This window comes from Roseomonas sp. E05, from assembly GCF_030063475.1.
In the GTDB taxonomy this organism is placed as follows: domain Bacteria; phylum Pseudomonadota; class Alphaproteobacteria; order Acetobacterales; family Acetobacteraceae; genus Pseudoroseomonas.
In genome coordinates this window covers 1-103,758 of the sequence record NZ_JASIRT010000014.1, presented here as the reverse complement: position 1 = coordinate 103,758, position 103,758 = coordinate 1, and the positions used below count along the sequence as shown (strand labels likewise).

Annotated in this window: 91 protein-coding genes and 2 tRNA genes; 46 read left to right on the top strand and 47 right to left on the bottom strand. The window is 71.9% G+C overall.

The features are described 5' to 3' along the window. The first annotated feature begins 298 nt into the window (after positions 1 to 298). The 6 genes from QMO56_RS15460 (at position 299) to QMO56_RS15435 (ending at position 8,123) form a co-directional block, all read left to right on the top strand. A complete protein-coding gene (locus QMO56_RS15460) occupies positions 299 to 994 on the top strand; it encodes a phosphoribosyltransferase (RefSeq protein WP_283527046.1) in 696 nt (231 codons plus the stop codon). A 31-nt stretch (positions 995 to 1,025) separates the two neighbouring features. Then, positions 1,026 to 3,440 carry a recombinase gene (locus QMO56_RS15455; RefSeq protein ID WP_283527044.1) on the top strand — a complete coding sequence of 805 codons (2,415 nt, stop codon included), beginning with the start codon at positions 1,026 to 1,028 and terminating at the stop codon, positions 3,438 to 3,440. Positions 3,441 to 3,588: 148 nt separating this feature from the next. Further along, positions 3,589 to 4,242 carry a BON domain-containing protein gene (locus QMO56_RS15450; RefSeq protein ID WP_283527042.1) on the top strand — a complete coding sequence of 218 codons (654 nt, stop codon included), beginning with the start codon at positions 3,589 to 3,591 and terminating at the stop codon, positions 4,240 to 4,242. 57 nt (positions 4,243 to 4,299) lie between these two features. Then, positions 4,300 to 6,876, top strand: coding sequence for a magnesium-translocating P-type ATPase (mgtA, locus tag QMO56_RS15445; protein WP_283527040.1), 2,577 nt, complete (start codon positions 4,300 to 4,302; stop codon positions 6,874 to 6,876). 86 nt (positions 6,877 to 6,962) lie between these two features. Then, the gene (locus QMO56_RS15440) at positions 6,963 to 7,478 is read left to right on the top strand and encodes a YeeE/YedE thiosulfate transporter family protein (RefSeq protein WP_283527038.1); all 516 of its coding nucleotides are present in this window, start codon (positions 6,963 to 6,965) and stop codon (positions 7,476 to 7,478) included. 12 nt (positions 7,479 to 7,490) lie between these two features. Next, a complete protein-coding gene (locus QMO56_RS15435) occupies positions 7,491 to 8,123 on the top strand; it encodes a YeeE/YedE thiosulfate transporter family protein (RefSeq protein WP_283527036.1) in 633 nt (210 codons plus the stop codon). Positions 8,124 to 8,174: 51 nt separating this feature from the next. Here QMO56_RS15435 and groL read toward each other — a convergent pair whose 3' ends face one another. Together groL and QMO56_RS15425 are read right to left on the bottom strand one after the other, a co-directional pair. Beyond that, a complete protein-coding gene (gene groL / locus QMO56_RS15430) occupies positions 8,175 to 9,797 on the bottom strand; it encodes a chaperonin GroEL (RefSeq protein ID WP_283527034.1) in 1,623 nt (540 codons plus the stop codon). Positions 9,798 to 10,219: 422 nt separating this feature from the next. Then, entirely contained in the window at positions 10,220 to 10,984 is a 765-nt protein-coding gene (locus QMO56_RS15425) for a class I SAM-dependent methyltransferase (RefSeq protein WP_283527032.1), read from the bottom strand. Between the two features lie 90 nt (positions 10,985 to 11,074). On the opposite strand from QMO56_RS15425, the gene QMO56_RS15420 reads away from it, so the two are divergent. Next, positions 11,075 to 11,884, top strand: coding sequence for a helix-turn-helix transcriptional regulator (locus QMO56_RS15420; RefSeq protein WP_283527031.1), 810 nt, complete (start codon positions 11,075 to 11,077; stop codon positions 11,882 to 11,884). 18 nt (positions 11,885 to 11,902) lie between these two features. Here the strand turns inward: QMO56_RS15420 and QMO56_RS15415 are convergent, their stop codons facing one another. Further along, entirely contained in the window at positions 11,903 to 12,349 is a 447-nt protein-coding gene (locus QMO56_RS15415) for a helix-turn-helix transcriptional regulator (RefSeq protein ID WP_283527030.1), read from the bottom strand. Between the two features lie 235 nt (positions 12,350 to 12,584). On the opposite strand from QMO56_RS15415, the gene QMO56_RS15410 reads away from it, so the two are divergent. The 6 genes from QMO56_RS15410 to def all read left to right on the top strand — a co-directional run bounded on the left by QMO56_RS15410 (position 12,585) and on the right by def (position 18,923). After that, positions 12,585 to 13,904 (top strand): MFS transporter, encoded by a 1,320-nt coding sequence (locus QMO56_RS15410; RefSeq protein WP_283527028.1) that lies wholly within the window; start codon positions 12,585 to 12,587, stop codon positions 13,902 to 13,904. Positions 13,905 to 14,096: 192 nt separating this feature from the next. Further along, a complete protein-coding gene (chrA, locus tag QMO56_RS15405) occupies positions 14,097 to 15,335 on the top strand; it encodes a chromate efflux transporter (protein ID WP_283527026.1) in 1,239 nt (412 codons plus the stop codon). 269 nt (positions 15,336 to 15,604) lie between these two features. Next, positions 15,605 to 16,426 (top strand): IclR family transcriptional regulator, encoded by an 822-nt coding sequence (locus tag QMO56_RS15400; RefSeq protein ID WP_283527024.1) that lies wholly within the window; start codon positions 15,605 to 15,607, stop codon positions 16,424 to 16,426. Continuing rightward, entirely contained in the window at positions 16,423 to 17,409 is a 987-nt protein-coding gene (locus QMO56_RS15395; protein WP_349362365.1) for a 2-dehydro-3-deoxygalactonokinase, read from the top strand. Before QMO56_RS15400 ends, QMO56_RS15395 begins: the two co-directional genes overlap by 4 nt. Next, positions 17,406 to 18,056: a 2-dehydro-3-deoxy-6-phosphogalactonate aldolase gene (locus tag QMO56_RS15390; RefSeq protein WP_283527020.1), complete on the top strand. Its 651-nt coding sequence runs from the start codon at positions 17,406 to 17,408 to the stop codon at positions 18,054 to 18,056. Before QMO56_RS15395 ends, QMO56_RS15390 begins: the two co-directional genes overlap by 4 nt. A 285-nt stretch (positions 18,057 to 18,341) precedes the next feature. Beyond that, the gene (def, locus tag QMO56_RS15385; RefSeq protein WP_283527018.1) at positions 18,342 to 18,923 is read left to right on the top strand and encodes a peptide deformylase; all 582 of its coding nucleotides are present in this window, start codon (positions 18,342 to 18,344) and stop codon (positions 18,921 to 18,923) included. 52 nt (positions 18,924 to 18,975) lie between these two features. Here def and QMO56_RS15380 read toward each other — a convergent pair whose 3' ends face one another. Further along, on the bottom strand, positions 18,976 to 19,239 hold the full coding sequence (locus tag QMO56_RS15380; protein WP_283527016.1) for a hypothetical protein: 264 nt from the start codon (positions 19,237 to 19,239) through the stop codon (positions 18,976 to 18,978). A gap of 618 nt (positions 19,240 to 19,857) precedes the next feature. Between QMO56_RS15380 and QMO56_RS15375 the strand changes: the two genes are divergently transcribed. From QMO56_RS15375 to QMO56_RS15340, 8 genes are read left to right on the top strand one after another with little or no spacing between them, the layout of a single operon-like run. Beyond that, a complete protein-coding gene (locus tag QMO56_RS15375; protein WP_283527014.1) occupies positions 19,858 to 20,985 on the top strand; it encodes a YncE family protein in 1,128 nt (375 codons plus the stop codon). 26 nt (positions 20,986 to 21,011) lie between these two features. Then, a complete protein-coding gene (locus tag QMO56_RS15370) occupies positions 21,012 to 22,190 on the top strand; it encodes an isochorismate synthase MenF (RefSeq protein WP_283527012.1) in 1,179 nt (392 codons plus the stop codon). Then, positions 22,187 to 23,809, top strand: coding sequence for a (2,3-dihydroxybenzoyl)adenylate synthase (locus QMO56_RS15365; protein WP_283527010.1), 1,623 nt, complete (start codon positions 22,187 to 22,189; stop codon positions 23,807 to 23,809). The genes QMO56_RS15370 and QMO56_RS15365 overlap by 4 nt, the downstream gene beginning before the upstream one ends. A 40-nt stretch (positions 23,810 to 23,849) precedes the next feature. After that, the gene (locus QMO56_RS15360) at positions 23,850 to 24,494 is read left to right on the top strand and encodes an isochorismatase family protein (RefSeq protein WP_283527009.1); all 645 of its coding nucleotides are present in this window, start codon (positions 23,850 to 23,852) and stop codon (positions 24,492 to 24,494) included. Beyond that, entirely contained in the window at positions 24,494 to 24,730 is a 237-nt protein-coding gene (locus tag QMO56_RS15355) for a phosphopantetheine-binding protein (protein WP_283527007.1), read from the top strand. Before QMO56_RS15360 ends, QMO56_RS15355 begins: the two co-directional genes overlap by 1 nt. Before the next feature lie 23 nt (positions 24,731 to 24,753). After that, positions 24,754 to 28,635 (top strand): amino acid adenylation domain-containing protein, encoded by a 3,882-nt coding sequence (locus QMO56_RS15350; protein WP_283527005.1) that lies wholly within the window; start codon positions 24,754 to 24,756, stop codon positions 28,633 to 28,635. Continuing rightward, positions 28,635 to 29,396, top strand: a complete 762-nt coding sequence (locus QMO56_RS15345) for a 2,3-dihydro-2,3-dihydroxybenzoate dehydrogenase (RefSeq protein WP_283527003.1) — start codon at positions 28,635 to 28,637, stop codon at positions 29,394 to 29,396. The genes QMO56_RS15350 and QMO56_RS15345 overlap by 1 nt, the downstream gene beginning before the upstream one ends. Next, positions 29,389 to 30,198, top strand: a complete 810-nt coding sequence (locus tag QMO56_RS15340) for an alpha/beta hydrolase (protein ID WP_283527001.1) — start codon at positions 29,389 to 29,391, stop codon at positions 30,196 to 30,198. The genes QMO56_RS15345 and QMO56_RS15340 overlap by 8 nt, the downstream gene beginning before the upstream one ends. 76 nt (positions 30,199 to 30,274) lie before the next feature. Here the strand turns inward: QMO56_RS15340 and QMO56_RS15335 are convergent, their stop codons facing one another. The 7 genes from QMO56_RS15335 to QMO56_RS15305 form a co-directional block, all read right to left on the bottom strand. Then, positions 30,275 to 31,393 (bottom strand): ABC transporter substrate-binding protein, encoded by a 1,119-nt coding sequence (locus tag QMO56_RS15335; protein ID WP_283527000.1) that lies wholly within the window; start codon positions 31,391 to 31,393, stop codon positions 30,275 to 30,277. Positions 31,394 to 31,772: 379 nt separating this feature from the next. Beyond that, positions 31,773 to 31,848: transfer RNA gene (locus QMO56_RS15330), tRNA-Glu, on the bottom strand. Between the two features lie 131 nt (positions 31,849 to 31,979). Next, entirely contained in the window at positions 31,980 to 33,779 is a 1,800-nt protein-coding gene (gene recJ, locus QMO56_RS15325; protein ID WP_283526998.1) for a single-stranded-DNA-specific exonuclease RecJ, read from the bottom strand. After that, complete coding sequence (glpX, locus tag QMO56_RS15320; RefSeq protein ID WP_283526996.1) at positions 33,772 to 34,755, bottom strand: class II fructose-bisphosphatase; 984 nt, start codon at positions 34,753 to 34,755, stop codon at positions 33,772 to 33,774. The genes recJ and glpX overlap by 8 nt, the downstream gene beginning before the upstream one ends. A 59-nt stretch (positions 34,756 to 34,814) precedes the next feature. Further along, the gene (locus tag QMO56_RS15315) at positions 34,815 to 36,107 is read right to left on the bottom strand and encodes a homoserine dehydrogenase (protein WP_283526994.1); all 1,293 of its coding nucleotides are present in this window, start codon (positions 36,105 to 36,107) and stop codon (positions 34,815 to 34,817) included. Further along, positions 36,104 to 37,354, bottom strand: coding sequence for an LL-diaminopimelate aminotransferase (locus QMO56_RS15310; protein WP_283526993.1), 1,251 nt, complete (start codon positions 37,352 to 37,354; stop codon positions 36,104 to 36,106). Before QMO56_RS15310 ends, QMO56_RS15315 begins: the two co-directional genes overlap by 4 nt. Before the next feature lie 83 nt (positions 37,355 to 37,437). Beyond that, positions 37,438 to 37,899 carry a hypothetical protein gene (locus tag QMO56_RS15305; RefSeq protein WP_283526992.1) on the bottom strand — a complete coding sequence of 154 codons (462 nt, stop codon included), beginning with the start codon at positions 37,897 to 37,899 and terminating at the stop codon, positions 37,438 to 37,440. 223 nt (positions 37,900 to 38,122) lie between these two features. Between QMO56_RS15305 and QMO56_RS15300 the strand changes: the two genes are divergently transcribed. Next, positions 38,123 to 39,946, top strand: a complete 1,824-nt coding sequence (locus QMO56_RS15300; RefSeq protein ID WP_283526991.1) for an alpha/beta hydrolase — start codon at positions 38,123 to 38,125, stop codon at positions 39,944 to 39,946. 22 nt (positions 39,947 to 39,968) lie between these two features. After that, positions 39,969 to 41,183 carry a Bcr/CflA family multidrug efflux MFS transporter gene (locus tag QMO56_RS15295; protein WP_283526990.1) on the top strand — a complete coding sequence of 405 codons (1,215 nt, stop codon included), beginning with the start codon at positions 39,969 to 39,971 and terminating at the stop codon, positions 41,181 to 41,183. Between the two features lie 66 nt (positions 41,184 to 41,249). Here the strand turns inward: QMO56_RS15295 and QMO56_RS15290 are convergent, their stop codons facing one another. The 3 genes from QMO56_RS15290 to rpmE form a co-directional block, all read right to left on the bottom strand. Further along, entirely contained in the window at positions 41,250 to 42,581 is a 1,332-nt protein-coding gene (locus tag QMO56_RS15290) for a DEAD/DEAH box helicase (protein ID WP_283526989.1), read from the bottom strand. 345 nt (positions 42,582 to 42,926) lie between these two features. After that, positions 42,927 to 43,400 carry an Hsp20 family protein gene (locus tag QMO56_RS15285; RefSeq protein WP_283526988.1) on the bottom strand — a complete coding sequence of 158 codons (474 nt, stop codon included), beginning with the start codon at positions 43,398 to 43,400 and terminating at the stop codon, positions 42,927 to 42,929. A gap of 204 nt (positions 43,401 to 43,604) precedes the next feature. Further along, a complete protein-coding gene (gene rpmE / locus QMO56_RS15280; protein WP_283526987.1) occupies positions 43,605 to 43,835 on the bottom strand; it encodes a 50S ribosomal protein L31 in 231 nt (76 codons plus the stop codon). A gap of 445 nt (positions 43,836 to 44,280) precedes the next feature. Here rpmE and QMO56_RS15275 point away from each other — a divergent pair, with 445 nt between their 5' ends. Further along, positions 44,281 to 45,033, top strand: a complete 753-nt coding sequence (locus QMO56_RS15275; RefSeq protein WP_283526986.1) for a glucose 1-dehydrogenase — start codon at positions 44,281 to 44,283, stop codon at positions 45,031 to 45,033. Between the two features lie 48 nt (positions 45,034 to 45,081). Here the strand turns inward: QMO56_RS15275 and QMO56_RS15270 are convergent, their stop codons facing one another. Next, positions 45,082 to 46,047, bottom strand: coding sequence for a TAXI family TRAP transporter solute-binding subunit (locus QMO56_RS15270; RefSeq protein WP_283526985.1), 966 nt, complete (start codon positions 46,045 to 46,047; stop codon positions 45,082 to 45,084). 33 nt (positions 46,048 to 46,080) lie between these two features. Next, complete coding sequence (locus tag QMO56_RS15265) at positions 46,081 to 48,141, bottom strand: hypothetical protein (protein WP_283526984.1); 2,061 nt, start codon at positions 48,139 to 48,141, stop codon at positions 46,081 to 46,083. Between the two features lie 576 nt (positions 48,142 to 48,717). On the opposite strand from QMO56_RS15265, the gene pdxY reads away from it, so the two are divergent. Further along, complete coding sequence (pdxY, locus tag QMO56_RS15260) at positions 48,718 to 49,578, top strand: pyridoxal kinase PdxY (protein ID WP_283526983.1); 861 nt, start codon at positions 48,718 to 48,720, stop codon at positions 49,576 to 49,578. 60 nt (positions 49,579 to 49,638) lie between these two features. On the opposite strand, the gene QMO56_RS15255 is transcribed toward pdxY, so the two are convergent. From QMO56_RS15255 to QMO56_RS15215, 9 genes are all read right to left on the bottom strand, one after another. Next, positions 49,639 to 51,228 (bottom strand): ABC transporter substrate-binding protein, encoded by a 1,590-nt coding sequence (locus QMO56_RS15255; RefSeq protein WP_283526982.1) that lies wholly within the window; start codon positions 51,226 to 51,228, stop codon positions 49,639 to 49,641. A gap of 111 nt (positions 51,229 to 51,339) precedes the next feature. Further along, positions 51,340 to 51,933 (bottom strand): hypothetical protein, encoded by a 594-nt coding sequence (locus tag QMO56_RS15250; RefSeq protein ID WP_283526981.1) that lies wholly within the window; start codon positions 51,931 to 51,933, stop codon positions 51,340 to 51,342. 195 nt (positions 51,934 to 52,128) lie between these two features. Further along, positions 52,129 to 52,683: a hypothetical protein gene (locus QMO56_RS15245; protein WP_283526980.1), complete on the bottom strand. Its 555-nt coding sequence runs from the start codon at positions 52,681 to 52,683 to the stop codon at positions 52,129 to 52,131. A gap of 5 nt (positions 52,684 to 52,688) precedes the next feature. Continuing rightward, entirely contained in the window at positions 52,689 to 53,213 is a 525-nt protein-coding gene (locus tag QMO56_RS15240; RefSeq protein ID WP_283526979.1) for a gamma carbonic anhydrase family protein, read from the bottom strand. A gap of 101 nt (positions 53,214 to 53,314) precedes the next feature. Continuing rightward, the gene (gene argC / locus QMO56_RS15235) at positions 53,315 to 54,271 is read right to left on the bottom strand and encodes an N-acetyl-gamma-glutamyl-phosphate reductase (protein WP_283526978.1); all 957 of its coding nucleotides are present in this window, start codon (positions 54,269 to 54,271) and stop codon (positions 53,315 to 53,317) included. A gap of 118 nt (positions 54,272 to 54,389) precedes the next feature. After that, positions 54,390 to 54,887, bottom strand: a complete 498-nt coding sequence (gene rpsI / locus QMO56_RS15230) for a 30S ribosomal protein S9 (protein WP_283526977.1) — start codon at positions 54,885 to 54,887, stop codon at positions 54,390 to 54,392. A 5-nt stretch (positions 54,888 to 54,892) separates the two neighbouring features. Beyond that, positions 54,893 to 55,363 carry a 50S ribosomal protein L13 gene (gene rplM, locus QMO56_RS15225; protein ID WP_283526976.1) on the bottom strand — a complete coding sequence of 157 codons (471 nt, stop codon included), beginning with the start codon at positions 55,361 to 55,363 and terminating at the stop codon, positions 54,893 to 54,895. An 82-nt stretch (positions 55,364 to 55,445) separates the two neighbouring features. Further along, complete coding sequence (locus QMO56_RS15220) at positions 55,446 to 56,561, bottom strand: AbrB family transcriptional regulator (protein ID WP_283526975.1); 1,116 nt, start codon at positions 56,559 to 56,561, stop codon at positions 55,446 to 55,448. 217 nt (positions 56,562 to 56,778) lie between these two features. After that, a complete protein-coding gene (locus QMO56_RS15215; RefSeq protein WP_283526974.1) occupies positions 56,779 to 57,477 on the bottom strand; it encodes an extensin family protein in 699 nt (232 codons plus the stop codon). 107 nt (positions 57,478 to 57,584) lie between these two features. Between QMO56_RS15215 and QMO56_RS15210 the strand changes: the two genes are divergently transcribed. The 5 genes from QMO56_RS15210 to QMO56_RS15190 all read left to right on the top strand — a co-directional run bounded on the left by QMO56_RS15210 (position 57,585) and on the right by QMO56_RS15190 (position 65,103). Further along, on the top strand, positions 57,585 to 58,757 hold the full coding sequence (locus QMO56_RS15210) for a M20 aminoacylase family protein (RefSeq protein WP_283526973.1): 1,173 nt from the start codon (positions 57,585 to 57,587) through the stop codon (positions 58,755 to 58,757). Between the two features lie 283 nt (positions 58,758 to 59,040). Further along, entirely contained in the window at positions 59,041 to 61,011 is a 1,971-nt protein-coding gene (locus QMO56_RS15205; RefSeq protein WP_283526972.1) for a PAS domain-containing protein, read from the top strand. Between the two features lie 34 nt (positions 61,012 to 61,045). Beyond that, positions 61,046 to 62,359, top strand: coding sequence for a CapA family protein (locus QMO56_RS15200; protein ID WP_283526970.1), 1,314 nt, complete (start codon positions 61,046 to 61,048; stop codon positions 62,357 to 62,359). Positions 62,360 to 62,437: 78 nt separating this feature from the next. Further along, complete coding sequence (locus tag QMO56_RS15195) at positions 62,438 to 64,027, top strand: ABC transporter substrate-binding protein (RefSeq protein ID WP_283526968.1); 1,590 nt, start codon at positions 62,438 to 62,440, stop codon at positions 64,025 to 64,027. 359 nt (positions 64,028 to 64,386) lie between these two features. Further along, positions 64,387 to 65,103, top strand: coding sequence for an SOS response-associated peptidase (locus tag QMO56_RS15190; protein WP_283526966.1), 717 nt, complete (start codon positions 64,387 to 64,389; stop codon positions 65,101 to 65,103). A gap of 10 nt (positions 65,104 to 65,113) precedes the next feature. Here the strand turns inward: QMO56_RS15190 and QMO56_RS15185 are convergent, their stop codons facing one another. From QMO56_RS15185 to QMO56_RS15175, 3 genes are all read right to left on the bottom strand, one after another. Beyond that, positions 65,114 to 65,548, bottom strand: coding sequence for a hydroxyisourate hydrolase (locus tag QMO56_RS15185; protein WP_283526964.1), 435 nt, complete (start codon positions 65,546 to 65,548; stop codon positions 65,114 to 65,116). Between the two features lie 4 nt (positions 65,549 to 65,552). Further along, positions 65,553 to 66,983 carry a SidA/IucD/PvdA family monooxygenase gene (locus QMO56_RS15180; protein ID WP_283526962.1) on the bottom strand — a complete coding sequence of 477 codons (1,431 nt, stop codon included), beginning with the start codon at positions 66,981 to 66,983 and terminating at the stop codon, positions 65,553 to 65,555. A 113-nt stretch (positions 66,984 to 67,096) separates the two neighbouring features. Further along, positions 67,097 to 68,155, bottom strand: coding sequence for a tripartite tricarboxylate transporter substrate binding protein (locus QMO56_RS15175; protein ID WP_283526960.1), 1,059 nt, complete (start codon positions 68,153 to 68,155; stop codon positions 67,097 to 67,099). Between the two features lie 153 nt (positions 68,156 to 68,308). Here QMO56_RS15175 and QMO56_RS15170 point away from each other — a divergent pair, with 153 nt between their 5' ends. Both QMO56_RS15170 and QMO56_RS15165 read left to right on the top strand, forming a co-directional pair. After that, positions 68,309 to 68,980, top strand: coding sequence for a GntR family transcriptional regulator (locus QMO56_RS15170; RefSeq protein ID WP_283526958.1), 672 nt, complete (start codon positions 68,309 to 68,311; stop codon positions 68,978 to 68,980). Positions 68,981 to 69,016: 36 nt separating this feature from the next. Then, positions 69,017 to 70,738 carry a dihydroxy-acid dehydratase gene (locus tag QMO56_RS15165; protein ID WP_283526956.1) on the top strand — a complete coding sequence of 574 codons (1,722 nt, stop codon included), beginning with the start codon at positions 69,017 to 69,019 and terminating at the stop codon, positions 70,736 to 70,738. 61 nt (positions 70,739 to 70,799) lie between these two features. Here the strand turns inward: QMO56_RS15165 and QMO56_RS15160 are convergent, their stop codons facing one another. Next, entirely contained in the window at positions 70,800 to 71,003 is a 204-nt protein-coding gene (locus QMO56_RS15160; protein WP_283526954.1) for a DUF2892 domain-containing protein, read from the bottom strand. 213 nt (positions 71,004 to 71,216) lie between these two features. Here QMO56_RS15160 and sugE point away from each other — a divergent pair, with 213 nt between their 5' ends. Both sugE and QMO56_RS15150 read left to right on the top strand, forming a co-directional pair. Then, the gene (gene sugE / locus QMO56_RS15155; protein WP_283526951.1) at positions 71,217 to 71,531 is read left to right on the top strand and encodes a quaternary ammonium compound efflux SMR transporter SugE; all 315 of its coding nucleotides are present in this window, start codon (positions 71,217 to 71,219) and stop codon (positions 71,529 to 71,531) included. Between the two features lie 91 nt (positions 71,532 to 71,622). Continuing rightward, the gene (locus QMO56_RS15150) at positions 71,623 to 72,894 is read left to right on the top strand and encodes a hydantoinase/carbamoylase family amidase (protein WP_283526949.1); all 1,272 of its coding nucleotides are present in this window, start codon (positions 71,623 to 71,625) and stop codon (positions 72,892 to 72,894) included. Positions 72,895 to 72,939: 45 nt separating this feature from the next. Here QMO56_RS15150 and QMO56_RS15145 read toward each other — a convergent pair whose 3' ends face one another. From QMO56_RS15145 to QMO56_RS15125, 5 genes are all read right to left on the bottom strand, one after another. Further along, positions 72,940 to 73,398 carry a MarR family winged helix-turn-helix transcriptional regulator gene (locus tag QMO56_RS15145; protein ID WP_283526948.1) on the bottom strand — a complete coding sequence of 153 codons (459 nt, stop codon included), beginning with the start codon at positions 73,396 to 73,398 and terminating at the stop codon, positions 72,940 to 72,942. Positions 73,399 to 73,456: 58 nt separating this feature from the next. Next, on the bottom strand, positions 73,457 to 74,035 hold the full coding sequence (locus tag QMO56_RS15140) for a DUF882 domain-containing protein (protein ID WP_283526946.1): 579 nt from the start codon (positions 74,033 to 74,035) through the stop codon (positions 73,457 to 73,459). Continuing rightward, entirely contained in the window at positions 74,035 to 75,645 is a 1,611-nt protein-coding gene (locus QMO56_RS15135; protein WP_283526944.1) for a murein L,D-transpeptidase, read from the bottom strand. The genes QMO56_RS15140 and QMO56_RS15135 overlap by 1 nt, the downstream gene beginning before the upstream one ends. Positions 75,646 to 75,745: 100 nt before the next feature. Further along, complete coding sequence (locus QMO56_RS15130; RefSeq protein WP_283526942.1) at positions 75,746 to 76,252, bottom strand: DUF177 domain-containing protein; 507 nt, start codon at positions 76,250 to 76,252, stop codon at positions 75,746 to 75,748. Then, positions 76,249 to 76,803, bottom strand: a complete 555-nt coding sequence (locus QMO56_RS15125) for a ubiquinol-cytochrome C chaperone family protein (RefSeq protein ID WP_283526940.1) — start codon at positions 76,801 to 76,803, stop codon at positions 76,249 to 76,251. Before QMO56_RS15125 ends, QMO56_RS15130 begins: the two co-directional genes overlap by 4 nt. Positions 76,804 to 76,968: 165 nt before the next feature. Between QMO56_RS15125 and QMO56_RS15120 the strand changes: the two genes are divergently transcribed. Next, the gene (locus QMO56_RS15120) at positions 76,969 to 77,499 is read left to right on the top strand and encodes an outer membrane protein assembly factor BamE (RefSeq protein WP_283526938.1); all 531 of its coding nucleotides are present in this window, start codon (positions 76,969 to 76,971) and stop codon (positions 77,497 to 77,499) included. A 100-nt stretch (positions 77,500 to 77,599) separates the two neighbouring features. Here the strand turns inward: QMO56_RS15120 and QMO56_RS15115 are convergent, their stop codons facing one another. The 3 genes from QMO56_RS15115 to QMO56_RS15105 all read right to left on the bottom strand — a co-directional run bounded on the left by QMO56_RS15115 (position 77,600) and on the right by QMO56_RS15105 (position 80,763). Then, positions 77,600 to 77,788, bottom strand: coding sequence for a hypothetical protein (locus QMO56_RS15115; protein WP_283526937.1), 189 nt, complete (start codon positions 77,786 to 77,788; stop codon positions 77,600 to 77,602). A 6-nt stretch (positions 77,789 to 77,794) separates the two neighbouring features. Further along, complete coding sequence (gene gorA / locus QMO56_RS15110) at positions 77,795 to 79,156, bottom strand: glutathione-disulfide reductase (protein WP_283526935.1); 1,362 nt, start codon at positions 79,154 to 79,156, stop codon at positions 77,795 to 77,797. Positions 79,157 to 79,284: 128 nt separating this feature from the next. Further along, positions 79,285 to 80,763 (bottom strand): NAD-dependent succinate-semialdehyde dehydrogenase, encoded by a 1,479-nt coding sequence (locus tag QMO56_RS15105; protein ID WP_283526933.1) that lies wholly within the window; start codon positions 80,761 to 80,763, stop codon positions 79,285 to 79,287. Positions 80,764 to 80,960: 197 nt separating this feature from the next. Here QMO56_RS15105 and QMO56_RS15100 point away from each other — a divergent pair, with 197 nt between their 5' ends. Next, positions 80,961 to 81,113, top strand: coding sequence for a DUF3309 family protein (locus tag QMO56_RS15100; RefSeq protein WP_283526932.1), 153 nt, complete (start codon positions 80,961 to 80,963; stop codon positions 81,111 to 81,113). 22 nt (positions 81,114 to 81,135) lie between these two features. Here QMO56_RS15100 and QMO56_RS15095 read toward each other — a convergent pair whose 3' ends face one another. The 3 genes from QMO56_RS15095 to glmU form a co-directional block, all read right to left on the bottom strand. Continuing rightward, positions 81,136 to 81,564 carry a hypothetical protein gene (locus QMO56_RS15095; RefSeq protein ID WP_283526930.1) on the bottom strand — a complete coding sequence of 143 codons (429 nt, stop codon included), beginning with the start codon at positions 81,562 to 81,564 and terminating at the stop codon, positions 81,136 to 81,138. Positions 81,565 to 81,681: 117 nt separating this feature from the next. After that, entirely contained in the window at positions 81,682 to 83,505 is a 1,824-nt protein-coding gene (glmS, locus tag QMO56_RS15090) for a glutamine--fructose-6-phosphate transaminase (isomerizing) (RefSeq protein WP_283526928.1), read from the bottom strand. Continuing rightward, positions 83,505 to 84,863, bottom strand: coding sequence for a bifunctional UDP-N-acetylglucosamine diphosphorylase/glucosamine-1-phosphate N-acetyltransferase GlmU (glmU, locus tag QMO56_RS15085; RefSeq protein WP_283526926.1), 1,359 nt, complete (start codon positions 84,861 to 84,863; stop codon positions 83,505 to 83,507). Before glmU ends, glmS begins: the two co-directional genes overlap by 1 nt. Positions 84,864 to 84,954: 91 nt before the next feature. Here glmU and gph point away from each other — a divergent pair, with 91 nt between their 5' ends. Next, positions 84,955 to 85,605 carry a phosphoglycolate phosphatase gene (gene gph / locus QMO56_RS15080; protein ID WP_283526924.1) on the top strand — a complete coding sequence of 217 codons (651 nt, stop codon included), beginning with the start codon at positions 84,955 to 84,957 and terminating at the stop codon, positions 85,603 to 85,605. Between the two features lie 14 nt (positions 85,606 to 85,619). Here the strand turns inward: gph and QMO56_RS15075 are convergent, their stop codons facing one another. Then, entirely contained in the window at positions 85,620 to 86,393 is a 774-nt protein-coding gene (locus QMO56_RS15075) for a DUF3108 domain-containing protein (protein ID WP_283526922.1), read from the bottom strand. Positions 86,394 to 86,498: 105 nt separating this feature from the next. Here QMO56_RS15075 and QMO56_RS15070 point away from each other — a divergent pair. Next, positions 86,499 to 86,573 (top strand) — tRNA-Val (locus QMO56_RS15070). Positions 86,574 to 86,697: 124 nt separating this feature from the next. On the opposite strand, the gene QMO56_RS15065 is transcribed toward QMO56_RS15070, so the two are convergent. Together QMO56_RS15065 and QMO56_RS15060 are read right to left on the bottom strand one after the other, a co-directional pair. Beyond that, complete coding sequence (locus tag QMO56_RS15065) at positions 86,698 to 87,228, bottom strand: EF-hand domain-containing protein (RefSeq protein ID WP_283526921.1); 531 nt, start codon at positions 87,226 to 87,228, stop codon at positions 86,698 to 86,700. Positions 87,229 to 87,351: 123 nt separating this feature from the next. Then, positions 87,352 to 88,530, bottom strand: coding sequence for a D-alanyl-D-alanine carboxypeptidase family protein (locus tag QMO56_RS15060; protein ID WP_283526919.1), 1,179 nt, complete (start codon positions 88,528 to 88,530; stop codon positions 87,352 to 87,354). A 367-nt stretch (positions 88,531 to 88,897) separates the two neighbouring features. Between QMO56_RS15060 and QMO56_RS15055 the strand changes: the two genes are divergently transcribed. From QMO56_RS15055 to QMO56_RS15035, 5 genes are all read left to right on the top strand, one after another. Then, a complete protein-coding gene (locus QMO56_RS15055) occupies positions 88,898 to 89,461 on the top strand; it encodes a phasin family protein (RefSeq protein WP_283526917.1) in 564 nt (187 codons plus the stop codon). Positions 89,462 to 89,826: 365 nt separating this feature from the next. Further along, on the top strand, positions 89,827 to 90,162 hold the full coding sequence (gene clpS, locus QMO56_RS15050; RefSeq protein ID WP_283526915.1) for an ATP-dependent Clp protease adapter ClpS: 336 nt from the start codon (positions 89,827 to 89,829) through the stop codon (positions 90,160 to 90,162). Positions 90,163 to 90,355: 193 nt separating this feature from the next. Then, the gene (gene clpA / locus QMO56_RS15045) at positions 90,356 to 92,710 is read left to right on the top strand and encodes an ATP-dependent Clp protease ATP-binding subunit ClpA (RefSeq protein WP_283526914.1); all 2,355 of its coding nucleotides are present in this window, start codon (positions 90,356 to 90,358) and stop codon (positions 92,708 to 92,710) included. Positions 92,711 to 92,896: 186 nt separating this feature from the next. Further along, the gene (locus QMO56_RS15040) at positions 92,897 to 93,727 is read left to right on the top strand and encodes an aspartate dehydrogenase (RefSeq protein WP_283526912.1); all 831 of its coding nucleotides are present in this window, start codon (positions 92,897 to 92,899) and stop codon (positions 93,725 to 93,727) included. A gap of 66 nt (positions 93,728 to 93,793) precedes the next feature. After that, on the top strand, positions 93,794 to 95,065 hold the full coding sequence (locus QMO56_RS15035; RefSeq protein ID WP_283526910.1) for a M20/M25/M40 family metallo-hydrolase: 1,272 nt from the start codon (positions 93,794 to 93,796) through the stop codon (positions 95,063 to 95,065). Positions 95,066 to 95,247: 182 nt separating this feature from the next. On the opposite strand, the gene QMO56_RS15030 is transcribed toward QMO56_RS15035, so the two are convergent. Together QMO56_RS15030 and greB are read right to left on the bottom strand one after the other, a co-directional pair. Next, a complete protein-coding gene (locus tag QMO56_RS15030; RefSeq protein ID WP_283526909.1) occupies positions 95,248 to 96,174 on the bottom strand; it encodes a DMT family transporter in 927 nt (308 codons plus the stop codon). Between the two features lie 107 nt (positions 96,175 to 96,281). Further along, positions 96,282 to 96,806, bottom strand: a complete 525-nt coding sequence (greB, locus tag QMO56_RS15025; protein WP_283526907.1) for a transcription elongation factor GreB — start codon at positions 96,804 to 96,806, stop codon at positions 96,282 to 96,284. A gap of 81 nt (positions 96,807 to 96,887) precedes the next feature. Between greB and pip the strand changes: the two genes are divergently transcribed. Then, on the top strand, positions 96,888 to 97,847 hold the full coding sequence (gene pip, locus QMO56_RS15020; protein ID WP_283526905.1) for a prolyl aminopeptidase: 960 nt from the start codon (positions 96,888 to 96,890) through the stop codon (positions 97,845 to 97,847). 146 nt (positions 97,848 to 97,993) lie between these two features. Here the strand turns inward: pip and QMO56_RS15015 are convergent, their stop codons facing one another. Next, complete coding sequence (locus tag QMO56_RS15015) at positions 97,994 to 99,799, bottom strand: ABC-F family ATP-binding cassette domain-containing protein (RefSeq protein ID WP_283526903.1); 1,806 nt, start codon at positions 99,797 to 99,799, stop codon at positions 97,994 to 97,996. Between the two features lie 158 nt (positions 99,800 to 99,957). Between QMO56_RS15015 and QMO56_RS15010 the strand changes: the two genes are divergently transcribed. Next, entirely contained in the window at positions 99,958 to 101,073 is a 1,116-nt protein-coding gene (locus tag QMO56_RS15010) for an NAD(P)/FAD-dependent oxidoreductase (protein ID WP_283526901.1), read from the top strand. A 4-nt stretch (positions 101,074 to 101,077) separates the two neighbouring features. Here the strand turns inward: QMO56_RS15010 and QMO56_RS15005 are convergent, their stop codons facing one another. Beyond that, positions 101,078 to 101,977, bottom strand: a complete 900-nt coding sequence (locus tag QMO56_RS15005) for a LysR family transcriptional regulator (protein WP_283526899.1) — start codon at positions 101,975 to 101,977, stop codon at positions 101,078 to 101,080. A 130-nt stretch (positions 101,978 to 102,107) separates the two neighbouring features. On the opposite strand from QMO56_RS15005, the gene QMO56_RS15000 reads away from it, so the two are divergent. Continuing rightward, on the top strand, positions 102,108 to 103,610 hold the full coding sequence (locus tag QMO56_RS15000; RefSeq protein WP_283526896.1) for a succinate CoA transferase: 1,503 nt from the start codon (positions 102,108 to 102,110) through the stop codon (positions 103,608 to 103,610). Positions 103,611 to 103,758: the final 148 nt, after the last annotated feature.

Below are 103,758 nucleotides of genomic sequence, written 5' to 3'. Positions count from 1 at the left end.
ATCGCGCAACGCATCCGGGTCCGCGCTCATCCAGGCCAGCCTCCAAAAGCCAGCCTTGAATCACGCCCCGCTCAGCAGCGGAATCCCTCAGATCAGGAAATCGTCACCACCGCCTAGGGCGGAGGCCAGGATGACCGCATCATTCCGCTTGAGGGGCCTGGCCGCGCAGGCCATGATCCGGCGCGCAGGACCGGGGGCATGCTGGAGGTCCCCGAACATGCCGGGGCGGTGGCCGCATCTGCCCTGCCCCTCACCAGCGGCGAGGACCGGCAGCGCCCGGTTCCCAGGGAGGCGGCGCATGTTCGAAACTGAAGCCCTCCGCTTCACCGACCGCGCCGAGGCCGGGCGAAGCTTGGCCCGGCGCCTGGCCGCGCTGCACCTGCCACGGCCGGTCATCTATGCCCTGCCACGCGGCGGGGTGCCGGTCGCCGCCGAAATCGCCGCCGCCCTCGCCGCGCCGCTCGACCTCATCCTGGTGCGCAAGATCGGCGCTCCATTCCAGCCCGAGCTGGCGCTCGGCGCGGTGGCGGAGGGCGAGGCGCCGGAAGCGGTGCTCAACCCGGACATCATCGCCGTGACAGGCGCCGACGAGGCCTTCATCGCGGCGGCGCAGGCGCGGGAAATGGCGGAGATCGAGCGGCGACGGCAGCTCTACCTCGCTGGCCGCCCCCGGCCAGACCCGCAGGGCTGCAGCGCGGTGGTGGTGGATGACGGGCTCGCCACGGGCGCGACGGCGCGGGCGGCGCTGCATGCGCTGCGGCGGCGCGATCCCGCGCAGATCATCCTCGCCGTGCCCGTGGCCTCGCCCGATACCCTCGCCGCCCTTCGCGCGGAGGCCGACACGGTGGTCTGCCTGCGCGAGGCTTCTCTCTTTCACGGCGTCGGCGGCTTCTACGAGGATTTCCATCAGCTCGCCGACGAGGAGGTGATCCGCACGCTCGACGCCGCCGCGAAGCGCCTCACCCGCGAAGGCGGCGGCGCGCCGCCGGGCTGACGGAGCAGCCTGGCAGGCCGGGAGTGCTTCCATGCGCCACGGTGTCCTTGCCGATCCTCCCGGCGAGGCCTTCGGCGAGGCGCCTCTGCCGCCGCGCACCCTCGATCGCGGCATGGGGCTGGCCATCGCCCGCCGCACCATTTTCCGGGCCACGGACGGCGAGGACTGGGGGCGCGTGGCGGACCGCGTCGCCCTCGGAAACCTTTCCCTGGCGGGGCCCCCGTCACGGAACGCCGCGAGCGAGGCCGAACGGGCCCGCCTGCGCAACGCCATCGCCACGGGCGCGCTGCTGACCTCCGGCCGGCACCTGCAGCATGGCGATGCCATGCAGGCGGAGCGCAACATCGAGGTCTTCACCAACTGCGCCACGGCCATCACCGCCTTCGCCAAGTTCTATCTGCTGCTGAACGGCAGCGGCGTCGGCCGCTCCTATGACGATGAGCTGGTGGCGCTGGACTGGGCCGAGGCGCCGGACATCCTCCTCCACCTCGATCCCGCGCATCCCGACCATCCGCGCGATCCCGGCGGGCTGCTGCGCTTCGCCCTCGACTTCGGGCTCGTTCCACAAAGCGGCGGAGCCGCCGATGCCGGGCGGGCAGCCCGCGCTTTCCTTGAGCGCGCCCTGCTGGCAGATCCGCGCGCCGCCCCGGTGGACGCGCTGCGCCATCGCGTCGCCGACAGCCGCGAAGGCTGGGCGAAGGCGATCGAGATCCTGGAGGGCATGACCTTCGCCCGCGCGCGGCATCGAGCGCTGCTGCTCGACCTGTCCGCCATCCGCCCGCGCGGCACGCCCATTCGCGGCATGCAGGGACGCCCCGCTCCCGGCCCGCTTTCGCTGCTGCGGGCCCTGACCCGCCTGCGGGAGCGGGTGATCGCGCCCGCCCGCGCGCGCGACCGGGCCGGCGAGGCGCTGCAGCCCTGGGAGCAGGCGCTGCTGGTGGACCACATCCTTGCGCTGGAAGTGCAGAGCGGCGGCGCCCGGCGCGCCGCCCGCATGGCGACCAAGAGCTGGCGCGATCCGGGAAGCCTTCGCTTCGTGCGGCTGAAGGCGGAGCAGAACGACCTCTGGACCGCCAATCACGCCCTCATGGTGGATCGCGAGTTCTGGGCGCGGGTGGCGCGCGGGCGCGCCGGCGCGGATCTCGGCGATCCCTGCACCGGCCATGCGCTGCGCCTGTTCGAGGCGGCCGCGGCGAGCGCCTGGCGAAGCGGCGAGCCCGGCTTCATCAACGGCGACCTCCTGGAGGACCATCGCACCGGCAGCGCCTGGCGAAGGCCGGTCTGCACGGATGGCAGCGACATCCGCAGCCGGCGCTACCGGGCGGATGCCGCGGCCGCCCTGCTCGGGACGCTCTCGCGCCGCGCCGCGCAGGCGCGCTTTCCGGCCACGACCAATCCCTGCGGCGAGGTGGTGCTGCATGTGGCGGGCGGCTACTGCGTGGTGGCCGACTTCGCGCCCGTGCTGGCCTGCCCGGTGCCGCTGGAGCAGGTGGCGCCCGGTGCCGCTTCAGCCGAGATCGCCCGCGCCTGGGATGCGCGGGTGGAGGATGCCGTGCGGCTCGGCGTGCGCTTCCTGCTGCGGGTGAACGGAATGGATGCCCTCTACGGCCAGGAGCTCCGGCGCACCAACCGCATCGGCATCGGCCCGACCGGGCTGCATGAATGGGCCTGGCTGCGCTTCGGCCTCGGCTTCCGCGACCTGCTGGACGAGGGCGGCCATGGCGCACCCTTCTGGGCGATGCTGGCGCGGCTCTCCGCTCTCGCCAAGGCGGAGGCGCTGGCCTATGCCGCGGCCCTGGGCCGTGCGCCTCCCCTGACGGTCACCACGGTCAAGCCGGCCGGCACCACCGCCAAGCTGTTCGGCCTCACGGAAGGCGCGCATCTCCCCGCCCGGCGGCAGCATCTGCGCTGGGTGCAGTTCCGCGGGCAGCGCGGCGCCGACGGCAGGTGGCCAGCCGACAGCGACCCGCTGCTGCACGCCTACGAGGCGCGCGGCTATCCCGTGCGCGCGCTGCGGAGCTTCCCCGGCATGAGCGTGGTTGGCTTCCCGACCCTGCCGCTGATCCTCCGCCTCGGGCTGGGCGAGCGGCTCGTCACCGCGGAGGATGCCGCGCCGGCGGAGCAATATGCCTGGCTGCGGCTGCTGGAGCGGCACTGGATCGGCGCGGCGCGCGGCAACCAGGTGAGCTATACCCTCAAGTTCCGTGCGGACCGCTGCAGCCTTGGGGCCTTCTCGGCGCTCCTTCTGGAGAACCAGCCGGGGGTGCGCGCCTGCGCGCTGCTGCCGCTGCGCGCGGATGACATGCTCGGGCACGAGTACCTGCCGGAGGAGGAGGTGGACGCGGCGCGCTTCGCCACGATTCTCGCCGGCATCCGCGAGCCCGGCCTGCATGAGGCGATCGAACTGGCACGGCTGCAATGCGCGGCCGGCGCCTGCCCTCCCTGAGCCTTCCACGGCGCCCGGCCCATGCTCCGCGCCGGCGCGGGAGGGGCCGTGAAGCGGCAGCCTGATCCGCATCAGTGCGGGTGAGCCGGGCAGGAGCAGGATTGCCCTGCCCGGCTTTCGGCCGGGCCGCGAGAAGGAGAACCAGGCCATGAACAGTGCGGATCGCGACCTGCAGCAGCGCGTGCTCGACGAGCTGGCATGGGAGCCGAGCGTCGAGGCGGCGCATATCGGCGTCGCCGTGCGCGACGGCGTCGTGACGCTCAGCGGACATGTGTCGAGCTACTCCGAGAAGCTTGCGGCCGAGCAGGCCGTCGGCCGCGTCCGTGGCGTGAGGGCGGTTGCGCAGGAGATCCAGGTACGCCTGCCCTACGAGAGGAAGACCGGTGATGACGAGATCGCCGGCCGCGCGGTGCAGATCCTCGGCTGGGATGCGGTGGTGCCGCGGGATGCCGTGCGGGTGAAGGTGGAGGACGGCCTGGTGACGCTGACGGGCGAGGTGGAATGGCAGTTCCAGCGCACCGCCGCCGAGCGGGCGGTGCAGAAGCTGGGTGGCGTCGTCGGCGTGGTCAACCTGATCCGCGTGCAGGCGAAGGCGCAGCCGGCCGACATCCGGCAGCGGATCGAGGAGGCCCTCCGGCGCGACGCCGAGCTGGAGGCCGGGCGCCTGACGGTCAGCGTGGCGGATGGGCGGGTGGTGCTCGGCGGTCATGTTCGCAGCCCGCGCGAGCGCCAGGCCGCCGAGCGGGCCGCCTGGGCGGCACCGGGCGTGCGCGAGGTCGAGGACCGCATCAGCATCGGCTGACCGGTGCACAGGCGGGGGACTGGCAAACCGGCCGGCGGGCGCAGCGCAACGGAAGGGTTGGCCGCCTTTCCGGAGCGCTTCTGGTCGGTTGCGCGCCAGGATGCCCTGGCCGCCCTGGTCTCCTCGCCGGAGGGGCTGAGCACGGCCGAGGCGGCGCGGCGCCTCGCGGTCCATGGCCGCAACCTCGCCACGGAGGCGCCGCGGCGGCGTATCCTGGCCAAGCTCGGGCGACGCCTCGCGGAGCCGCTGGTCGCCATCCTGGTGATCGCCGCCGCCGTCTCCGGCGCGACCGGCGACTGGGTCAGCTTCGCGCTGATCCTGCTGGTGCTGGCCGCCTCCAACCTGCTCGACGTGTTTCAGGAACACCGGGCGGAGACGGCGGCAGAGGCGCTGAAGCGTTCCGTTGCCGTTCGCTGCATCGTCCGGCGCGACGGAGTGGCGGTGCCGGTGGCGGCAGAGGAGATCGTCCCCGGCGACGTGGTCGAGTTGCGGGCGGGGGGCCTGGTGCCCGCCGACGGGATCGTGCTGGCGAGTCGCGGCGCGCATGCGAACCAGGCGCTGCTGACCGGCGAGCCCTACCCCGTGGAGAAGCGGCCCGGGCCGAGTGGCGCCGGCAGCCTGGCCGAGGCCTATGACGCGCTGTTCGGCGGCACGGCGCTGATCAGCGGCGAGGCGACCATGCTGGTCGTCGCGACCGGCGCCGGCACCCGTTTCGGCGGCATCGCGGCCGCGCTGCGCTCGGACGAGCCGCCGAATGCCTTCGAGCGCGGCCTGCACAGGCTCGGCGCGCTGATCCTGCGGCTGACCGTGTTCCTCCTGCTCATTGTGCTGCTGGCGCAGCTTGCCTCCGGCCGCCCTGCCCTGGACGCCTTCCTCTTCGCCGTGGCCCTCGCGGTGGGGCTGGCGCCCGAACTTCTGCCGATGGTCACCACCGTCACCCTTTCGCGCGGGGCCCTGCGCATGGCTGCGCGGCAGGTGGTGGTGAAGCGGCTGGCCGTCATCCACGATCTCGGTGCGATGGATGTCCTCTGCACGGACAAGACGGGCACGCTGACGGAGGCGCGGATCACGCTGGTTGGCCACCCCGGCGCCACGGGCGAGGAGATGGCGCGCGTCCTGGAACTGGCGGCGGTGAACAGCCGCTTCGAGAGCGGCGTGAGAAGCCCGCTCGACGACGCCATCCTCGCCCGGGCCGCCGGGGCCGCGGCGGAGGGCTGGACGCGCATCGCCGACGTGCCCTTCGACTTCGAGCGCCGCCGCGTCTCCGTGCTGGCGGAGCGCGCGGGCCGGCGCTTCCTCATCGTCAAGGGCGCGCCGGAGGGAATCCTGTCCCGTGTGCGCTTCATCGAGTCCGCCGACGGGGGCGTCGCGCCCCTCTCCGAGGAAGGCCAGGCGCGGCTGCGGGCGCTGCACGAGGAGAAAGCCGCGAGCGGCCTGCGCTGCCTGGGCGTCGCCTGGCGCGAGGTGGAGGCCGGCCGCAGCGCGCCAACGGCGGCGGATGAGCACGATCTGGTCTTCACCGGCTTCTGCATCTTCGCCGATCCGCCGAAAGCCGATGCCGCCCTCGCCATCGCCCGGCTGCGCAGCGCGGGCGTGCGGGTGAAGATCGTATCCGGCGACGCTGCGCCGGCGCTGCGGCACCTCGTGGATACGCTCGGCCTGCCCGCGAGCGGCCTGCTCACCGGCGAGGAGATCGCGCGGCTGAGCGATTCCGCGCTGGCGGCGCGCGTGCAGCGCACCGACCTTTTCGCCCGCCTCTCCCCGGACCAGAAGACGCGGATCATCCGCGCGCTCCAGGCGCGTGGTCATGTCGTCGGCTTTCTTGGGGACGGGATCAACGATGCGCCGGCGATCCGCGCGGCGGATGCCGGGCTGTCGGTCGAGGGCGCGACGGATGTGGCGCGCGCCGCGGCTGACCTGATCCTGCTCGCGCCCGATCTCGGCGTGATCGCCGACGGCGTGGCGGAGGGCCGTCGCACCTATGCGAACATCATGAAATACGTGCGGATGGGCACCTCGTCGAACTTTGGCAACATGCTCTCCACCGCGCTCGCCTCGCTGTTCATCCCCTTCCTGCCGCTGACGCCCGTGCAGGTGCTGTTGAACAACCTGCTCTACGACTTGAGCGAAACCGGCATTCCCTTCGACGCGGTGGACCGGCACGCCGTGGCGCAGCCGCATGGCTGGGACATGGGAGCGGTCCGCCGCTACACTCTGGTCATGGGGCCGCTCTCCTCGGTCTTCGACCTGGCGACCTTCGCGATCCTGCTGCTCGGCTTCCATGCCTCGCCGGAGGAGTTCCGCACCGCCTGGTTCGTGGAATCCATGGTCACGCAGATCCTGGTGATCTTCCTGATCCGCGTGGAGGCGCCCTTCTGGAAAGCGGCGCGGCCGCACCCGGCGCTGGTTACGACTTCGCTTGGCGCGCTGGCGGTTGCCCTGGTGCTGGCGCTGTCGCCGCTGGGCGGGCCCATCGGCTTCACGGCGCTGTCCTGGCCGGTGCTGCTCGCGCTTCTCGCCCTTTCCACGGCCTACCTCGCCGCGGCGGAAGGCCTCAAGCGGCTGGCGACGGCGCGGCCGCATGGTGGCGCCCGCCGCTCCCTTCTTCATGGAAGCCCCGGTTACGGGGCGTGACGCAGATCAGCGCATCCTCGCCACGGCCGCGAAAGAATTGCCGCGCCGGCAATCCGGCCGGCTGAACAGTCAGGGGAGACCCGAACATGGTCGATCTGGCGAACAAGGCCTGGTCGCCCTACCTGGCCGGCGGACTGATCGGGCTGCTGCAGATCCCTGCCTTCCTGCTTCTGGGCACGGCACTGGGCACCTCATCCTCCTATGTCTCGGTGGCCGCCTCGCTGGCGGCCTTCGCCGATCCGGGCCTCCGCGGCCTGCGCTACGCCGCCGCGCATATCGAGGGCGCCAAGGCATGGTGGCAGGTGGCGCTGGTGGCCGGCATCGCCGTCGGCGCCCTGATCTCCGCAACGCTCTCCGGCATGCGCCGCCACGGGATCGCGCCGGTCTGGCACCGCGCGGCACGGCTCGGCGCCGCCGGCCGCTTCGGCATGGCCTTCGCCGGCGGCTTCGTGATGCTGCTCGGCGCGCGGATCGCCGATGGCTGCACCTCCGGCCACGGTCTTTCCGGCCTCGCCCAGCTGGCCATCGGCTCGATGATCGCGGTCGCGGCCATGTTCGCCGGCGGCATCGCCACGGCGATGCTGTTCCGGCCGGTCCGCTGAGGAGACGATGTCATGACGGTGCTCACAGCCGTGCTGCTCGGCCTCGCCATGGGAATCGTCTTCGGGTTCCTGCTGGAGAAGAGCCGGGTCTTCGAGCCCGGGGTCATCCTCGGGCAGTTTCAGCTCAGGAACTTCCTGATGCTCCGCGTCTTCCTCTCCGGCGTGGCGATGGGGCTGGTGGTGCTCTCGGCACTTACCGGCTTCGGCCTCGCCCAGCTCGCGCCGAAGGCGACGCTGCCTCTGGCGGATGCCCTCGGCGGCCTGCTGCTCGGTGCCGGCATCGCGCTGGCGGGCGCCTGCCCCGGCACGGTGATGGCGCAGATCGGCGCGGGCTATCGCGACGCCTGGTTCACGCTGCTCGGCGGCCTGCTCGGCGCCCTCGCCTTCACCTATGCCGAGCCGTCGCTGGCGCCCTGGATCGCGGCCGCCGGCCAGGGCAAGCTGACGCTCGATGCCGTACTGGGCGTGCCCTTCTGGCCGCTGGGGCTGGCGGTCGCCGCGCTGCTCTTCCTGGTGCTGCTCGGCATGGAGCGCTGGCGCCCCTGGCGTGCGGAACTTGGCGAGGCGGCGGATGGCCTGCCGCCCGAGACGCCTTCCGCCCCGCCCGCCGCCCCGCCCGCCACCCGGCCCATGCCCGCGGAATGATCCCGCAGGCCCGTGGGATGCCCCGGTGGGCATCCCACTCGACCTGTCCGGCTACATGGTGAGTTCCGGCTCGGCGCCCCGCGGCCTCGGCTCCTCGGGGATCTCGGTCATCGTCGCCTCCGTCAGCAGCAGCACGCTGGCGACGGAAACCGCGTTCTCCAGCGCGACGCGCACCACCTTGGTGGGATCGACGATTCCCGCCTCCACAAGGTCCACATAGGTCTTGCGGGCTGCATCCAGCCCGATATTGCCGGTGCTTTCCAACATCCGCGCGACGGCGACGCCGCCATCCACGGCGGAGTTCTCCGCGATCTGCCGCGCCGGCGCCTCCAGGGCACGGCGCAGGATCTGCAGGCCTGTCCGCTCGTCGCCCTCGGCGGCCGTCTCCTCGCGCGCCACGGCCTCGGTGCAACGCAGCAGCGCGAGGCCGCCGCCGGGCACGATGCCCTCCGCGACCGCCGCCTTGGTGGCGCTGATGGCGTCCTCCAGCGCGTCCTTCTTCGCCTTCATCTCCGCTTCCGAGGGCGCGCCGACGCGAATCACCGCCACCCCGCCCGACAGCTTCGCCAGGCGCTCCTGCAGCTTCTCCTTGTCATAGTCGCTGGTGGCATGCTCGACCTCGCGCCGGATCTGCTCCAGCCGCGCCTCGATCGGCGGCCGCTCTCCGGCACCGCCGACGATGGTCGTGTCCTCCTTGCCGACGACGACGCGCTGTGCGCGGCCAAGCTGCTCCGGCGTCACCGTCTCGAGCTTGGTGCCGAGATCCTCGGAGATCACCTCGCCGCCGGTGAGCACCGCGAGATCCTGCAGCATGGCCTTGCGCCGGTCGCCGAAGCCCGGCGCCTTCACCGCGCAGCAGCGCAACGTGCCGCGCAGATGGTTCAGGATCAGCGTGGCGAGGGCCTCGCCCTCCACCTCCTCGGCCACCACCAGCAAGGGCCGGGCGGACTTCACCATCTGCTCCAGCAGGGGAACGAGATCCTTGACCACCGAGACCTTGCGATCGGTGATCAGGATCAGCGCATCCTCCAGCACCGCCTCCATCTTCTCCGCATCGGTGACGAAGTAGGGCGAGACGAAGCCGCGGTCGAACTGCATGCCCTCGACCACTTCGAGCACCGTCTCGGTCGTCTTGGATTCCTCGACGCTGATGACGCCTTCCGCGCCGATCCGCTCCATGGCGTCGGCGACCAGCTCACCGATGGCGGTGTCGTTGTGGGAGGAGATGGTGGCGACCTGCGCCCGCTCCGCCCGCGTCCGCACCGGCCGCGACAGGTCCTGCAGCGCCGCCGTCACCGCTCGCGTGCCGCGATCGAGCCCGCGCTTCAGGTCGATGGCGCTGGCGCCGGCGACGACGTTGCGCATGCCCTCGGCCAGAATGGCATGGGCGAGCACGGTGGCGGTGCTGGTGCCGTCGCCGACCAGGTCGCCGGTCTTCTCCGCCGCCTGCCGCAGCATCTGCGCGCCGAGATTCTCCTCGGCGTCGCTGAGGTCGAACTCCTTGGCGATGGTCACGCCGTCGTTGCAGACCAGCGGCGAACCCCATTTCCGCTGGATGAGCACGGATTTCGACTTCGGCCCGAGGGTGACGCGGACCGCATCCGCCAGCTGTGTCGCGCCGCGCAGGATCTTCTCCCGTGCGGCGGACCGGAAAACCACGTTCTTGTGCGCCATCGTCAGATCTCCACCGCCTTCGCCAGGCCCGTCACTGGCAGCCCCGTCAGGCGGTGACGCGCAGTGCGCCCTGCCTGCGTCGCCAGTACCGCCGGAGCAGGCGCAGGCCGCGCTGATTTGCATCAGCGCGCCAGGATCACACAGGCGTGTTCCAGGGTCCGCCAGGGGGAGCCGTGCTGTCCGGGCGCGGCGGCCCCGGGCCATTGAGCCGTTGAGCCGTTGGGGCTTCATCCGGCTGTGGCGGAGCCACGCCCCCTTGCCGCCGCACCTTTCCCTTCCTCGCCTGCAGGCTGATCCCGCTCGCGCAAACCGGGATCAGGCTGGAGACCGTCGCGCGCTGCGCAGCGAAAGCCTGCGGGGCCGGGAAGGCGCCCGCTAGAGCCGATCCCGTTCCGATGATGCCATCGGAACGATGGTCTGCCCTAGGCCGCCCGCAGGGTAAAGGTCGCCGCCTCGATGTCGAAGCTGCCATCCGCGCCGATGGCGAAGTGCTCCTGGACGCTGGGGGGAGCGCCCCTCAGCAGGGAGCGGATCGCCTCGGCATGGGCAGGCGGGGTGCGCGTGCGGGCCGTCCAGCTCGGGAATTCCATGCGCAGGCGGCGGAGCGTGATGCCCTCCAGGGCGAAGCCGGCGCGTGACAGGGCGCCCACCCATTCCGCGACGGCGTAGTTCCGGACATGGGAGGCGTCGCGCAGCAGCTCGACGGCCTGGAGATGACTGTCCAGCACCGGGCTGGCGGGGGCCACGGTGTCGACGAACAGGGCGCCCTGGCCGGGCTTCAGCACGCGCCGCGTCTCGCGCAGGCCCGCCTCCATGTCCTGCCAGTGGTGCGTGGTGAAGCGGCAGAGCACCACGTCGAAGGCCGCGTCCGCGAAGGGCAGCCGCTCCGCCGGCGCCTGCTGGGTGACGATGTTGGAGAGGCCGCGTTCGGCCGCGGTGGCGGCCACGGCCTCCAGCATGCCCGGTGTGACGTCGCAGGCGACGACCTGCGCGACATGCGGCGCGGCGCGATAGCTGACATGCCCGCCGCCGCAGCCCAGGTCGAGCACCCGCGCCTCGCCCCGGCCGCGCAGCGCGGCCTCGATCTGGTCCAGGTCGCCGCCGCTGCTGTGCACCGCGCTGGTGACATAGTCCCGCGCGCGGGCGCCGTACTGCTCGGCGGCGAAGCGATGCTGGGCGGTGTTCATGGCCGGCTTCCTCCTGCTGGAGACGGCAGCCTCCCGCCTTTTTCAGGCCGGTATAAGTTGGCAGCTTATCCCGGTATATCCGCTTCCACCATGCTGCTGCCGGCCGACCAGCGGCGCCTGCTCGGCGCCTTCCTCCGCAGGCACCGGGAGTCCCTGGCGCCCCAGGCTGCCGGGCTGCCCATGACGCCGCCCGGGCATTCCCCGCGCCGCCGGCGCACGCCGGGACTGCGGCGCGAGGAGGTGGCGCAGCTCTGCGGCATCAGCACCACCTGGTACACCTGGCTGGAGCAGGGCCGGGACATCGCCCTCTCCGCCGAGGCCCTGGCCCGCCTGGCGGAGGCGCTGCGGCTGACCCCGGCGGAGCGCGCCTATCTCTTCGAGCTGGCGCGACGGCGGGACCCGGCGCCCCCCATGGCCGGGAGCGCCCCGGCCTCCCCTCCGCCCGAGCTGGTGGCGGCGCTGCGGGCCAGCGCGGCACCGGCCTATCTGCTGGACCGGTTGTGGCACGCGCGCGGCTGGAACGGTGCGGCGGGCCGCCTCTTCTCCCCCTGGCTGGGCAGCGGCGAGACCTGCCTGCTGCGCTACGTCTTCCTCGACCCCACGGCGCGCGACTTCATCTGCGACTGGGAGAACCGCGCCCAGCGGCTGCTCGCCGAATTCCGGGCCGACACGGCACATGACCCCGAGGACACGGGCATGCGCACCCTGGTCGGCGATCTGCTGCGGAGCAGCACGCCCTTCGCACGGTTCTGGAACAACCATGCCGTGCTGGCGCGCGAAGGCGGCGAGCGCATGTTCAGCCATCCGGAGGACGGCCTGCTGCGCTACGAGCAGGTCACGCTGCTGCCGGCGGCCCAGCCCGGCTACAAGCTGGTCATGCTGCTGCCGGCAGGGACCTGAGGCGGCGCGGCGGACACCTCAGCCCTTCCCCTTCCGCGTGCGGGCCGCGCTCCCGGCCTGCTGCCGGGCAGGAAGCTCCCCGGCTTCCGGCTCAGGCCCGGCCATCTTCCGCGCGACCGTCAGCAGCGCCGCCTTGTGCGAGAAGTCGAGCCGGCGATAGGCCCGCAGCAGCCCTTCCTCGTCTCCCGCCAGCAGGCCGAGCGAACCCTGCGCCTCCTCCAGCAGTTCGCTCGGGGGCGGCGTGTCCGGATCGAGCCCGACGAGATAGGAGATGGAGGTCGCCAGCACCTCGGCGAGCTTGATGAGCGGCTGGCCGCGCGGCATCAGCGCCTTGCCCTCGCGGACCCGGTCGAGATGGTCGGGCGGCAGGCCCGCGCGCCGGCAGGCCTCCTCGGCGGTCAGCCCGACCCGCTCCAGCCGGCTCTCCACGCGTTCGAGAAAGGCCTCCATGTCAGGATTGGGCAATGGGGAACCCTCCCTCTGCTTCCGGCGCGCGAGCCGCGCTTCGCCCCAGGATGAGGGCACCACCGCGGACACTGTCCAGATGCCAGAGGACCGGATGCCAGAGGAAGCCGGCGGCCCTGCCAGGGGTTGCCACGCGGGAGGCGCGGCCCGGCAGGTCTGGCCTGCGCCGGCTTCGTCTCGACATCGGCGGCGTCATCCCACATGCATGCTCCGGTTGATTGGGAGGAGATCATCCATGCCGGTGCCACGAGGGGGCAGTTCCGTCCTGCAGGCAAGGTCAGGACCGGGCGTGGCCGCCAGCGGGGAAGCCCCCGGCCGGCAGCGGCGCTGGACGGGCCACGAGATCCGGCTGCTCACCCTGGTCTCCCTCGCGCATCTCGTCAGCCATTTCCACATTCTCGTCCTGCCGCCGCTGTTTCCCCTGCTGCGGGAGCGGATGGGCGTCGGCTTCGTCGAGCTCGGCCTGGCCCTGACGGTCTTCAACATCGTCTCGGCCGTGACCCAGGCGCCGATGGGCTTCCTGGCGGACCGGGTCGGGCATCGGCGCGTGCTGATGGCGGGGCTCTGCCTGGGCGGGCTGGCCTTCATCTCGCTCAGCTTCGCCGGGACCTATGCCTGGCTGCTGGTGGCCGCCGCCTTGGCCGGCCTGGCCAACAGCGTCTATCACCCCGCGGACTATGCCCTGCTCTCGGCCGGCATCGACGAGTCGCGCATCGGCCGGGCCTTTTCGGTCCATACCTTCGCCGGCTTCCTGGGCGGCGCCATCGCGCCGGCCGTCATGCTGGGCGTGGCGGCCACCGCGGGGCTGGCGCCGGCGCTGGTCCTGGCCGGCGCGCTGGGGCCGCTGGCCGCCCTTCCCCTCCTGCTGGACCGGAGCGCGGCGCCGAAGCAGGCCGGCCCCGTGCCGCTCCCCCGCCCAGGAAAGCAGCCGGCGGGCGCCGCGACGGCACTCTCGGTGCTCAGCCCCGCCATCCTGTCGCTCACGGCCTTCTACGTGCTGCTCAGCCTCTCCAACGGCGGCATCCAGAACTTCGCGGTGGCTGCCTTCGTCAGCGGCTACGGCCTCGAACTGGCCACCGCCAACGCGGCGCTGACGGCCTTCCTGGCGGCCAGCGCCTTCGGCGTGCTGGCCGGCGGCTTCGTGGCGGACCGGACGCGGCGGCATGGCGAGGTCACTGGCCTGGCCTTCGGGATGACGGCCGCCCTGGTCCTGCTGGTTGCCCTGTTCGACATGCCGAATGCCGTGCTGATCCTGACGATGGGCGTCGCCGGCTTCCTCTCCGGCGCGATCACCCCCTCGCGCGACATGATGGTGCGGGCCGCCTCGCCGCCGGGCATGGCGGGGCGGGTCTTCGGCATCGTCTCCACCGGGTTCAACATCGGCGGGGTGGCCGGGCCGGTGCTGTTCGGCTGGATCCTGGACCATGGCGCGCCGCGCTGGGTGTTCGGCGCCTCGGTGGTCTTCATGGTCATCACCGTGGTGATGGCGCTGTCCGGCGGCTATGCCTCCCGCCGCCGGGCGCGGCGCGGCGCGCCGGTCGCGCCGTCGCCCTGAAGCCGCCCTCCGCGCCCCTGCTCCCGGGAGGTCCGCCTTTCATCACGGCGCCCTCGGAACAGGGGCTGGTCGGGTTTCGCGGAACGGTTTGGGCCGGCGAGCCGCGCGGCAGCCCGGGCGCCCCATCGGGCGCCTCCTGCACAGTCTCCGGAGACCGGCTGCACCCATGACCAGGGAGCCGACAGGAACAGGATGAAGGCGAACGAGACCAGCGCACCGGCCGGGAGCGCCGCCGAAACCGCGCCGCCGCCCGAAGGCTTTTTCCGCATCCTGCTGATCTTCCTGCGCCTGGGGCTGACCTCCTTCGGCGGGCCGGTGGCGCATCTTGGCTATCTTCGCGGCGAGTTCGTCACGCGGCGCCGCTGGATGAGTGAAGCCGCCTATGCCGACTTGGTCGCGCTGGCGCAGTTCATGCCGGGTCCGGCCAGCAGCCAGACGGGCTTCGCCATCGGCGTGCTGCGCGGCGGGCTGCCGGGCGGGCTGGCGGCCTGGCTCGGCTTCACCCTCCCCTCGGCCATCGTGATGCTGCTGGCGGCCTATGGTGTGGAACTCGCCGCCACGGGCGTGGGCGCGGGGATCGTCCATGGCCTCAAGCTGGTGGCGGTCGCGGTGGTGGCGCAGGCGGTCTGGGGGATGGCGGGGAGCCTCTGCCCGGACCGGACGCGCGCCACCATCGCCGTGCTGGCGACGCTTGCCCTCCTGCTGCTGCCCTCTGCCCTCACCCAGGTCGCGGCGATCCTGGCCGGGGCCGCCGCCGGTCTCGTCTTCTGCCGCGGCGGCGCCCTGGCGCAGGACGCGACGCTCGGCTTCCGTGTCGCGCCGGGCGCGGGCCTCGCCGCGCTGGTGCTGTTCGCCATGCTGCTGCTCGGGCTCGGGCCGCTCGTGGCGGCGAGCGGCTCGCATGCCCTGGCGCTGGCCGGGGCCAGCTATCGCGCCGGCGCGCTGGTGTTCGGCGGCGGGCATGTGGTCCTGCCGCTGCTGGAACGCGCCTTCGTGCCGACCGGCTGGATCCCGGCCGATGCCTTTCTCGCGGGCTACGGGGTGGCGCAGGCGGTGCCGGGGCCGCTCTTCACCTTCGCGGCCTTCCTGGGGGCGGCGCAGGGGCTCTGGCCGAACGGGGCGCTCGGGGCGGCCATCGCGCTGCTGGGCATCTTCCTGCCCGGCCTGCTGCTGATCTACGGCATGCTGCCCTTCTGGGACAGCTTCCGGAAGCGACCGAAGGCGCAGGCCATGCTGCGGGGCGTCAACGCGGCGGTGGTCGGCATCCTGCTCGCCGCGCTGTTCGACCCGATCTGGATCTCGACCGTCCATGCGCCGGCCGACTTCGCCGTGGCGCTCGCCGCCTTCGCGGCGCTGGTGCTGTGGAAGCTGCCGGCCTGGCTGGTGGTGGTCCTCACGGCGGCGGCAGGCGCCCTCGCCGCGAGCTTCTGAGCGCGGCAGCGCCGCAGGGGGGCAGGAGAAGCCTTCCAGGCCTCCCGCCCCGCTTCAGTCCTTCCCTCGGCCGCACCGCCTCCCCCTCCCGAGGCTTTCCCATCCCGACCCGGCTCGCTTTGCCCCTCCCGCCGAAAGCCCGGCCGCGGCAGCGCGGAGGGGCTCATTGCGGCTGATAAATCCCATTATGTGGGACAATACTCCTGTATTTGACACAAGACCGGAGGCTGCACAGGATGCGCGCCAACCAGGGTCATGAGCGGGGAACCATGTCAGCCAAAGCCCGGAGCGCGCAGGACGATCCGGCCGGAACCGGCGCCGCCGTGTCCTCCGCCGCTGGCACGCAGACCTTGCTGCGGGGCCTGAAGGTGCTGGAATGCGTCGCCGCCGGCACGCAGGATGTCCAGGGCATCGCCGAGCGGCTCGGCACGCCGCGCAGCACGACGCACCGCATCCTCAGCAGCCTGGTCGCCGCCAAGTACCTGCATCACCTGCCGCACAAGGGCTACCTGCTCGGCCCGATGCCGATCTATCTCGGCCACCGCGCATTGGAGCAGCGGCCGCTCGTCGCCATGGCGCAGCCGCATTGCGAGGCCCTCTCCCGCCAGACCGGGGACACCGTCCATCTCGGCGTCATGGACGGCGCCGAGGTGGTCTATCTGCTGAAGATCTCCGGCACGCGGGGTTTCGAGATGCGCTCCCGCGTCGGCCAGCGCATGCCGCTCGCCACCACGGGCATCGGCAAGGCGCTGATGCTCGGCCTGCCGGAGCCGCGCTGGCGCGAGCTGCACGAGAGCGCCCTGGCGCTGAATGCCCGCAGCCGCGATCGCCCGCCCGCCCTGCCCTGGGAGCCCTATGCGGAGCGGATGCGCGCCTATCGCGCGCGCGGCGTGGTGTTCGACCTGGAGGAGAACGAAGTGGGGATCCGCTGCGCCGGCGCGCCGGTGCATGACCGTGGCGGCCGCGTTGCCGCCGCCATCAGCGTGGCGAGCGCCGCGCCCTTCATGCCCGAGGAGCGGCTGGAGGAGGTGGCGCCGCTGGTGCGCGCCACGGCCGATGCCGTTGCCCGCGAACTGGGATGGACGGAATGAGCGGCACCCCGGCCCTGATCGCGCTGGACTGGGGCACCTCCAGCCTGCGTGGTTTCCTGATGGATGACGCTGGCACCGTGCTGGAGCAGCGCGGCAGCGGGCATGGCATCGTCAACCTGCCCGAACCCGGCGCCCCCGGCTTCGAGGCCGCCTTCGCCACACTCTGCGGCGGCTGGCTGGACCGCTTCCCCGGCCTGCCGGTGGTGGCCGGCGGCATGGTGGGGAGTGCCCAGGGCTGGCGCGAGGCCGCCTATGCCGACTGCCCGGCCGATGCCCGGCGGCTGGCGGCGGGCGCGGTCGAGGTGGGTACGGCGCGCGGCGCGCGCATCCTGATCGCCCCCGGCCTGGTCTGCCGTGCCCCGGGCACCGCGCCGGACGTGATGCGCGGCGAGGAGATCCAGGTGGCCGGCGCGCTGCTCGCCCGTCCTGACCTGGCCGCGCGCAGCCTGCTGGTGATGCCCGGCACCCATTCCAAATGGGTCGAGGTGGAGGATGGGCAGATCACCCGCTTCGCCACCTACATGACCGGCGAGCTGTTCGCCGTGCTCTGCCGCCACTCCCTGCTGGGGCGGCTGATGACCGATGAGGCGGCCGGGCCGGAGGTGGCCGAGGCCGCCTTCGCGCGCGGCGTGGCGATGGCGCGCGAAAGCCTGCCGGGCGACCTGGCGCGTCACATCTTCGCCGCCCGCAGCCTGGGGCTGACCGGCGAGATGCCCGGCGCGGCGCTGAAGGACTTCCTCTCCGCCCTGCTGATCGGGCACGAGGTCGCCTCCGGCACCCGGCGCGCCGACCTCCGCGGCATGCCGCTGGCACTGATCGGCGAGGATGCGCTCTGCCACCGCTACGGCGAGGTGCTGCGGCGTTTCGGCACGCCGCCCGCCGTGCAACTCGGCAACACGGCCCCGGCCGGACTGTTCCATTTCGCCGTCGCCGCCGGGCTGGTCGCGCCCCCGGCCCCCGGCAAGCAGGAGACGCTGCCATGACCCCCGCCCCGCTGCAGGGCCGGCTCGACGCCGCCTTCGCGCAACTGCCGCTGGTCGCCATCCTGCGGGGGCTGCGGCCGGAGGAGGCGGAGCCGATCGCCACCACCCTCTACGAGGCCGGCTTCCGCCTGATCGAGGTGCCGCTGAACTCGCCGCAGCCCTTCGACAGCATCGCGGCCATCCGGCGCCTGCTGCCGCCGGATGCGCTGGTCGGCGCCGGCACGGTGCTGCAGGCGGCGGATGTCGGCCGGCTGGCCGATCTCGGCGCCGAGCTGGTGGTGATGCCGCATGCCGACACGGTGGTGATCGCGGCGGCGGCGCAGGCTGGCCTGCTCTGCACCCCCGGCATCGCCACCCCGACCGAAGCCTTCGCCGCGCTGGCCGCGGGCGCTGCGGCGCTGAAGGTCTTCCCCGCCGAGATGGTCGGCCCGCCGGTGGTGAAGGCGATGCGCGCGGTGCTGCCCAAGGGCACGCGGCTGCTGCCGGTGGGCGGCATCACGCCCGCCACCATGGCGCCCTTCCTGGAGGCCGGCGCGGCCGGCTTCGGGCTCGGTTCGGCACTGTTCAAGCCGGGCATGGCCGCGGCTGACGTCGCGGCCAGCGCGCGGCGCTTCACCGAGGCCTGGCGGGCGCTGCGCCCGGCCTGAGCCATCCCGGGCGACGTCCTCTGGACGCGGCTGATCACCCTCGTGCTGCTGCTGGTGGCGGCGCTCACCCTGATGCTGCCGATTCTCCGCCAGTGGTGGCGCGCTTCGCCCCGGTCCCCGGCCTGAAGCGCGACAGGGCGGCGGGCCTCGGCGTTCCGCCGCCCTTTTCGTGGCGACACGATACTCAAGCCGCCGCCCCTCCCCTTGCCGCCTGCGGCGGCCCGGCCGATCATGCGCCGCCCCGCGCTGCACAGCGCGCCCCGCCTTCCGACGCGAGATCCTGCCATGGCCATTCTGAAGATCGCCCGCATGGGCCACCCCGTGCTGCTGGAGACGTGCCAGCCTGTCGAGGACCCCGGCGCGCCGGAGATCCGGCGCCTGGTGCAGGACATGTTCGAGACGATGGAGGACGCGCCGGGCGCCGGCCTCGCCGCGCCGCAGGTGCATGTGCCACTGCGGCTCTTCGTCTTCCGGGTGCTGCCGGCCCGCGCCAGCGGCGCGCCGGACGACACGCCCGTGGGCAACACCGTGCTGATCAACCCGGTGATCGAGCCGATCGGCGAGGAGAAGCACCTGCGCTGGGAAGGCTGCCTCTCGATTCCCGGCCTGCGCGCCGCCGTGCCGCGCTACAAGCGGCTGCGCTACAGCGGCGTGGACTGCGACGGACGCAGGATCACCGCCGAGGTCAGCGGCTTCCATGCCGGCGTCGTGCAGCATGAGAATGACCACCTGGACGGGATTCTCTACCCCACCCGCATGGAGGACTTCCGGCTGATGGGCTTCAACGAGGAGATCGCCCGCAACCAGGAGGCCGGCCTCTACGGGACGGCCCCGCTGCAGCCCGGCGCATCGCGGCCCGCCGGCTGAGAACCGTGGCGGCGGAGCGCCTGGCCCAGACAGGCCGGGCGGAGGCCGGGATTCACCGGCTCGCCCGGTCGCCTTCCCGCGCACGGCCGGCATAGAGCCGGTCGAGCAGGTCCGACGCCGCCGCGTCCACATTGGCGGCGGAGGCCATCAGCATCGTCCCCGTGATGGTGAGCCCGGACCGGCCCGGCCGCCGCCGCCGCGCCGTGACGGCGAATCGCGCGCCCAGCCGCTGCTTCAACTCATCGGCCGCCATCTCGACCGCGGCATCGTCCACGCCCTGGAGCGTGATCCGGATGCCCGTTTGGTAGTCGCCCATCTCGCACCCTCCTGATCCGGGGGTGAGTGTGTCGCCGCGCTCCGCGCCGCGCCACCAAGGCAAAGCGGGGATTGCGGAGGATTACGGGGATTAATCCCTGGCGCCCTCCCGGCTTTGGTGCCCTCAACGCGGAACGGAAGGGAAACAGGGGGGTGCGATCTTATCCCCAGCTTTCGGGGATAGGGCTGTGGATAGGCCCGTGGACGATGCCGCCATGTCTTTGAACCAACTGCACCCTCTGCGGAACAGGGTGGGCCGCCCGGTTGCAGGCCACGCCCGAGGGGGTCGGGGAGCCAGGATTCGCGGCAGTCCAAGGTGTTGGAGGCAGCGCCGCGACCCGCCGCCCCGGAGGATTGACAACTCGGGCGGGCATGGCCAGATTGTTTGCGAGCGATTTGCATTCGCAGATGATAGCGCCATGATTTCTCCGCCGATCCTGCCCCCGCATCTGCTCCGACGAGAGGCGCGGAGGATGGTGGCTCGTCGCCGCCCCTTCCCCGGAGGCGCCGCCCGCGGCCGCGCATCCCCGCGCGGCAGGTTTCGCGCTTGAGCCCGCCGCGCGCGCAGCGCCCTCCGCCATCACGCCACCTCCCTTTTCATCCCCGCGAGGAGCTCCCCATGGAAGGTTACCCGACCGGGCCGAACGGCTCACACCCTGGCGCCGGACTGCCGCGCCGCCGCGCCCTCGGCCTCCTCGCCGCCGCCCTGGTGGCGGGGCGGAGCTCCGGCCTCGCCACACGGCCGGCTGCCGCGGCGACGGCCGGCACCGGCGCGGCCCCGGCCGTGCTGCGCACCGCCAAGGTCTATCCCGGCCTCTACGAGCTGGTGGTCAGCCGCACCACCGGCCTGGTGCATGTCGCCGCCACCGGCCCGCGCGGCGGCAGCGCGGCCCGCATCCTCGGGCTGGACCCGCAGAGCCTGGACGTGCGGAGCCAGATCGACCTCGGCGACGAGCCGGCCTTCGGCCTGGGGCTCAATGACGCCACGGGCCTGGTCTACACGTCCAACACGCGCTCCGGCACCGTTTCCGCCATCGACCTGAAGGCGGGCAAGGTGGTGGCCACCGTCTCCCCGGGGGAAGGCGGGCATCCCCGGCAGGTGCTGGTGGATGAGGCCGCCAACCGCGTCTACGCCAGCAATTTCGGCGCGCGCGGCAAGCCCAGCGCGGTCTGGATCATCGACGGCGCCACGAACACCCTGGCCGGCACCATCACCGAGGGGCTGGCGGAGAGCGGCATCACCGGCCTGGCGCTGGACAGGGGCGGCAACCGTCTTTTCGCGACCTCGCTGACCTCCAACGAGGTCGTCGAGATCAGCCTGGCCGACAACCGTGTCGTCCGCCGCTTTCCCTCGGGGGGCGAGGGCCCGATCAACCTCGCCTTCGATGCGGCGGGCCAGCGCCTCTTCGTCGCCAACCAGAAGAGCAACGCGGTCGCGGTGCTGGACGCCGCGAAGGGCGCGGTGGTGAAGAGCCTGCCAACCGGCGAGGGGCCGCTGGGCATCGGGCTCAATCCGGCCAACGGGCTGCTCTACGTGGCCTGCCGCCGCTCCGGCACCGTCAATCTGTTCGACAGCCGCGAGATGAGCCTCCTGGCCTCGCTGGAGACGGGCACGCATCCCAACACCGTTGCCTTCGATCCCCGCAGCGGTCTGGCCTACGTCACCAACAAGGCCCAGAGCGGCGGCCGCGGCGCCCCGCCGGTGGATGATCCGGACGGCGACACCGTCAGCATCATCCGCGCCTGAGGCAGCCGGGGCGGAAGAGGCGCGCGATGAACGAAGGAGCCATGGCCATGGCGGAAATGACGCGGCTGGACGCCACGGCGGCACCGGCCGGGCCGCCGCTCTTCGCCTTCCTGTCCGGCCGGGCGACAATCGTCGGGCATGGCCTGGCGCGCGTCCTGCCGGCAGGGCCCGCGGCAACGCTGGCCGGCCGCGTGGCGGCCTTCTTCCGCGACGCGGAACCGGGCGCGATCCTGGCCGGTGCCCTGCCCTTCGACCGCGCGACGGAGGACCATCTGGTCCAGGCGCGGCACATGGCCCCCGGCCTCCCGGTACTCGCCCCCGCCATGCCGCAAGCGCGCTGGACCCTGCGCCCCGATCCGGCGCCGGAAGCCTTCGCCCGCGCCGTGGCCCAGGCGCTCGAGGCGATGCAGGCGGGCGATCTGCGGAAGGTCGTGCTGTCGCGCAGCCTGCTGGCCGAGGCGGATCGCGCGATCGACCTGCCGGCCCTGCTGCACCGTCTGGCGGGCGACCCCAAGGTGACGGCCTTCCTGGTGCCCCTGCCCGAGGCGCGCGTCGCCGGAGCGGCGGCGCCCCGCTTCCTGGCCGGCGCGACGCCCGAGCTGCTGATCGCCAAGACCGGCCGCGCCATCCTGTCGCATCCGCTGGCCGGTTCCGCCCGGCGCCAGGCCGAGGCCGCAGCCGACCGCGCCGCCGCCGCCGCCCTGGAACGCTCCGAGAAGGACCGGCGCGAGCATGCGCTGGTCGCCGAATTCGTCCTGGACACCCTGGCGCCCTACTGCCGTTCCCTTTCGGCGCCGGAGGGCATCCGGCTCACTACCACCGCCACCATGTGGCATCTCGGCACGCGCATCCTGGGCGAGCTGAAGGACCCCGGCGTCTCCTCCGCCGAGCTGGCGGCGGCATTGCACCCGACGCCCGCCGTCTGCGGCGTGCCGCGCGCCGCTTCCGCGCGGCTGATCGGCCGTCTGGAGCCTTACGACCGCGGCTTCTATGCCGGTGCGGTCGGCTGGTGCGATGCGCATGGCGACGGCGAATGGCATGTTTCCATCCGTTGCGCCGAGATCGCCGGGAACAAGGCACGCCTCTACGCCGGCGCCGGCATCGTGCCCGGCAGCGATCCGGCGGCGGAGACGGCCGAGACGGCCGCGAAATTCGGCGCCTTCCTGCGCGCCCTCGGCATCGAGACGGAGGAGCGGCGCCCGTGATCCCCCTGCAGCAGCGCTGGCCCGAGGACTTCGCCCGCCGCTATCGCGAGAAGGGCTACTGGCGCGGCGAGACCTTCGCTGGCTTCCTGCGCCAGCGGGCGGAGCAGCGGCCGGATGCCGTGGCCATCGTCGATGGCGCGCGGCGGTGGACCTATGCCACGCTCTGGGAGCGGGCCGAGGCCGCCGCGGCCGGCTATCTGCGCGCGGGGCTGCGGCCGGGCGACCGGGTGGTGGTGCAGCTCGGCAACGTCGCCGAGTTCTTCTCCAGCGTCTTCGGCCTGTTCCGCGCCGGGATGATCCCGGTCTATGCGCTGCCGGCGCACCGCATCACCGAGATCGCGCATTTCGCCCGGCGCGCCGAGGCGGCGGGCTATGTCATCGCCGAGCGCGGCGACAACTTCGACTACCGCGAGCTGGCGCGCGCCTTGCAGACCGAGGTGCCGGCGGTGCGGCACGTTTTCGTCGCCGCCGGCGATCCTGCCGAGTTCCAGGCGCTGCCGGCGGAGCGCGATCCGGCCATCACGCTGCCGCCCGAGGTTTCTTCCTCGGACGTCGCCTTCCTGCAGATCTCAGGCGGCAGCACGGGACTTTCGAAGCTGATCCCGCGCACGCATGACGACTATCTCTACAGTTGCTGGGCCAGCAACGCGATCTGCAACGTCACGGAGCGCAGCGTCTTCCTCGTCGCGCTGCCGGCGGCGCACAACTTCCCGATGTCCTCGCCCGGGCATATCGGCGCGCTCCATGCGGGCGCGACGGTGGTGCTCAGCCCTTCGCCCAGCCCGGATGTTGCCTTCCCGCTGATCGAGCGCGAGCGGGTGACGATCACCGGCCTGGTGCCGCCGCTGGCGCTGCTCTGGCTGCAGGCGGCGCCGAAGACGCGGCATGACCTCTCCAGCCTGGAGGTGCTGCTGGTCGGCGGCGCCAAGTTCACCCCGGAGGCCGCGAGGCGCGTGCGGCCGGTGCTGGGCTGCACGCTGCAGCAGGTCTTCGGCATGGCCGAGGGGCTGGTGAACTACACCCGCCTGGACGACCCGGAGGAGATCATCACCCACACCCAGGGCCGCCCGATCAGCGGGGACGACGAAGTGCTGGTGGTGGACGATCTCGGCAACCCGGTGCCGGAGGGCCAGCCGGGCTATCTGCTGACCCGTGGCCCCTATACCATCCGCCGCTATCACAACGACGACGCCGCCAATGCCCGTTCCTTCACGGATGACGGTTTCTACCGCACCGGCGACATCGTGCGGCGCCTGCCGGGCGGCTATCTGGAGGTGCAGGGCCGCGCGGGTGACCACATCAACCGCGCCGGCGAGAAGATCTCGGCCGAGGAGGTCGAGGACCATCTGCTGGCGCATCCGCAGGTCTTCGACGCCGCCATCGTCTCCATCCCCGACGAATACCTGGGCGAGCGGAGCTGCGCCTTCATCATCCCGAACGGCGAGAAGCCGAAACCGGCGGCGCTGAAGGCCTGGATGCGCCAGCGCGGCATCGCCGAATTCAAGGTGCCCGACCAGATCGTCTTCACCGAGGCCTTCGCCACCACGGCGGCCGGCAAGGTCAGCCGGAAGGAGCTGCGGGCGCGGCTGCGCGCCGCCTTCCTCGAAAAGCAGGCTTGAAGCAAGACTCCGGCGCCTGCGCTCCCAAAGGACAAACTGCGTGACTGCCACCAAAGGCCTCCCCACCATCCCGAGCTATCCCCTGCCGCGCGCCGAGGACCTGCCGGCGCCACGCGCGCCCTGGCGGCCGGAGCGTCGTCGCGTGGCGCTGCTGGTGCACGACATGCAGCACTACTTCGTCCGCCCCTTCGTGCGGGATGCGGCGCCGCTGGCGCCGGTGGTGGCGAATATCGCGCGGCTGATCGCGCATGCGCGGGCGCATGAGATTCCCGTGTTCTACACTGCGCAGAAGGGCAACCAGGACCGGCGCGACCGCGGATTGCAGGCCGACCTCTGGGGTCCGGGCATGTCGGACGCGCCGGAGCACCAGCCCATTCTGCCGGAGCTCCAGCCGGCAGCCGGCGACTTCGTCCTGACGAAGCATCGCTACAGCGCCTTCCAGCGCAGCAACCTGGAGACGCTGATGCGCGTCCGCGGCCGGGACCAGCTCGTGGTGAGCGGCATCTACGCGCATATCGGCTGCACGCTGACGGCCGCCGAGGCCTTCATGCGCGACATCGAGCCTTTCTTCGTTGCCGATGCCACCGCCGATTTCTCGGAGGAGAAGCACCGCATGGCGATCGGCTATGTCGCCGGCACCTGCGCCGTGCCGATGACGACCGATCAGCTCCTGGCTGCCCTGTGATGCTGACCCGCGAGCGCCTGCGCGCCGACATCGCCGCCATCATCCACACCGATCCGGAGGAGATCGGCGGCGAGGACGACCTGATCGACCTCGGCCTCGACTCCCTCCGCGCCATGAATTTGCTGGTGCGCTGGAGCGAGGCCGGGCTGCAGCTCGACTTCGGCGAATTCGCCGAGCGGCTGACGCTGGACGCCTGGTGGGCGATCGTGGACCGCCAGCAGCGGCAGGCCCGCTGAGCCGCATGTCGGGCCAGCCTGCCATGACGGCCGCACCCGCGCCGCAGCCGCTGACCGAGGCGCAGTCCGGCCTCTGGTACGCGCAGGCGCTCGACCCGGCGAACCCCATCTTCAGCACCGGCCATTACCTCGACCTGCAGGGGCCGCTGGATGCCGAGGCGTTCCGCGCGGCGGTGGACGGCATGGTGGCCGAGACCGACGCGCTGGCGCTGCGGATCGAACCCGGCCGGCAAGGCCCGGTGCAGTCGGTCGAGGAGGCACGCCGCCCCTGGCTTGAGATGGCGGACCTCTCGGCCGAGGCCGATCCGGAAGGTGCCGCACGGGCCGCGATGGCACGGGACATGGCCACCCCCGTCGATCCGGCGCGGCACCGGCTGGCGCGGGAAGTCCTGTACCGGCTCGGGCCGGAGCGGCACTTCTGGTACCAGCGGGCGCATCACCTGGCGCTGGATGCCTTCGGCACCGACCTGGCGCTGCGGCGCGTGGCCGGTCTCTATGCGGCCCGGATCGGCCAGGGGAAACCCGGCCAGGAGCATCCTGGGCAGCCGCTGCCGCCCTTCAGCCTGGCGCTCGCCGAGGATGCGGCCTACCGGAGCGGCCCTCGCCGCGCGGCGGATGCCGCCTACTGGCGCGAGGCCCTCGCCGGCAGCCCGGACGTGGCAGGCATGGCGCCGGGCGTGGCGGTCACGGCGCATCGGGCGCATCGCTGCATGGTCGCGCTGCCGGACAGCGTGGCCGCCGCCCTCGCCCGCCTGGGCCAGCCCTGGCCGGATGCGCTGGCGGCCCTCGCCGGGGCCTATGTGCGCCGGCATGCCGGCGGGGCGGAGGCGGTGGTCGGCGTCGCCTTCATGGGCCGGCTCGGCAGCCCTGCCGCCCGCGTGCCCTGCACGCTGATGAACGTGCTGCCGGTGCGCCTGCGCCCGGATGAGGACCTCCCCCTGGCCGACATGCTGCGAGAACTGGCCCGCCCCCTCGCGCAGGCGCGCCGCCATGGGCGCTATCGCGGCGAGCAGCTGCGGCGCGACCTGGGGCGGCTGGCGGCGGGGCGGCGGCTCTTCGGGCCGCTGGTGAACCTGCTGCCCTTCGACAGCCTTCCCGCTTTCCCGGGCCTGCTGGTCCGGCAGCATGTGCTGGGCACCGGCCCGGTGGACGACATCACCTTCAACTTCCGCGCCAGCCCCTCGGGCGCCGGACTGCGGCTGGAGGTGGAGGCCAACCCCAACCTCTATTCCGGGCTGGCCACGCGCGCCCATGCCACGCGGCTGGCGCATTTCATCGCCGCGGCGCTGGAGGCGCCCCGCCTGGCGGAGGTGCCCACCGCCGCCCCGCAGGAGGCGGAATGGCTGCTGCATGGGCTGAACGCCACCGGGCACCCCGTGCCCGACACCACCCTGCCGGCGCTGTTCACGCAACGCGCGCGGGACGTGCCCTCCGCCACGGCCCTGGTCTTCGGCGCGGCGGAGATGAGCTATGCGGAGCTGGAGGCGCGCAGCGCCGCGCTGGCCGCCGCCCTGCGCGCGCGGGGTGCGGGACCGGGCCGGATCGTCGCGGTCGCACTGGAGCGGTCGCTTGAACTGATGGTGGGGCTGCTGGCCGTGCTGCGCAGCGGCGCGGCCTATCTGCCGCTGGACCCGGGCCAGCCGCCCGGACGCCTCGCCCGCATCCTGGCCAATGCGCGGCCTGTGGCGCTGCTGGCGGAGGCTGCCCTGCCCGGGGAGGTGCCGCTGTTGCCGCCCGCCGGCTGGCCCGCCGAGGGTTCGGCGCCGGAGGGCGGCCCGGCCCCCGGCGATGCCGCCTATGTGCTCTACACCTCCGGCTCGACCGGGGAGCCGAAGGGCGTGGTGGTCGAGCACCGCGCCATCCTCAACCGGCTGGAATGGATGCGCCAGCACTACGGCTTCACCGCCGCCGACCGCATCCTGCAGAAGACGCCCATCACCTTCGACGTCTCGGTCTGGGAACTCTTCCTGCCGCTGATCACCGGCGCCACGCTGGTGCTGGCGCCGCCCGGCGCGCACCGGGACCCGGTGGCGCTGGCCTCCCTCCTGCGCCGCCAGCGCATCAGCACGGCGCATTTCGTGCCCTCCATGCTGGCGGCCTTCCTGGCGGAGCCGTCCGCCCAGGGGCTCCGCCTCGCCCGCGTCTTCTGCAGCGGCGAGGAGCTGACGGCAGAGCTGCGTGACCGCTTCCACGCCACCTGCCGGGCCGAGCTGCACAACCTCTACGGCCCGACCGAGGCGGCGGTGGATGTGAGCTTCTGGCCCGCCTCGCCCGACGACACCTCGCGCCCCGTGCCGATCGGCTTTCCCGTCTGGAACACGCGGCTCTACGTGCTGGACGAGGCCATGCGCCCGGTGCCGCCCGGGGTGGCCGGGCATCTGTTCATCGGCGGGGTGCAGTTGGCGCGGGAGTATCTCGGCCGCCCGGACCTGACCGCCCGCGCCTTCCTGCCCAGCCCCTTCCGGCCGGGCGAGCGCATCTACCGCACCGGCGACCTCGCCCAGGTCAGGGAGGATGGCGCCATCGTCTTTCTCGGCCGCTCGGACCATCAGGTGAAGATCCGCGGCCTGCGCATCGAGCCCGGCGAGATCGAGGCGGCGCTGGCCAGCTCGCCGATGGTCCGCCAGGGCCGCGTCGTCGCGCGGGAGGACCGCCCGGGCGACAAGCGGCTGGTGGCCTATCTGGTGCCGGCGGAAGACTATGACGCGGAGGCGCTGCGCACGCATGTCGCGGCCCGCGTGCCGGACTACATGGTGCCCGCCGCCTTCGTGGCGCTGGATGCGCTGCCGGTGAACAGCAGCGGCAAGCTGGACCGGGCCGCCCTGCCGGCGCCCGACCATGCCGGCCCCAGCGGGCGCCCGCCCCGGACGGAGGCCGAGCAGCGCATGGCCGGCCTCTTCGCCGAGGCGCTGGGCCTGGAGCGGATCGGCGCGGAGGACGACTTCTTCGCGCTCGGCGGCCACTCCCTGCTCGCGGTGGAACTGATGCTGCGCGTGCGCGAGGTCTGGGGCTGGGACCCGGGCCTCGGCGCCCTGTTCGAGCACCCGACCGTCGCGCGCCTCGCCACGGTGATGGAGCAGGAGAACGAGGCGGATCACGGCCTCGGCCCGCTGGTGCGGCTCTGCCAGGGCGACGCCGCCCTGCCGCCGCTGTTCATGGTGCATCCGGCGGGCGGCATCGCCTGGTGCTATGGCCCGCTGGCCCGCGCGCTCACCCCGCGCCGGACGGTCTATGGCCTGCAGGCGCCCGCGCTGCAGGAAGGCGCGCCGCCGCCGGACAGCCTGGAGGCGCTGGCGGCCGATTACGTGGACCGCATCCTCGCCGTCACGCCGCATGACACGCTCCATCTCGGCGGCTGGTCGGTGGGCGGCATCATCGCCCAGGCCATGGCAGTGCGGCTGCGCGCCCTGGGCCGGCGCGTCGGCGTGCTGGCCATGCTGGATTCCTATCCCACCGATGTCTGGCGTGCCGAGCCGGAGCCCGAGGCCAGCGCGCCGCTGCGCGCCCTGCTCGCGATCGGCGGCTTCGACCCTGACCGCCTGCCGGAGCCGGTGCCGCTGGAGCGCGAGGCCGTGGCCGCCTTCCTGCGCAGGAGCGACAGCCCGCTGGGCCGGCTGCCGCCGCCGGTGCTGAACGGCGTGGTGCGGGTGGTGCAGGGCAACAACCGCCTGGTGCGGGCGCATGAGCACGCGCGCCATGACGGGGCCATCCTGCATTTCCGGGCGGCGCTCGACCATGCCGGGCGGGGCCTTCACCCCGGGCTGTGGCAGCCCTATGCGGCGGCGGTGGAGGTGGTGGACATCCCCGCGCTGCACGCCGGGATGGTCGGGCCGGCAGCCACCGGCCGGATCGCCCCGGCGCTCTCGGCCCATCTTCTCGCCCGCGATTCGGAAGGCCAAGCCTGATGCGCCCGACAGGACTGAACGGAAAACTGGCCCTGGTGACGGGGGCGGCGGGCGGCATCGGCCTGGCCATGCTGCGGGCGCTGCACGAGGAGGGCGCGCGCATCGTCGCGACCGACCTCGACACCGCCGCCATCCCCGCCCTGCCCGGCCTGCGCGCCGAGCGGCTCGACGTCGCCGACAGCGCCGCCATGGATGCGCTGGTGGCGCGGATCGAGGCGGAGGAAGGGCCGATCGACTTCGGCGTCTCGCTGGCCGGCATCCTCTCGACCGATCCGGTGGCGGAGACCAGCGACGCCACCTGGCGCCGTGTCTTCGGCGTCAACGCGGATGGCGTCTTTCATCTCGGCCGGGCGCTGGCACGCGTCATGCGGCCGCGCGGGCGGGGCGCCATCGTGGTGGTCAGTTCCAACGCGGCGGGCGTCCCGCGCCATGCCATGGCGGCCTATGCGGCCTCGAAGGCGGCGGCCACCATGTTCACCCGCTGCCTGGGGCTGGAGCTGGCGCCGCACGGCATCCGCTGCAACATCGTCGCCCCGGGCTCCACGATGACGCCCATGCAGACCGGGATGTGGGCCGACGCGCACGGCGCGGCCCGGGTGATCGAGGGCTCGCTCGCCACCTACAAGGCCGGCATTCCGCTGCGGAAGCTGGCGACGCCGGAAGATGTCGCGGAGGCCGTCCTCTTCCTGCTTTCCGACCGCGCGGGGCACATCACCATGGCCGATCTCTACGTCGATGGCGGCGCGACGCTGCGTGGCTGACACTCCGCCCCCCGTCACCCTGCCGGGCACGGAATGCCACGCGCTGCGGACGCCCGGCGGCGAGTACCGCCTCTTCCTCGCCATCCCGCCGGGGGAGCCGCCGCCCGGCGGCTTTCCGGTGCTGACGGTGCTGGAGGGCAACGCATATTTCACGACGGTGCTGGATGTCCTGCGCAACGGCGCGCAGCGCCGCACGGCGACCGGCATCGGACAGGCCGTGGTGGCCGGCATCGCCTATCCCGGCGACGCCCGGCACGACCAGCAGCGCCGCACGCGCGACTTCACCGCCGGCCCCTCGGTGGAAGGCACCCCCCGGCCCACCGGCGGCCGCGACGCCTTCCTGCACGCCCTGCTGCACCAGGTGCGGCCCTTCATCGCCGGCCGCTGCGCCATGAACCCGGCGCGGCAGGTGCTGATCGGCCATTCGCTGGCGGGCTTCTTCACGCTCGACGTGCTGGCCCATGATGCGGAGGCCTTCAGCGACTACGTCGCCGTCAGCCCTTCCGTCTGGTGGGACGAGGCGCGGCTGCGCGGCGGCTCGCCCGTGGCGGGACGGCGGCTGGCGGTCAGCGTCGGGGAGTGGGAGCAGACCCTTTCGCCGCACGAACGCGCCGGCCCCCTGGCCGAGAGCACGGCCGAGCGCCGGGGCCGCCGCGCGATGGTGGACAAGGCGCGGGGCATGGCGGCGCATTTCGCGGCCTTCGGCGTCGAAAGCCGGTTCTGGTGCTTTCCGGAGGAGAACCACGCCTCCGTCGTGCCGCTCGGGATCAGCCGCGGGCTTCGCTTCGTGCTCGGGGAATAGGTGCGGCCAGGAGGCTCTGGAGGGGAGCCGTCCATCTCTGGTGCGCGGCCGCGGGAGGAGCCGTTGCCGCCCGGGATCACAGCGCGCCGGCCGGCAGATCCACCCAATGGGCACCCTGCATCGGGATCGCCAGGAACTGCGTATTCAGGGCGGCCATGGTGGCGGCGGGGTCCAGGTCGGCGCAGCGGTCGGGATGGAACCAGCGGGCCAGCACCTCCAGTATCACGAGATGGGCAGGCGTGTCGTTGAAGCCGTGCCAGATGGCATGGGCGCGGCCCTGCTGGACGGCCGGCAGCACGTCCAGCCGGTTGCGGCGGATGACGGCGGCGAGCTCCCGCGCGGCGTCCTCCGGCGCCACGCCGGGGCCGAGCGGAATGCCGCCGCGCCCGCCATAGGGCCCGCCGGTCGCCACATAGATCTGCGGGTTCTCGCCGATCACGTACTCCAGCGAGACGTTGCCCACCGGGCCGGGCAACAGATCGGCGCCGATATTGTGGCCGCCGGCGAAGGTGACCATCGAATCGAAGGCCCCCTTGCCCGGGGAGGAGCAGCAGGGCGTGCCGCCGGCATGGGCATGGACGAAGACCCTCGGCCGCGCCTGCTCCCGCCCTTCGAGCCGGGTCGCGATCGCCTGCAGATGGGCCGTGTAGAAGGCCTCGAAGGCGGCGGCGCGCTCCGGCCGGCCGAGCACCTGGCCGAGCAGGCGCATGCTCGGCCGGGTGGTGGTCATGGGATCGCTGAAGAAGTCGATGACCAGGGAGGAGATGCCCAGGGCGGCGAGCCGGTCGGGCATGGCTTCGCCCAGCGCGCGCAGCGATCCCAGGCTGAACACCACCAGGTCCGGCCGCGTGGCGATGATGGCCTCGAGCGACAGCCCGTCGGCCTGGCCGCGGCTGATGACCGGGATGGCATCGGCCTGCGGGAAGCGGGCGCGAACCATGGCGTAGTCGGGTGGATTCATGCGCCGCAGGTCATCGCCCCAACCGACGATGAGCGAGACCGGATCGGGGTGCAGCAGGGCCATGGCCAGCACATGCCGCGCCTGGGTCAGGACGATCCGCTGGGCCGGGCGGGGCAGTTCCAGCTTGCGGCCCAGGATGTCCCTGGCCTGGATGGGCGCCTGCGCCTCGGCCTGCCTCCCCGCGCGAAGCAGCATGGCAAGCGGAAGGGCGCCGAGCAGGGTGCGACGCTTCATGCCCCCTCTCCCGGGGGCGGGCGCAGGAACGGCAGGCGGGTCATGCGGGGCCTCCGGCAGAACATCGCCTTCCGCATGTGCCATTGATGAGAATGAGACGCAATGTCGTAGATCCGCGCCGCTGACCTGCGCAACAGCATAAGTCGGCACGGGCGAGGGCTGGCGGTACAGCACGCTGCAGAGCCCACCCGATCACCGTCACGACCGGCCCCAAGGCAGATCGCGCGATACACCCGCGCCGTGAGCCAGGAGCGGTTCGCAGCGGCTGCAATTCCGCAAATCAGCAGCGCGCTTCATGAACAGCAGTGATCACGCCTGCAGCGGCGGTTTGACCCTTCCCGTCGCAGAGCACTGTTCATGGAGGGAATTTTCGAGAGGGTGGCGTCCCCAACGGGATTCGAACCCGTGTTACCAACGTGAAAGGCTGGTGTCCTAGGCCTCTAGACGATGGGGACCAACGCCAATTCGAACTCGACTTGCCTGCCTTTGCGGGAGGAGAGGAGTGGCTCCCGGCGGGCGGCGGCTTACTACCTTACGCGCCGGGGGCCGTCTAGTCCCCCAACCGCAGGGCCGCAGTCTTTCAGGCTCACGCGCGCGCGGCGTCCTGCAGGTGCAGGCCTGGCGTCACGGTGCCGTTCCAGCTCTCCGCGCGCAGGGTGCCTGCCAGATGCACGGGCGCGCCGCCGCTGCCGAGCAGCACGTCGGCCAGCGGCCCTTCCTTGGCGCGGAAGCAGATGGCCTTCAGCCGCCCTCCCCCTTCCCCCTCGATGAAGGCACGCACCGTGTTGCCCTCCTTGCCGACGCGGTCGGCACGGACGATCCGCACGCGGGGAAAGGCGAAGGCAGGCTCCTCGTTGCCCGGCCCGAAAGGGCCGAGGCGCGCGATCTGGGTGGCCAGATCCGCGCTGGCGGCTGGCACGAGCAGGGTTCCGTCCAGCACCAGCTCGGCGCTGGCCGGCAGGGCAGCGGCATGGGCCAGACGCTCGTTCAGGAAGGCGTGGCAGGCCTCGCGATTTTCCAGGCGGAAGGAGAAGCCGGCGGCCATCGCATGCCCTCCTCCGGTCTCCAGCAGGCCGGACTGGCGCGCCGCGATGATCGCCGCCCCGAGATCCACGCCCGGCACCGAGCGCCCGGAGCCTTTCGCCAGCCCCCCGTCAACGCCGGCCACGCAGACAGGGCGGTTGAACCGCTCCTTCACCCGGCCGGCGACGATGCCGACCACGCCGGGGTGCCAGCCGTCGCCGCAGACCAGCAGCACCGGATGCCCCGCCTCGGACTGCGCCTGCGCCTGGGCGAAGGCCTCCGCGAGCACGGCGCTCTCCACCTCCTGGCGGCGGCGGTTCACCACGTCCAGGCGCTCGGCGATGGCCCGCGCTTCGATCGGGTCGTCGCAGGTCAGCAGCCGCAGCCCGAGGTCCGGCTCGCCGATGCGGCCCGAGGCGTTGATGCGCGGCCCGAGCAGGAAGCCGAGGGTATAGGCGGAGGGTGCATCGCGCGCCTGCACCACCTCCAGCAGGGCGGCGATGCCCACGCGCCCGCCGCGCGCCATCACCTTCAGGCCCTGGGCAACGAAGGCACGGTTCAACCCGGTCAGCGGCATGACGTCGCAGACCGTGGCCAGCGCCACCAGGTCCAGGAAATCCAGCAGGTTCGGCTCGGGCCGGTCGCTGAAGAATCCGGATCGGCGCAGCACCCGCAGCGTCGCCACGGCGGCCATGAAGCTGACCGCGGCCGCGCAGAGATTCCGCAGGCCGGAGGTGCAGTCGAGCCGGTTCGGGTTCACCGCCGCGGCCACGACCGGCACCGGCCCCTCGGCCTTGTGGTGGTCCAGCACCACCACCTCGGCGCGCCCTTCCGCGGCTTTCAGCGCCTCATGCGCCGCGATGCCGCAGTCCACGCAGACGACCAGCCCCGCTCCCTCGGCGCAAAGCGCGGCAATGGCGGTAGCGTTCGGGCCATAGCCCTCCTTCAGGCGATCCGGCACATAGGCGCGAACATGGCAGCCCAGGTCGCGCAGGAAGCGCGTCATGAGCGCGCCGGCACAGGCGCCGTCCACGTCGTAGTCGCCGAAGACCGCCACCTGCTCCCGGTCGCGCACGGCCTGCGCCAGCCGCTCCGCGGCGCGATCCATGTCGATCAGCACGCAGGGATCGGGCAGCAGGGCGCGCAGCGTGGGCTCCAGGAAGAGCTGGGCCTGCTCTGGCGCGACCCCGCGCGCCGAGAGCAGATGGCCGAGCAGTTCCGGCAGCGCCAGGCGCTGCGCAATGGCCAGTCCGGCCCGCGCATCCGCCTGGCGCCAGGTCCAGCGGCGGCCCAGCGCCGAGCAGGCGACGCCGAGAACCGGCGCCGCCTGCTCCGGAAGTGCCGCTGCCAGCGCCTCAGGCAATGAAGGCGCTCGGCTTCAGCGCGAAGTTGTGGTGGCCCTCGATGTAGCGCACGGTGCCGGTCTTGCTGCGCATGATGATCGAGTGGGTGTAAGCGGTGGTGCCGCTGCGGCGCACGCCGTGCAGCATCGGGCCGCCCGTCACGCCGGTCGCGGCGAACATGACGTCGCCCTTCGCCATGTCCGTGACGCTGAGCTTCTTGTACGGATCGCTGAGGCCCATCTCCCTGGCGCGGGCGATCTGCGTGTCATCCTCGTACATCAGGCGACCCTGCATCTGGCCGCCGATGCAGCGCAGCGCCGCCGCCGCCAGCACGCCCTCGGGCGCACCGCCGGAGCCGAGATAGAGGTCCACGCCCGTGCTCGGCTGCGAGACGGCGATGACGCCGGCGACATCGCCATCCGGGATCAGCATGATGCGCGCGCCGGCCTCGCGGCAGGCCTTGATAATGTCCTTGTGGCGGTCGCGGCCGAGGATGCAGACGACGAGGTCGTTGATCTCCACCTTCTTGGCCTTGGCCAGCTCGCGCAGGTTCTCGCCCGGGGTGGCGTCGATGTCGACCACGCCCACCGGCAGGTTCGGGCCGACGGCGATCTTGTTCATGTAGATGTCGGGCGCGTGCAGGAAGCCGCCCTTCTCCGCCACGGCGAGCGTCGCGATCGAGTTCGGCCCGCCGGTGGCGCAGATGTTGGTGCCCTCCAGCGGATCGACGGCGATGTCCACCTCGGCGCCGCCGGCGCCGATCTTCTCGCCGATGTAGAGCATCGGCGCCTCGTCCATCTCGCCCTCGCCGATGACGACGGTGCCGCTGATGTCGATCGTGTCGAAGGCCTTGCGCATGGCGTCCACCGCCGCGCCATCGGCGGCGTTCTTGTCGCCGCGGCCGATCCAGCTGCTGGCGGCCAGCGCCGCCGCCTCGGTGACGCGCACCAGTTCGAGGGCGAGGTTCCGATCAACGGGTGTGGTGTCGCGACGCATGAGAGGCTCCTGTTCTTCCCGGATGCGGGAGGCGGTGAAAACCGTCCCGCTAACGCTCGTCAGAGGGATTCGATGCGGATCAGGGCGGGCGGTTCGAGCACCGCCTCCAGCGCCGCGATCCGCGTCAGCGCGTCGCGCATCGCCGCCTCCTGGCAGCCATGCGTGGTCAGCACCACCGGCACCGCCTCCCCCGGCGCGCGGCCGCGCTGGATCATGGATTCCAGGCTGATGCCGTGGTCGCGCAGCACGCCGGTGACGTCGGCGATGACGCCGGGGCGGTCGAGCACCATCAGGCGCAGGTAATAGGCGCCATGATGGCTCGCCATCGGCAGGGCCGGCACGGCGGAGAGCGCGGAATGCGCCGCGCCCCAGACCGGCGTGTGGCGCTCGCGGGCGATGTCGATCAGGTCGGCCACCACGGCGCTGGCGGTCGGCCCCGCCCCTGCCCCGCGCCCTTCCAGCACCACGCGGCCGACGAAGTCGCCCTCCGCCACCACGGCGTTGAACACGCCGTCCACGCGGGCGATGGGATGGCTGGCCGGCACCATGCAGGGATGCACCCGCGCGGCGACGCCGGCCTCCTCCTGCTGCGCGATGCCGAGCAGCTTGATGCGGTAGCCCAGCTCCTCGGCGAGCGCGATGTCGAGCGCGGTGATGTTGCGGATGCCCTCCACATGCACCGCCTCGAACTCGACCGGACGGCCGAAGGCCAGCGCGGCGAGGATGGCCAGCTTGTGCGCCGCGTCCACGCCGTCGATGTCGAAGGAAGGATCGGCCTCCGCATAGCCCAGGCGCTGCGCCTCGGCGAGCACGTCGCCGAACTCGCGCTTCTGGTCGCGCATGCAGGTCAGGATGTAGTTGCAGGTGCCGTTCAGGATGCCGGTCACGCGGCCGATGCGGTTGGCCGCCAGCCCCTCGCGCAGCGCCTTGATGGCGGGGATGCCGCCGGCCACCGCCGCCTCGAAGGCCAGCGTCACGCCCGCCGCCTCGGCCTGCTGCGCCAGCGCGGCGCCATGTAGGGCGAGCAGCGCCTTGTTCGCCGTCACCACCGGGCGGCCGGCGGCCAGCGCCGCCTCCACCGTGCCGCGCGCCGGGCCGCCGCTGCCGCCGATCAGCTCCACCACCACGTCGGCGCGGGCCTCGGCGGCCATGGCCACCGGGTCCTCGTACCAGCGCAGCCCCTCCAGCGAGACACCGCGATCCCGGTTGCGGTCGCGCGCGGCGACGGCGGTGACGACGATGGGCCGCCCGGCACGGGCGGCGATCAGCTCGGCATTGTCGCGCAGCAGGGTCAGCACGCCGGCGCCGACCGTACCCAGGCCGGCGACCGCGACGGAAAGCGGACGGGTCATTCTTTCACCAGTTCAGCGGAAGCCTGCGGCGCCGGCTCGCTGGCCGGGCCGCCCCCAATGGGACCACCATTATCGGTGGCGAGGAAGCTGCGGATGCCGCGCAGGGCCTGCCGGATGCGCTGGGTGTTCTCCACCATGGCGATGCGCACATGGCCGTCGCCATGCTCGCCGAAGCCGATGCCCGGCGCCACCGCCACCTTCGCGCGGGCGAGCAGCAGCTTGCTGAACTCGACGCTGCCGAGATCGCGGAAGCGCGGCGGGATGGGCGCCCAGACGAACATGCCGGCATCCGGCACCGGCACGTCCCAGCCGGCCTGCTTCAGCCCCTTCACCAGCACGTCCCGCCGCTCGCGATAGAGCTTGCGCATCGCCTCGATGCAGTCCTGCGGCCCGTTCAGCGCGGCGGCGGAGGCCACCTGGATCGGCGTGAAGGCGCCGTAGTCGAGATAGGACTTCACCCGCGTCAGCGCGGCGATCAGCTTCGGGTTGCCGGCGGCGAAGCCCATCCGCCAGCCCGCCATGTTGTAGGTCTTGGACATGGAGGTGAACTCGACCGCCACCTCCTTCGCCCCCGGCACCTGCAGGATCGAGGGGGGCACCTTGTCGCCGTAGTACAGCTCGGCATAGGCGAGGTCGGAGAGGACGTAGATCTCGTGCCGGCGGGCGAAGGCGACGATCTCGCGGTAGAAGTCGAGATCCGCCATCAGCCCGGTCGGGTTGGAGGGGTAGTTGACGATCAGCGCCGTCGGCTTCGGCACGGAATGGCGCACCGCGCGCTCCAGGGCGCGCAGCATCTCCTCGTCCGGCGCGTGCGGCACCGAGCGCACCGAGGCGCCGGCGATGATGAAGCCGAACTGGTGGATCGGATAGCTCGGATTGGGCACCAGGATGGTGTCGCCCGGCGAGGTGATGGCGGCGGCCAGGTTGGCCAGCCCTTCCTTGGAGCCGAGGGTGGCGACGATTTCCGTCTCCGGGTCCAGCTTCACCTCGAAGCGACGAGCATAGTAGCCGGCGAGCGCCCGGCGCAGGCCGGGAATGCCCTTGCTGGCCGAGTAGCCGTGGGTGTCCGGGTTCTGCACCGCCTCGATCAGCTTCGCCACGATATGCGGCGGCGTCGGGCTGTCGGGGTTGCCCATGCCGAGATCCACGATGTCCTCGGCCGCGGCGCGGGCCTTCGCCTTCGCCTGGTTCACCTCGGCGAAGACATAGGGCGGCAGGCGGCGGATGCGGTGGAATTCCTCGGTCATGGCGAGAGGTCCGTGAAAACTGGCGCGGAAAGGATAGAGCAGATCGGCCGCTGGCGGAATCGGAACGGCGGCCGGGGCAGGACTTACAGCCGCGGCGGCGGCGGCGCCAGGAATTCGGCGGGCGGAGGCGCGGGCGGGGCACCGGGATCGGCCGGCAGCTCCGGCGCGGCACCGGGCGCCTCGCCGGGCGGAGCGGCCATCGGCGCCTCCGGGCGCAGCCGCGGCGCAGCGGCCAGATGCGGGGCCGCGGGCGGCCGCAGCGGCACCTGCCCGGCACTTTCGGCGCCGGCCGGGGGCGGCGGCAGCGCTCCGCCGGGCGTGACCGGCTCCCGCGAGGCAGCCCGGGCAGCGGCCAGGCTACGGGTCAGTGCCTCCCGTTCCGAGGGGGCGCCACGCGGCGGCGCCGGCGGCACCGAGGCAAGGTTGGGGTAGGGTTCGCCGGAGCCGGGCGGCGGCGGGCGCCCGTCCAGCGGCGTGCCGAAGGCCCGGTCGAGGAAGCGGGCCGGCGCCTCGGCCGCGCCGACACAGCCAGCGAGCAGGAACAATGCGCCGCAGGCAAGGCCGCAACGCGCCGCCTCGGCTTGAAGCCCCCAGATCCGGCCTTTACCTTGTCGAATGCCTCGACCGGCGCGCTGTTCCATGGTCCGTCCTCTTCTCGCCCCGCCCAGGGCATTAGCCCGAAAGCCAGGCCGGGCGGAAGGTCGCCGTCGCGGATCGGGAGGCGCAGCTCGGGGGCAACAAGAAGGCGCCGCAGGCGCGGAGGGACGCATGACCACGGAAGACACCCCCCCGGATGCCGGCGCATTCCGCCTGCCCGATCCGAACCTGGTGTCCCGCACCATGGCCGACGTGGCCGAGCGCGGGCAGCGCATCGTGGCGGACTTCCTGAAGCGGCAGGCCCAGACCGGCCCCGATGGCGGCACCGTTGGCGCCGACCCGATGCAGATCGGCAGCGCCTTCATGGACATGGCGGCGCGGCTGATGGCCAACCCGGCGCGGCTGGTGGAGGCGCAGCTCGGCTTCTGGCAGGACTACCTGACGCTCTGGCAGAACACCGCCCGCCGGATGTGGGGCGACGAGGAGGTGAGGCCCGTCATCGCCGAGGACCCGAAGGACCGCCGCTTCAAGCACGAGGCCTGGCGCGAGAACGAGGTGTTCGACTTCATCAAGCAGTCCTACCTGCTCTCGGCGCGCTACTTCACCAATGTCGCCCGCGCCGCCGAGGACCTCGACCCCAAGACGGCGCAGAAGGTCGATTTCTACACGCGGCAGTTCGTGGACGCCATGAGCCCCTCGAACTTCCTCATGACCAACCCCGAGGTGCTGCGCAAGACGGCCGAGAGCGGCGGCGAGAACCTGCTGCGCGGCTTGCAGAACCTGCTCTCCGATCTGGAGCGCGGCAAGGGCAAGCTGCGCATCCGCATGACCGACGAGACGAAGTTCCGCATCGGCGAGAACATCGCCGTCACGCCGGGCAAGGTGGTCTACCAGAACGAGCTGATGCAGCTCATCCAGTACGCGCCCGCCACCGGGACGGTGCTGAAGCGGCCGCTGCTGATCATCCCGCCCTGGATCAACAAGTTCTACATCCTCGACCTCAGGCCGAAGAACAGCTTCATCCGCTGGGCGGTCGCGCAGGGCCACACGGTCTTCGTCATCTCCTGGGTGAACCCGGACGAGACGCTCGCGCAGAAGAGCTTCGAGGACTACATGCTCGAAGGTCCCTACGCCGCGCTGGACGCCATCCAGAAGGCGACCGGCGAGAAGGGGGTGAACGTCATCGGCTACTGCCTCGGCGGCACGCTGCTCGCCTGCACCCTGGCGCATATGGCGGCGAAGCGCGATGCGCGCGTCAAGTCCGCCACCTTCTTCACCACCATGGTGGATTTCGCCGAGGCCGGCGAGCTGTCGGTCTTCATCGACGAGGAGCAGCTGCAGTCGCTCGAGGAGCGGATGCAGAAGCGCGGCTACCTCGAAGGCCACGAGATGGCCACCACCTTCAACATGCTCCGCGCCAACGACCTGATCTGGTCCTTCGTGGTGCAGAACTACCTGCTGGGGCAGGAGCCCTTCCCCTTCGACCTGCTCTACTGGAACGACGACAGCACCCGCATGCCGGCGGCCATGCACAGCTTCTACCTGCGCCGCATGTACCAGCAGAATGACCTGGTGAAGCCCGGCGCCATCACCCTCGCCGGCGTGCCGCTGGATGTGCGCAAGATCAAGGTGCCGGCCTATATCCTCTCGACGCGCGAGGACCATATCGCGCCGTGGAAGAGCACCTATCGCACGACGCAGCTCTTCCAGGGACCCGTACGCTTCGTGCTGGCGGCCTCGGGGCATATCGCGGGCGTGGCGAACCCGCCGGAATCCGGCAAGTACAGCCACTGGGTCTCGGAGGAGGTGCCGGCCGAGCCGGAGACCTGGTTCGCCGGCGCCACCGAGATGGCCGGTTCCTGGTGGCCGGACTGGCACCGCTGGGTCAGCGGCCTCGACCGGACGCAGGTGCCGGCGCGCGAGCCGGGGAGCGGCGCGCTGCCCGCCATCGAGGATGCGCCCGGCAGCTATGTGAAGGTGATGGCGAGCGACTGATGACGCGGCGCACAATGGCGCCATGACCGACTCCATTGCGCCTGTTCAGGCCAGCCGCTCGCGAGGGCGGCTGGAACTGATCCTGATCCTCGGCTCGCTCACCGCCTTCGCGCCGCTGGCGACCGACATGTATCTCCCCGCCCTGCCTGCCATCCAGCAGACGCTGGCGACCAGCCCTGCCGCCGTGCAGGGCACGCTGGCCGCCTTCTTTCTCGCTTTCGCGCTCGGCCAGGCGGCGCATGGGCCGCTTTCCGACCGCTTCGGCCGCCGCCCGCCGCTGTTCGCCGGCCTGCTGCTCTTCGTGGCCGCCAGCTTCGGCTGCGCGGTCACCGGCACCGTCGAGTGGCTGATCCTGCTGCGCTTCCTTCAAGGCCTCGGCGCCAGCGCCGGCATGGTGATCGCCCGCGCGGTGGTGCGCGACCGCTTCCCGCCCCAGGAGGGCGCCAGTCTGCTCTCGACGCTGATGCTGGTCTCCGGCGTGGCGCCGATGCTGGCGCCGCTGCTGGGCGGAGCGCTGCTGCAGGGCTTCGGTTGGCGCGCCATCTTCTGGGTGCTGGCGGGCTTCGGCACGCTGGCGCTTGGCCTGGCCCTGCTGCGCCTGCCGGAAACCCACCCACCCCAGCCCGACCGCCCGCTGCGCTTCACCTCCGTGCTGCGCGGTTACCTCGCCCTGGCCACGGACCGGCGCTTCATCTGGCCGGCACTGACCGGCAGCCTCAGCATTGCCGGCATGTTCGCCTATATCACCGGCAGCCCCTTCGTCTTCATCGAGCTGCTCGGGGTGCCGGCGGAGCATTTCGGCTGGATCTTCGGCGCGAACGCCATGGGCCTGATCCTGGCGGCGCAGGTCAATGCCAGGCTGGTGCGCCGGCTGAGCACGGCGCGGGTGATGGGCGCGGCGGCCTGGGTGCAGTCGCTCGCCGGCCTCGCCCTTCTGGTGCTCGCCGCCATCGGGGGCGGCTTCTGGGCCCTGCTGCCGCCGCTCTTCCTGTTCCTGGCCTGCGTCGGCTTCATCATGCCGAACAGCGTCGCCATCGCCATGATGCCCTTCGGCGACCGGGCGGGCGCCGCCTCGGCGCTGATCGGCGTGCTGCAATTCGTGCTGGCCGCCATCGCCGCCACCGCCGTGGCGAGCTGGCATGCCGCCAGCGGCGTGCCGATGGCCCTGCCCATCGCGGTCTGCGGCCTGGCGAGTCTGGTGGTGCAGCAGGGTCTGCTGCACCGGAAGGCAGCCTGAGCGGCCAGGCCTCCCGAAGTGAAAAAGGGCCGGGAGACTTGCATCCCCCGGCCCCCTCTCAGATCCTCAGCGCCCGCTGTCGCGGAAGTCGGCGTTGCGCCAGCCGCGATCCTTCCGCTCGGGCATGCCGCCGCGCGGCGGCATGCTGCCCCGGCCGGCGCCCTGCGGGCGCCCCTGCCCCTGTGGCCGGCCCGCAGCACCTTGCGGGCGCGCGCCACGGCCGCGTGGCGCGGGCTTCGGCGCCCCGGCCGCGGCTTCGGCACGGGCGGCCTCGCTGCGGCGGTCCTCGGCGGGGATCCGCATGGCGATCAGCTTCTCGACCGCCTTCAGCTTCGCCAGCTCGTCCGGCGCGCAGAAGGCGACCGCCTCGCCGCTCGCTCCGGCGCGGGCCGTGCGGCCGATGCGGTGGACATAGGCCTCCGGCGTGTCCGGCAGGTCGAACTGGAAGACATGCGTCACGCCATCCACATCGATGCCGCGGGAGGCGATGTCGGTTGCCACCAGGATCGGCGCGCGGCCGTTGCGGAACTCCGCCAGCGCCCGCTCGCGCTGCCCCTGCGAGCGGTCGCCGTGGATCGCATGGGCGTTGATGCCCTCGGCCACCAGATGCTTGGCCACCCGGTCGGCGCCATGCTTCGTCCGCGCGAAGACCAGCGCACGGCCGATCGCCGGGTCGCGCAGCATCTCGGCGAGGAGCACGCGCTTGCGGCTGGCGTCGATATGGATCAGCCGCTGCTCGACGCGCTCGGCAGTGGAAGCCACCGGCGTGACCGAGACCTTCGCGGGGTCCTGCAGCAGCTCGTTGGCGATCTTGGCGATCTCGGTGGGCATGGTGGCGCTGAAGAACAGCGTCTGCCGGTTCTTCGACATCATCCCCGTCAGCTTGCGGATGGCGGGCCAGAAGCCACGGTCCAGCATCTGGTCGGCCTCGTCCAGCACCAGCACCTCGACCGTCTGCAGGCGGGCGGCGCCGGCCTGGATGTGATCGAGCAGCCGGCCCGGCGTGGCCACCAGGATGTCCACGCCGCGCGCCAGCGCCTGGATCTGCGGCCGCGCGCCGACACCGCCGAAGATCACGGTGGAGGTCAGGCCGATATGCCGGCCATAGGCGCGGATGCTGTCGTGGATCTGCGAGGCCAGCTCGCGCGTGGGCGAGAGGATCAGCGCCCGGCAGCCGCCGCGCGGCGCCTGCGCCCGGCGTGCGGCGAGGTGGTGCAGCAGCGGCAGCGCGAAGGCCGCGGTCTTGCCGGTGCCGGTCTGGGCGATGCCCAGAAGGTCCCGCCCCTGCAGCACCAGCGGAATGGCCTGGGCCTGGATCGGGGTCGGGGTGGTGTAGCCTTCGTCGGCGAGCGCGCGCAGCAGCGGCTCGGCCAGGCCAAGGGCGTTGAAGTCGGTCATTGAACACATCCGAGGTTCGGCGCCGGCCATGCGGCCGCACCGGTTGAGGGGCTCAGGACGCCCCGCGTGGATGGGTCGTACCGAAACACAGGAAAGCCGGGGCCTTGTCGCCCGGGGCCCTGGCCAGGGCTTGCCACCGCTTCGAGCGGGGCGAGCCTTCACGCAACCAGGGCACGGCCGGCAGCCTGTGGGTGCCGGCGAAGCTCATATGCGCGCCCGCCGCGCATGACGCAAGTGCGAACACATGCTGTTCGCACGTTGCTGCCCCGGGCGCCCTGCGGCCGCGCGAACAAAAACGGCCGGGGTGTCGCCACCCCGGCCGCGCATCGACATGGGCTCGGGCCGTCAGGCGGCGAGCGGCGTGTCCTTCTCGCCCTCCAGCACCGGCTGCGGGTGCGGCTGCGCATTGGCGATGGCGATGCGGCGAGGCTTGAGGGCCTCGGGCACCTGCCGCTTCAGCGCGACATGCAGCAGACCGTTGGAGAGCTCCGCACCCTCGACCTGGATATGGTCGGCCAGGACGAAGCGGCGCTCGAAGGCACGGCCGGCGATGCCGCGATACAGGAAGCGGCGCTCCTGCTCGGGCTGCTGGCTGGCCTTGCCGGTGACCAGCAGGACGTTGTCCTGCATCATGATCTCGAGGTCCTCCGGCGCGAAGCCGGCCACGGCCATGGTCAGGACGTAGGAGTCCTCGGCGGTCCTCTCGATGTTGTAGGGAGGGTAGGCAGGGCCTTCCGCCGCGGAGCGGGCGGTGTCCATCAGCCGCGTCAGGCGGTCGAAGCCGATGGCGGAGCGGAACAGCGGATCAAACGTGTTCATGGTCCAGGAGCCTCCTTGGGCAAGCAAGGTCCGTTGTGCGGCGGTCCGGCGCTTCCAGGCCCCCATCTGGGCGACCCATCGCAACCCGACCACACCGGCGGCCCCGATAGCCGGGCACCGCTGGCAGGCCCTGAAATGGAAAGCGCCGCCCCCCGGTTCAAGGGGGGGCGGCGCCACTTCGCGTCCGGTTCTCGCGCGGCCTTCTCAGGCCTTCTTGCGCGCGCCGATGCCGGCGAACCTCTTGTTGAACTTGGCGATCTGGCCACCGGTGTCGATGATGCGCTGCTGGCCGGTCCAGGCCGGATGGGACTTCGGATCGATGTCCAGCCGGAGGGTGTCACCTTCCTTGCCCATGCAGGACTTGGTCTTGTAGGTGGTCCCATCCGTCATGATGATGGTGATCTCGTGGTAGTCCGGGTGGATATCGGGCTTCATGGCGCACTTTTCTCTGCTGGAGCAGCCGATGCCGACCGGCCGCACGGAAGCGCCGCTTCTAGCCGCCAGGGCCTTGCGGCGCAACCGTTGATGCCTGCCTCAGGCGGCCTTGACGCCGGAGAGGAAGGGCTTCGCCTCGGCGCCGAGGCGCCCGGACTGGCGGGACAGCTCGCCGGCCGCATGCAGCACGCCGCCCGCCGGAGGCATCGCCCCCCCTCGGGGGCGGGCGGGGCGCGCCCGCGCGCAGTCGGAGCTTGCGAACGATTCAGGGCGCGGAATGCCCGGTGTGGCGACCGTGCGCCCCCCGGCCTGACGCGCAGGCGGCCGGGCGCGGCCGCGGACCCGCGGCCGGAGGGGGGCGATTGACCCGGCCGCGCCGATCCACGACCTTGCGCCCCAGGCCGGAGCCGCCGGCCGGGATCATGCAGCAACGGGAAGGAAACCCATGCGACTCCAGGGCAAGATCGCGCTCGTCACCGGCGCGGCCTCCGGCTTCGGCCAGGGCATCGCGGAGCGGTTCGCGAAGGAGGGCGCCCGGGTGGTGGTGGCCGACCTGAACAAGGCGGGCGCCGAGAGCGTGGCGAAGGCCATCGGCAACGGCGCCATCGCCGTCAGCGGCGACGTCTCCAAGGGCCCGGACGTGGAGGCCATGGTGCAGGCCGCGCAGGACGCCTTCGGCGGCCTCGACGTCGTGGTGAACAATGCCGGCACCACCCACAGGAACGGCCCGATCCTGAACGTGGACGAGGCGACCTTCGACAAGGTCTATGCCGTCAACGTCAAGTCCATCTACTGGATGACCCAGGCGGCGCTGCCGGTGCTCCGCAAGCAGGGGCGCGGCGGCTCGATCATCAACATCTCCTCCACGGCCGGTCTCCGGCCGCGGCCGGGCCTGGTCTGGTACAACGGCACCAAGGGCGCGGTGAACACCATCACCCAGGCGATGGCGCTGGAGCTGGCGCCCGAGAACATCCGGGTCAACGCCATCTGCCCGGTGATGGGCGCCACCGCCCTGCTGACCGACTTCATGGGCACCGAGGACACGCCGGAGAACCGCGCGCGCTTCGTCGGCACCATCCCGCTCGGCCGCATGTCCACGCCGCACGACATCGCCAATGCCTGCGTCTGGCTGGCCGAGGACCAGACCAGCTTCATCACCGGCGTGCTGCTGCCGGTGGATGGCGGCCGCACCGCCTGACCCAGGGCGGCCCGCCGGCGACGGCGGGTGCCCTTCCCGGGCCGTGCGTTATTCCGAGGCCGGGGCGAAGCGCGTCCAGCCCGGCACCTGCGCCGTCAGGTTGACCTCGCGCCATTTCGGGTGGCGCGGCGGCTGCAGCAGCTCGGGGAACTTGCTGCGGAAGCGCTCCAGGAAGCGCACCACCTTGGCATAGCGCTCGGTGCCCGGCTTCCAGGCATAGACGGCCAGGACGGCGCCCACCGCCACGGTCTGCACCGGCCCGTCCTCCGGCACCAGGGCGGGATAGTCGGCGTTCCGGATGGAGGCCGGCAGATAGGTCTCCAGCAAAGCCGGGACGAGCGGCAGCGAGAGCAGGTGCAGATCCTCCTCCGCGCGCACCCCGGAGAACAGGCGGGCCGGCTTGCCGGCGACGTAGACGAGCGCGGCGATATCCCCTCGCCGCAACCGCTCCAGCGCCGTGTCCTGCGGCGTGTAGACCGGCCGGATCTCCACGCCGAGCGCACTGAAGATGAGCGCGGCCGTCATCGCGGTGCCGCTGCCGCGCAGGTCCACATTCACCGGCTGGCCGGCGAGATCCTCGACGCGTTCGATGTCGCGCCGGGCAAGGATGTGCACCTCCTCGTCATAGAGCTTGGTGATGTACTGCACGAGCTGGCCGACGCCGGGATAGAGCCGCTCCCGCGTCGCCGCCGCCAGTACATCGGACTGCACGATGGCGAGGTCGATGCCGCGCAGGTAGAGCAGGTCGGAAATGTTCTGCAGCGATCCCTTGCCGACGACCGGCAGCACGCGCAGGTGGTCGCCCTCGTCGAGCACGGCGGCCAGGTCGGCGGCGATGCGGATATAGGTGCCGTCCACTCCGCCGGAGATCACGCCCACCGTGCCGGCATTCGCATCCCGTGTCATCTCCGCCATGCTGCGGCGGGCGCCCTGCGCGAGGGCCGCCGGGCTGGCCAGCAGGCCGGCCGCGCCGGCCAGCAGGGCGGCGCGCCGGCCGATGGAAAGCTCCGTCATCCTTGTCCCCTCCTCCATGCGATGCCTTGCCGCTCAGCGCCGCTCCAGCCGGGAGAGCGCAGTGGCGGCCTGCGCCTCACCGAGGGAGATTGCCCGCCGGTACCAGTGCGCGGCCTGGGCGGGGTCGGGGCGGATGCCCCGCGCGCCGATCCCTTCCAGGAAGCCCGGGTCATAGGTGCGGCCCAGGGCCGCGGCGGCGCGGCCGCTGCCGGCCTCGGCCGCATAGGCGTAGAGCAGCCGGGCGGCGGAAATGTCGCGCAGGGCGAGCATTGCGTCCGCGCGGCGGATCACCGCTTCCAGCTCCTCCGGCGCGACCGCGGGGGCGGAGCGCGGCTGAGCGGCCTGGCCCCTGGCGGCGGGTGGCTCCGCGGGCGCGGGCGATTCGGCGCCTGGCGGAGCCACCGCCACCTGCGGGCGCGAGGATGCGGCCGGCTCGGGAGGCGCCGGCTGCCGTGGCGAGGCGGCCGCGGATTGCGGCGGCGCGGCGGGGGCTGCCTCGGAAGGCGCGGGTTGGGGCGGCGGCGCGGCCTCGGCTTGCGGCCGCGCCGGCGTGGCCGGCTCGGAGGAGGCCGGCTGACCCGGCGGTGCGGCAGCGGCTTGCGGCGGTGCTGCGCCGCCCGGCGCTGGCGGAGCGGCGGATGGCTGCGGCTCCGATGCGGCCAGCACCTCCGCCCGGCGCGCCCAGATCGCGGCAAGCAGGGAGTCGGCCTCAACGCCCGTCGCCCCGATGCCGCGCAGGAAGTCTTCCTCGTAGGTGCGGCCCAGCGCCGCCGCGGCCCGGCTGCTGCCGCCCTGTGCCGCCTCCCGGTAAAGCGCCCGGGCGGCGGCCAGGTCGCCCAGGGCGAGCTTTTCCTCGGCGCGCCGCAGGAGCGCCGCCAGCGCCGCGCGTGAGAGCGGCGGCTCGGCCTTCTCCGGCGGGGCGGGCGCGGGCTCCGGCACCGCCACGGGCATCTGGGTGTTCCGCCCCGATGCGGGCGGCGCGGGGCGCAGCGCCACAGGAGGCGCGGCTGCGGCATCGTCCCGGGCGGCCGCCTTGGCCGCCGGCGCTTCAGCCGTGCCCGCGCGGTCGCCGCCCGCTTCCGCCGTGGCGGCCGGCGGCGTCTTCGGATCAGGGGACGCCGTAGCGGCGGATGCTTCGGCCGTGACTGGCGGACCTGGAGCGGGCGCCTCATCCTGCGCTGCGGCGTCCTGCACTGCGGTGACATCAGCCGGGCTCTCCGGCCGGGCCGGCGGGCCGGATTCCGCTGCAGGGGCGCCGGAGGCCGCGTCCGGCGCCCCCTGCTCCTGCCCGCCCTGTGGCTCGGCCGGCGAGGCTGCGGCATCAGGGGCCGGAATGGGCGCCTGCGCTTCCATGACCGCCAGCGGCGCCTCGGGCGGAGGGGCCGAGGCCGGCTGCTCCGCGAGCACGATGCCGGTGACCGGAGGAAGCGGCTCGGCAACCACGCCCAGCAACACGGCGCCGTCGCTGCTGATGCGCTCTTGGGGAGGCACAGCCTCGGGCATGTGGACCAGGGCAAGCCGCAAGGGGAGGCGCTCCGCTCCGGGCGCGACGGCTGGCGGGGGCGGAGAAAGATCTGGCGCGGCCTCGGGACCCGGCGGCGGAGGCGGCGGAATTCCGGCGGCGAGCGAGGAGGCCTGGAGCAGGAGATCCTCCGCCTCGGCCAGGGAGGGGCTGCCTTCCTCCCCGGCCTGCTCCGCCGGCGGCTCGGCAGCGGCCTGGAGCCGCGTCAGCACGGTGTCGATCCGGTCGGCCTGTGCGAGAAGCTCGGCGATCTCGGCCTGAAGGGCTTCGACCTTGTTCGGCTTTGTCTCCTCCGGCGCGCTGGCGGCTTGGGCGGCCATCGCGCCGGGTGCCGAAGGCTCTGCCCGCGGCCCCGCCGGCGCGGCAAGCCCCTGCGGGGCCGGCACGCCGGCAGTATCCCCCAGCAGGACCGGTAAATAGATGAAGCCTGCCCAGCCCATGGCAGTCAGCGAGGCCAGGCTGCCGATGAGAAGCGGTTTCGCCCAGTGCGGGCGCGCCGGGGAGACCGGCGGTGCGGCATCATCGGGGCGGATGGTTCCATCCCCTTCCGGGCGGCCATGCTGCGGGGGCATGCGAGGCGAAAAGCTCATAATCGGGCTACCGTCCGGTTCGTCCCGTCACCGGCCCTGAAAGGGGCGGGGGCGGGGGCGGGAAAGGGGCGTTGCACGTCCGGGCAGCCGCGATGGCTTTGCGACAGGGCCGGAAGGCAGGCCGGCACGGCGCAGGGCCGGCGCTCGGCGGCCTCCCCCGAGGCGCTGGACCGGGGGCAGGCGGGAGGCCTTCAGCCGAAAGCGACCACAGGAGGCCGTTCCGTGTTTGCCGGGCTGATCTCTCCCGGGAAGGCGGAGCGCATCTACAGAGGTGTGCAGACGAGGGCCACCCCCATAAGAACAGCCGAATTCTCTACAGGGCCGAACGAGGCGTTCTGTAGTAGCGCCTTCACATCCGCAAGTCATTCCGCATGCCACCTTTTCTCCCGGCCTGTGGCTTTTCATTACGGTAGGGTTGCACACAGAAAGCCACAACATCTTTCGGTGGTTCAACGAGATCCCGCGCATCACGGAATTGGGAGCCGGCGAGCCCCGGGCGATTTCGCCCGGCGCCGCGCTGGCCTAGTCTCCGCGCTCCTGGCAGCCAGCGGAGTCCGCATGAACATCCTCTCCATCCAGTCCTGGGTCGCCTACGGTCATGTCGGCAATGCCTCGGCCATGTTCCCGCTGCAGCGGCTGGGCGCCGAGGTCTGGGCGGTGAACACCGTGCAGTTCTCCAATCACACGGGCTATGGCACCTGGCGCGGCCAGGTCTTCGGGGCCGAGCTGGTGCAGGACCTGGTGCAGGGCATCGAGGATCGCGGCGCCCTGCCCCGCTGCGACGCCGTGCTCTCCGGCTACATGGGCGATGCCGCCATCGGCGAGGCGATCCTGGGCGCCGCTGCGCGGGTGAAGGCCGCGCGGCACGGCGCGCTCTACTGCTGCGATCCGGTGATCGGCGATGTCGGGCGCGGCATCTTCGTCCGTCCCGGCATCCCGGAATTCATGCGCGACCGCGCGGTGCCGGCGGCCGACATCATCACGCCGAACCAGTTCGAGCTGGAATGGCTCACCGGCCGCCCCGTGACCACGCTGGAGGAGGCCAAGGCGGCGGCGGTGATGGTGCAGGCCACGATGGCGCCGGGCGGGCCGCGCTGCGTTCTGGTCACCTCGCTGCGCGTGGCCGAGACGCCGGAGGACCAGATCGAGATGCTGGCGGCCGAGGGCGGCAGCTTCCACCGCATCCGCACGCCGATGCTGCCCCTTTCGGTGAACGGCGCGGGCGATGCCATCGCCGCGCTGTTCCTGTTCCACCGGCTGAAGACCGGGCAGGCCGGCGCGGCGCTGGGGGCGGCCGCCTCCTCCATCTACGGCCTGCTGCGCCGCACCTCGGAGGCCGCCTCGCGCGAGATCCTGACGGTCGCGGCGCAGGAGGAGTTCGTGGCGCCCAGCCGGGTCTTCCTGCCGGAAGCCTGCTGAGCGCCCGCCGGACGCAGGGGCGAGGCCGGGGGAAGCGCCCTTCCCCGGCCTCGCGCCGCCTCAGGCGCGCTTCACGTTGATCGGCAGCGTCATGCCCTTGCGCTGGCCGACGAGATTGCTGCGCCAGGCGCTGTCGATGAGATACTGGCCGAGCGGATAGAAGGGCAGATCGAGGAAGAACTGCTCCTGGATCTGCCGCCCGATGCGCTTCTGCGCGTCGAGGTCCGGCGCGTCGAACCAGGCGGTGCGCAGCTCCTCCAGCTTCGGCGCCGTGGGCCAGCCGAACCAGGCATCCTTGCCATTGGCGCGCAGCAGCGGATGGCCGCCCGGGTTGGCCAGGTCCATGCCGCCGAACAGCACGATCAGCGCGCTCCAGCCGCCCTGGTCCACCGGGTTCTTGTTGGCGCGGCGCTGCAGCACCGTGCCCCAGTCCGAGGTGACGCTCTCCACGTTCATGCCGGTCTTCTGCAGCATGTCGGTGGCGACGGCGGTGAGGTTGTTGTTGTTCACCACATCCGTCGGGTGGAGCATGACGATCTTCTCGCCCTTGTAGCCCGCCTCCTTGAGCGCCCGCTTCGCAGCCTCAAGGTCGCGCGGCGAGGTCAGCGCCTCCATTCCCGCGTCGGAGGCCAGCGGACTGCCCTCGGGGAAGCAGCCGATGCCGTCGCGCCAGAGGTCGCGGTTGTCGCCCATGATGGCGGTCATGAAATCCGCCTGCCGGATCGCCGGCAGCAGGGCGCGGCGGATGGCCGGGTTGTCGAAGGGCGGGTTCAGGTGGTTCGGCCGCAGCATGGCCACCGTGCCGCCCTGGTCGAGCCGGTCCACGGTGATGTTGCGGGTTCCCTTCAGCAGCGGGCGCAGGTCGGGCGCCACCTGCTCCCACCAGTCCACCTCACCCGACTGCAGCGCCGCGGCGGCGGTGGCGGGATCGGGGATGATCTTCCACTCCATCCGCTCGAAATTCGCGATCTTCGGCCCGGCGATCAGGCTGACCGGGCCGCCGGCCGGCATGTACTTCTCGAACTTCCGGTAGACGAGCTGGCTGCCCGAGATCCGCTCATCCGCCACGAAGCGGTAGGGGCCGGAACCCACCACCTCGGTGAAGCCGCGGGCGGGGTCCTGGTTGGCGAAGCGCTCGGGATAGACGAAGCACGGATAGGAGGAGGCCTTGGCCAGTGCGTCGAGCATCGGGCCGAAGGGCTTGTTCAGGCGCATCTCGAAGCGGCGGTCGTCGAGCACGCGGATCTCGTCCAGCCGGCTGGCGAGCGTCTGGCCGTGCGTGTCGCGCAGCATCCAGCGCTTGATCGAGGCGACCGCATCCTGCGCGCGGATCTTCTCGCCGTCGTGGAAGGTCGGGCCCTCGCGCAGGGTGAAGGTCCAGCGCTTGCCGTCGTCCTCCACCACATGCCCCTCGGCGAGCTGCGGATGCGGGCGGGAATCGGCATCGATGCCGTAGAGCGTGTCCCAGCACATGTGGCCGTGGTTGCGCGTGGGGTAGGCGGTGGTGTTCAGCGGATCGAGGATGCTGACATCCGCCTGCGGGATGAAGCGCAGGACCCGCTGGCCGTCGCCCTGGGCCAGCGCAGGGCGGGCGAGATGGGCCGCGGCGGCCAGCCCTGCCGTTCCCGCCAGGAAACTGCGTCGTTGCATGGTCTTCTCCCAGCTTTTTGGTTCAACGTGAAGGCGCGCATTCTGCACATCCTGCTCACGCGCAGAAGAGCCGAGCAGGCGCCCCGCTTCCCGGGGCGCCCCATTCTCTGCTTACCGGGCGGGCACCGTGCCGGGATTCATGCTCCACCCCGCGGCCGTGTCCAGCGCCGCGACCGTCTCCTGCAGCCGGCCCGTGGCGATGGCGGCCTCGGGCAGCGGCCCCGGCTCGTTCAGCCGACGCAGCGTGATTTCGGGGCCGGCCGGGAAGACCGCCTCGGGCAGCGGCGGGCGGCGCCCGGCCTCCAGCGCCCGCGCGGCGCCGGCGAGGAGCGTGACGGCCTGCTCCGGCGGCGTGGTCTCGGACAGGCCGATCGCCCGGCGGACCTCCCCGGCAGCGCCGCGCAGGGCCAGGATCATTCCCGGCGGCAGCGCGGCATAGCGTGGATCGGTGGCAAGGATCTCGGTCAGGAACTCCAGCCGCGCGGCGGCGCGCGCGGTGCGCACGGGGCGGCCGGCAAGGGCCGCGCCCTGGTCGGCGAAATCGGCCGCGGCCATGTCCACGGCGCTCCGCACCGGATCGGTGGCGTCGGGCATCAGGTCCAGCGGCACGTCGAAGACGGGGCGCGGCGTACGCATCTCCGCGCAGCCCGGAAGTGCTGCGGTGGCAAGCAGCAGAGGCAGGAGGGAAAAGGCGAATCGGCGCATGGCGGGCTCCGGCGAAGTTGGCCGGCAGGATGACCCAGTCCGGCCGGCACGCAAAAGGCGGCGCCCCGCCATGGCGGGTTCCCGGCCCGGCTGCTGCGGCCGGCTTCCACCGGCAGCCTGGCGCAGCGCAGAAGAAACCGGCTGGCGGCGCGCGCCAGGGCGCCGCCGGGCCTGCCGCCAGCGCCCGCCGCGCCCTCAGACGCCCAGGTCGATCAGCTCCTGCGGCGGGCCGAACTCCCATTGGCGCAGTGCCCTCTGGGTGGCCGCATTGGCCTGGGGAAGGCGCGGCAAGGTGGCGAGCCGGCGCCAGGTCTCGGCACCGCCGGCCGGGAACAGGGCGGGCGGGAGTTGCGCCGCCGCGGCCTCCGCGCCAGGGGCCGCGGCGGCGGCAGTGAGCGCGTTGATCACCGCCTGGGGCGGCGCGTCGGAGGGGATTCCGAGCGTGCCGCGCACCTCATAGCGTGCCGCCTGCAGGCCAGGGGCGGCAAGCGAACCGAACTCGCGCGAGCTGCGCCCGGCGGGGATCTCCACGGCGAGGAATTCCAGCTGCGCGACGGCGAGTGCGGCCCGCGCGGGCTGGCCGCGCAGGCTGCCCGGCGAGGCGAAAGCGGCCGCTGCGCCACGCAAGGCCGCCTCCAGCGGATCCTGCGCCTGGCCGACCGCCGCCGCCGGCAGCCTGAGGGGCGGCACCGGCGTGGCGCAGCCGGCCAGCGCCAGGAACAGTCCCGCGAAAATTGCACCGCGCCGCATCCACCCTACTCCGCCAGCGAGGTTCGGTGCCGCTTGGCAAGCTCGACATAGTGGGCCGCTGTCCGGTCCCACCGCATCCGTTCCTCGGCATCCATCACCCGCACCTTCCGTGCGGGCGAGCCGAGCCAGAGCTCGTTCGGGCCGATCACCTTGCCCGGGGCGAGCAGGCCGCCGGCGCCGAGCATGCCGCCTTCCTCGATCACCGCGCCGTCCAGCACCGTGGCGCCCATGCCGACGAAGGCGCGGTCCTTCAGCGTGCAGGCATGGATGATGCAGGCATGGCCGATGGTGACGTCGGCGCCGATGATGGCGGGCTCGCGGCCGGCATTCACGTGCACGATGGTGCCGTCCTGGATGTTGCTGCGAGGCCCGACGCGGATGAAGTTGGTGTCGCCGCGCAGAACGCAATGGTACCAGACGCTGGCATCGGCACCGAGCTCGACATCGCCGATGACGGCCGCGCTGGGGGCCACGAAGGCGGTTGGATCAATGGCCGGCAGGCGGCCTTCGAAGGGGTAGAGCGGGCTCATCGTGGTTCGGCTTCCTCCCAGCGAAACGGGGCGCGCAGGCGCCCCGTCCGGTTGCTTCTCCAGGCGGTCGCGGGGGGCAGGATGCCCTGCCCCGCCGCTCCTCAGGCAGCCTGCGCCTTCGCCGCAGCCGACGCCAGCCCGAGCATCAGCCCGATGTTCTGCACCGCCGCGCCGGAGGCGCCCTTGCCGAGATTGTCCAGCCGCGCCACCAGAACCGCCTGCTGCCGCTTCGGGTTCCCGAAGACCCGCAGCTCCAGCAGATTGGTGTCGTTCAGCGCCTCCGGCTCCAGCTTGCCGTTCTCCGGCGCGGACACGACCTTCACCCATTCCGAGCCCTCGTAATAGGCGGCGAGCGCCGCCTCCAGGTCGGCGGGGCTGGGCTTGCCCGGCAGGGTGTCGAGGTGCAGCGGGATGGAGACCAGCATTCCCTGGCGGAAATTGCCGACGCTGGGGACGAAGATCGGCCGCCGCGTCAGCCCGGAATAGAGCTGCAGTTCCGGCAGGTGCTTGTGCTCCAGGCCGAGGCCATAGAGCTCGAAGTTGGGCGCCGTGTGGGCGTCATAGGCCTCGATCATCGCCTTGCCGCCGCCGGAATAGCCGGAGACGGCGTTCACCGTGACGGGATAGTCGGCCGGGATCAGCCCGGCGGCCACCAGCGGGCGCAGCAGGGCGATGCCGCCGGTCGGGTAGCAGCCCGGATTGGCCACGCGGGGGGCCGCGGCGATCTTCGCCGCCTGGTCCGGCGCCAGCTCGGGCACGCCATAGACCCAGTCCGGGTCCACCCGGTGCGCGGTGGAGGCGTCCAGCAGCTTGGGAGCGTCGGCGCCAAGCGCCATGGCCATGGCCGCGCTCTCCTTCGCGGCGGCGTCGGGCAGGCAGAGCACGACGAGGTCCACCTCCGCCATCAGCGCGCGCTTGGCCTCGGGGTCCTTGCGCCGCTCCGGGTCGATGGAGCGCAGCGCGATGCCCGGCAGGGCCTCCAGGCGCTGGCGGATGCCTAAGCCGGTGGTTCCGGCCTCGCCGTCGATGAAGATCGCGGGAACTGCACCCTTGGCCATCTGGCTCTCCTTGAGGGTCGGTAGGGATAGCAGGAAAGCAGAAAGGGCGGGTCCCTGCGGACCCGCCCTTTCCGATGAACAGCCCTTGAGGGCCGGCGCGGACGCCGGCCCGCCAGCGTCAGCGCTTGCTGAACTGGAAGGAACGTCGGGCCTTCGCCTTGCCGTACTTCTTGCGCTCGACGACGCGGGGGTCGCGCGTCAGGAAGCCGGCCTTCTTCAGGATGCCGCGCAGCTCCGGCTCGAAGTTGGTCAGCGCGCGGCTGATGCCGTGGCGCACCGCGCCGGCCTGGCCGGAGAGGCCGCCGCCGGCCACCGTGCAGTACACGTCGAACTGCTGGTAGCGGTCGGCCACCAGGAAGGGCTGCGCGATCAGCATGCGCAGCACGGGGCGGGCGAAATACTTCGAGGCCGCCTTGCCGTTGATCTCGACAGTGCCCTTGCCCGGCTTCACCCACACGCGGGCGACGGCGTCCTTGCGGCGGCCGGTGGCATAGGCGCGGCCGAACTGGTCCCGCTTCGGCTCGCGCGGCGCGGCGGCGGCCTCGCCGGCGGCCGGGGTGCCGGCGACCAGGGTCTTCAGGTCGGCCAGGGAATTGGCGGTGGTCTGCTCGCTCATGGTCTTCAGGCCACCTTGTTCTTGCGGTTCAGGGCGGCGACGTCCAGCGTCTCGGGCTGCGCGCCGGCATGCGGGTGCTCGGCCCCGGCATAGACGTGCAGGTTCTTCATCTGACGGCGGCCGAGCGGGCCGCGCGTGATCATGCGCTCGACCGCCTTCTCGACGACGCGCTCGGGGAAGCGGCCCTCCAGGCGCTCGCGCACCGTGCGGCCCTTGATGCCGCCGGGATAGCCGGTGTGCCAGTAGAAGACCGACTGCTCGGCCTTGTTGCCGGTCACCTTCACCTTGTCGGCGTTGATGATGACGACATGGTCACCGCAATCGACATGCGGGGTGAATTGCGGCTTGTGCTTGCCGCGGAGGCGAGTGGCGACGAGAGCAGCGAGGCGGCCGAGCACGAGCCCGTCCGCATCGATCAGCACCCAGCCCTTCTTGACCTCCGCCGGCTTCAGCGAGCGGGTCTGCGTGGTCAGCATGATGCGCTTCGTAAAGTCCTGGTATCGGGTGGCCGTCTTATCGTCGCCAGGGCGCTCCGGGTCAAGGGAAAATACTGTGGTATCATGATACCTCAGCCGTTTGGGCCGCAGATGACGGGGGCAAACGGCGCGCGAAGAAGCGCGCAATGGCCGGCCCGATGAGCAGCACGATCAGGAAACGCGCCATCTGCATGGCCATGATGAAGGCGATGTCCACCTCGCTGGAGGCGGCGATGATGGCCACCGAATCCGCCCCGCCCGGGCTGGTGGCGAGGTAGGCGGTGAGCGGGTCGATCCCCAGCACCAGGCTGAGCAGCGCCGCGAAGACGCCGCAGACGGCGATCAGCACCAGGTTGGAGGCGAGCACGCGCGGCAGCGCGCGCGCCGCATGGGCCAGGATCGGCCGGGTGAAGCGCAGGCCGATGCTCCAGCCCACCGTGGCGTAGCTGGCCGCCAGCACCCAGGGCGGCAGCTCGATGGTCATCAGCCCGAAGCCCTGCAGCAGGGCGGCGAGGAAGAGCGGCACCAGCATCGCGCCGGCGGGGATGCGCAGCCGGCGCGCCAGCCAGGCGCTGCCGGGACCGACCAGCAGCGTGGCGCCGAGCGCCAGCCAGTCCACCGGCGGGAACCAGGGCGCGCTCTGCACCGCCCCTTCCGGCACGCCCACCCAGACCCGCGCCACCACCGAGGCCACCGTCGCCACCAGCACCACGCGGAGATAGAGCATGAAGGCGACCAGCCGGACGTCGGCGCCGTGCGCCTCGGCCATCAGCATCATCGCCGCGGCGGCGCCGGGCGAGGAGCCCCAGATGGCGGTGGTGCCGGGCAGCACCTGCCGGCGCGCCAGCAGCCAGCCGAGCAGGCTGCTCGCCGCCAGCACCGAGGCGACGCCGGCCAGGAAGACCGGCCAGTCCACCAGCAGCTCGCCCAGGATCTCGGGCTTGATGCTGCGGGCGATCATGCAGCCGATCACCCCCTGGGCGAGGGCGAAGGGCAAGGACCCGACGCGCAGCGCGCCCTCCATCACCGCCACCAGGATGCCCGCCGCCATGGCGCCCAGCAGCAGCGCCGCCGGCAGGCCGAACAGCTCCAGCACCGCCACCAGGAGGACGGAGAGGCCGAGCAGCACCGCCCAGCGCACCGCCATCGGCAGGGTCGCGAGAGTGGGCGGCCGGCCCTGCAGGATTCTCCGCAACATCGCGGCTCACCCTCCCCCGCCGGGCTGCGAGGCGCCCGGCGGCCAGGAAGCGGGAGGGCGGCAGGCGGAAATCGGCATTGGCACAGGTCCTGCGGACCCGCGCGGCCCGCGATGCGGCGCAGCATGGCACGGGCGGCCATGGCATGCGCGGTCAGCGTCCTCCCCCTCTGCTCCGGTTCTTGTGGATTGCCGCGCCCGGGTCAATCCGGCGGCGCAGTCAGCTGCAGCGCGGCCACGGCCCGCGATCGAGGTGGAAGTGGTCGCGATGCGCGGCGTTGTAGTCCGGCCCCAGCACGGCGCGGAAGAAGCGGCAGGCGCCGTCCCGCACCTCGCGCAGGAAGGCGCCCGCCTCGCCCTCGCCCCAGTCGCGCACCACCCGGATCTCCTGCCCCTTGCCCAGGGTGAAGCCGGCGATGTCGAGGGCATTGGCCGTCGCGTGCTCGCTGCGCCGCCCCTCCGCCCGGCCATAGACGTTGCGGCAGGCATAGGTGCCGAGATGGTGCACCCGCGTCACGCGGCTGCCGAAATGCCGCTCCGCCGCCGGTTGCAGGGCGTGGTGCTCGAACAGCGCCCAGGCCGCCGCCACCGGGCAGGTCACCACCGGGCCGGCGGGCGCGAGGCTGGCGCCCTCCCCGGTCAGCCGGACCGTGTCCTCCAGCGGGCAGCCCAGCTCGGAGGGCCGGTCGGGCAGCCGCGCGACGGTCATGCCCGAAGCGGCGAAAGCGGCGAAGCAGGATTCCGGCTGCCATTCCATGCGGGCCAGCTTCCAGCGCGTCACCGGCGTGGGCGGGTCGCGGAAGTCGAGCGGCGCGAGCGGGTCCCAGGGCGGCGGGGGCCGCCAGATGCCGGTGACGTAAAGCCCCACGAGGGTCAGGGGCACCAGCAGCAGCGAGGAGACCAGGGCGCGAAGGAACATGCCCTTGAGATGGCCTTCCCCCGCCCCGGGCGGAACCCTCCCCCCTTGCCGATGCCGGCGCCTGCCGCGAAGCTGCGCGGACTCCCAGGCTTCCAGGACCCGACGCCATGCCCGTGCTGAACCGCATCGCCGACTTCCATGACGAGATGACCGCCTGGCGGCAGGACTTCCACCGCCACCCCGAGCTGGCCTTCGAGGAGGTGCGCACCAGCGGCATCGTGGCCGAGAAGCTGCGGGCCTTCGGCGTGGACGAGGTGATCACGGGCATGGCGAAGACCGGCGTGGTCGGCGTCATCCGCGGCAGCGCGCCGGGCGGGGCGATCGGCCTGCGCGCCGACATGGATGCGCTGCCGATCCACGAGGAGAGCGGCGTCCCCTACGCCTCCACCGTGGCCGGCAAGATGCATGCCTGCGGGCATGACGGGCATACCACCATGCTGCTCGGCGCCGCCAAGTACCTGGCGGAGACGCGCAACTTCGCCGGCACGGTCTATGTCATCTTCCAGCCGGCCGAGGAGAGCGGCGGCGGCGCCGAGGTGATGGTGAAGGAAGGCCTGTTCGAGCGCTTCCCGGTGGACCGCGTCTTCGGCATCCACAACTGGCCGGGCGTGCCGGCGGGCGAGTTCGTCTGGCGCGTCGGCCCGGTGATGGCGGCGGTGGCGGATATCGACATCACCATCACCGGCAAGGGCGCGCATGGCGCCATGCCGCACCAGGGGAATGACCCGGTGGTGATCGCGGCGCAGCTCGTCACCGCGCTGCAGTCGGTCGTGGCGCGCAACATCGAGCCGGTGGAGGCGGGCGTCATCACCATCGGCAGCATCCAGGGCGGGCAGGCCTTCAACGTCATCCCGGAGAGCGTGCGGCTGCACGGCACCGCGCGCTGGTTCAAGCCCGAGGTGGGCGACCTGCTGGAGAAGAAGGTGACGGAGCTGGCCACCGGCATCGCCGCAGCCTTCGGCGCCAGCGCCGCGGTGAAGTTCACCCGCATGTACCCGGCGACGGTGAACGAGGCGGAGTCCACCGGCCTCGCCACCCGTGCGGCGAGCGCCGTGGTCGGCGAGAACCGCGTCAACGAGATGCCGAAGCCCACCATGGGCGGCGAGGACTTCGCCTTCATGCTGAACGAGAAGCCGGGCGCCTATCTGATGCTCGGCGGCGGCCGCGGCGAGGGGGACCCGCAGGTGCACCACCCCCGCTACGATTTCAACGACGCCATCCTGCCGGTGGGCGCCAGCTTCTTCGCGACCCTGGCGGAGCAGCTGCTGCCGCGCGGCTGAGCGCGGGTGTTGCAAGGCGCCGCGCTCAGCCGCGCGGCGGCCGGATGCCGCAGCCTTCGACGCATGCGGCCAGACGCGGCATTTTCAAGAATTTGTGAATCCGATCTGCTAGAGACTGTCATGGATCACTCATAGAATCCTGATTCTATTGTACTTTCCTGAAGCGTGCTGGCGGAGAAAACGCAGCGAATCAACGCGGTAAGGTAGGATCCGCAACAGTCTCTAGGCGCCGGGCGGGTGATGTGGTGCCTTGCGCTCCGTTCTGACAGGTCGTGGAGTCGGCATGCGATTCCTGCTCATTAGCGGCTTGATTGATGACCGCGATCTCCTTGGCCGCCTTCTGGCGGCTTGCGGGCTCAGCGCAGCCGCGCTGGACTGGGTGGAGGAGCCTTCCGAAGGGGCGCGTCTCCTTGCCCGCAGGGCGCATGCTGTCACCTTCGTCGACGAGACGGTGGCGGGCACGGTCCTGGGCCGCCTCCGCAGCGCCGATGCCGCGCCCGATGCCGCCGCCACCATCCTGCTCACGGAGGCCGCCCCCCAGTCCCCGCCCGCTCCCGCGGAAAAGCTCCGCCTGGCGCGGACGGAACTGACGCCGGCCCTGCTCCGTCACCTCATCCATGCCGCACGGCAGCGAACCGCGGCACGAGCCCAGGCGCAGGATACCGAAACCTACCTGCGGCTGCTGAAGGAGTCGGCCTGCATCGGCACCTGGGACTGGGACCTCCGTACGCAGGAGGTGACCTGGTGCGCGAACCTGTACAAGCTCTTCGGTGTCGCGCCATCCGCGCCTGCTGCGTCGCTCTTCGCGCGCTGGCTCAACGCCATCCACTCCGACGATCGCGACGCGGCGCAGGCGGTGGCGACCTCGGCCATTGCCGGCGTGGCACCGCTGGAGTCCATGTTCCGGATCCTGCGCCCGGACCCGGACGATCCCGAGGCGCCCGCCCGAATCCGCTGGATTCACTGCAAGGGCCAGGTGTTGCGCGACGAGCAGGGCGCGCCCATCCGGGTGATCGGCATCAACATCGACGTGACGGAGCGGCAGGAAAAGCTGCTGGAGGTGGAGGCCGGCCGGCAGGCCGCATCGGAGGGCCGCTTCCACAGCGAGATGCGCTTCCAGACCTTCTTCGAGAACTCGCCGCACTGCATGTTCTATCTCCGCCACGAGGAAAATGGCCGGTTCACCTACGAGGCGGTGAATCCGGCTGGCCTTGCGGCGGCCGGCTGCAGCCTGGAGGAGATCCGCGGCAGGGGGCCAGAAGACGTCCTCGGCCCGGAGAAAGGCGCGGCGATGATGGAGGGCCTGCGCCAGGTTCTGCGAACCGGGCAGCCCTTCCACTACGAGCCGACCTGGCGAATGGCGGCCGGGTTGGTCACCTACGATGCCAACTACATGCCGCTGCGCGACGAGGCCGGACGCATCTCCGGCATTCTCGGCGTGGCCCGCGACATCACGCATCGCCGGCAGATGGAGAAGGCCGTCCATCAGCTGCAAAAAACGGATGCCCTTGGCAAGCTGGCCAGCGGGGTTGCCCACGACTTCAACAACCTGCTGGCCAATGTCCTTGCCTGCTTCACGATGCTGGAACCCTATGCCGCCTCCGAGGCGGAGAAGCAGCTCCTCGCCGAGGGCCTGCGGACCGTGGAGCGGGGCCAGGCGCTGGTGCAGCAGTTGCTGAGCTTCTCACGGCAGCAGTCCGTGGCGCCGGAGCCGCTCGACCTCAATGCCGCGCTCAGAGACATGCGTGGCATGCTCGACCACGCGCTGGACCGGAGCGTGCAGGTGGAGCTGTGCCTCGCCGGGGATCTGCGGGCGGCCATCGCCAACCGCAACCAGGTCGAACTCGCCATTCTCAACGTCGCGATCAACGCGCGCGATGCAATGCCCGAGGGCGGCAGGCTGACCATCGCCACACGCAATGTCACGATCGCGGACCGCCAGGCCAACGGCCTCTCACCTGGCGACTATGCCGCCGTGGAGGTGACGGATGACGGCGACGGCATGCCACCGGAGGTGCTGGCCCACGTGCTGGAGCCCTTCTTCACGACGAAGGAGGAGGGAAAGGGCACCGGCCTCGGGTTGAGCATGGTCGCCGGCATGGTGAGGCAGGTGGGCGGCGGCATCCAGATCGCCAGCCAATCCGGACACGGCACCACCGTCACGCTCTATTTCGCTCAGCCCTCCGTTGCGGCGGAAGCCGGCCCGGCCCGGCCGCAAGGCTCCACGAGACAGGATCAGGCTTCGCCCGCATAGTGCCCCCGGACCTGGCATCCGGGGATATCACCGCATGAGTCGTTCGCTCCGCCTCGCCCTCACCGGCGACAGCATCCTCCAGCGCCGGCTGCTCAGCCGCACCGACCCCGTGCTGCGACCGCTGTTCGACCGCATCCGCGGGGCCGACCTGGCTTTCACGAACCTTGAGGTGCTGGCGAACGACTTCCGCGGCGATCCGGCGCTGGAAAGCGGCGGGTCGCATTTCGGCGCGTACTCCTGGGTGCTGGACGAGCTGCGCGAGGCGGGCTTCGATCTCTTCGCCGCCGCCACCAACCACTGCCTGGACTACAGCATCTCCGGCCTGCTGCACACGATCGACGCGCTGGAGGCGCGCGGCCTCTGTTATGCCGGCATCGGCCGCAACCTGGAGGATGCGCGCCGTCCGGCCTATCTGACGCACCCCCAGGGCACCGTCGCGCTGCTCTCCTGCTGCTCGACTTTCAATGCCGGCAACGAGGCCGGCGTGCAGCGGCCGGACATGCAGGGCCGCCCCGGCCTCAACCCGGTGCATGTCGAGACCCTGCACGAGGTGACGGAGGCGCAGCTCGCCGTGCTGCGTGAGATCGCCGAGCAGCTCGGCCTGGAACGGCAGCGGCGGCAGATCCTCAAGCTCGGCTTCGGCTTCCCGCCCGAGGAAGGCGTGCTGCCGCTCGGCAAGATGAACTTCCGTGCCGCCGGGAAGACCGCGCTGCGCACCAGGGCGCGGGAGAAGGACGTGGAGGACATCGCCCGCTGGGTGCGCGAGGCGCGGCTGGCGAGCGACATCGTGCTGCTCAGCCTGCACGCGCATGAGCAGGGGGCGGACAAGGACCTGCCGGCGGAGTTCATCCCCGCCTTCGCCCGCCGCATGATCGACGAGGGCGCCGACCTGGTGGTGGGCCACGGCCCGCACCTGCTGCGCGGCATGGAGATCTACAAGGGCAGGCCGATCTTCTACAGCCTCGGCAACTTCATCGGGCAGAACGAGCTGGTGCCGCGCATCCCCGCCGACTCCTACGCCCGCTTCCGGGCCGACCCGGAGATGACGCCGGCGGCCGTCTATCGCCAGCGCACCTCCGACGACACCAAGGGCTTCCCCTCCGACCCCCGCTTCTGGGAGACGGTCGTGCCCTTCTGCACCTTCGAGGAGGGCCGCCTGACGGCGCTGGAGATTCATCCCGTCAGTCTCGGGCTTGGCGAGAAGGCGCATCTGCGCGGCCGCCCGCGCCCGGCGGAAGGCGAGGAGGCCGCACGCATCCTGGGCCGCTTCGCCGGGCTTTCCGCTGCTTTCGGCACGCAAATGACGGTCGGGGACGGCATCGCGCGGGTGGACCTTTCGGCGGGTTGACGCAGCCCTCCGTCATCACGAAGCTGCGCGCAGGGAAAGCCAGACGGTTTCATCATCGAACCCCAGGAAGGATACGGCATGCCCGCAGCCCTCTCCGCCTTCTCCCGCCGCGCCCTGCTCGGCACCGGCGCCGCCCTGCTGGCGGCGCCCCGGCTCGGCCGCGCCCAGGGCGCCCGTATCCTGCGCTTCGTGCCGCAGGCCGATCTCGCGGTGCTCGACCCGATCTTCACCACCGCGACGGTGACCAGCAACCACGCCATGATGGTGTTCGACACCCTCTACGGCCTGGATGCGAACTACGAGGCGCACCCGCAGATGGTCGCCGGGCACAATATCGAGGATGACGGCCTGACCTGGGTGATGACCCTGCGCGAGGGCCTGAAGTTCCACGATGGCGAGCCGGTGCGCGGGCGCGACGTGGTGGCCAGCATCCGCCGCTGGGGCTCGCGCGACATGTACGGGCAGGAGGTGATCGGCGTCGCCAACGAGATCACGGCGCCGGACGACCGCACCATCCGCTTCCGGCTCAAGCGCCCCTTCCCCACCCTGCCGATGGCGCTGGGCAAGGTCGGCTCCAACCTGCCGGTCATCATGCCGGAGCGGCTGGCCAAGACCTCGCCCACCACGCAGGTGACGGAGATGGTGGGCAGCGGCCCCTATCGCTTCCTGGCCGATGAGCGTCTCGCCGGCGCCCGCGTGGCCTATGCCCGCTTCGAGGGCTACGTGCCGCGCCCGGATGGCACGCCGAGCCGCACCGCCGGCCCGAAGGTCGCCCATTTCGACCGCGTCGAATGGAACATCATCCCCGACCAGGCGACCGCCGCCGGCGCGCTGATGGCGGGCGAGGTGGACTGGGTGGAGAGCACCAGCAGCGACATCGCCCCGATGCTGCAGCGCAGCCGCGACGTGAAGGTCAGCTACGGCGACGACTATTACGACACGATCCTGCGCTTCAACCAGCTCTACCCGCCCTTCAACAACCCGGGCATCCGCCGCGCGCTGCTCGGTGCCATCGACCAGAAGGAGATGATGCAGGCGGGCTACGGCACCGACCCGGAGGGCTGGAAGACCGGCATCGGCTTCTTCAACCCGGAATCGCCGCTGGCCAATGATGCGGGGATGGAGGCGCTGACCGGCCCGCGCGACTACGACAAGGTCAAGCGCGACCTCGCCGCCGCCGGCTACAATGGCGAGAAGGTCGTGATGCTGCAGGCGGAGGACTACCCGACCCTGCGCGCGCTGGCCGAGGTCTCGGCCCATGTCATGCGCCAGCTCGGCATGAATGTGGAGACCCAGACCGGCGACTGGGGCACCATCAGCCAGCGCCGCTCCAACCGCGAGCCGCTGGACAAGGGCGGCTGGAGCGCCTTCTGCACCGGGCTCAGCGCCACGCTCGACCCGGCCGGGCATCTCGGCCTGCGCGCCAACGGGGCCAAGGCCTGGTTCGGCTGGCCCGACAGCCCGAAGCTGGAGGAACTGCGCCAGGAGTGGTTCGCCGGCAAGGACCTCGCGACCCAGAAGAAGACGGCGCGCGAGATCCAGCTCCAGGCCTTCCAGGACGTGCCCTATATCCCGCTCGGCTCCTATCGCCGGCTGCAGGCCAGCCGCGCCAATCTGACGGACTTCCCGACGGGCTCGGCCTGTTTCTGGGGCGTGAAGCGCACCTGACCGGTGTGCCGGCGGGCGGCGCGCTTTGTCCGCGCCGCCCGCCTCCACGCGCTCAACCGAGCAGCACGTCGTCGGTGAAGCCGAGGACGAGGGAGACGTGCAGTCTTCCCAGCAGCCCGTCCAGCGGCGCGGCCAGCGCATCGAGGGAAGGCTGTGACAATGGCATGGTTGGTTCCTCCTGAACCGGTCCGATCTGGCGCCTCTCGTTCTATCTCCGGAAGGCGGGGCAGCCTGCGCATATGGGCTGGAGCCGCCGGCACTTCCCTGCGGGGCGCGCCTCGCCAGCCAAGCGGGCGGCACGGTAGACTGACGGACCGGTCGCGGCATGCGGCCTGCCGGGCAACACGGGAAGCAAGGGCATGTGCGGGCGCTATTTCCTTCAGCGTGATCCGGCGCGGCTGGCAGCCTGTTTCGGGACGGAGAACCCGCTGCCGAACCATCCGCCGTCCTGGAACGTCGCGCCCACGCAGGATGCGCTCGTGGTGCGCCGCCACCCCGAGAGCGGCGCCCGCCATCTGGATGCGCTGCGCTGGGGGCTGGTGCCACGCTGGGCCAAGGATGCCTCGGGCGGCGCGAAGCTGATCAACGCGCGGGCCGAAGGGGTGGCGGAGAAGCCCTCCTTCCGCGACGCTTTCGCCCGCCGCCGCTGCCTGGTGCCCGCCGACGGCTTCTACGAGTGGCGGCAGGAGGGCGCGCGGAAGCAGCCCTATGCCGTCGCCCTGGCGAATGGTGAGCCGATGGCGCTGGCCGGGCTCTGGGAAGGCTGGAAGCAGCCGGACGGCACCTGGCTGCGCACCTACAGCATCATCACCGGCGAGGCGAACGCCAAGCAGGCGCTGGTGCACCACCGCATGCCGGTGATCCTCGGCCGGGAGGACTGGCCGGCCTGGCTGGGCGAGGAGCCCGCCGGGCCGGAGGCGCTGCTCGCCCTGCTGCGCCCCTGCCCCCCGGACTGGTTGGCCTCCTGGCCGGTGGCGGCGCGCGTCGGCAAGGTGGCGGAGAACGATGCCGGGCTGCTCGCCCGCGACCCCGCCGCCAACCCGCCGCCCGAGCTGGACGACCCCCCGGTCTATTGAGGCCCGGCGCTCAGGAGCCGCGATAGGTGCTGTAGGACCAGGGCGAGCAGAGCAGCGGCACGTGGTAGTGCCCCTGCCCCTCGGCCAGCCCGACATTCAGCGTCACCACGTCGAGGAAGCGCCCGGCGGGCGGCGGCTCGACGCTGCGCGGCTCGGGCAGCGGATCGAGCAGCCGCAGCTCGGCGGCCGGCTCGGGCGGGGCGACCTGCACGGTCAGTCCGCGCGCGGCGAAATAGTCGCCGATGGCGAAGCGAAGCTCATAGCGGCCCGGCCGGAAGCGGGCGGCGTCCAGCAGCGGCGCGTCGGTGCGGCCATCGGCATTGGTCACGGCCTGGGCAACCAGCTCCGGCTGCGGCGCCATGCGCCACAGTTCCACCGCCACCCCTTCGGCGGGGCAGCCTTCGGCGGTGTTCAGCACATGGGTGGTCAGCGCGCCCGGCTTCATCCTGTCACTCCGCAGCGTCGGCCAGCAGTTCCTGCGGAATGGTGGAGGTCAGTTCCGCCACGTCATAGGCCCGCAGCGCGGCCAGATGGGCTTCCGCATCCTCGCGCCAGAGGGCCCGGCAGAGCCCGTCCACCAGCCGCGGGACGCCATGCTTCATGCCGCTGATACTGGCCCCCGAGAGGCCCATGGACAAGGTGGCCGCATAGGTCATGCAGTGGATGTGGCGCAGGGCGGGCGCGGCGCCGGGCGCCTTCTCCTGGAAGGCGAAATCGTCCGAGAGGTAGGGCGAGGCGCCGCAGAGCGCGCTCTCCTCGCCGGCGGGCGGGGTGAAGGCGTCGCGCCAGAGGCGGATCTGCGGCGCGAAGGGCGCCAGCTCCGGCCGCAGCCCGAGGTCGAAGGTGAAGCCGGTGCCGAGGATCACCGCATCGGCGCGGAAGGCACCGCGCGGCGTGGCGATCTCGACCTCCTCGCCCACCATGCGCGCATCCTCGATCGGCGCCCCCATGACGAGGCGGAAGCGTGGGTCATCCGCCACGCGGTCCCAGCTTTCCTGCGGCGGCGGCTGGTTCAGCTCGAAGATGTGCCGGGTGAAGCGCCATTTCAGCAGATCGGGCAGCGCGTGGTGCTGGCCGAGATAGCCGGCCTGCTCCATCCAGCGGAACGGATTGACGCGCGGCATCCGCCGCCGCCGCACCAGCATGGTGGCCCCGGCGGCGCCGGCCTCCAGCGCCACCGCGAGATTGTCGAAGGCCGAGGCGCCGGCCCCCACCACGATCAGCCGCTTGCCGGCGAGGGTGGCGAAGTCGATCGCCTGCGCGGTGTGCAGCACGCGCCCTTCCGGCAGGGTGTCGAAAGGGGGCGGCAGCAGCCAGGCGCCGGAGCCGTCCATGCCGGTGGCCAGCACCAGCTTGCGGGCGCGCACCATCGTCTCGCCGGAGGGCGTGGCGAAGCGCAGCTCCAGCAGCCCGCCCGCCGCCTCCTGCCCGATGCCCAGCAACTCGTGCGCGTGCCGCACCGGCAGGCCAAGCACGCCGGCATACCAGTCGAGATAGCGCTGCCAGTCCTCGCGGCCGATCTTGTGCAGGCGCTCCCAGGCCTCGGCACCGTCCCGCGCGGTGAAGAAGGCGCGCGGCGTCAGCGCCGGCACGCCGAGATCGGGGCCGGTGACGTGCTTCGGCGTGCGCAGCGTGCGCATCCGGGCGAAGGTGGTCCAGACGCCGGTGCCGCCGGGCGGCGCGCGGTCGAAGATCGCGACGTTGTCCACCTTCTGCCGGCGCAGGCCGAAGGCGGTGGCCAGCCCCGTCTGCCCGGCGCCGAGGATGGCGACGTCCAGCACGCCCTCCCCCCGCGGCGGCACCCAGGGATGCGCCGGATAGTCCAGCAGGGCGAGTTGCCGCCGGACCTCGTTCTCCAGTTCGGCAAGGGCGGTGGCCATGGCGGGGTCTGCTCCCAGGCGGAGGAAGGGCGGTCATGCTGCTTCGCACAACCGCCCCGCAGAATGCCGCGCGCCGGACCGCCGCCGCAAGCGCGGCCTCCGCCTGCCGCCGCTCAGTCGATCCGCAGGCCGGTCCGGTCCACCACCTTCTGGAAATGCGCGAACTGCTCCGTCAGGAAGGTCCGGGTGGACTCCAGGGTGCTGCCGCTGCTCGGGTCGGTGCCGCTGGTGGAGAGCCGCTCGCGCACCGCCGGTTCCTGCAGCGCCGCGTTGGCGGCACGGTTCAGCGCCTCCGCCACCTCGGGCGGAATGCCCTTGGGGGCGACCATGGCGGTCCAGGTGGAGAGCTCGTAGCCCTTCACGCCGGCCTCGGAGAGGGTCGGCACCTCCGGGAAGTTCGGGTCGCGCGTGCTGGTGGTGACGGCGAGCAGGGTCAGCGCGCCGTCCCGGATCTGGCCGACGATCGAGGCGATCTGGTCGATGGCGAAGGCCACCTCCTGCTTGATCAGCGCCTCCGCCACCGAGCTGCCGCCGCGATAGGGAATGTGGTTCGCCGGCGCCTCGGCCATGCTGCAGAACAGCGCCGAGGCCAGGTGCGAGACGCCGCCGACGCCGGAGCTGGCATAGCCATCCGCCCCCTGCCCCTTCTTCAGCCTGGCGATCAGCTCGGGCACGCTGCGGATGCCCGAGGCCGCCGGCACCACCAGCCCCATGGCGCTGGTGCCGATGATGGCGATGGGGGTGAAGTCCTCCGCCGGGTTGTAGGGCGCGACCTTGGGCTGCGCCGCCGGCGCAACCGCCAGGGTGGAGGCCGAGCCGACCAGCAGCGTGTAGCCATCCGGCCTGGCGCGGCGGACATATTCGGCGCCCAGCGCGCTGCCGGCGCCGGGCTTGTTCTCCACCACCGCGCGCCCGTCGCCGCCGAGATGCGGCCCCATGCGGTCGGCCATCAGGCGGCCGGCGAGGTCCGTGGCGCCGCCCGGCGCGAAGGGGACGATGACGGAGATGGCCCGGTCCGGGAAGGTCGCGGCGGCAGCCGGCCGGGCACCCAGGGCCAGCGCGGCGCCGGCCAAGCCCAGGCCGGCGAAGGCTCGGCGGCCGAGGCCGACGGCGCGCGGCGAAGCGGCGCCGCCGCCCTGCGGCAGGGCGGGACCGTTGGGAATGCGGGGCATGGGACGTTTCCGTTGATTAGATTGCCGATCAGCAATGTCCCCGGCTGCCTCGGATTAGTCAACAAGATTGTCGACAATGCGATGCTGGCCTATTCTGCCGCGCATCCCAGGGCCGCGCGATGGCGCCCCGCCCGCAACCACAGGATCGGAGGCATGGCCGAACCCGCCCGTACCGACCCGCCCGCCGCGCTGCTGCCTGCCATCGTCGCGGCGCTGGAGGAGGACGTGGTCTTCGGCCGCCTTCATCCGCGCGAACGGCTGATCGAGGAGGAACTGACCGCCCGCTTCGGCGCCACGCGCCACACGGTCCGGCAGGCGCTGGCCGAGCTGGAGCGCATGGGTCTCATCGAGCGCATCCCGAATCGCGGCGCCCTGGTGAAGGCCTACAGCCTGGCCGAGGTGGAGCAGCTCTACGCGCTCCGCGTGCTGCTGGAGACGCAGGCGGCGCAGCAGATTCCGCTGCCCCTCGCTCCGGCAGCGCTGGGCGCCCTGCGGAAGGTGCAGGCGCGCCATGACGCCGCCGTGGAAGCCGGCGATCCGCGCGCCGCCTTCCGCGCCAACATCGCCTTCCACCGCGCGCTCTTCGCCGGCTGCGGCAACGTCTTCCTGGCCGGCGTCATCGAGGACCTGGCGCTGCGGGCGCATGGCATCCGCTTCGCCTCCCTCACCGAGCCGCAGCGCCTCGCCCAGGCGCGCGCGGAGCATCATGCCATGCTCGCCGCGCTGGAAGGCGGCGACCGCGCGGCGCTGGTCCGCCTTTGCGGCGAGCACCTGCTGCCCTCGAAGGAAGCCTATCTGCGCGCCCAGGGCCGCTTTCTCGCCTGAGCCCGCCACACCCCTGCCCCGGAGGAACCCCCTGCCATGACCGACACCACGCCTGAGCCGCACGGCCTCACCCGCGGCCTCACCAACTACGGCGACATGGATTTCGCGCGCTATCTCCGGCTTTCCATGGCACGCTCCATGGGCCTCTCCGGCAACCTGCTGAAGAAGCCCGTGGTGGGCATCGCCGCCACCTATTCCGAGTTCAACAACTGCCACCGCCTGGTGCCGGAGCTGGTCGCCGCGGTGAAGCGCGGCGTGCTGGCGGCGGGCGGCCTGCCGCTGGAATTCCCCACCATCTCGCTCGGCGAGGTCTTCCTGAACCCGACCAGCCTGTTCTTCCGCAACCTCATGGCCATGGACACCGAGGAAATGGTGCGCGGCCAGCCGATGGACGCGGTGGTGCTGGTCGGCGGCTGCGACAAGACGGTGCCGGCGCAGCTGATGGGCGCCGTCTCGGCCAATGTGCCGGCCATCCAGGTGGTCACCGGCCCGATGATGACCGGCCGCTGGCGCGGCGAGCGGCTCGGCGCCTGCACGGATTGCCGCCGCTTCTGGGCCAAGTTCCGCGCCGGCGAGATCGACGCCGAGACCATCGAGGAGGTCGAGGGCAACCTGGCCACCACGGCCGGCACCTGCGCGGTGATGGGCACCGCCAGCACCATGGCCTCGCTGGCCGAGGCGCTCGGCATGATGCTGCCGGGCACCGCCGCCATCCCCGCCGTGCATGCCGACCGCATCCGCGCCGCCGAGGCCTCCGGCGCCGCCGCCATGATGCTGGCGACGAAGAAGCTGCGGCCGGACCAGATCATCACCGAGAAGTCGGTGGAGAACGCGCTGCGCGTGCTGCTGGCGATCGGCGGCTCGACCAACGCCATCATCCACCTGACCGCCATCGCCGGCCGCGCCGGCATCACGGTGGACCTCAACCGCCTGAACGAACTTTCCGACACCACCCCCGTGCTGGTGGACCTGAAGCCGACCGGCCCCTTCTACATGGAGGACCTGCACGTGGCGGGCGGCATCGGCGCGGTGCTGCGCGAGCTGAAGCCGCTGCTGCATCTCGACGTCATGACCGTCTCCGGCGAGACGCTGGGCGAGCGCCTGGCCGCCGAGCCGGGCTATGTGGACCACAGCGTCGTCCGCAAGCTGGAGGAGCCGCTGCAGCCCGAGGGCGGCCTCGTCGCGCTGTTCGGCTCGCTGGCGCCGCGCGGCGCCATCCTCAAGCGCGCCGCCGCCGACCCGAAGCTCTTCGAGAAGGAGGCCCGCGCCGTCGTCTTCACCTCGCTGGAGGATCTCGCGGCGCGCATCGACAGCCCGGACCTCGACGTCACGGCGGATGACTTCCTGGTGCTGCAGAATGCCGGCCCGCTCTCGCCCTCCGGCATGCCGGAGGCCGGCTACCTGCCGATTCCCGGCAAGCTGGCGCGGGCGGGGGTGAAGGACATGGTGCGCATCTCCGATGCCCGGATGTCCGGCACGGCCTATGGCACCATCGTGCTGCACGTCTCGCCGGATGCCGCCTCGGGCGGGCCGCTCGGGCTGGTGCGCAACGGCGACCGCATCCGCCTCTCGGTGAAGAACCGCCGCATCGACCTGCTGGTGGAGGAGGCCGAGCTGGCGCGCCGCCGCACCGAGATGGGCGATGCCGGCCCTGCCCGGCCGAAGCGCGGCTACGCCCGGCTCTACAAGGACCAGGTGCTGCAGGCCGACGAGGGCTGCGACCTCGACTTCCTGCGCGCCGAGCCGCAGCGGGACTGAGCGGCGAGCGGCCGGAGGAAGCGCTTCCTCCGGCTCCATCCCCTCAGGTCCGGCGGCCCTTTCAGGCGAAGCCGGCCTTCGAAGGAAGCCCGCTGCGCCGCAGGAGCGCCACCACCGGGCAAAGGCCGGTGAAGGAGGCCTGCACCAGATGGGCACCCATCAGGCCGGTGAGCCAGAGCCAGCGGATGTCGTGGTACACCGCCAGCAGCACGCTCCCCAGCACGACCAGGCCGACAACCAGAAGGATGGTCCTCTCGATGGTCATTCCCCGCCTCCGCTGCTGATATGCGCGGCGATGGTGCCGCTGAGGGATGAAGGCACGCGGTATGTTCCGAAGCAATAACGATTAGGATGAGGCCCGCTGCCTTTCCTTCCTGGCGGGCGGTCCTATATCGGAACCAGAAGGACGACCTTCCGCGGCTTCGCCGCGCCATGCCGGCCGGGACGACCCTGCCTTTGCGGACAGGGAGTCCCGATCATGGCCTGGTTCCTTCTCTTCCTGGCAGGGCTGCTCGAAACCGGCTGGGCGGTCGGGCTGAAGTACAGCCAGGGCTTCACGCGCCCCCTCCCCACCGTGCTCACGGTCGCCAGCATGATCGCCAGCCTCGGGCTGCTGGGCCTGGCCCTGCGCGGCCTGCCGCTCGGCACCGCCTATGCGGTCTGGACCGGCATCGGCACGCTGGGCACGGCGCTGCTCGGCATCCTCCTGTTCGGCGAGGCCGCCACCGTCGCCCGCCTGGTTCCGATCGGTCTGATCGCGGCAGGCATCATCGGGCTGAAGCTGGCCGGCTGAGCCGCCCGGGCGGTTGCTTTCCCCGCCGCCCCTGTCAGGAATGGGGCCTCATTCCCGCAGTGGCGGGGCATGTGGCAGGACATGGCGACCGATGAACGACCGCGTGGCACCCAACCTGATCTCCGCCGTGGACGAGGCCCGCCACTGGGTCCGGCTGATGGAAATGGCCGAGCTGGGCGCCATCCCCGGCCCGACGCCGGAGGACCCCGGCGTCAACCGCGCCTGCCTGACGCCGCTCGACCGCGCCGCGCGCCGCAAGCTGATCGCCTGGGGCGCGGAGATCGGCCTCACCGCCTCGGTGGACGCGATGGGCAACCTCTTCCTGCGGCATGAGGGCACCGACCCCGCCGCCGCCCCGGTGCTGACCGGCAGCCACATGGACACGCAGCCCAATGGCGGCCGCTTCGACGGCATCTGGGGCGTGCTGGCCGGGCTGGAGGCGGTGCAGGCGATCCGCGCGGCCGGCATCGCGACGAAGCGCCCGATCGAGATCGTCGCCTGGACCAACGAGGAGGGCGGCCGCTTCGCACCGGGCTGCATGGGCAGCATGGCCTGGTCCGGCTTCGCCCCGCCGGAGACCTGGGACAATGTCACCGACCCGGACGGCATGACCTTTCGCGCCGCCTTGGAGGAGCATCTCGCGGCCGAGGCGGACATCCCGCGCCGCCCGCTCGGCGGCAGGCCGCACGCCTATGTCGAGGGCCATATCGAACAGGGCCCGCGCCTGGAGGCGGAAGGGCTGGACATCGGCATCGTCACCGGTATCCAGGGCAGCCGCTGGTTCGTGGTGGAGCTGACCGGCAAGAGCGACCATGCCGGCACCACGCCGCTGCTGCTGCGGCAGGACGCGGTGCAGGACATGGTCCGCGCCATCAACGCGCTGAACATCCTGACGCAGGACCCGCGGGATGTGCTGCGCTTCACCGTCGGCCGCATCGAGGTCTCGCCCAACACCTCCAACTCGGTGGCGGAGCGGGTGCGCTTCACCATCGACCTCCGGCATCCGGAGAAGGAGGTGCTGCTGGCGCGCGGGGACGCCATCACCGGCGTGGTGCAGGCGGCGGTGCGCGGCTGCAAGGTGGCGGTGACGGAGCGCTTCCACGCCATGCCCACCACCTTCCAGCCGGAGGTGCCGGCGGCGATCGAACGCGCCGCCGCCGCGCAAGGGCTGAAGGCTGCGCGGATGCCCTCGGGCGCCTTTCACGATGCGCAGTTCCTGGTGCCGGTCTGCCCGACGGGGATGATCTTCGTGCCCTGCCGCAAGGGGGTCAGCCATCATCCGGCGGAATTCGCCCGCCCCGAGCATCTGGCGGCCGGCACCCGCGTGCTGGCGGCCGCGCTGGTGGACCTGGCGAACGGCTGAGCCGAGGCAGGTGCCTCAGCGCCTGCCCCTTCAGCGTCTGACCCTTCAGCGCCCGCCGGAGCGCTGCGCCTGCAGCTTGCCCTCCAGCCGCTTCAGCACGGCGGCGCAAGGGGCCAGCTCGGCATCGGTGAGGCCGTCCAGCAGGTCGCGCTCGATGGCCGCCAGCCGCGCCTCGATGCGGGCCACGGCGGCGCGGCCCTCCTCGCTCAGGATCAGGCGGTGGGCACGGCGGTCGGCGGTGTCGGCCTCGCGCCGCAGCAGGCCCTGGGCGCAGAGGCCGTCCAGCAGCCGGACCAGGCTTGGCCCCTCGATCCCCATCAGGGCGGCGAGGTCCTTCTGCCGCAAGCCCTCCCCGCCCCGCTGCAGCCACAACAGGGCGCGCCAGCCGGCACCGGAGAAGGCCGCCTTCTGGATCTCGGCATCCACCGCCTGACGCCAGAGCCGCCCGAGATGGAGCAGCCGCAGGCCGAAGCCCGCCCGCGGCTCCTGGTCTTGAAAGGTCATGCAGTTAGATAGGAACCTATCTATCTGCGCGGCAAGGCCTGGCCCGGAAAAGCCGGCCTCACCAGCGGCGCGGCGGCCCGCAGTCGAGATGCACGAAACCGTCACGGCGGTAGAGGCCGACGCCGCCCACCTGCATCCGCGCCGCCAGCCTGGCCACGCCATAGGGGTCGGAGCCCGGCAGCCGGAAGTCGGCGGCCATGCCCGACATGTGCAGGCTCACCGGGGAGACGCGGCTGGTGCGCAGCGCGCTGTTGCGCTCGGGCGTCCGGTAGCCGCTGGAGATCTGGTAGGCTTCCTCGCTGCCCAGGCCCTCCGCCACGGCCTGCAGCACGTCGAAGAGGCGCGGGTCCATCGGCGTCACCTCGGCCGCCGAGAGGTCGCGGAACACCCAGTCCAGCTTGTGCAGCGCCTCGCGGTCGTAGCGGCCGTCGCGGAAATAGACGCCGTCGAAGCTGTCCTCCGTCAGCACGCGCTGCACCCGCAGCCGGCGCACCGGCGGCAGCGGGGGCATGGCCTGCGCCGCGCCCGGCACGGCGGCGCAGGCCAGCAGCCCGAGACCGGCGGTGATCACCTCGCGCCGGCTCGCCATGGCCGGATCGCAGCAAGGGCAGAGATCGGGCTTGGAGCGGAAGAGCATCACTGAACCGGCGTGGTGGAGGAGGTGGAAGCGGAGCGCTGCGGGACGGCGCGCGCCGGCGTCACCTCGCGGCGCGCGACGGCGGGGGCTGGCGCCGGGCCACGCGCCAGGGGCGGCAGCGGCGGCGGCAAGGGCGCCTGCCGCGCGTCGAGCAGCTGCAGATAGGCGGCGTCCAGCCCGTAGATGTCAGGCAGGATGCGCACCTGGCCACGATCGACCAACACCGTTTCATAGGCCAGCCGCACCGGCATCGGATGCGGCAGGCCGACGAAGCTGGTCTGCCGGCTCTCCAGCGCCTTCTCCGCCCGCGCGCGATCCCAGCCGGGGATGCCGGCGAGGACGAGGTCGAGCAGCTCCATCGGCTGGCTCAGGCGGATGCATCCGGAGGAGAGCGCGCGGCCGGCGCGGCCGAACAGGTGCCGGTCGGGCGTGTCGTGCAGGTAGATGTCCAGCCCGTTCGGCATGACGAATTTCAGCCGGCCCAGGGCGCTGACGTCGCTGGCGTCCTGGCGGATCAGGTAGGGGAAGTGCTTCGGGTCCACGGCGGCCCAGTTGATCGTCATGGGGTCGATCTCGACCCGCTCGCCGCCGATCATCTGGTAGACCCGGAAGCCCTTCTCCATCATCGCGCGCGGGTCGCGGCGGAAGCGCGGCAGAAGGTCCTCGCGCGCGTTGCGCTCGGGCACGCCCCAGGGCGGATTGAACTGCACCGCCGTCATCCTGACCGCGAGCGGCGGCGTCTGGCGCTCCACCTTGCCCACGATCACCGGCATGTCCAGCAGGACGTTCGCGCCCTCCGCCACCCAGAGGCGGAACTCCGGGATGTTGACCTCCACGCGGCGGCCGGCGGCGGCCGGGGCGGCGGCACGGCGCATGTCCATCGCCACGCGGATCTGGTTCATCCAGGCCGAGGCGGGGCGGTTCAGCAGGCGCAGCGTCGCCGGGCCGACACGCCCGTCCGGCTCCAGCCCGCAGGCCTGCTGCCAGCGGCGCACCGCCGCCTCCAGGGCAGGATCATAGAGCGGGCCGGCATCCTCGGCGGCGGCCAGCGCCGGGTCCTCGGCGCGCAACCGGGCGCGCAGGGCGGGGACGCGCTGCGGGTCCTCCATGCCGGGGTCCAGCGTGTCGCCGGGCGGGATGATGGGCCAGCCGCCAGCCGCGATCCGCGCGCGGGCATGCTGCAAGGCCAGCCGCAGGGCCGGCATGTCAGGGTGCTGCAGGGCCGCGCGCTCGATGATCTCGGCGGGCTCCGCGCTGCCACGCAGGGCGGCCAGCCACTGCGGCAGGCGCTGCGCGGCGGGAGCGCGGCGGATGTCCGGCCGGCCGGGCGGTTCCGGCACGCGGCCGAGCACCAGGTCGGTCAGCGCCGCCGCGGCCGCGGCATACAGCGCCTTGACGTAGCCGCTGGCGTCACTGGCGGCGAGGGCATCGGCCGGGATATCGTAGAGGCGTGGCGACAGGCCGTCCGCATCGAGGCTGCGCAGCCGGGCCGCGAGGCGGAGCAGCGCCTCCGGCCCGGGCCGCGCCACAGGCGCCGCCGCCGGGCCGGCCAGGGCCGGCAGCGGCAGGGCTGCGGCAAGGAGAAGGGCGTTCAGGTCTCTCCGGCGCATGCGGCCCGTCATACAGGCGGCACCCCGCCGCCGCCAGTGTTGATATGCCGCTGTTACATCCCGTCGGAACGGCTTGTTTTCCCGGCAGCACCCGGCGCGCCTAGGCTTTGCCACCCTTGAGCACGCTGAACGGGTTGCGCCGGAGCGGCTCCTCCTCCTCCTCCCGCACTTCCAGGGGGAGTTCGGCGCCCGGCGCGCGCGGATAGGGATCGAGCGCCAGGGCGAGCTGCTCGGCCAGCGCCTCGCCCAGCTCCAGGAGGTCGCGCTCGGCCGGGATCTCGTCCGGCCCCTCCGGGTCCTCGCTCGGCTCCTCCCCCGCGGCCAGGAAGCGCAGGTCCACCGCCTCCTCGACGCTCTGCGCCACCGGCTCCAGCGTGACCACGCAGGACTGCACCACCCGCGCCGAGAGGTGACCGCGCACCCGGATGGCCTCGTCGCCCTCCGGACGCAGCTCCAGCTCGGCGCTGAACGCCTCGATGGCGGGGATGCCGAAGCGCCTGGCCAGGGCGGCGCATTCCGCAGGGGTGGCCTGCAGGCTCTGCCGCCGGCCCTCCTGGCCGACCGCGGCCCAGGGCAGCGTGCGGGAGAATTCGGGGGCGATGGTCATGCGGCCTCCTCCTCGGGTGCGGGGAACTGCGCCTCGCCGCGCAGCATGGTTTCAAGGCTCTGCGCCGCCAGGGCGGCATCGGCGGCGAAGGCGAGGTCGGCCAGGCGCCGCACGCCGGGCGCGTCCGCCGGGCTTTCGCCGCGCCAGACATTGCGCGCCAGCGCCGCCGCCAGCCCGGCACGGTCGCCGGCGGCGAGTGCCGCCTCATAGGCGAGCGCACGGCCGTGGAAGGCCTCCCACATGTTCTTCACCCGGCGCGCGATGGACATGTCGCCCACCCCCATCTCGCGCAGGTTGAAGTCCATGTCGGCGAACATGGCGTCGAACACCGCCTGCGCCAGCGCCGGACCGCGCGGGTCAGCATCCCCGTGCAGGCGGCGGATGAGCAGCCCGACATGCAGCGCGATCACGTCGAAGCGGCCATCCAGCGTGTCCGGCACGCCGATGCCGTCGAAAAAGGCCGGATGGCGCGCCGCCTGCACGGCGGCGGTGTAGAGTTCGAAGCCCTGCCGCTCGTGCGGCTTGCGGCGGAACAGGCCGAACAGGCCCATGGTCGGTGCGGCTCCTCGGCGGCCCTGTCGCGAGCGCCGGTTGACCCCGGTGCGGGGCGGTGGCAATCGACCGTGCAGATGGACCGCAACCCCGCCCCGGTCAATCCGAGGAGCGTCGCCTCCCGGGCCGTGCGGGATTTTCGCCAGCAAGGAATCGGGGCGCCCGTGAGCTTCAGCCGCACCACCCGCCGCATGACCCGCCCGCAACCGCGCCGCGCCGCGCGCGCCGCCCTGGTGGCCTTCGCCCTCGCCACGCCGCTGGCCGGGTGTTCCTTCTTTCAGGCCGCCCCCGTGCAGCGCGGCAACCGCGCCGATCCGGACCTGGTGGCGCAGCTGGTCCCCGGCGTGCAGACCAAGACCGATGTCGAGGCGCTGCTCGGCTCGCCCACCGCGACCGGCACCTTCGACCGCAACTCCTGGTACTACATCAGCTCGGTCACCCGCATGCAGCCGGCCGGCAACCCCTCCTCGGAGCAGCAGCGCGTCATCGCCCTCACCTTCGACGAGGGCGGCGTGCTGCGAAAGATCGAGCAGCGCGGGCCGGACGACATGCGCAACGTCAGCATGGTGGACCGCACAACGCCGGTGCCGGGCAGCGAGCGGACGCTGCTGCAGGCGCTGTTCGGCAATATCGGCCGGGTGGGCGCCGGCAATCTCGGCGCCGACACCAGCCCGGGCGGCGGCCCCGGCCGCTGAGGCTGGCGGGTTGGGGGCGGCCGCCAGGGCAGCCCCCTCCCCCCCTTCGCGGGAGAGGCGCGGGCCGCACCTCCCGGTTCTCATCCGCCAGCCTTGGGCCTCAGAGCGCCAGGCGGCGCAGCGGCATCCGCTCGGTCCGCAGCGCCTCCGGCCAGCCGATGTAGCGCTCCACCAGCACCAGCCCGACCGAAAGGCCCACTGCCGCCAGCATGGCGATCGCCACCCGCCGCGAGGGCGGCCGGTGCACCAGCCGCCACATCAGGATGCCCAGCCGCAGCAGCGGTCCCATGCCGCCTCAGCCGACGCGCCGGGTCACCGTCCGCAGGGTGACGAATTCCTCCGCCGCCGTCGGATGGATGCCGATGGTGCGGTCGAAATCCTCCTTCGTCGCGCCGGCGACGACGGCCACCGCGATGCCCTGCATGATTTCCGCCGCGTCCTCGCCCAGCATATGGGCACCGAGCACCCGCCGCGTGCGGGCGGAGACGACCAGCTTCATCAGCGTCTTGCGCGGCTGCCTGCTGATGGTGTGGCGCATCGGGGTGAAGCGGGCCAGGTAGATGTCGGTCGGCCCCTGCTGCGCCGCCGCCTCCTCCGTCAGCCCCACCGTGGCGGCCGGCGGCGAGGTGAAGATCGCCGTGGGCACGTTCTGGAAGCTGGCGCGGCGGGGGTTGCGGCCGAACAGCGTGTCAGCCAGGGCATGCCCGACCGCGGTGGCCACCGGCGTCAGGTTGAGCTGGTCCGTCACGTCGCCGATGGCGAAGATATGCGGCTGGGTGGTGGCCTGCTCGATCGTCACCGGCACGCAGCCGGACCGGCCCAGGCTGATGCCGGCCCGCTCCAGCCCCAGGCCGGCGGTGTTCGGCACCCGGCCGGTGGCGAACATCACCTGCCCCGTCTCCAGCTCCATCCCGGCATCGGTGATGACCTTCAGGCCGCCCGCCGCCTTCTCCACCCGTGTCGGCGTGTGGCCGGGATGCAGCCGGATGCCGAGGTTCAGCAGCGCCTCAGCCATCGCCTCGCGCAGGTCGCCATCCATGCCGCGCAGGGGGAGTTCCTGGCGGTAGATCAGGTCCACCTCGGCGCCGAGGCCCCGCAGCAGGCAGGCGAACTCCAGCGCGATGTAGCCGCCGCCGATCACCACGATGCGGTCGGGGCAGGATTTCAGGGTGAACAGGTCGTCCGAGACGAGGCCCAGCTCGGCGCCAGGGATCTCCAGCCGCATCGGCTTGCCGCCAACCGCGATGACGATGCGCTCGGCGGTGATCCGCTTGCCGCCCACGTCCAGCGTGTGGGCATCGATGAAGCTGGCGCGCGCCTCGAAGGTGGTGACGCCGGCATTGCCGAGCAGCCGCCCGTAGATGCCGTTCAGCCGCGCCACCTCGGCATCCCGCGCGGCGGCGAGCCTGGCCCAGTCATGCGGGCCGGCCCGCATCTCGCTCCAGCCAAAGGCCGGCGCCTCCCTGGCCCATTCGCCGTATTCGGCGGCCTGGACCATGATCTTCTTGGGCACGCAGCCGACATTGACGCAGGTACCGCCCCAGAAGCGCTCCTCCGCCACGCCCACCCGCGCGCCATGCCCGGCAGCGATGCGGCCGCAGCGCACGCCACCCGAGCCGCCGCCGATGACGAAGAGGTCGAAATCATAGTCGGGCATCGCGGCGTCCTTCTGCGGCTGGTCAGCGCAAGAAGGGCAGCCGTGAGGCTTCCGTCAAGCCACCAGGGGAGGCGCCGCCTCCCCTGGACCCCTCCGCCGGGGGGATCGTATCCCCCCGGACCCCGCCATCAGCCGCCAATACCGCCGAGCGCGAGGTATTTCGTCTCCAGATACTCCTCGATGCCGTGGCTGCTGCCCTCACGGCCCAGGCCGGACTGCTTGAAACCGCCAAACGGCGCCTCCGCCGTCGAGATGATGCCCTCGTTGATGCCGATGATGCCGTATTCCAGCGCCTCCGCCACCCGGAAGATCCGGCCCACGTCGCGCGCGTAGAAATAGGCGGCGAGGCCGAACTCGGTGTCGTTGGCCAGCCTGATCGCCTCCTCCTCCGTCTTGAAGCGGAACAGCGGCGCCACCGGGCCGAAGGTCTCCTCGCGGAAGATGATCGCGTCATGCGACACGTTGGCCAGCACGGTCGGCTGGAAGAAGTTGCCGCCCCTGTCGTGCGGCTTGCCGCCGGTGACGATGCTCGCGCCCTTGGAAAGCGCGTCGGCGATGTGGTCCTGCACCTTCTTCACCGCGTCGGCATTGATCAGCGGGCCCTGGGTGACCCCCTCCTCCATGCCGTTGCCGACCTTCAGCTTCTCCACCGCCGCCTTCAGCTTCTGGCTGAAGGCGTCATAGACCCCCTCCTGCACCAGGATGCGGTTGGCGCAGACGCAGGTCTGCCCGGTGTTGCGGTACTTGGAGGCGATGGCGCCCTGCACCGCGGCGTCCAGGTCGGCGTCGTCGAAGACGATGAAGGGCGCGTTGCCGCCCAGCTCCATCGAGGTCTTCTTGATGGTGGCGGCGCACTGCTCCAGCAGCACCCGGCCGACCTCGGTGGAGCCGGTGAAGGAGAGCTTGCGCACCAGCGGGTTGCCGGTCAGCTCCTTGCCGGTGGCGGAGGACGGGCCGGTGATGACGTTGCAGACGCCCTTCGGCATGCCGGCGCGCTCGGCCAGCACGGCGATGGCCAGCGCCGAGAAGGGCGTCTGGCTGGCCGGGCGGATCACGCCGGTGCAGCCCGCCGCCCAGCCCGGCCCGGCCTTGCGGGTGATCATGGCCGAGGGGAAGTTCCAGGGCGTGATGGCGGCGAAGACGCCGACCGGCTCCTTCGTCACCAGGATGCGGCGGCCCTTGGCGTTCTGCGGGATGATCTCGCCATCCACCCGTCGCGCCTCCTCGGCGAACCACTCGATGAAGCTGGCGGAATAGCTGACCTCGCCGCGCGATTCCGCCAGCGGCTTGCCCTGCTCGGCGGTCATGATGGCCGCGAGGTCCTCGGTATTGGCCAACATCAGCGCGGCCAGCTTCTTCAGGATGGCGGCGCGCTCGCTCGCCAGCATGGCGCGCCAGGCCGGCCAGGCGGCATTGGCGGCCTCGATGGCGCGGCGGGTCTCGGCCTGCCCCATGGCGGGCACGGTGCCGACCAGATCGCCGGTGGCGGGGTTGCGGACCTCCAGCATCTTGCCGCTGTCGGCCTTCACCCATTCGCCGTTGATGTAGTTGGCCTGCCGCAGCAGGTCGGGATCCTTCAGCGGCAGCTTGGCGATGGTGTCGAGCATGAACGGGCTCCTTCCCGGTTCGGGCCTGTCCGCCGCGGCGGCGGGCCTCGTGTGCCGGGCAGGTTAGGTCCGGTGGGCGCCGGTGTCAGCCCACCCGCTGTGCGGCCTCGCTGAAACCTGAGCGCAACGCTTGGGCGCCATGCCACGTTCGACCTCTGCCGCGGCCATGGGGCCGCACCCCTGTGCTGGAGGAAGCGATGAGTACGATCCTGCTGGTCATTATCGTTCTGCTGCTGATCGGCGCCTTGCCGACCTGGGGCTACAGCTCCGCCTGGGGATACGGCCCCTCGGGCGTGCTGGGCCTGATCCTGATCGTGCTTCTCGTGCTGCTGCTGATGGGCAGAATCTAACTCCGCTCCCGGCCCCGCCGCCTCAGCCGGCAGCGGGATCGGGGAGGCCGCTGATCGCGAGGTCCAGCGCCTCCATCAGGGCGCCGGCCTGCAGCGCGCGCGCGATCCGCCGGGCCGTGAGCAGCCGCGGCCCCGATTTCTCCAGCACCACCGCCGCCCAGATCGCGACGGCCAGCCCCGCCAGCGGCATCAGGTGCAGATAGAGCAGGATCATCACGATGCCGCCGTGGAGAGGCGCCAGCCAGGCGGTGAGCGCCACCGTCAGCCCCGAGACGATCAACCCTGCCGCGATGGTGAGGTCCAGCCGGGCCAGCCGGGTCGCCGTCGCGACCTCCTGGCGCAGGCGCGGCAAGGCGAAGCGCAGCGGGTCCTCCACCATGGGTGCGGCGCCACGGCTGGCAAGATAGCGGCGGGCAAGAAGCTCGGTATGGGTGCGGCTGGTCCTGGACATCGGCGGCAAGGAGGTCTCGTCGGAGGGAGCGGGCGCGTCTTGCTGCATTGCAGCGTAAACGCACCCCGGTCACCCTGCCAAGCGCCGGTGTGGCTCGGCGGTTTCAGGCGTGGCCCGTCATTCCACCGTCACCGCCTTGGCGAGATTGCGCGGCTGGTCCACGTCGGTCCCCTTCAGCACCGCCACGTGATAGGCGAGCAGCTGCACGGGGATGGCGTGCAGGATGGGCGCGACGAAGGGGTCCACCTGCGGCACCACCACCACCCGCTCGGCGAAGCGGCGGAGCGCCGGGGCGCCCGCCACGTCGGTGAAGGCCATGATGCGGCCGCCGCGCGCCGCCGCCTCCTGCAGGTTGGAGGCCGTCTTCTCGAAGAGCGGGCCGGAGGGGCAGAGGGCGATGACCGGCACGGCGGGGTCGATCAGCGCGATGGGGCCGTGCTTCATCTCGCCGGCGGCATAGCCCTCGGCGTGGATGTAGCTCAGCTCCTTCAGCTTCAGCGCGCCTTCCATGGCGATCGGGAAAAGGCTGCCGCGGCCGAGGAAGAGCACGTCCCGCGCCGTCGCCACCTCGCGCGCCATGGCGAGGATCCCGGCGTCGTCCTCCAGCAGGGTGGCGGCATGGCCGGGCACCTCCAGCAGGGCGGCGGTGAGCTGCGCCTCCCGCTCGGCGGAGAGCACGCCGCGGGCGCGGCCGAAGCCCAGCGCCAGGCTGGCCAGCACCGCGAGCTGCGCGGTGAAGGCCTTGGTGGAGGCGACGCCGATCTCCGGCCCCGCCACCGTCAGCAGCGTGCCGTCGCTCTCCCGGTCCATGGTGCTCTCCGAGACGTTCACCACGGAGAGGACGCGCTGGCCGCGCGCCCGCAGCAGGCGCAGCGCCGCCAGGGTATCGGCGGTCTCGCCGGACTGGCTGACCAGGATGGCGGCGCCGCCCTCGGGCAGCGGCGGGTCGCGGTAGCGCAGCTCGCTGGCGATGTCGGAATCGACGGGGATGCGCGCGACCTGCTCGATCCAGTAGCGCCCGACCTGCGCCGCCAGATAGGCCGAGCCGCAGGCGCTGAAGGTGATCCGGGGCACCGCCGCGGGGTCGAAGGGCAGCGCCGGCAGCGCCACGGCGCGGGTCGCCGGCTCGACATACTGCCGCAGCGTGTCGCCGAGCACGACCGGATGCTCGTGCAGCTCCTTCTCCATGAAGTGACGGTAGTTGCCCTTGCCCACCGCCGCGCCGGTCAGCGCGGTGAGCTTCACGGCGCGTTCCACCGGGCGGTCCTGGGCGTCGAAGAAGCGGGCGGAGCTGTCGTCCAGCACCACCCAGTCGCCCTCTTCCATGTAGGCGATGCGGCGGGTCAGCGGGGAGAGCGCCAGCGCGTCGCTGCCGACATACATCTCGCCCTCGCCGAAGCCGACGGCGAGCGGGCTGCCCTGGCGCGCGGCGATCAGCTTGCGCGGATATCCGGTGAAGATCATCGCCAGCCCGAAGGCGCCGTGGATGCGCTTCAGCGTGGCGGAAACCGCCTCCTCCGGCGTGGCGCCGCCGGCCAGCAGGTGGTCGAGCAGCTTGGCGACGGTCTCGGTATCCGTCTCCGTCTCGAACTCGACGCCATCGGCCTCCAGCTCGGCGCGCAGCTCGGCATAGTTCTCGATGATGCCGTTGTGCACCACGGAGACGCGCCCGGTGCCGTGCGGGTGGGCGTTGCGCTCGGTCGGCGCGCCATGGGTGGCCCAGCGGGTATGGCCGATGCCGGTGGTGCCCGGGAGCGGCTGCCGCTCCAGCACCTGCGCCAGGTTGGCGAGCTTGCCCTCGGCGCGGCGGCGCTCGATGTGCCCGTTCACCAGCGTGGCGATCCCGGCGCTGTCATAGCCGCGGTATTCCAGCCGCCGCAGCGCCTCCAGCAGGCGCGGCGCCGCCGCCTCCCGCCCGACCAGGCCGACAATGCCGCACATCAGGCTTTCTCCTTGGGAGGCGCGGGAGGAGTCTCAGGCGATGGCTCCGGCCGGCGGGCGGCGCGGAAGGCGGCCGCCATGCCCGGCTTCTCGGTCGGGCGGGCGCGGCCGAAGGCCATGGCATCGGGCGCCACGTCCCGCGTCAGGGTGGAGCCGGCGGCGGTGAAGGCGCCATCCCCCAGGCGGATAGGGGCCACCAAAGTGGTATGCGAGCCGACGAAGACGCCGCTGCCGATCTCGGTGCGGAACTTGCCGAAGCCGTCGTAATTGCAGGTGATGGTGCCGGCGCCGATATTGCTGCCGGCGCCCACCGAGGCGTCGCCGAGATAGGTCAGGTGGTTGGCCTTGGCGCCCTCCCCCAGCCGCGTCGCCTTCAGCTCCACGAAATTGCCGACATGCGCGCGGGCGCCGACCTCGGTGCCCGGGCGCAGCCGCGCGAAGGGGCCGATGATGGCGCCCGAGCGCACCACGCAGCCCTCCAGATGGCTGAAGGCGCGGATTTCGACGTCGTCCTCCACCGTCACGCCGGGGCCAAAGACGACGTTCGGTCCCACCGTCACGTCCTGGCCGAGCCGGGTGTCGTGCGCGAGGACGACGCTCTCCGGCTGGATCAGGGTGGCGCCGGCGTCCATCGCGGCGCGGCGCAGGCGGGTCTGCACCTCCGCCTCGGCGGCGGCCAGCTCGGCGCGGCTGTTGATGCCGCGCAGCTCGGCCTCCGGCGCCTCCACGGCCACCACCCGCTTCCCGTCCTCCACGGCCAGGGGGACGACGTCCGGCAGGTAGTACTCGCCGGCGCGGTTGTCGTTGCGCACGGCGCGCAGCCAGCGGAACAGGTCGGCGGCCGGGGCGCAGAGCACGCCGGCATTGCACAACCCGACCTGCCGCTCGGCCTCCGAGGCATCGGCGAACTCGACGATGCGGGTGACGTCGCCCGCCGCATCCCGCAGCACGCGGCCGTACTTCGCCGGGTCGGCCGGACGCATCGCCAGCAAAGCGAGGCCGGCCTCGGCGCGGGCGGCGCGCAGCCGCTCCAGGGTGGCCGTGGAGATCAGGGGATTGTCGGCGTAGAGGACGGCCACGTCGCCGGGGAAGTCGGCCAGCAGGGGGGCGGCCTGGAGCGCGGCATGGCCGGTGCCCAGCCGCTCGGCCTGCACCACGGTCACGTGCGGCGCGGCGGCGCGCTCCAGCGCCGGCATGTCGGGGCCGACGACGACCACGATGCGGTCGAACACGCCTTCGCAGGCGGCGATCAGGTGGTTCAGCATGGGGCGCCCGGCGAGCGGGTGCAGCGCCTTGGGCAGGCGGCTCTTCATCCGCGTCCCGAGGCCTGCAGCGAGCAGAATGGCAGCAGCGGACATGCCTTCGCTTGTGCCGGGGAACCCCCCCTGGGAGCAAGAGCGGTGATCGTCACTTCGCATTGCCGCGCGAAACATGGCAAAGCCGCGCACCATGCAACGCACCGTGATCTTCGACCTCGACGGCACGCTGGTGGACAGCGTGCCCGACATCCATGCCGCGCTCGACCGGCTGATGGCCGCGCGCGGGCAGCCGCCCTTCGGCCGCGCCGAGGTGACGCGCTTCATCGGCGACGGCGTGCCGGTGCTGCTCCAGCGCGCCTTCGCCGCGCGCGGCCTGCCGCCGGACCCGACCGCCCTGCCCGCCTTCCTGGCCGACTACGAGGCGAATGCGGCGGTGGAGACCTGCCCCTTCCCCGGCGTCCCGGCGGCGCTGGACCGGCTGGCCGCCGAGGGCTGGGCGATGGCCGTCTGCACCAACAAGCCCGAGGCCGCCGCGCGCCTGCTGCTGGCGGGGCTGGGGCTGGAGGCGCGCTTCGCGGCGCTGGGCGGCGGCGACAGCTTCCCCGTCCGCAAACCGGACCCGCGACATGTCCTGGCCACGCTGGAAGCGGCGGGCGGCGACCCGGCGCGGGCCGTCATGGTCGGCGATCACCACAACGACATCGCCGCCGGCCGCGCCGCCGGACTGCCGGTCGCTTTCTGCGCCTGGGGCTACGGGCTGCCCGAGATGGCGGACGGCGCCCTGGTGGCAGAGCGGGCCGAGGCGCTTCCGGCGCTGCTGGAGCGCCTGCTGCCGCGCTGAGCCTGGCGCGGCGATCAGCCCGGGCCGAGTTCCACCAGATAGGCGGTGAGGCGGCCCAGCCAGCGGCCCGGCATCTCCACCCGGACCGGCAGGATCGGCGCGCCGGGGCGTGGCCGGGCCATCCAGGCGACGCCCTCCTGCGGCTCCCGCGCATCGGCGCCGTCATCGTGCCGGAAGCCGGCGATCTGCCGGGCGATGAAGCCGCAGCGCACCGCCTCGCCGCTCCAGGCCCCGGCATGGGGCGGCAGGTAATCCCGCCCGAGGGTGCGGATGACGACATTCCCCCGTCGCCGACCGTCGAAGATGGCGGCACGATCCTCGCACCGCCCGGTGTCCTCCAGGGTGCGGCTCAGCTGCGCCAGGGCGCTCAGGGAATCGATGGTGTGGCTCTGCAGCGGCGGCGGCACCGGCTCGCGGTCCGGATCGTGCGCGGGGATCAGCCGGCGCAGCGCCGGCTGGCCGCCGGGATAATCCAGCACCACCTGACGCGGCTCGCCACGCCAGGTTCCCTCACTGGTGAAGTGGCTTGGCCGCGCGGCATCCCCGGCCCAGACGCCCTCCGCCCGGCTGGTCACCCGGCCGCTGCTGAACCAGCTCACCAGCCCGGTCAGGTGCAGGCGGGATTCGATGCGGTAGCGTGAGGGGGCGGAGAGGTCGAACAGCACTTCCGCCCGCACGATCTGAATGCCGGCGGCCTGCACCGCATAGACGGCGCGCAGCGGCTCGGCCCGCCCGGCGGCAGGGCTGCACAGCGTGGCCAGCAGGACGAGGGCGGAGCGCCAGCGCATGCATTGGAGATGGGGATGGCAGCCTTTGAAGAAAGGGGGGAAATTCCTGCTCGGGGGTCGCTTGACACCCTCCCGGCCTCCCGGTATTTCCCGGCCCACCCCGATGGGTGCGTAGCTCAGCGGTAGAGCATCGCCTTCACACGGCGGGGGTCACAGGTTCAATCCCTGTCGCACCCACCATCGGGGTCTTTCTCCTTGAAATCTGTGCCTTCCAGCTGCTGCGGCCATGCGCCTGCGCGTCTGGCGGGCTGCGCGCGCCGCAAGGGCCGGTTGGCCCGGCGGAGGGTGCCGCCGGGCCAGACCTTCAGCCAGGGGTGACCGGCGCGACAGGCGCCTGCCCCGGCCGCGGCGCCTCCGGGCCGCCGCGGCGGTGGTGATGGCGCGGGCCGCGCAGTTCCGCCGTTTCCAGCGCACCGTCGTCGTTGCGGTCGGCAGCGCGGAACAGCGCCATGGCCAGGGGCTGCACTTCCTCCATGGTCAGGCGGTCGTCGCCATTCGCGTCGGCGGCACGAAACATGGCGTCGGCGCGCTGCTGCAGGCCACGCATCGGCCGGGCCGGCGCGTTCGCAGGGCGGTTGGCCTCCCGCCGCGCCTGCAGCAAGCTGCCCAGTTCCTCGCGCGTCATGCCGCCGTCCTTGTTGGCGTCGGCCTCGGCGAAGCGAGCGGAGAGGAAGTTCAGCCCTTCCGTCTGGGTGATGCGGCCGTCCCGGTCGGCATCGGCCTGCTGCATCAGGTGGCCGGGCCCGCCGCGATGCGGGCCGGGCTGAGCCAGGGCCGGAAGCGCGGTGACGGCGAGCACGGCACCGAGCAATCCCAGACCAAGCGAGCGTTTCATGCAAGAACTCCCCAAAAGGCACGCGGCAGGTTTGCCGCATACCAGGAAGCTGGGGAGCGCATGTAACGGGCGCATTGCCCCAGCCCCCGCAAGGGGTGAGGAAATGTTACGCCCCGCTTCCGATCAGCGCGCCGGGCGCGCGGGGTTGCGGCGCACCGGCTTGCGGGGCGCCGAGGCGACGCGCACACGGCTGCCGCCATCCCCCTGCTCCACCACCGTCCGCACCCGCGCGGCCTGGCGCGACGGCTTGCCGGAAGCCACCCGGGCTGCCGGCCGGGCGGCGCGGGAGCGAAGGCGGGCCTCCACCGGCGCGGCGCGGCGCGCCACCGGCTTCGCCGCGGGGGCGGCGCGCGCCACCACCCTCGGCGCGCGGACGCGGCGCAGGGTCGCTGCCGCTGCCGTGCCGCCAACCGCCGCCATGGCCAGCCCGGCGCCCCCCCTGCCCTGGGCGACCAGGCTGCGGCCCTCGTCCACGCCCATCTGCGTGAAGCCGCGCTCGAGCAGCGCCGCCGCGTGCCGGTCGCGCTCCGTCCAGGAACTGCCGCCGAACACGCTGACGATCAGCCGTGCGCCGCCGCGCCGGGCGCTGCTGACAATGTTGAAGCCGCTGGCATCGATATAGCCGGTCTTGATGCCGTCAACGCCCTCGTAGTCCGTGAGCATGTGGTTGTGGTTGCGCAGCCTGATGCCGCCCATCCGGTGCTCGCGGGTGCCGAAATAGTGGTAGTACTCCGGGAAGTCCTGCTGCAGGCGGCGGCCCAGGGCCGCCATGTCCTGCGCGGTGGTCACCTGATCGACGTCCGGCAGGCCGGAGGCGTTGCGGAAGGTGGTGCCGCTCATGCCCAGCGCGCGGGCACGCAGCGTCATCATCTGTGCGAAACGGGCCTCGCTGCCGCCCCCCAGCGTCTCGCCGAGCAGGGTGGCGATGTCATTCGCCGACTTGGTGACGACCGCGTAGATGCAGTTCTCGACCGTCAGGCTCTGGCCTGGCCGCAGGCCAAGCTTGGAGGGCGGCTTGCTCGCCGCGTAGGGGGTCATCACCAGCCGCTGGTCCGGGCGGAGTTCGCCCCGGCGCAGGGCCTCGAAGACCAGATAAAGCGTCATCATCTTGGTCAGCGAAGCCGGATGGCGCGGCGCGGTGGCGTTGCTGCCGAACAGCATCTGCCCGCTTTGCGCATCGATCACCACGGACGAGTAGCGCGCGCTGCCGATCTGAGCGGCGGCGACGCCCGGCAGCGTAACGAGCAGGATTGCTGAGGCTGCAAGAAGCCTCAGCCGCCGGACCCCACGGGCAAGTTGCATAGATATCCCCTGAATGAGCCTCACCCCCCAGTGAAGCAGGCGTATTCTACGGTTACGAATCCGTGCATGTCATCGAGAACCGATATGGAACATCGCCTCTCCACAAGGGCTTAGCAGGAGTCCTTGGGATGCTGCTGAAGAGGGTGGCGAAGGGTTCGCGGACCGCCCCAGAAAAGTTTCTGCTGCACCGCAAAATATTGCTGGACAGACCGGAAATTCGTTGCCATACCGCTTCATGCTGCACCGCAGCAAAGCGGCCCCGGCCTGTCTGCCCCCCGTTGCGGGACGCAGCCATTCGGATGGGGGACCGTAATCTGGTGCCTCCGCCTTCCGGTGGCGGCAGCGGAGTGTGACAGAGGAGGGCAAGATGGCGAACGAGCCCAAGGCCGGCAAAGCAGCCCCGGAGAAGCCGACCATCGCGGCGGCCCCCGTCGAGAAGGCCGCCAAGGCGGTCGCCACGGTGGCTGAACCGGCGCAGGATCTGGCTGGCAAAACGATCGAGGAGAGCGGGACCCGGACCCGCACGGCAATGGAGAAGAACATGGAACAGGCGACTCGCACGGCGGACGGCTTCTACAAGGCGACCGAGGAGGCCATGGAGTTCGGCCGCGGCAACTTCGAAGCCATGACCAAGGCGACGCAGACCTATGTCAGCGGCCTGCAGGAGCTGAGCAAGCAGGCCTTCGCCGCGATGCAGGCCCTGAACGAGCAGGCGGTGCAGAACGCCCGCGCGATGGCCGCGGTGAAGAGCCTCAAGGAGGCTGCCGACCTGCAGTCGACCTTCGCCAAGGCGCAGCTCGAGAAGTCCATGACCGAGGCGACGAAGCTGAGCGAGGCCGCCTTCAAGCTCGCTGAGCAGTCCGCCGCCCCGGTTGCCGCGCGCATGACGCTGGCGATGGAGCGGATGACCCGCCCCGCGGCCCTGGTCTGACACGGCTTTCCGGGAGTGCCATGGCGCGCTCCCGGCCCCGCGCCCGCACCGGGCGCCCGGCGGCAGCGCCAGCTCTGCCGCTGCCCCGCCCCGCCGCTCGGGCAACGGCACTCTTTTCTCCCCTTTAAATGCGGCTTTTCCTGCGCCTTTGATGCGCTCGGCCCTTCACCTCGGCGCCGCCGCTCCGATATCTTAGCGTGACGGGGCATCCCGGGGGCGACGGCCCGGGCCAATCGGCGCCGCCGCCCCGCCCTCTCCAGGTGAACGGAGAGCCCCTTCAGGTGCAGCAGACAAACCGGCAGGCCCGCGACAGCGACATGACGGATCAGGATAGGCGCCCCGACCAAGACCCGGAGCGGAATGGAATGGGCGGCGCGGGACAGGGCGGCACGGGTGGCCAGGACGGGACGAACACGGGTGTCGTCGTCAAGGCCAAGCCGCGCACCCGCAAGCCCGCGATGTACAAGGTGTTGATGCTGAACGACGACTACACGCCGATGGAGTTCGTCGTCCATGTGCTGGAGCGCTTCTTCCAGAAGAACCGGGAGGAGGCCACGCGCATCATGCTGCATGTCCACCGCCGGGGTGTCGGGGTCTGCGGCGTCTTCACCTATGAGGTGGCCGAAACCAAGGTCACCCAGGTGATGGACCTGGCCCGCCAGAACCAGCACCCGCTGCAATGCACCATCGAGAAGGAGTAGGCCGCGCCGGAATCGGCGAAAAGGCATGCAGGCGGCCATCGTCTGCGTGTAACGTGCTGAAACTTGCTGTCCCCTCTCGTCGTCTTAAGGGAGTGGAACCACATATTCGGTATCGTGGGTCGTAAGATCCTGTCTCTTCGGTGCCGGCCCCTTCACCTGCCGGCACCGTTCCTGGAAGGGGAGCGTCAAACGCATGCTGTCCCGCAACCTTGAGCAGACGCTCCATCGTGCCCTGGGGCTAGCCAACGAGCGCCGGCACGAATATGCCACGTTGGAACACCTTCTGCTTGCCCTGGTCGACGACATCGACGCCGCCACCGTGCTGCGCGCCTGCGGGGTCGATCAGGAGAAGCTGAAGCGTGACCTCTCCGAGTTCCTCGACAAGGACCTCGCCGGTCTGGTGACCGAGCGCGGTGGCGACCCGAAGCCGACCGCCGGCTTCCAGCGCGTCGTCCAGCGCGCCGCCATCCATGTCCAGTCCTCCGGCCGCGACGAGGTGACCGGCGCCAACGTGCTCGTCGCGCTGTTCAGCGAGCGCGAGAGCCACGCCGTCTATTTCCTGCAGCTGCAGGACATGACCCGGCTGGACGCGGTGAACTTCATCAGCCATGGCATCGCCAAGGCCCCGGGCCGCTCCACCAGCCGTCCCGTGCAGGGCTCCCCGCCCAGCGGGCCGAGTGCCGAGGAGCCGGGCGAGAAGGAGGAGAAGCCCTCCGGCCGCCGCGGCCAGGACGCGCTGTCGAACTACTGCGTCAACCTCAACAAGAAGGCGCAGCAGGGCAAGGTCGACCCGCTGATCGGGCGCGACTCCGAGATCGAGCGCACCATCCAGATCCTCTGCCGCCGCACCAAGAACAACCCGCTCTATGTGGGTGACCCCGGTGTGGGCAAGACCGCCATCGCCGAGGGCCTGGCCAAGCGCATCATCGAGGGCGACGTGCCGGAGGTGCTGGCCAAGTCCACCATCTACGCGCTCGACATGGGCTCGCTGCTGGCCGGCACCCGCTACCGCGGCGACTTCGAGGAGCGGCTGAAGGCCGTCGTGGCCGAGCTGGAGCAGCAGCCGGGCTCGATCCTGTTCATCGACGAGATCCACACCGTGATCGGCGCCGGGGCGACCTCCGGCGGTGCGATGGACGCCTCGAACCTGCTGAAGCCGGCGCTCGCCCAGGGCACGCTGCGCTGCATGGGCTCCACCACCTACAAGGAGTACCGGCAGCACTTCGAGAAGGACCGCGCGCTGGTCCGCCGCTTCCAGAAGATCGACGTCAACGAGCCGACGGTCGAGGACGCGGTGAAGATCCTGACCGGCCTCAAGACCAACTACGAGAAGCACCACAAGGTCAAGTACACGCCGGAAGCCATCCGCGCCGCGGTCGAGCTCTCGGCCAAGTACATCCATGACCGCAAGCTGCCGGACAAGGCGATCGACGTCATCGACGAGGTCGGCGCCTCCCGCATGCTGCAGCCGGAGGGGAAGCGGAAGAAGACCGTCACCCTGAAGGATGTGGAGGATATCGTCGCCAAGATCGCGCGCATCCCGCCCAAGAGCGTCTCCACCGACGACAAGGAGACGCTGCGGAACCTGGAGCGCGACCTGAAGGCGATGGTCTTCGGCCAGGACAAGGCGATCGAGGCCCTCTCCGCCGCGATCAAGCTGTCCCGCGCCGGGCTGCGCGACCCGGAGAAGCCGATCGGCAACTACCTGTTCAGCGGCCCCACCGGCGTCGGCAAGACCGAGGTGGCCAAGCAGCTCGCCAAGACGCTCGGCATCGAACTGACCCGCTTCGACATGTCCGAGTACATGGAGCGGCACAGCGTCAGCCGGCTGATCGGCGCGCCGCCGGGCTATGTCGGCTTCGACCAGGGCGGCCTGCTGACGGATGCCGTGGACCAGCACCCGCATTGCGTGCTGCTGCTGGATGAGATCGAGAAGGCCCACCAGGACCTCTACAACATCCTGCTGCAGGTGATGGACCACGGGAAGCTGACCGACCACAACGGCAAGACGGTCGATTTCCGCAACGTCATCCTGATCATGACCACCAATGCGGGCGCCGCCGACATGGCCAAGTCCGGCATCGGCTTCGGCCGGCAGACGCGCGTGGGCGAGGATGAGGAGGCGGTGAAGCGCCTGTTCACCCCGGAGTTCCGCAACCGCCTGGACGCCGTCGTGCCCTTCAGCGGGCTGACGGCGGAGATCGTGGGCAACGTGGTCGAGAAGTTCGTGATGCAGCTGGAGGCCCAGCTTGCGGATCGCAACGTCACGATCGAGCTGTCCTCGGCGGCCAAGGAATGGTTGGCGGAGAAGGGCTACGACCCGCTCTACGGCGCCCGGCCGCTGGCCCGCGTGATCCAGGAATACGTCAAGAAGCCGCTGGCCGAGGAGCTGCTCTTCGGCAAGCTGGCCAAGGGCGGCGCGGTGCGCGTCGGCAAGAAGGACGACGAGCTGACCTTCGAGTTCATCGAGGCGCCGCTGCCCGCCCTGCCGAAGCCCGATGACGGGCCGGATGGCGAGAACGAGCATGCCCCGGAGGCGGCGGGCTGAGCGCCCTCCCCCCAAGGGGCTAAGGCGTGGCCTGAGACAGGAACGGCCCGGTGGCACCCGCCCCGGGCCGTTCCGCATTCCTGCGGCGCGGCTTGGCACGCTCGGCGCCCGCCGTTACCCTCCGGCCCCATCGTCTTCGGTGGCCGCGCAGCCAAAGCGCGCCGGCTGCCCCGGGAGGTTCCTGCCATGAACGCCTTCACGTCCCCGCGCCGCCGCCCCATGCGCGTCGCCATCGCCGGCTTCGGCGCCATCGGTGGCCGCGTCGCCGCGGCGCTGGATGAGGGCATTCCGGGCTTCGAGCTGGTCGCCGTCGCGGCGCAGGACAAGGGCAAGGCGGCGCGGCGGATGGAGGGGTTGCGCCACCCGGTCCCGGTGCTCGACATCGCCGAGCTGGAGCCGTTGGCCGACCTGGTGATCGAATGCGCGCCCGCCGCGCTGCTGCCCGCCATCGCCGAGCCCTTCCTGCGGGCGGCGAAGTCGGTGGTGGTGCTCAGCGTGGGCGCGCTGCTGGCGCAGGAGCATCTGGTCGCCCTGGCGCGGCAGCATGGCGGGCAGATCATCGTGCCGACCGGGGCGTTGCTCGGGCTGGACGCCGTTGCCGCCGCCGCCGAGGGGCAGATCGAATCGGTGCGGATGGTGACGCGCAAGCCGGTGCGCGGGCTGGTGGGCGCTCCCTACCTTGTCGAGCACAACATCCGCATCGAGGATATCCGCGAGCCGATGCGGGTCTTCCAGGGCACCGCGCGGGAGGCGGCGAAGGGCTTCCCGGCCAACCTCAACGTCGCGGTGGCGCTCTCCCTCGCCGGCATCGGGCCGGACCGCACCATGCTGGAGATCTGGGCCGACCCGGATCTGCAGCGGAACACCCATCGTATCGAGGTGGAGGCGGATTCGGCGCGCTTCAGCATGTCCATCGAGGGCATCCCGAGCGAGAACCCGAAGACCGGGCGGATCACCCCGCTTTCGGTCATCGCCTGCCTGCGCAAGATGACGGCGCCGCTGCGGGTGGGCACCTGAGCCTCCCTTGACCACGGGGGCCGGGCGGCGGAACGTCGGCCCCCTTCCTGATTCGAGGTTCCGCCCATGTCTGATGCCCTCCCCACCCTGCGCGCCGTGCTCTCCGCCACCGAGGGCAGCAGCGCGGCGGCGGAGGCGAATGCGCTGCTCGCCAGCCCGGCCTTCGCCCGCCTGCAGGCGGCGCTGGACGCCGACCACGACAACTTCGTCGAGCAGCTCGTCACGCTCACCGAGATCCCCTCCCCGCCCTTCGGTGAGGCCAGGCGCGCGGCCGCCTATGCCGAGCTGCTGCGCGGCCAGGGGCTGCAGGAGGTGGAGACGGATGCCGAGGGCAACGTCACGGCCTATCGGCCGGGCACCGACCCGGAGGCGGGGGTGATCGTGCTCTGCTCGCACCTCGACACGGTGTTTCCCGCCGGCACCGATGTGACGGTGAAGCGCGAGGGCACCATCCTGCGCGCCCCCGGCGTGGGCGACAACACGCGCGGCCTGGCGGTGCTGCTGGCCATCGCCCGCGCGCTGGACGCCGCCGAGATCCGCACCCGCGCCGGCATCCTGCTGCTGGCCTCGGTGGGCGAGGAAGGCGCCGGCGACCTGCGCGGCGTGAAGGCCTTTTTCCAGGCGAACCGCTGGCGGGACCGGGTGGCCGGCTTCATCGCGCTGGACGGGCTGAACCCGGCGCGGCTGGTGCACGGCGCGGTGGGCAGCAAGCGCTACCGCGTCACCTTCCGGGGCCCCGGCGGGCATTCCTTCGCCGCCTTCGGCCTGGTGAACCCGGCCTTCGCCATGGCGCGCGCCATGGACGACCTCGGGCGCATCCGCGTGCCGGCCTCGCCCAAGACCACCTTCTCGATCGGGCGGATGGGCGGCGGCACCTCGATCAACGCCATCCCCGAGGAAGCCTGGATGGAGGTGGACCTGCGCTCAGCCTCGGCCGAAGTGCTGGCTTCGCTGGAGGAGCGCTTCCTCGCCATCCTGCCGCAGGCGGCGGCGGCCGAGGATGCGGCGCGCGACACCAAGCGCGGCAGGATCCGCGTCGAGGTGAAGCAGATCGGCGACCGGCCGGCCGGCACCACCTCCACGGAGTCCCGCATCGCCCGGATCGCCTCGGCCGTCATCGCGGCGCAGGGCTACGAGCTGGCCTATGAGGCCTCCTCCACCGACAGCAACATCCCGATCAGCCTGGGGCTGCCGGCGGTCACCATCGGCACGGGCTGCGCAGGCGACCGGGCGCACTCGCTGGAAGAGTGGATCGATGTGGAGAAGGGCGCCAGCGTGAAGGGCGTTGCCACCGCCGTGGCCAGCATCCTCCTCGCGGCGGGGGTGGCGACCAACTGAGTGGACCGAAGAAGGCGGGGGAGAATGAATTCTCCCCCGCGCCCCCTCTTCTTCTCTCTATCAGTTTGTTGCGCTGACGGCGCGCGCTCGCGCCGGGGCTGCATCAGCCCCGGCGACTGCCACCATCTGACAGAAAAAAGATGGGGGGTTCGGGGGGAACTCCTTCCCCCCGACCTTTTCCCTCACCCGCGCCCGGCGGCCTCCCGCCGGGCCATCCAGGTGGCGGAGGCGAAGATGACCGCCGCGCCGGCGTAGGTTGTCCAGCCCGGCACGTCGCCGAACAGCAGGAAGCCGAGCAGCGCCGCCCAGGCGAGGTCGAGGAACTTCACCGGCTGGGTGGCGGAGACGTCGGCCAGCCGGAAGGCTTCGGTCAGGCACCAGTGGCCGAAGCTGCCGAGCAGCCCGGCCACCACGAACCAGCCGAGCTGGGCCGGCGTCGGCCAGATCCAGAGCGGGAGGGCGAAAGGCAGGGTGAACAGCGAGATGGTGATGGCCTGCCACATCACGATCACCTCCGGCCGGTCCCGCCGGGTCAGCGCCTTGGTGATCAGGAAGGAGGCGGCGAAGAGCGGGGAGGAGGCAAGCATCATCAGCGTCCATCCGCCGCCGCCGGAGAGCTTCGGGCCCAGCACGATGGCGACGCCGACCAGCCCGACCGCCGCCGCCACCCAGCGGGAGAGCACCACCTTCTCCTTCAGGAAGACCACGGCGCCGAACATGATGAAGATCGGCCCGGTGAAGCCGAGCGCCGTCACATCGGCCAGGGGAATATGCGGCAGGGCCAGGAACCAGAGCAGCAGCCCCGCCGTGTGCACCACGCCGCGCCAGAGCTGGCCCGAGAGGCCGTTCGGCGCGAAGGCCGTCAGGCCCTGCCGCCAGAGCAGCGGCAGCATCACCGCGAAACCGAAGACGTAGCGCAGGAACTGGGCCTGGAAGGGCTCCATCTCGCGCGTCATGCCGCTCATCAGCCCGTTCAGCAGACAGAAGCTGAGGCCGGAAAGGGCCATCCAGGCCATGCCCCGGAGCGTGGGGGAAAGGCGGGCCCAGAAGCTGCCCAGGCGCAGCGGCAGGCCCCTCAGGGCCAGCGGGCGGGCAACGTGTTGCGACATGGGTGACGTGTCCGGCATTTCCGTGGCGCGGCGTCCGGCCGCGCCGCGCCAGCATGGCGCCAGCCCGACCGTTGCGCCAGAGGAAAGGACGCCTCCGCGTGCCGGCCTCAGGCCCCGGGGTATCGGATCGCCACCACCTCAACCTCCTCCGGACCGTTCGGCGTGCGGATGCGCACCAGATCGCCGACCCGCGCCTTCAGCAGCGCCCGCGCCACCGGCGAGACCCAGGAGATGCGGCCCTGCTCGGCCTCCGCCTCGTCCACGCCGACGATGGTGACGGTGACCTCCGAATCGTCCTCCCGCGCATAGGTGACGGTGGCACCGAAGAAGACCTGGTCGCGCCGGGCCTGCGCCGCCGGGTCCACCACCTGCACCCGCTCCAGCCGCTTGCGCAGGAAGCGGACGCGGCGATCGATCTCGCGCAGGCGGCGCTTGCCGTACTGGTAGTCGGCGTTCTCGCTGCGGTCGCCGAGGCTGGCGGCCCAGGAAACGATCTCCACCACCTTCGGCCGCTCCTCGTTCCAGAGCTGGCGCAGCTCGGCCTGGAGCGCCGCATGGCCGGCGGGCGTCATGTAGAAGGGCGTGCCGGGCGGCAGGCCGGGCGGCGCGTCGTCCTCGTCGTCCTCGTCCATCGGCGGGCTCCTCCTGCGGGTCTGGCGGCGCGGTTAACGCGGGATGGCCAGCCCGCGCAATACAGGCAAGACTGCCGGGCCATGCCGCAGATCCCGACCCTCGACAGCCCCCTCCCCGATCCCGTCGCCGCCGGCCATCTCGATGTCGGCCAGGGCCACCGCCTGGCCTGGTGGGAATATGGCCGCGCCGATGCGCCGCCCGTGGTGTTCCTGCATGGCGGCCCGGGCGCCGGCAGCAACCCCTCGGTGCTGCGCAGCCTCGACCTCTCGCAATGGCGCGTGCTGCGCTTTGACCAGCGCGGTTGCGGCGATTCCACGCCCCATGCCAGCACCGAGGCCAATACCACCGCCCATCTGGTCGCTGACCTGGAGCGGCTGCGCGCGCATTTCGGCGTGCCGGCCTGGGCGGTGATGGGCCATAGCTGGGGCTCCTGCCTCGGCCTCGCCTATGCGCAGGCGCACCCGGAGCGCGTCACGGCGCTGCGCCTCTCCGGCATCTTCACCGCGCGCAAGCAGGAAGTGGCGTGGTGGTTCCACGGCGTACGCAGCCTCTTCCCCGATCACTGGGCGGAGTTCGCCGCCCATGTTCCCGAGGCCGAGCGCGGCGACCTGCTCGCGGCCTACCACCGCCGGCTGATGAACCCCGACCCGGCGGTGCACATCCCCGCCGGCATCGCCCTGCGCGGCTTCTCCGCCCGCACCCAGACCTTCCGCCCCGACCCGGCGCATATCGCCAACCTGACCGAGCCGGCGAAGGCGCTGGCCGTGTCGCGCCTCTTCACCGACTACTGCATGCACGGCGCCTGGCTGGAGGAAGGGCAGCTTCTGCGCGAGGTCGGGCGCATCCGGCATATCCCCGCCGCCATCGTCCAGGCGCGCTACGACGTGGTGACGCCCGCCGTCACCGCGTTCGAGCTGCATCAGGCCTGGCCGGAAGCCGATTTCACCATCGTCAACGACGGCAACCACACCACCGGGGAGCCTGAGGTGCACGCGGCGCTCTACACCGCGGCGGCGCGGCTGCGGGAACGCATCGGATAGGAAGCTCGGGGGAAAGAATTCCCCCGAACCCCCTTCTTTTTTCTGTCGGTTCAGGGCAGCCGGCGCTGCAAGCTGACAAAAAGAAGAAGAGGAAGCCCGGGGGAGAATTCATTCTCCCCCGGCTCTGCCCTTGGAGGGCCGGAGGGTCAGCCCTCCAGCTCCTCCCGCAGCATCTCCAGCTCCAGCCAGCGCTCCTCGGCCTCGGCCAGGGCGGTTTCGGTCCTGCCCAGCAGTTCCGTCGCCTTGTCGAAGCGCGCGCGGTCCCGGCTGTAGAGGTCCGGGTCGGCCAGGATCTCCTTCAGCTTCGCCGCCTCGGCCTCCAGTTTCTTCATGCGCGCCGGCAGGGTTTCCAGCTCGTGCTGGTCCTTGAAGGAGAGCTTCTTGCGGACGGCCGGCGCGGCGGCGGAGGCGGGCTTCGGCGTGGCGGGGCCGCGGGCGGGCTCGCCACGGGCGCGCACGCCATGGCCGCGCTGCGCCACCATGTCCGAATAGCCGCCGGCATAGTCCTGCCAGCGCCCCTCGCCTTCCCAGGCGATGACGTTGGTCGCCACGCGGTCGAGGAAGTCGCGGTCGTGGCTGACCACGATCACCGTGCCGGAATACTCGGCGATCTGCTCCTGCAGCAGGTCGAGCGTCTCCAGGTCGAGGTCGTTGGTGGGCTCGTCCAGCACCAGCAGGTTGGAGGGCGTGGCAAAGGCGCGCGCCAGCAGCAGGCGCCCACGCTCACCGCCCGAAAGGGCCGAGACCGGCGTGCGGGCCTGCTCCGGCAGGAACAGGAAGTCCTTCATGTAGCCGATCACGTGGCGTGGCTGGCCGTTCACCCAGACCTGATCGCCGCGCTTGCCGGTCAGCGCCTCGGAGAGCGTGGTGTTCGGGTCCAGCGCCTCACGCCGCTGGTCGAGCGTCACCATGGCGATGCCGGTGCCGAGGCGGATCTCGCCGCTGTCCGGCGCCAGGGTGCCGGTCAGCATGGAGAGCAGCGTCGTCTTGCCCGCGCCATTGGGGCCGACGATGCCGACCCGGTCGCCGCGCAGGATGCGGGTGGAGAAGTCGCGCACCACCATTCGGTCGCCATAGGACTTGGAGATGCTGTCGGCGGCGGCGACCAGCGTGCCGGAGCCCTCGCCCTCCGCCACCGCCATCCTGACCCCGCCCTGGGCGGCGCGACGCTCCCGCCGCTGCTGGCGCAGCCCGGCCAGTTCCGCCACGCGGCGGACGTTGCGCTTGCGCCGGGCGGTGACGCCGTAGCGCATCCAGTCCTCTTCGCGGGCGATCTGCCGGTCGAGCTTGTGCGCCTCCTGCTCCTCCTGCTCCAGCACCGCGTCGCGCCATTCCTCGAAATGGGCGAAGCCGCGGGCGAGGCGCCGCGTGGTGCCGCGGTCGAGCCAGAGCATCTCCCGCGTCATCGTCTCCAGGAAGCGGCGGTCGTGGCTGATCAGCACCAGCGCCGAGCGCATGGCGCCGATCTCCTGCTCCAGCCACTCGATGGCGGGCAGGTCGAGGTGGTTGGTCGGCTCGTCCAGCAGCAGGATGTCGGGGGACGGCGCCAGCACGCGGGCCAGGGCGGCGCGGCGGGCCTCGCCACCGGAGAGGTTGGCCGGCGCCTCCTCGCCGGTCAGGCCGAGCTGCTCCAGCAGATAGCGCGCGCGGTAGGGGTCGTCGCCCGGCGCGAGGCCGGCCTCGACATAGGCGAGCACATTGGGGAAGCCCGCGAGGTCCGGCTCCTGCTCCAGGTAGCGCAGCGTGGCGCCAGGCTGGACGAAGCGCGTGCCGCCATCCGCCTGCGCCAGGCCGGCGGCGATCTTCATCAGGGTGGACTTGCCCGAGCCGTTGCGGCCGATCAGCGCCAGCCGCTCGCCCGGAGAGACGGAGAGGGTCGCGCCCGTCAGCAGCGGCGTGGTGCCGAAGCCGAGGCGGATGTCCTGGAGCATAAGGATCGGAGGGGCTGCCATGGGCTGCTGCGTGATGCGCCGCGGCCAGGGCGTCAAGCCCTGCCACGCCCATCGCATTTTTGAGCGGCTTCTCGGCGGCGGGCCGTCAACCGGCAGGCGACGGCGCGGGCATTGCGCGCTAGAGAGGAAACCCCCGTGACACCGGGAGGGAGAAGGCTTTGGACGAGGTTGATTGCATCGTCATCGGCGCCGGCGTGGTCGGCCTGGCGGTGGCGCGGCAGATGGCGCTGGCCGGGCGGGAAGTCCTGGTGCTGGAAGCGGCCGAGGGGATCGGCACCGAGACCTCGTCGCGCAACAGCGAGGTCATCCACGCCGGCATCTACTACCCGAAGGACAGCCTGATGGCGCGCTTCTGCGTCGAGGGCAAGAGGAAGCTCTACCGGTACTGCGCCGAGCGCGGCGTGCCGCACCAGGACTGCGGCAAGCTGATCGTGGCCACGAATGAGGAGGAGCAGGGCAAGCTCGCCTCCATCCAGGCGCGCGCCGCCGCCAATGGCGTGCCGGACCTGCGGCTCGTCAGCCGCGAGGAGGCCCTGGAAATGGAACCGGCGCTGGCCTGCGTCGCCGCGCTGGTCTCGCCTTCCACCGGCATCATCGACAGCCACGCCTACATGCTGGCGCTGCAGGGCGATGCCGAGAATGCGGGCGCGATGTTCGTCTTCCACAGCCCGGTGCTCGGCGGGCGGCTGCTGCCGGAGGGGGGGGCGGAGATCCGCGTCGGCGGCGCCGAGCCGATGGAACTGCGCTGCCGCACGCTGATCAATTCCGCCGGGCTGTACGCGCCGAAGCTGGCGGGCAGCCTGGAGGGGATGCCGGCCGCGCATGTGCCGCCCACCTACTACGCCAAGGGCAACTACTTCACCCTGGCGGGGCGCTCGCCCTTCTCCCGCCTGATCTATCCGGTGCCGGTGCCGGGCGGGCTGGGCACGCACCTGACCATCGACCTCGGCGGCCAGTGCCGCTTCGGGCCGGATGTCGAATGGGTGGACCATGTCGACTATGAGGTGGACCCGAAGCGTGGCGATAGCTTCTACGCCGCCATCCGCCGCTATTGGCCCGGCCTGCCGGAGGGCGCGCTGCAGCCCGGCTATTCCGGCATCCGCCCGAAGATCGTCGGGCCGAAGCAGGCGGCGCAGGACTTCGTGGTGCAGGGGCCGGCGGTACACGGAATCGCGGGGCTGGTGAACCTGTTCGGCATCGAATCGCCGGGGCTGACCGCCTCCCTCGCCCTCGCCGACCATGTCAGCGAGATGCTGGCGACCGAGATGGCCTGAGCCCTCACGGCTCCAGCAGGGCGGGCGCGGCGCGGACGGCGGCGTCGAGCAGCGCCCGCACCTTGCCGGAGAGCAGCCGCGCATCCGGGAAGAGCGCATGCACCGGCACCGGCGCGGTGGCGAACTCCGGCAGCAGCCGCACCAGCCGCCCCGCCTCGATGTCGGCCCGCGCCTGCCAGGCAGGGGTCAGGATCACCCCCTGCCCCGCCAGCGCGGCGACATAGAGCGCATCGGCACTGTCCGAGACGAGCCTGCCCCGCACCGCCGCCACCTGCTCGGCGCCGCTGGCATCCCGCAGGCGCCAGCGCTGCGGATTCGCGAGCCGGGTGAAGACCAGAGCCTCCACCCGTTCGAGGTCGGCGGGCGTGCCGACCGGGCCATGCCGCTCCAGATAGGCCGGGGCGCAGCAGAGGATACGGCGGAAGCTGCCCAGGCGCCGCGCAACCAGGCTGGAATCGGCCAGCACGCCGGTGCGGATGGCGAGATCGAAGCCCTCCTCCGCCAGATCCACCGGGCGGTCGTTGAGGGAAAGCTCCGCGGCGGCCCTGGGATGCGCCGCGATGAAGGCCGCCACCAGCGGCGCGGCGAAGCGCAGCCCGAAGATGACCGGCGCCGTGACCCGCAAGGTGCCGGAGACGGTCGCCGTATCGCCGCCGAGCGCCGCCTCGGCCGCCTCCATCTCCGCCAGGATGCGCCGGCAATGGATGTGCCAGGCGCGGCCTTTCTCGGTCAGTTGCAGGCCCTGGCTGCTGCGCCGGAGCAGCCGTGTCCCGAGCTGCGCCTCCAGCGCCGCCACCTTGCGCGAGAGCGTGGAGACGGGAATGCCCAGGCGTCGGCTCGCGGCGGAGAAGCCACCGGCCTCCGCCACCGCGCTGAACAGCGTCATCGCCTCGAACCGGTCCATGGCCTGCCTTCCTGCCGTTTCCCGGAATCCGGGAAGCCGCTTTCCATGACCCGTCAATGACGGGGAAGTGCCGCGCGGCCTAGCCTGGACCATCGTCCTGAACAAGAACGCCACCCCGGCGGAGCCAAGAATGCGTCCCGAGAGCCTGCGCCACGACTCCCTCGCCTCCCGACTGATGAGCGCCGAGGAGGCCGCTCAACTGATCCGCCCCGGCGCCGTGGTCGGCCTCAGCGGCTTCACCCGCGCCGGCGACGCCAAGGCGGTGCCCGCGGCCCTCGCCCGCCGCGCCGAGAAGGAGGAACTGCGGCTCACTCTCGCCACCGGCGCCTCGCTCGGCCACGGCACCGACGGCGCGCTGGCCCGCAGCGGTGCCCTCGCCCGCCGCTACCCCTTCCAGGTGGACCCGGAGATGCGCCGCGCCATCAATGCCGGCGAGATCCTCTATCTCGATCACCACCTTTCCGAGACGGCCGACCTCATTCGCGCCGGCCACCTGCGCCCGCCGGAGGTCGCCATCATCGAGGCCGTCGCGGTGCATGGGCATGGCATCGTGCCCACCACCTCGGTCGGCAACTCGGCGGCTTTCCTGCAGCACGCCTCCAGCGTCATCGTCGAGCTGAACGCGGCGCAGTCGCCGGCGCTGGAAGGGGTGCACGACATCGCCACCCCGGCCGCCTGGGGCGCGCGGCTGCCGATCGGCATCCTGGAGCCCGCCGACCGGATCGGCCTGCCCTATCTGCCCCTCGACCCGCGCAACATCGTGGCCATCGTTCCCACCGACCTGCCGGACAGCCCCGCCACGGTGGAGGCGCCGGACGCCACCACCGGTGCCATCGCCGGGCATCTGCTGGAGTTCCTGGCCCGCGAGGTGCGGCAGGGGCGGCTGACCGAGGCCCTGGCACCCCTGCAGGCCGGCATCGGCAGCGTGGCGAATGCGGTGCTCTCAGGCTTTGCCCAGGGACCCTTCACCCAGCTCACCATGTTCAGTGAGGTGCTGCAGGACAGCACCTTCGACCTGATGGATGCCGGGCGGCTTCTCTTCGCCTCCGCCTCCTCGATCACGCTGGGCCAGCGGCAGGACGTGCTGCGCGACTTCGGCCGCTACCGCAGCCGGGTGGTGCTGCGGCCGCAGGAGATCACCAATGCCGCCGAGGTGCTGCGCCGGCTCGGCGTCCTCGCCCTGAACTCGGCGCTGGAGGTGGACATCTACGGCAACGTCAATTCCACGCATGTGAACGGCTCGGCCATGCTCAACGGCATCGGCGGCTCGGGCGACTTCGCCCGCAATGCGCGGCTCTCGGTCTTCGTCACGCCTTCCACGGCGAAGGGGGGTGCGCTCTCCTGCATCGTGCCGATGGCCAGCCATGTGGACCACGGCGCGCAGGACCTGGACGTGCTGGTGACGGAGCAGGGCCTGGCCGACCTGCGCGGCCTGGCCCCGCGCGAGCGGGCCGAGGTGATCATCGCCAACTGCATGCATCCCGCCTTCCGGCCGCTGGCACGCGACTACTTCCGCGCCGCCTGCCGCCGCGGCGGCCATGCCCCCCACCTGCTGGAGGAGGCGCTGAGCTGGCACCTGCGGGCGCAGCGGACGGGCAGCATGCTGCCGCCCGCGCAGCGCCTCGCGGGGTGAGGCGTCAGTCCCGCCTGTCGTCGTTGAGCGGGTTGCCTGTACCGAACCACTTGGAGCGGACGGCGTTGTAGTATTCCTCCATGTCGTACTGTGCGACGGGGAGGGCGAGGTCGCGGGCGGTGAGGCGTCCGACGGCGGCGGCCAGGTT

Bases quoted from the DNA above. Each gene is read 5' to 3' on its own strand.
- QMO56_RS15460 (WP_283527046.1), top strand. From the start codon at position 299: ATGTTCGAAACTGAAGCCCTCCGCTTCACCGACCGCGCCGAGGCCGGG.
- QMO56_RS15455 (WP_283527044.1), top strand. From the start codon at position 1,026: ATGCGCCACGGTGTCCTTGCCGATCCTCCCGGCGAGGCCTTCGGCGAG.
- QMO56_RS15450 (WP_283527042.1), top strand. From the start codon at position 3,589: ATGAACAGTGCGGATCGCGACCTGCAGCAGCGCGTGCTCGACGAGCTG.
- QMO56_RS15440 (WP_283527038.1), top strand. From the start codon at position 6,963: ATGGTCGATCTGGCGAACAAGGCCTGGTCGCCCTACCTGGCCGGCGGA.
- QMO56_RS15435 (WP_283527036.1), top strand. From the start codon at position 7,491: ATGACGGTGCTCACAGCCGTGCTGCTCGGCCTCGCCATGGGAATCGTC.
- groL (WP_283527034.1), bottom strand. From the start codon at position 9,797: ATGGCGCACAAGAACGTGGTTTTCCGGTCCGCCGCACGGGAGAAGATC.
- QMO56_RS15425 (WP_283527032.1), bottom strand. From the start codon at position 10,984: ATGAACACCGCCCAGCATCGCTTCGCCGCCGAGCAGTACGGCGCCCGC.
- QMO56_RS15420 (WP_283527031.1), top strand. From the start codon at position 11,075: ATGCTGCTGCCGGCCGACCAGCGGCGCCTGCTCGGCGCCTTCCTCCGC.
- QMO56_RS15410 (WP_283527028.1), top strand. From the start codon at position 12,585: ATGCCGGTGCCACGAGGGGGCAGTTCCGTCCTGCAGGCAAGGTCAGGA.
- chrA (WP_283527026.1), top strand. From the start codon at position 14,097: ATGAAGGCGAACGAGACCAGCGCACCGGCCGGGAGCGCCGCCGAAACC.
- QMO56_RS15400 (WP_283527024.1), top strand. From the start codon at position 15,605: ATGTCAGCCAAAGCCCGGAGCGCGCAGGACGATCCGGCCGGAACCGGC.
- QMO56_RS15395 (WP_349362365.1), top strand. From the start codon at position 16,423: ATGAGCGGCACCCCGGCCCTGATCGCGCTGGACTGGGGCACCTCCAGC.
- QMO56_RS15390 (WP_283527020.1), top strand. From the start codon at position 17,406: ATGACCCCCGCCCCGCTGCAGGGCCGGCTCGACGCCGCCTTCGCGCAA.
- def (WP_283527018.1), top strand. From the start codon at position 18,342: ATGGCCATTCTGAAGATCGCCCGCATGGGCCACCCCGTGCTGCTGGAG.
- QMO56_RS15380 (WP_283527016.1), bottom strand. From the start codon at position 19,239: ATGGGCGACTACCAAACGGGCATCCGGATCACGCTCCAGGGCGTGGAC.
- QMO56_RS15375 (WP_283527014.1), top strand. From the start codon at position 19,858: ATGGAAGGTTACCCGACCGGGCCGAACGGCTCACACCCTGGCGCCGGA.
- QMO56_RS15370 (WP_283527012.1), top strand. From the start codon at position 21,012: ATGAACGAAGGAGCCATGGCCATGGCGGAAATGACGCGGCTGGACGCC.
- QMO56_RS15355 (WP_283527007.1), top strand. From the start codon at position 24,494: ATGCTGACCCGCGAGCGCCTGCGCGCCGACATCGCCGCCATCATCCAC.
- QMO56_RS15350 (WP_283527005.1), top strand. From the start codon at position 24,754: ATGACGGCCGCACCCGCGCCGCAGCCGCTGACCGAGGCGCAGTCCGGC.
- QMO56_RS15345 (WP_283527003.1), top strand. From the start codon at position 28,635: ATGCGCCCGACAGGACTGAACGGAAAACTGGCCCTGGTGACGGGGGCG.
- QMO56_RS15335 (WP_283527000.1), bottom strand. From the start codon at position 31,393: ATGAAGCGTCGCACCCTGCTCGGCGCCCTTCCGCTTGCCATGCTGCTT.
- glpX (WP_283526996.1), bottom strand. From the start codon at position 34,755: ATGCGTCGCGACACCACACCCGTTGATCGGAACCTCGCCCTCGAACTG.
- QMO56_RS15315 (WP_283526994.1), bottom strand. From the start codon at position 36,107: ATGACCCGTCCGCTTTCCGTCGCGGTCGCCGGCCTGGGTACGGTCGGC.
- QMO56_RS15310 (WP_283526993.1), bottom strand. From the start codon at position 37,354: ATGACCGAGGAATTCCACCGCATCCGCCGCCTGCCGCCCTATGTCTTC.
- QMO56_RS15300 (WP_283526991.1), top strand. From the start codon at position 38,123: ATGACCACGGAAGACACCCCCCCGGATGCCGGCGCATTCCGCCTGCCC.
- QMO56_RS15295 (WP_283526990.1), top strand. From the start codon at position 39,969: ATGACCGACTCCATTGCGCCTGTTCAGGCCAGCCGCTCGCGAGGGCGG.
- QMO56_RS15290 (WP_283526989.1), bottom strand. From the start codon at position 42,581: ATGACCGACTTCAACGCCCTTGGCCTGGCCGAGCCGCTGCTGCGCGCG.
- QMO56_RS15285 (WP_283526988.1), bottom strand. From the start codon at position 43,400: ATGAACACGTTTGATCCGCTGTTCCGCTCCGCCATCGGCTTCGACCGC.
- rpmE (WP_283526987.1), bottom strand. From the start codon at position 43,835: ATGAAGCCCGATATCCACCCGGACTACCACGAGATCACCATCATCATG.
- QMO56_RS15275 (WP_283526986.1), top strand. From the start codon at position 44,281: ATGCGACTCCAGGGCAAGATCGCGCTCGTCACCGGCGCGGCCTCCGGC.
- QMO56_RS15270 (WP_283526985.1), bottom strand. From the start codon at position 46,047: ATGACGGAGCTTTCCATCGGCCGGCGCGCCGCCCTGCTGGCCGGCGCG.
- QMO56_RS15265 (WP_283526984.1), bottom strand. From the start codon at position 48,141: ATGCCCCCGCAGCATGGCCGCCCGGAAGGGGATGGAACCATCCGCCCC.
- pdxY (WP_283526983.1), top strand. From the start codon at position 48,718: ATGAACATCCTCTCCATCCAGTCCTGGGTCGCCTACGGTCATGTCGGC.
- QMO56_RS15255 (WP_283526982.1), bottom strand. From the start codon at position 51,228: ATGCAACGACGCAGTTTCCTGGCGGGAACGGCAGGGCTGGCCGCCGCG.
- QMO56_RS15250 (WP_283526981.1), bottom strand. From the start codon at position 51,933: ATGCGCCGATTCGCCTTTTCCCTCCTGCCTCTGCTGCTTGCCACCGCA.
- QMO56_RS15245 (WP_283526980.1), bottom strand. From the start codon at position 52,683: ATGCGGCGCGGTGCAATTTTCGCGGGACTGTTCCTGGCGCTGGCCGGC.
- QMO56_RS15240 (WP_283526979.1), bottom strand. From the start codon at position 53,213: ATGAGCCCGCTCTACCCCTTCGAAGGCCGCCTGCCGGCCATTGATCCA.
- argC (WP_283526978.1), bottom strand. From the start codon at position 54,271: ATGGCCAAGGGTGCAGTTCCCGCGATCTTCATCGACGGCGAGGCCGGA.
- rpsI (WP_283526977.1), bottom strand. From the start codon at position 54,887: ATGAGCGAGCAGACCACCGCCAATTCCCTGGCCGACCTGAAGACCCTG.
- rplM (WP_283526976.1), bottom strand. From the start codon at position 55,363: ATGCTGACCACGCAGACCCGCTCGCTGAAGCCGGCGGAGGTCAAGAAG.
- QMO56_RS15220 (WP_283526975.1), bottom strand. From the start codon at position 56,561: ATGTTGCGGAGAATCCTGCAGGGCCGGCCGCCCACTCTCGCGACCCTG.
- QMO56_RS15215 (WP_283526974.1), bottom strand. From the start codon at position 57,477: ATGTTCCTTCGCGCCCTGGTCTCCTCGCTGCTGCTGGTGCCCCTGACC.
- QMO56_RS15210 (WP_283526973.1), top strand. From the start codon at position 57,585: ATGCCCGTGCTGAACCGCATCGCCGACTTCCATGACGAGATGACCGCC.
- QMO56_RS15205 (WP_283526972.1), top strand. From the start codon at position 59,041: ATGCGATTCCTGCTCATTAGCGGCTTGATTGATGACCGCGATCTCCTT.
- QMO56_RS15200 (WP_283526970.1), top strand. From the start codon at position 61,046: ATGAGTCGTTCGCTCCGCCTCGCCCTCACCGGCGACAGCATCCTCCAG.
- QMO56_RS15195 (WP_283526968.1), top strand. From the start codon at position 62,438: ATGCCCGCAGCCCTCTCCGCCTTCTCCCGCCGCGCCCTGCTCGGCACC.
- QMO56_RS15190 (WP_283526966.1), top strand. From the start codon at position 64,387: ATGTGCGGGCGCTATTTCCTTCAGCGTGATCCGGCGCGGCTGGCAGCC.
- QMO56_RS15185 (WP_283526964.1), bottom strand. From the start codon at position 65,548: ATGAAGCCGGGCGCGCTGACCACCCATGTGCTGAACACCGCCGAAGGC.
- QMO56_RS15180 (WP_283526962.1), bottom strand. From the start codon at position 66,983: ATGGCCACCGCCCTTGCCGAACTGGAGAACGAGGTCCGGCGGCAACTC.
- QMO56_RS15175 (WP_283526960.1), bottom strand. From the start codon at position 68,155: ATGCCCCGCATTCCCAACGGTCCCGCCCTGCCGCAGGGCGGCGGCGCC.
- QMO56_RS15170 (WP_283526958.1), top strand. From the start codon at position 68,309: ATGGCCGAACCCGCCCGTACCGACCCGCCCGCCGCGCTGCTGCCTGCC.
- QMO56_RS15165 (WP_283526956.1), top strand. From the start codon at position 69,017: ATGACCGACACCACGCCTGAGCCGCACGGCCTCACCCGCGGCCTCACC.
- QMO56_RS15160 (WP_283526954.1), bottom strand. From the start codon at position 71,003: ATGACCATCGAGAGGACCATCCTTCTGGTTGTCGGCCTGGTCGTGCTG.
- sugE (WP_283526951.1), top strand. From the start codon at position 71,217: ATGGCCTGGTTCCTTCTCTTCCTGGCAGGGCTGCTCGAAACCGGCTGG.
- QMO56_RS15150 (WP_283526949.1), top strand. From the start codon at position 71,623: ATGAACGACCGCGTGGCACCCAACCTGATCTCCGCCGTGGACGAGGCC.
- QMO56_RS15145 (WP_283526948.1), bottom strand. From the start codon at position 73,398: ATGACCTTTCAAGACCAGGAGCCGCGGGCGGGCTTCGGCCTGCGGCTG.
- QMO56_RS15140 (WP_283526946.1), bottom strand. From the start codon at position 74,035: ATGCTCTTCCGCTCCAAGCCCGATCTCTGCCCTTGCTGCGATCCGGCC.
- QMO56_RS15135 (WP_283526944.1), bottom strand. From the start codon at position 75,645: ATGCGCCGGAGAGACCTGAACGCCCTTCTCCTTGCCGCAGCCCTGCCG.
- QMO56_RS15130 (WP_283526942.1), bottom strand. From the start codon at position 76,252: ATGACCATCGCCCCCGAATTCTCCCGCACGCTGCCCTGGGCCGCGGTC.
- QMO56_RS15125 (WP_283526940.1), bottom strand. From the start codon at position 76,803: ATGGGCCTGTTCGGCCTGTTCCGCCGCAAGCCGCACGAGCGGCAGGGC.
- QMO56_RS15115 (WP_283526937.1), bottom strand. From the start codon at position 77,788: ATGGGACCGCTGCTGCGGCTGGGCATCCTGATGTGGCGGCTGGTGCAC.
- gorA (WP_283526935.1), bottom strand. From the start codon at position 79,156: ATGCCCGACTATGATTTCGACCTCTTCGTCATCGGCGGCGGCTCGGGT.
- QMO56_RS15105 (WP_283526933.1), bottom strand. From the start codon at position 80,763: ATGCTCGACACCATCGCCAAGCTGCCGCTGAAGGATCCCGACCTGCTG.
- QMO56_RS15100 (WP_283526932.1), top strand. From the start codon at position 80,961: ATGAGTACGATCCTGCTGGTCATTATCGTTCTGCTGCTGATCGGCGCC.
- QMO56_RS15095 (WP_283526930.1), bottom strand. From the start codon at position 81,564: ATGTCCAGGACCAGCCGCACCCATACCGAGCTTCTTGCCCGCCGCTAT.
- glmS (WP_283526928.1), bottom strand. From the start codon at position 83,505: ATGTGCGGCATTGTCGGCCTGGTCGGGCGGGAGGCGGCGGCGCCGCGC.
- glmU (WP_283526926.1), bottom strand. From the start codon at position 84,863: ATGTCCGCTGCTGCCATTCTGCTCGCTGCAGGCCTCGGGACGCGGATG.
- gph (WP_283526924.1), top strand. From the start codon at position 84,955: ATGCAACGCACCGTGATCTTCGACCTCGACGGCACGCTGGTGGACAGC.
- QMO56_RS15075 (WP_283526922.1), bottom strand. From the start codon at position 86,393: ATGCGCTGGCGCTCCGCCCTCGTCCTGCTGGCCACGCTGTGCAGCCCT.
- QMO56_RS15065 (WP_283526921.1), bottom strand. From the start codon at position 87,228: ATGAAACGCTCGCTTGGTCTGGGATTGCTCGGTGCCGTGCTCGCCGTC.
- QMO56_RS15060 (WP_283526919.1), bottom strand. From the start codon at position 88,530: ATGCAACTTGCCCGTGGGGTCCGGCGGCTGAGGCTTCTTGCAGCCTCA.
- QMO56_RS15055 (WP_283526917.1), top strand. From the start codon at position 88,898: ATGGCGAACGAGCCCAAGGCCGGCAAAGCAGCCCCGGAGAAGCCGACC.
- clpS (WP_283526915.1), top strand. From the start codon at position 89,827: ATGGGCGGCGCGGGACAGGGCGGCACGGGTGGCCAGGACGGGACGAAC.
- clpA (WP_283526914.1), top strand. From the start codon at position 90,356: ATGCTGTCCCGCAACCTTGAGCAGACGCTCCATCGTGCCCTGGGGCTA.
- QMO56_RS15040 (WP_283526912.1), top strand. From the start codon at position 92,897: ATGAACGCCTTCACGTCCCCGCGCCGCCGCCCCATGCGCGTCGCCATC.
- QMO56_RS15035 (WP_283526910.1), top strand. From the start codon at position 93,794: ATGTCTGATGCCCTCCCCACCCTGCGCGCCGTGCTCTCCGCCACCGAG.
- QMO56_RS15030 (WP_283526909.1), bottom strand. From the start codon at position 96,174: ATGTCGCAACACGTTGCCCGCCCGCTGGCCCTGAGGGGCCTGCCGCTG.
- greB (WP_283526907.1), bottom strand. From the start codon at position 96,806: ATGGACGAGGACGACGAGGACGACGCGCCGCCCGGCCTGCCGCCCGGC.
- pip (WP_283526905.1), top strand. From the start codon at position 96,888: ATGCCGCAGATCCCGACCCTCGACAGCCCCCTCCCCGATCCCGTCGCC.
- QMO56_RS15015 (WP_283526903.1), bottom strand. From the start codon at position 99,799: ATGGCAGCCCCTCCGATCCTTATGCTCCAGGACATCCGCCTCGGCTTC.
- QMO56_RS15005 (WP_283526899.1), bottom strand. From the start codon at position 101,977: ATGGACCGGTTCGAGGCGATGACGCTGTTCAGCGCGGTGGCGGAGGCC.
- QMO56_RS15000 (WP_283526896.1), top strand. From the start codon at position 102,108: ATGCGTCCCGAGAGCCTGCGCCACGACTCCCTCGCCTCCCGACTGATG.